Annotated in this window: 103 protein-coding genes and 5 tRNA genes; 57 read left to right on the plus strand and 51 right to left on the minus strand. The window is 36.5% G+C overall.

All coding sequences use genetic code 11. From position 1 onward, the window contains the following. Positions 1–360 precede the first annotated feature (360 nt). The 16 genes from ACN1CN_RS14560 (at position 361) to ACN1CN_RS14635 (ending at position 15,070) form a co-directional block, all read left to right on the plus strand. The gene (locus ACN1CN_RS14560; protein WP_419136170.1) at positions 361–822 is read left to right on the plus strand and encodes a hypothetical protein; all 462 of its coding nucleotides are present in this window, start codon (positions 361–363) and stop codon (positions 820–822) included. Positions 823–832: 10 nt separating this feature from the next. Beyond that, complete coding sequence (locus tag ACN1CN_RS14565; RefSeq protein WP_419136171.1) at positions 833–1,171, plus strand: DUF4133 domain-containing protein; 339 nt, start codon at positions 833–835, stop codon at positions 1,169–1,171. Positions 1,172–1,226: 55 nt separating this feature from the next. Continuing rightward, the gene (locus ACN1CN_RS14570) at positions 1,227–2,018 is read left to right on the plus strand and encodes a hypothetical protein (RefSeq protein ID WP_419136172.1); all 792 of its coding nucleotides are present in this window, start codon (positions 1,227–1,229) and stop codon (positions 2,016–2,018) included. 37 nt (positions 2,019–2,055) lie between these two features. Then, positions 2,056–4,533 carry a TraG family conjugative transposon ATPase gene (locus ACN1CN_RS14575; protein ID WP_419136173.1) on the plus strand — a complete coding sequence of 826 codons (2,478 nt, stop codon included), beginning with the start codon at positions 2,056–2,058 and terminating at the stop codon, positions 4,531–4,533. A gap of 18 nt (positions 4,534–4,551) precedes the next feature. Beyond that, a complete protein-coding gene (locus ACN1CN_RS14580) occupies positions 4,552–5,238 on the plus strand; it encodes a conjugal transfer protein TraI (RefSeq protein WP_419136174.1) in 687 nt (228 codons plus the stop codon). Between the two features lie 15 nt (positions 5,239–5,253). Next, positions 5,254–5,871, plus strand: a complete 618-nt coding sequence (locus ACN1CN_RS14585; RefSeq protein ID WP_419136175.1) for a hypothetical protein — start codon at positions 5,254–5,256, stop codon at positions 5,869–5,871. 6 nt (positions 5,872–5,877) lie between these two features. Then, positions 5,878–6,513, plus strand: coding sequence for a TerB family tellurite resistance protein (locus tag ACN1CN_RS14590; protein WP_419136176.1), 636 nt, complete (start codon positions 5,878–5,880; stop codon positions 6,511–6,513). Positions 6,514–6,525: 12 nt separating this feature from the next. After that, positions 6,526–7,722, plus strand: coding sequence for a conjugative transposon protein TraJ (traJ, locus tag ACN1CN_RS14595; protein ID WP_419136177.1), 1,197 nt, complete (start codon positions 6,526–6,528; stop codon positions 7,720–7,722). Between the two features lie 29 nt (positions 7,723–7,751). Continuing rightward, positions 7,752–8,360, plus strand: a complete 609-nt coding sequence (gene traK, locus ACN1CN_RS14600) for a conjugative transposon protein TraK (RefSeq protein ID WP_419136178.1) — start codon at positions 7,752–7,754, stop codon at positions 8,358–8,360. A gap of 13 nt (positions 8,361–8,373) precedes the next feature. After that, positions 8,374–8,856 carry a hypothetical protein gene (locus ACN1CN_RS14605; protein WP_419136179.1) on the plus strand — a complete coding sequence of 161 codons (483 nt, stop codon included), beginning with the start codon at positions 8,374–8,376 and terminating at the stop codon, positions 8,854–8,856. A 4-nt stretch (positions 8,857–8,860) separates the two neighbouring features. Then, positions 8,861–10,135: a conjugative transposon protein TraM gene (gene traM, locus ACN1CN_RS14610; protein ID WP_419136180.1), complete on the plus strand. Its 1,275-nt coding sequence runs from the start codon at positions 8,861–8,863 to the stop codon at positions 10,133–10,135. A 19-nt stretch (positions 10,136–10,154) separates the two neighbouring features. Further along, entirely contained in the window at positions 10,155–11,000 is an 846-nt protein-coding gene (gene traN / locus ACN1CN_RS14615; protein WP_419136181.1) for a conjugative transposon protein TraN, read from the plus strand. Positions 11,001–11,028: 28 nt separating this feature from the next. Then, a complete protein-coding gene (locus ACN1CN_RS14620) occupies positions 11,029–11,832 on the plus strand; it encodes a hypothetical protein (protein ID WP_419136182.1) in 804 nt (267 codons plus the stop codon). 29 nt (positions 11,833–11,861) lie between these two features. Next, entirely contained in the window at positions 11,862–12,917 is a 1,056-nt protein-coding gene (locus ACN1CN_RS14625) for a hypothetical protein (RefSeq protein ID WP_419136183.1), read from the plus strand. 369 nt (positions 12,918–13,286) lie between these two features. Beyond that, positions 13,287–13,514, plus strand: coding sequence for a hypothetical protein (locus tag ACN1CN_RS14630; RefSeq protein WP_419136184.1), 228 nt, complete (start codon positions 13,287–13,289; stop codon positions 13,512–13,514). Continuing rightward, positions 13,511–15,070 (plus strand): recombinase family protein, encoded by a 1,560-nt coding sequence (locus ACN1CN_RS14635; protein WP_419136272.1) that lies wholly within the window; start codon positions 13,511–13,513, stop codon positions 15,068–15,070. Before ACN1CN_RS14630 ends, ACN1CN_RS14635 begins: the two co-directional genes overlap by 4 nt. Here the strand turns inward: ACN1CN_RS14635 and ACN1CN_RS14640 are convergent. The 15 genes from ACN1CN_RS14640 to mraZ form a co-directional block, all read right to left on the minus strand. Next, a tRNA-Arg gene (locus ACN1CN_RS14640) sits at positions 15,024–15,097 on the minus strand. The genes ACN1CN_RS14635 and ACN1CN_RS14640 overlap by 47 nt on opposite strands. 94 nt (positions 15,098–15,191) lie before the next feature. Next, positions 15,192–15,641: a GatB/YqeY domain-containing protein gene (locus ACN1CN_RS14645; protein WP_263362790.1), complete on the minus strand. Its 450-nt coding sequence runs from the start codon at positions 15,639–15,641 to the stop codon at positions 15,192–15,194. 206 nt (positions 15,642–15,847) lie between these two features. Further along, entirely contained in the window at positions 15,848–17,878 is a 2,031-nt protein-coding gene (gene ftsZ, locus ACN1CN_RS14650) for a cell division protein FtsZ (RefSeq protein WP_419136185.1), read from the minus strand. 82 nt (positions 17,879–17,960) lie between these two features. After that, positions 17,961–19,382 carry a cell division protein FtsA gene (gene ftsA / locus ACN1CN_RS14655; protein ID WP_291285805.1) on the minus strand — a complete coding sequence of 474 codons (1,422 nt, stop codon included), beginning with the start codon at positions 19,380–19,382 and terminating at the stop codon, positions 17,961–17,963. Between the two features lie 6 nt (positions 19,383–19,388). After that, positions 19,389–20,111 carry a cell division protein FtsQ/DivIB gene (locus ACN1CN_RS14660; protein ID WP_264522855.1) on the minus strand — a complete coding sequence of 241 codons (723 nt, stop codon included), beginning with the start codon at positions 20,109–20,111 and terminating at the stop codon, positions 19,389–19,391. Next, positions 20,098–21,447: a UDP-N-acetylmuramate--L-alanine ligase gene (murC, locus tag ACN1CN_RS14665; RefSeq protein ID WP_419136186.1), complete on the minus strand. Its 1,350-nt coding sequence runs from the start codon at positions 21,445–21,447 to the stop codon at positions 20,098–20,100. The genes ACN1CN_RS14660 and murC overlap by 14 nt, the downstream gene beginning before the upstream one ends. A 122-nt stretch (positions 21,448–21,569) precedes the next feature. Further along, entirely contained in the window at positions 21,570–22,661 is a 1,092-nt protein-coding gene (gene murG / locus ACN1CN_RS14670; protein WP_419136187.1) for an undecaprenyldiphospho-muramoylpentapeptide beta-N-acetylglucosaminyltransferase, read from the minus strand. Positions 22,662–22,763: 102 nt separating this feature from the next. Then, the gene (locus tag ACN1CN_RS14675; protein ID WP_264522852.1) at positions 22,764–24,077 is read right to left on the minus strand and encodes an FtsW/RodA/SpoVE family cell cycle protein; all 1,314 of its coding nucleotides are present in this window, start codon (positions 24,075–24,077) and stop codon (positions 22,764–22,766) included. An 84-nt stretch (positions 24,078–24,161) separates the two neighbouring features. Next, on the minus strand, positions 24,162–25,493 hold the full coding sequence (gene murD, locus ACN1CN_RS14680) for a UDP-N-acetylmuramoyl-L-alanine--D-glutamate ligase (RefSeq protein WP_264522851.1): 1,332 nt from the start codon (positions 25,491–25,493) through the stop codon (positions 24,162–24,164). Then, on the minus strand, positions 25,494–26,729 hold the full coding sequence (gene mraY, locus ACN1CN_RS14685; RefSeq protein WP_291285808.1) for a phospho-N-acetylmuramoyl-pentapeptide-transferase: 1,236 nt from the start codon (positions 26,727–26,729) through the stop codon (positions 25,494–25,496). A 133-nt stretch (positions 26,730–26,862) separates the two neighbouring features. Continuing rightward, positions 26,863–28,326: a UDP-N-acetylmuramoyl-L-alanyl-D-glutamate--2,6-diaminopimelate ligase gene (locus ACN1CN_RS14690; protein ID WP_419136188.1), complete on the minus strand. Its 1,464-nt coding sequence runs from the start codon at positions 28,324–28,326 to the stop codon at positions 26,863–26,865. After that, positions 28,323–30,332, minus strand: coding sequence for a penicillin-binding protein (locus ACN1CN_RS14695; RefSeq protein WP_264522848.1), 2,010 nt, complete (start codon positions 30,330–30,332; stop codon positions 28,323–28,325). Before ACN1CN_RS14695 ends, ACN1CN_RS14690 begins: the two co-directional genes overlap by 4 nt. Further along, entirely contained in the window at positions 30,323–30,670 is a 348-nt protein-coding gene (locus tag ACN1CN_RS14700) for an FtsL-like putative cell division protein (protein WP_264522847.1), read from the minus strand. The genes ACN1CN_RS14695 and ACN1CN_RS14700 overlap by 10 nt, the downstream gene beginning before the upstream one ends. Positions 30,671–30,762: 92 nt before the next feature. Then, positions 30,763–31,671, minus strand: a complete 909-nt coding sequence (rsmH, locus tag ACN1CN_RS14705) for a 16S rRNA (cytosine(1402)-N(4))-methyltransferase RsmH (protein ID WP_173965549.1) — start codon at positions 31,669–31,671, stop codon at positions 30,763–30,765. After that, positions 31,646–32,119, minus strand: a complete 474-nt coding sequence (gene mraZ / locus ACN1CN_RS14710; protein ID WP_173965548.1) for a division/cell wall cluster transcriptional repressor MraZ — start codon at positions 32,117–32,119, stop codon at positions 31,646–31,648. The genes rsmH and mraZ overlap by 26 nt, the downstream gene beginning before the upstream one ends. A gap of 378 nt (positions 32,120–32,497) precedes the next feature. Between mraZ and ACN1CN_RS14715 the strand changes: the two genes are divergently transcribed. Together ACN1CN_RS14715 and yihA are read left to right on the plus strand one after the other, a co-directional pair. After that, on the plus strand, positions 32,498–33,262 hold the full coding sequence (locus ACN1CN_RS14715) for an alpha/beta fold hydrolase (RefSeq protein ID WP_264522846.1): 765 nt from the start codon (positions 32,498–32,500) through the stop codon (positions 33,260–33,262). 42 nt (positions 33,263–33,304) lie between these two features. Next, on the plus strand, positions 33,305–33,925 hold the full coding sequence (gene yihA, locus ACN1CN_RS14720) for a ribosome biogenesis GTP-binding protein YihA/YsxC (RefSeq protein WP_291285810.1): 621 nt from the start codon (positions 33,305–33,307) through the stop codon (positions 33,923–33,925). A gap of 191 nt (positions 33,926–34,116) precedes the next feature. Here yihA and gldC read toward each other — a convergent pair whose 3' ends face one another. Further along, positions 34,117–34,452, minus strand: a complete 336-nt coding sequence (gldC, locus tag ACN1CN_RS14725; protein ID WP_264522844.1) for a gliding motility protein GldC — start codon at positions 34,450–34,452, stop codon at positions 34,117–34,119. Then, entirely contained in the window at positions 34,452–35,408 is a 957-nt protein-coding gene (gene gldB, locus ACN1CN_RS14730) for a gliding motility lipoprotein GldB (protein WP_419136189.1), read from the minus strand. Before gldB ends, gldC begins: the two co-directional genes overlap by 1 nt. Before the next feature lie 99 nt (positions 35,409–35,507). Here gldB and nadE point away from each other — a divergent pair, with 99 nt between their 5' ends. Next, a complete protein-coding gene (nadE, locus tag ACN1CN_RS14735; protein WP_291285812.1) occupies positions 35,508–36,314 on the plus strand; it encodes an NAD(+) synthase in 807 nt (268 codons plus the stop codon). A gap of 93 nt (positions 36,315–36,407) precedes the next feature. Next, complete coding sequence (locus ACN1CN_RS14740; protein WP_026730588.1) at positions 36,408–37,037, plus strand: response regulator transcription factor; 630 nt, start codon at positions 36,408–36,410, stop codon at positions 37,035–37,037. On the opposite strand, the gene dnaG is transcribed toward ACN1CN_RS14740, so the two are convergent. From dnaG to rlmN, 6 genes are all read right to left on the minus strand, one after another. Next, positions 37,034–39,100 carry a DNA primase gene (gene dnaG / locus ACN1CN_RS14745; protein WP_419136190.1) on the minus strand — a complete coding sequence of 689 codons (2,067 nt, stop codon included), beginning with the start codon at positions 39,098–39,100 and terminating at the stop codon, positions 37,034–37,036. The two genes, ACN1CN_RS14740 and dnaG, sit on opposite strands and share 4 nt — an antisense overlap. A gap of 127 nt (positions 39,101–39,227) precedes the next feature. Then, on the minus strand, positions 39,228–40,259 hold the full coding sequence (locus ACN1CN_RS14750) for a hypothetical protein (protein ID WP_419136191.1): 1,032 nt from the start codon (positions 40,257–40,259) through the stop codon (positions 39,228–39,230). A gap of 167 nt (positions 40,260–40,426) precedes the next feature. Then, positions 40,427–41,164 (minus strand): hypothetical protein, encoded by a 738-nt coding sequence (locus tag ACN1CN_RS14755; protein ID WP_419136192.1) that lies wholly within the window; start codon positions 41,162–41,164, stop codon positions 40,427–40,429. Continuing rightward, on the minus strand, positions 41,151–41,711 hold the full coding sequence (locus tag ACN1CN_RS14760) for an RNA polymerase sigma factor (protein ID WP_264522838.1): 561 nt from the start codon (positions 41,709–41,711) through the stop codon (positions 41,151–41,153). The genes ACN1CN_RS14755 and ACN1CN_RS14760 overlap by 14 nt, the downstream gene beginning before the upstream one ends. A 200-nt stretch (positions 41,712–41,911) precedes the next feature. Beyond that, entirely contained in the window at positions 41,912–42,889 is a 978-nt protein-coding gene (locus ACN1CN_RS14765; RefSeq protein ID WP_291285815.1) for a polyprenyl synthetase family protein, read from the minus strand. A gap of 186 nt (positions 42,890–43,075) precedes the next feature. Then, the gene (gene rlmN, locus ACN1CN_RS14770; RefSeq protein WP_419136193.1) at positions 43,076–44,119 is read right to left on the minus strand and encodes a 23S rRNA (adenine(2503)-C(2))-methyltransferase RlmN; all 1,044 of its coding nucleotides are present in this window, start codon (positions 44,117–44,119) and stop codon (positions 43,076–43,078) included. Positions 44,120–44,410: 291 nt separating this feature from the next. Between rlmN and ACN1CN_RS14775 the strand changes: the two genes are divergently transcribed. The 3 genes from ACN1CN_RS14775 to ACN1CN_RS14785 all read left to right on the plus strand — a co-directional run bounded on the left by ACN1CN_RS14775 (position 44,411) and on the right by ACN1CN_RS14785 (position 46,531). Further along, positions 44,411–45,004 (plus strand): YceI family protein, encoded by a 594-nt coding sequence (locus tag ACN1CN_RS14775; protein ID WP_291285816.1) that lies wholly within the window; start codon positions 44,411–44,413, stop codon positions 45,002–45,004. Between the two features lie 440 nt (positions 45,005–45,444). After that, a complete protein-coding gene (locus ACN1CN_RS14780; protein ID WP_263362776.1) occupies positions 45,445–45,777 on the plus strand; it encodes a hypothetical protein in 333 nt (110 codons plus the stop codon). 112 nt (positions 45,778–45,889) lie between these two features. After that, on the plus strand, positions 45,890–46,531 hold the full coding sequence (locus ACN1CN_RS14785; RefSeq protein ID WP_419136194.1) for an O-methyltransferase: 642 nt from the start codon (positions 45,890–45,892) through the stop codon (positions 46,529–46,531). Between the two features lie 355 nt (positions 46,532–46,886). Here the strand turns inward: ACN1CN_RS14785 and ACN1CN_RS14790 are convergent, their stop codons facing one another. The 7 genes from ACN1CN_RS14790 to ACN1CN_RS14820 all read right to left on the minus strand — a co-directional run bounded on the left by ACN1CN_RS14790 (position 46,887) and on the right by ACN1CN_RS14820 (position 53,083). Continuing rightward, on the minus strand, positions 46,887–47,450 hold the full coding sequence (locus ACN1CN_RS14790) for a phosphatase PAP2 family protein (RefSeq protein WP_419136195.1): 564 nt from the start codon (positions 47,448–47,450) through the stop codon (positions 46,887–46,889). Position 47,451: 1 nt separating this feature from the next. Further along, positions 47,452–47,799 (minus strand): Sec-independent protein translocase subunit TatA/TatB, encoded by a 348-nt coding sequence (locus ACN1CN_RS14795; RefSeq protein WP_264522832.1) that lies wholly within the window; start codon positions 47,797–47,799, stop codon positions 47,452–47,454. A 254-nt stretch (positions 47,800–48,053) separates the two neighbouring features. After that, positions 48,054–50,294, minus strand: a complete 2,241-nt coding sequence (locus ACN1CN_RS14800; protein WP_419136196.1) for a M1 family metallopeptidase — start codon at positions 50,292–50,294, stop codon at positions 48,054–48,056. A gap of 67 nt (positions 50,295–50,361) precedes the next feature. After that, on the minus strand, positions 50,362–50,868 hold the full coding sequence (locus ACN1CN_RS14805) for a DUF6702 family protein (RefSeq protein ID WP_419136197.1): 507 nt from the start codon (positions 50,866–50,868) through the stop codon (positions 50,362–50,364). Beyond that, a complete protein-coding gene (locus tag ACN1CN_RS14810; protein ID WP_419136198.1) occupies positions 50,868–51,617 on the minus strand; it encodes a hypothetical protein in 750 nt (249 codons plus the stop codon). The genes ACN1CN_RS14805 and ACN1CN_RS14810 overlap by 1 nt, the downstream gene beginning before the upstream one ends. Then, a complete protein-coding gene (locus tag ACN1CN_RS14815) occupies positions 51,607–52,332 on the minus strand; it encodes a carboxypeptidase-like regulatory domain-containing protein (RefSeq protein WP_264522828.1) in 726 nt (241 codons plus the stop codon). The genes ACN1CN_RS14810 and ACN1CN_RS14815 overlap by 11 nt, the downstream gene beginning before the upstream one ends. Beyond that, the gene (locus tag ACN1CN_RS14820; protein ID WP_419136199.1) at positions 52,319–53,083 is read right to left on the minus strand and encodes a hypothetical protein; all 765 of its coding nucleotides are present in this window, start codon (positions 53,081–53,083) and stop codon (positions 52,319–52,321) included. Before ACN1CN_RS14820 ends, ACN1CN_RS14815 begins: the two co-directional genes overlap by 14 nt. Positions 53,084–53,248: 165 nt before the next feature. On the opposite strand from ACN1CN_RS14820, the gene pepE reads away from it, so the two are divergent. Further along, positions 53,249–53,956, plus strand: coding sequence for a dipeptidase PepE (gene pepE, locus ACN1CN_RS14825; protein WP_419136200.1), 708 nt, complete (start codon positions 53,249–53,251; stop codon positions 53,954–53,956). 320 nt (positions 53,957–54,276) lie between these two features. Here the strand turns inward: pepE and ACN1CN_RS14830 are convergent. Together ACN1CN_RS14830 and ACN1CN_RS14835 are read right to left on the minus strand one after the other, a co-directional pair. Then, positions 54,277–54,349, minus strand: a tRNA-Gly gene (locus ACN1CN_RS14830). A 108-nt stretch (positions 54,350–54,457) separates the two neighbouring features. Then, positions 54,458–54,530, minus strand: a tRNA-Gly gene (locus ACN1CN_RS14835). Between the two features lie 735 nt (positions 54,531–55,265). Here ACN1CN_RS14835 and ACN1CN_RS14840 point away from each other — a divergent pair. Continuing rightward, positions 55,266–56,855: a L,D-transpeptidase family protein gene (locus ACN1CN_RS14840; protein ID WP_419136201.1), complete on the plus strand. Its 1,590-nt coding sequence runs from the start codon at positions 55,266–55,268 to the stop codon at positions 56,853–56,855. On the opposite strand, the gene ACN1CN_RS14845 is transcribed toward ACN1CN_RS14840, so the two are convergent. Continuing rightward, on the minus strand, positions 56,844–57,566 hold the full coding sequence (locus tag ACN1CN_RS14845) for a murein L,D-transpeptidase catalytic domain family protein (protein WP_419136202.1): 723 nt from the start codon (positions 57,564–57,566) through the stop codon (positions 56,844–56,846). The genes ACN1CN_RS14840 and ACN1CN_RS14845 overlap by 12 nt on opposite strands. A 317-nt stretch (positions 57,567–57,883) precedes the next feature. Between ACN1CN_RS14845 and ACN1CN_RS14850 the strand changes: the two genes are divergently transcribed. The 6 genes from ACN1CN_RS14850 to ACN1CN_RS14875 all read left to right on the plus strand — a co-directional run bounded on the left by ACN1CN_RS14850 (position 57,884) and on the right by ACN1CN_RS14875 (position 67,250). Continuing rightward, the gene (locus ACN1CN_RS14850) at positions 57,884–60,310 is read left to right on the plus strand and encodes a DUF5916 domain-containing protein (protein WP_419136203.1); all 2,427 of its coding nucleotides are present in this window, start codon (positions 57,884–57,886) and stop codon (positions 60,308–60,310) included. A gap of 139 nt (positions 60,311–60,449) precedes the next feature. Further along, positions 60,450–61,967: a 2,3-bisphosphoglycerate-independent phosphoglycerate mutase gene (gpmI, locus tag ACN1CN_RS14855; protein WP_419136204.1), complete on the plus strand. Its 1,518-nt coding sequence runs from the start codon at positions 60,450–60,452 to the stop codon at positions 61,965–61,967. A 189-nt stretch (positions 61,968–62,156) separates the two neighbouring features. Then, positions 62,157–62,828 (plus strand): TetR/AcrR family transcriptional regulator, encoded by a 672-nt coding sequence (locus ACN1CN_RS14860; RefSeq protein ID WP_291288000.1) that lies wholly within the window; start codon positions 62,157–62,159, stop codon positions 62,826–62,828. 16 nt (positions 62,829–62,844) lie between these two features. Then, positions 62,845–64,512, plus strand: coding sequence for a peptidase domain-containing ABC transporter (locus ACN1CN_RS14865; RefSeq protein WP_264522820.1), 1,668 nt, complete (start codon positions 62,845–62,847; stop codon positions 64,510–64,512). Between the two features lie 3 nt (positions 64,513–64,515). Continuing rightward, positions 64,516–65,862 (plus strand): HlyD family secretion protein, encoded by a 1,347-nt coding sequence (locus ACN1CN_RS14870; protein ID WP_419136205.1) that lies wholly within the window; start codon positions 64,516–64,518, stop codon positions 65,860–65,862. Continuing rightward, positions 65,862–67,250 (plus strand): TolC family protein, encoded by a 1,389-nt coding sequence (locus tag ACN1CN_RS14875; protein WP_419136206.1) that lies wholly within the window; start codon positions 65,862–65,864, stop codon positions 67,248–67,250. Before ACN1CN_RS14870 ends, ACN1CN_RS14875 begins: the two co-directional genes overlap by 1 nt. A 304-nt stretch (positions 67,251–67,554) precedes the next feature. On the opposite strand, the gene ACN1CN_RS14880 is transcribed toward ACN1CN_RS14875, so the two are convergent. Next, positions 67,555–68,808 carry a DUF445 domain-containing protein gene (locus ACN1CN_RS14880; protein ID WP_419136207.1) on the minus strand — a complete coding sequence of 418 codons (1,254 nt, stop codon included), beginning with the start codon at positions 68,806–68,808 and terminating at the stop codon, positions 67,555–67,557. A 249-nt stretch (positions 68,809–69,057) separates the two neighbouring features. Between ACN1CN_RS14880 and map the strand changes: the two genes are divergently transcribed. From map to apaG, 5 genes are all read left to right on the plus strand, one after another. After that, a complete protein-coding gene (map, locus tag ACN1CN_RS14885; RefSeq protein ID WP_264522816.1) occupies positions 69,058–69,876 on the plus strand; it encodes a type I methionyl aminopeptidase in 819 nt (272 codons plus the stop codon). Between the two features lie 27 nt (positions 69,877–69,903). Further along, on the plus strand, positions 69,904–70,677 hold the full coding sequence (locus ACN1CN_RS14890; RefSeq protein WP_264522815.1) for a class I SAM-dependent methyltransferase: 774 nt from the start codon (positions 69,904–69,906) through the stop codon (positions 70,675–70,677). Positions 70,678–70,798: 121 nt separating this feature from the next. Beyond that, positions 70,799–73,702: a DEAD/DEAH box helicase gene (locus ACN1CN_RS14895; protein WP_419136208.1), complete on the plus strand. Its 2,904-nt coding sequence runs from the start codon at positions 70,799–70,801 to the stop codon at positions 73,700–73,702. 83 nt (positions 73,703–73,785) lie between these two features. Then, positions 73,786–75,048 carry a DUF5103 domain-containing protein gene (locus tag ACN1CN_RS14900; protein ID WP_291287980.1) on the plus strand — a complete coding sequence of 421 codons (1,263 nt, stop codon included), beginning with the start codon at positions 73,786–73,788 and terminating at the stop codon, positions 75,046–75,048. 79 nt (positions 75,049–75,127) lie between these two features. Next, positions 75,128–75,514, plus strand: a complete 387-nt coding sequence (apaG, locus tag ACN1CN_RS14905; protein ID WP_008467225.1) for a Co2+/Mg2+ efflux protein ApaG — start codon at positions 75,128–75,130, stop codon at positions 75,512–75,514. Here the strand turns inward: apaG and ACN1CN_RS14910 are convergent. Beyond that, a complete protein-coding gene (locus tag ACN1CN_RS14910; RefSeq protein ID WP_419136209.1) occupies positions 75,511–76,818 on the minus strand; it encodes a hypothetical protein in 1,308 nt (435 codons plus the stop codon). The two genes, apaG and ACN1CN_RS14910, sit on opposite strands and share 4 nt — an antisense overlap. Positions 76,819–76,975: 157 nt before the next feature. Between ACN1CN_RS14910 and ACN1CN_RS14915 the strand changes: the two genes are divergently transcribed. From ACN1CN_RS14915 to pruA, 5 genes are all read left to right on the plus strand, one after another. Beyond that, entirely contained in the window at positions 76,976–79,375 is a 2,400-nt protein-coding gene (locus ACN1CN_RS14915; protein WP_419136210.1) for a TonB-dependent receptor, read from the plus strand. A 43-nt stretch (positions 79,376–79,418) separates the two neighbouring features. Then, on the plus strand, positions 79,419–81,485 hold the full coding sequence (locus tag ACN1CN_RS14920) for a hydantoinase/oxoprolinase family protein (RefSeq protein ID WP_419136211.1): 2,067 nt from the start codon (positions 79,419–79,421) through the stop codon (positions 81,483–81,485). After that, the gene (locus ACN1CN_RS14925) at positions 81,482–83,149 is read left to right on the plus strand and encodes a hydantoinase B/oxoprolinase family protein (RefSeq protein WP_419136212.1); all 1,668 of its coding nucleotides are present in this window, start codon (positions 81,482–81,484) and stop codon (positions 83,147–83,149) included. The genes ACN1CN_RS14920 and ACN1CN_RS14925 overlap by 4 nt, the downstream gene beginning before the upstream one ends. A gap of 49 nt (positions 83,150–83,198) precedes the next feature. Continuing rightward, a complete protein-coding gene (locus ACN1CN_RS14930; RefSeq protein WP_419136213.1) occupies positions 83,199–83,507 on the plus strand; it encodes a hypothetical protein in 309 nt (102 codons plus the stop codon). Positions 83,508–83,782: 275 nt separating this feature from the next. Continuing rightward, positions 83,783–85,408, plus strand: coding sequence for an L-glutamate gamma-semialdehyde dehydrogenase (gene pruA, locus ACN1CN_RS14935; protein ID WP_173965510.1), 1,626 nt, complete (start codon positions 83,783–83,785; stop codon positions 85,406–85,408). A 96-nt stretch (positions 85,409–85,504) separates the two neighbouring features. Here pruA and ACN1CN_RS14940 read toward each other — a convergent pair whose 3' ends face one another. The 3 genes from ACN1CN_RS14940 to ACN1CN_RS14950 all read right to left on the minus strand — a co-directional run bounded on the left by ACN1CN_RS14940 (position 85,505) and on the right by ACN1CN_RS14950 (position 89,218). Then, positions 85,505–87,247 (minus strand): CocE/NonD family hydrolase, encoded by a 1,743-nt coding sequence (locus ACN1CN_RS14940; protein WP_419136214.1) that lies wholly within the window; start codon positions 87,245–87,247, stop codon positions 85,505–85,507. Between the two features lie 199 nt (positions 87,248–87,446). Next, complete coding sequence (locus tag ACN1CN_RS14945; RefSeq protein WP_419136215.1) at positions 87,447–88,166, minus strand: LytR/AlgR family response regulator transcription factor; 720 nt, start codon at positions 88,164–88,166, stop codon at positions 87,447–87,449. Continuing rightward, a complete protein-coding gene (locus ACN1CN_RS14950; RefSeq protein WP_419136216.1) occupies positions 88,163–89,218 on the minus strand; it encodes a sensor histidine kinase in 1,056 nt (351 codons plus the stop codon). Before ACN1CN_RS14950 ends, ACN1CN_RS14945 begins: the two co-directional genes overlap by 4 nt. Positions 89,219–89,705: 487 nt before the next feature. Between ACN1CN_RS14950 and ACN1CN_RS14955 the strand changes: the two genes are divergently transcribed. Next, the gene (locus ACN1CN_RS14955) at positions 89,706–90,437 is read left to right on the plus strand and encodes a hypothetical protein (protein WP_291285956.1); all 732 of its coding nucleotides are present in this window, start codon (positions 89,706–89,708) and stop codon (positions 90,435–90,437) included. Positions 90,438–90,525: 88 nt separating this feature from the next. On the opposite strand, the gene rsmG is transcribed toward ACN1CN_RS14955, so the two are convergent. Continuing rightward, positions 90,526–91,155: a 16S rRNA (guanine(527)-N(7))-methyltransferase RsmG gene (rsmG, locus tag ACN1CN_RS14960; RefSeq protein WP_264522807.1), complete on the minus strand. Its 630-nt coding sequence runs from the start codon at positions 91,153–91,155 to the stop codon at positions 90,526–90,528. A 107-nt stretch (positions 91,156–91,262) separates the two neighbouring features. Between rsmG and ACN1CN_RS14965 the strand changes: the two genes are divergently transcribed. Both ACN1CN_RS14965 and ACN1CN_RS14970 read left to right on the plus strand, forming a co-directional pair. Next, positions 91,263–92,357 carry a fatty acid desaturase family protein gene (locus tag ACN1CN_RS14965; RefSeq protein ID WP_264522806.1) on the plus strand — a complete coding sequence of 365 codons (1,095 nt, stop codon included), beginning with the start codon at positions 91,263–91,265 and terminating at the stop codon, positions 92,355–92,357. Positions 92,358–92,426: 69 nt separating this feature from the next. Next, positions 92,427–93,617, plus strand: coding sequence for a pyridoxal phosphate-dependent aminotransferase (locus ACN1CN_RS14970; RefSeq protein ID WP_173965503.1), 1,191 nt, complete (start codon positions 92,427–92,429; stop codon positions 93,615–93,617). 53 nt (positions 93,618–93,670) lie between these two features. Here the strand turns inward: ACN1CN_RS14970 and ACN1CN_RS14975 are convergent, their stop codons facing one another. After that, complete coding sequence (locus ACN1CN_RS14975; protein ID WP_419136217.1) at positions 93,671–94,729, minus strand: serine hydrolase domain-containing protein; 1,059 nt, start codon at positions 94,727–94,729, stop codon at positions 93,671–93,673. A gap of 299 nt (positions 94,730–95,028) precedes the next feature. Here ACN1CN_RS14975 and ACN1CN_RS14980 point away from each other — a divergent pair, with 299 nt between their 5' ends. The 5 genes from ACN1CN_RS14980 (at position 95,029) to ACN1CN_RS15000 (ending at position 99,888) form a co-directional block, all read left to right on the plus strand. Further along, the gene (locus ACN1CN_RS14980; RefSeq protein ID WP_419136218.1) at positions 95,029–95,577 is read left to right on the plus strand and encodes a dihydrofolate reductase family protein; all 549 of its coding nucleotides are present in this window, start codon (positions 95,029–95,031) and stop codon (positions 95,575–95,577) included. A 181-nt stretch (positions 95,578–95,758) separates the two neighbouring features. Continuing rightward, complete coding sequence (locus ACN1CN_RS14985; RefSeq protein ID WP_419136219.1) at positions 95,759–97,633, plus strand: peptidase U32 family protein; 1,875 nt, start codon at positions 95,759–95,761, stop codon at positions 97,631–97,633. Positions 97,634–97,832: 199 nt separating this feature from the next. Then, the gene (gene purT, locus ACN1CN_RS14990; protein WP_419136220.1) at positions 97,833–98,993 is read left to right on the plus strand and encodes a formate-dependent phosphoribosylglycinamide formyltransferase; all 1,161 of its coding nucleotides are present in this window, start codon (positions 97,833–97,835) and stop codon (positions 98,991–98,993) included. 2 nt (positions 98,994–98,995) lie between these two features. Then, positions 98,996–99,313, plus strand: a complete 318-nt coding sequence (locus ACN1CN_RS14995) for a DUF6370 family protein (protein ID WP_264522800.1) — start codon at positions 98,996–98,998, stop codon at positions 99,311–99,313. Continuing rightward, on the plus strand, positions 99,313–99,888 hold the full coding sequence (locus ACN1CN_RS15000; RefSeq protein WP_264522799.1) for a Crp/Fnr family transcriptional regulator: 576 nt from the start codon (positions 99,313–99,315) through the stop codon (positions 99,886–99,888). The genes ACN1CN_RS14995 and ACN1CN_RS15000 overlap by 1 nt, the downstream gene beginning before the upstream one ends. A 98-nt stretch (positions 99,889–99,986) precedes the next feature. Here the strand turns inward: ACN1CN_RS15000 and aceA are convergent, their stop codons facing one another. Continuing rightward, a complete protein-coding gene (gene aceA / locus ACN1CN_RS15005; RefSeq protein WP_017497777.1) occupies positions 99,987–101,267 on the minus strand; it encodes an isocitrate lyase in 1,281 nt (426 codons plus the stop codon). Positions 101,268–101,383: 116 nt separating this feature from the next. Next, the gene (gene aceB / locus ACN1CN_RS15010; RefSeq protein WP_419136221.1) at positions 101,384–102,985 is read right to left on the minus strand and encodes a malate synthase A; all 1,602 of its coding nucleotides are present in this window, start codon (positions 102,983–102,985) and stop codon (positions 101,384–101,386) included. A gap of 196 nt (positions 102,986–103,181) precedes the next feature. Here aceB and ACN1CN_RS15015 point away from each other — a divergent pair, with 196 nt between their 5' ends. From ACN1CN_RS15015 to ACN1CN_RS15030, 4 genes are all read left to right on the plus strand, one after another. Beyond that, positions 103,182–104,663, plus strand: coding sequence for a helix-turn-helix domain-containing protein (locus ACN1CN_RS15015; protein WP_419136273.1), 1,482 nt, complete (start codon positions 103,182–103,184; stop codon positions 104,661–104,663). A gap of 257 nt (positions 104,664–104,920) precedes the next feature. Continuing rightward, positions 104,921–105,637: a pirin family protein gene (locus tag ACN1CN_RS15020; protein ID WP_291285949.1), complete on the plus strand. Its 717-nt coding sequence runs from the start codon at positions 104,921–104,923 to the stop codon at positions 105,635–105,637. Positions 105,638–105,811: 174 nt separating this feature from the next. Then, positions 105,812–106,042: a (4Fe-4S)-binding protein gene (locus tag ACN1CN_RS15025; RefSeq protein WP_419136222.1), complete on the plus strand. Its 231-nt coding sequence runs from the start codon at positions 105,812–105,814 to the stop codon at positions 106,040–106,042. 247 nt (positions 106,043–106,289) lie between these two features. Continuing rightward, positions 106,290–106,823 carry a YceI family protein gene (locus ACN1CN_RS15030; RefSeq protein ID WP_419136223.1) on the plus strand — a complete coding sequence of 178 codons (534 nt, stop codon included), beginning with the start codon at positions 106,290–106,292 and terminating at the stop codon, positions 106,821–106,823. A 132-nt stretch (positions 106,824–106,955) separates the two neighbouring features. Here ACN1CN_RS15030 and ACN1CN_RS15035 read toward each other — a convergent pair whose 3' ends face one another. Next, positions 106,956–107,819 carry a helix-turn-helix domain-containing protein gene (locus tag ACN1CN_RS15035; RefSeq protein ID WP_419136224.1) on the minus strand — a complete coding sequence of 288 codons (864 nt, stop codon included), beginning with the start codon at positions 107,817–107,819 and terminating at the stop codon, positions 106,956–106,958. 185 nt (positions 107,820–108,004) lie between these two features. On the opposite strand from ACN1CN_RS15035, the gene ACN1CN_RS15040 reads away from it, so the two are divergent. Next, entirely contained in the window at positions 108,005–108,367 is a 363-nt protein-coding gene (locus tag ACN1CN_RS15040; protein ID WP_264522794.1) for a DUF983 domain-containing protein, read from the plus strand. Positions 108,368–108,439: 72 nt separating this feature from the next. After that, positions 108,440–109,315, plus strand: coding sequence for an ACP S-malonyltransferase (gene fabD / locus ACN1CN_RS15045; RefSeq protein ID WP_264522793.1), 876 nt, complete (start codon positions 108,440–108,442; stop codon positions 109,313–109,315). 168 nt (positions 109,316–109,483) lie between these two features. Here the strand turns inward: fabD and ACN1CN_RS15050 are convergent, their stop codons facing one another. From ACN1CN_RS15050 to ACN1CN_RS15070, 5 genes are all read right to left on the minus strand, one after another. Continuing rightward, on the minus strand, positions 109,484–109,678 hold the full coding sequence (locus tag ACN1CN_RS15050; protein ID WP_419136225.1) for a hypothetical protein: 195 nt from the start codon (positions 109,676–109,678) through the stop codon (positions 109,484–109,486). Positions 109,679–109,704: 26 nt separating this feature from the next. After that, complete coding sequence (locus tag ACN1CN_RS15055; RefSeq protein WP_419136226.1) at positions 109,705–110,022, minus strand: hypothetical protein; 318 nt, start codon at positions 110,020–110,022, stop codon at positions 109,705–109,707. Next, entirely contained in the window at positions 110,010–110,207 is a 198-nt protein-coding gene (locus ACN1CN_RS15060; RefSeq protein WP_419136227.1) for a hypothetical protein, read from the minus strand. The genes ACN1CN_RS15055 and ACN1CN_RS15060 overlap by 13 nt, the downstream gene beginning before the upstream one ends. A gap of 118 nt (positions 110,208–110,325) precedes the next feature. Continuing rightward, positions 110,326–111,339 carry a UDP-glucose 4-epimerase GalE gene (gene galE / locus ACN1CN_RS15065; RefSeq protein ID WP_419136228.1) on the minus strand — a complete coding sequence of 338 codons (1,014 nt, stop codon included), beginning with the start codon at positions 111,337–111,339 and terminating at the stop codon, positions 110,326–110,328. A 44-nt stretch (positions 111,340–111,383) separates the two neighbouring features. Continuing rightward, positions 111,384–112,517, minus strand: coding sequence for a DegT/DnrJ/EryC1/StrS family aminotransferase (locus tag ACN1CN_RS15070; RefSeq protein ID WP_419136229.1), 1,134 nt, complete (start codon positions 112,515–112,517; stop codon positions 111,384–111,386). A 135-nt stretch (positions 112,518–112,652) separates the two neighbouring features. On the opposite strand from ACN1CN_RS15070, the gene ACN1CN_RS15075 reads away from it, so the two are divergent. Both ACN1CN_RS15075 and ACN1CN_RS15080 read left to right on the plus strand, forming a co-directional pair. After that, on the plus strand, positions 112,653–113,882 hold the full coding sequence (locus ACN1CN_RS15075) for a 3-deoxy-D-manno-octulosonic acid transferase (protein ID WP_419136230.1): 1,230 nt from the start codon (positions 112,653–112,655) through the stop codon (positions 113,880–113,882). A gap of 349 nt (positions 113,883–114,231) precedes the next feature. Continuing rightward, complete coding sequence (locus tag ACN1CN_RS15080; protein ID WP_017497763.1) at positions 114,232–114,456, plus strand: hypothetical protein; 225 nt, start codon at positions 114,232–114,234, stop codon at positions 114,454–114,456. Between the two features lie 98 nt (positions 114,457–114,554). Here the strand turns inward: ACN1CN_RS15080 and ACN1CN_RS15085 are convergent, their stop codons facing one another. The 3 genes from ACN1CN_RS15085 to ACN1CN_RS15095 form a co-directional block, all read right to left on the minus strand. After that, positions 114,555–114,935 (minus strand): DUF1508 domain-containing protein, encoded by a 381-nt coding sequence (locus ACN1CN_RS15085; RefSeq protein WP_291285942.1) that lies wholly within the window; start codon positions 114,933–114,935, stop codon positions 114,555–114,557. Between the two features lie 147 nt (positions 114,936–115,082). Further along, positions 115,083–115,168, minus strand: a tRNA-Leu gene (locus tag ACN1CN_RS15090). Between the two features lie 14 nt (positions 115,169–115,182). Then, positions 115,183–115,255, minus strand: a tRNA-Gly gene (locus ACN1CN_RS15095). Positions 115,256–115,343: the final 88 nt, after the last annotated feature.

The raw sequence follows: 115,343 nt of genomic DNA on the forward strand, positions 1-115,343 counted from the left end.
TTTTTAATCGTTAATTAACCACAAAACCTGGTGGTCAATTTGCTCCGGAATCAGGTGGTCAGTTTGCTCCGGAACGGGTGGTCAATTTACTCCGGAATTAGGTGGTCAAATTGACCGGTTTTTCCAGGTTCTAAAGCGAATCCGATACAATTATATGATTGTAAAGCATCCGATTCTGAGAATATCGGTAAACAAATTATCGAACTCTATAAACACTGGAAACCTCCCGAAGGAGAAAACGAATCCAAACAGATTGGCAAAATATATGATTTTGGGCTCTATATCAAAAGAGAACGAGAAGCGTATCAAAATGACGGTCTGTACCAATACCGATACTCCAATAGCTTCTATGCTCAACGTTTGGAGGAGGGCATTAAATATACTTTCAATGGAGGTGCTCCGAATGTGGACAATCCAAAACTGGCAGCCCGCCATTTTCTAAATGCTATTGACCGGGTGGAACACCTCAGGGAAAAGTACCAAAAGTCCCTGAATGAAATAGAAAATCAGTTGCAGGAATTGCAACAATTAACTACAAAAGCTTTTAGCAAAGAGCATGAGTTGCAACAAATGAAAAGCGACCTCTCCAGTTTAGAAAGGGAAATAGCTTTAAAAATTCAGGAGAACCAATTGAAAGAAGCAAATCCGCAAGAGATTAGTATTAGTGATGAAACTACAGCAACTACTATAGTTCCTGCAATTCAATTACCTCTAAAGAATAGTGAAGAGTCACAACATTTTGCAACAGCAGAAAGTAGTACCGATAAATGGCAGCAACAAACCTTTTCGGAAATGAAACGAAGCAACAAGATGAAATTTTAAAACAATTACCATGTCAAATAGTGTCTATCAAATCAACAAAGGAATTAACCAAAGCATAGAATTTCGCGGGTTAAAGGCGCAATACATCTGGTATCTGGGTGGTGGTGTGATTGCTCTTATGATACTGTTTGCAATTATGTACATAGCAGGTTTACCATCGCTAATCTGTATAGGAATTATTGGTATATCAGGAACATTATGGGTTTTAAAAATATACAAGATGAGTCACCAATACGGAGAATTCGGAATGATGAAAGCACTAGCGAAACGACAAATTCCTAAAGCAGTGAAATCCCAGAGTAGAAAAATATTTATGAACTTTTCTAAAAACACACCAAATGAAAAATGAAATTTCAATAGCTACCGGTTGCAAGTTTCACATTGATAGTAACGCTCAGGCTATAGTGGAAACAGCGAATCCAAGTAATACTATTCCTCTGGAAAGATTACCCACTCATGAGATTGAAGGAACAAGCTTTTATGTAGACATCAATAGTCAGGCATTAATCGAAACAACAGATATCACGAACACTATTCCTTTCAGTGATATGAAAGATCACGGAACCCACTACTCTATGTGTTACCACTCTGAGTATAAAAATTTTCCGTGCCAACTCGATGCAGTTGAAGATATTATCAATATCAACATACCGCCTTTGCTCATTTTAGATTCCGAAGGTATGGCAAAGAAGTATGGAGTTACCATAGAGAATCTAAAAAACAAAACTGACTTAGAGTTTCTAAATCCCAATTATGAAGGTTTCATGGAACGGGTAGCTGGAATCCTTCCTCATATTGATATCGCAGGACAGGATTTTATCATAGATCTCAACTTAAAAGAACTGAGATTAGCGGAGGATGCTTTTGTGAAATTGGAATTCAAAGACTTTGAGATTGGTTCTTTTGATGGAGACTTTGCTTATCATTTTCTATATGATACCAAACTTCAAAAGCTAGTAGGCAATGAATCCTCAAAGGATGTTATCCGAGTAGAATTACTTAATCTTTTATATCTGGATCCTGTTGGACTTGCAAGACGCAATGGTCATGAAGACTCAGCCTATATAAGGGACTATCCAATCGAGAAAAATTTGAAAGCGACTACTTATACAAGCCCGCTAGATGTAAAAAAACATTCCAACAAACAAACTTTTGATCATGATATAACTCCCCGAAAAAGAGGAAAAAGACTCTAGATGATGGTTTGAATTAACAGGTAAATGATAGATGAAGATGGAAAAGATGATAGATGATATTTTACCGATTATGGATGTAGAGCACGATTGCATCCTGTCCAAACAAGGAGATGTAACAGTAGTTTTCAAGGCAGAACTACCTGAGATATTTACTTTGTCAGATCAAGAGTACGAAGCATTCCATCAGGCATGGCTCAAAGCCATAAAACTGCTTCCTAAATTTAGTGTGTTCCACAAACAAGACTGGTTTATAGATAGTAAGTTCCAGCCGGATTTCACAAGTGAAGATTCTAGTTTTCTTACCCGAAGCAGTGAGCGTTTTTTTAATGAACGTCCGTTTCTGGATCATTCGTGTTATATTTTCCTGACCAAAAAACCAGCAGGTAGGAAAACCTCCAGTTCCTTATTTTCCAATTTGCTTCGAACTTCTATAGTTCCAGAAGAAACATTAAAAGCACAACTGCGTCAGGAATTTATTGACAGTACGGGGCAATTCAGACGCATACTGGAAGATAGTGGTTTTGTAAAACTGACTCGTCTTGGTAATGATGAGCTTCGAAGCCATAGCAGAAAAATTGGAATCATTGAACAGTACTGTTTTTTATCTGAAAAGGAAAATCGCTTTGTTTTTAAAGATATTGCTTTCGATGATGGTTTGCAGGTTGGTGACAAGCATTGCCAAATTTATACTTTAGGTGATGCTGCCGACCTGCCTGCTCTATGTGGTTCGAGGATTAATTATGATCGGTATTCCACCGATAAAACCAAATTCAGTATCGGATTTGCGTCAACTTTAGGTCAATTGCTTTCCTGCAACCACATTTACAACCAGTATATTTTTATTGAAGATTTCCAGAAAACTTTGCAAAAACTGGAAAGTAAACGACTGCGGTTGCAATCCTTATCAGCCTATAGTAGAGAGAATCTTATTGCGCGTGATGCCACCAATGCTTTTTTAAATGAGGCTATCGGTCAGCAACGGCTCCCAGTCAAAGCTCATTTTAATGTACTGATTTGGACAGACAATAAAGAAGAACTCAAAGACCTTAAGAATAAAGTTTCTTCGGCACTGGCTCAGATGGATGCAGCTGCTAAACAAGAAACCGTAGGAGCCGCACAAATATTTTGGGCAGGAATTCCCGGGAATTCCGCAGATTTCCCAATGAACGACACCTTCGACACCTTCACAGAACAAGCGGTTTGTTTTTTGAATTTGGAAACCGGTTATCGTTCTTCTCTTAGTCCAATTGGAATTCGATTGGGAGATCGTTTTACAGGAAAACCCGTTCATGTGGATATAAGTGATGAGCCTGTTAAGATGGGTATTTGTACCAATCGGAACAAATTTATACTGGGGCCATCGGGAAGCGGAAAATCCTTTTTCACCAACCATATGGTTAGAAGTTATTATGAGCAAGGGACACATATTGTACTTGTTGATGTTGGACACAGTTACAAAGGATTGTGTGATATGGTGGGTGGCTACTACTTTACTTACGATGAAAAGAACCCGATCCGGTTTAATCCATTTTACATCAGCGAAGGTGATATGCTTGATACCGAGAAAAAAGAAAGTATTAAAACCTTGCTCTTGGCGCTTTGGAAAAAAGACAATGAAACATTTAATAGAAGTGAATATGTTGCACTGTCCAATGCACTTCAATTGTATTATGAAAAGTTAGACAGCAATTCCGATTTATTTCCCTGCTTTGATAGCTTTTATGAATTTCTAAAAAACGAGTTTGTTACCATATTGGAAAGTGACAAGGTAAAGGAAAAGGATTTTGATGTAAACAATTTCCTTTATGTACTGCGTCCTTATTACAAAGGTGGCGAATTTGATTACCTGCTCAATGCTACCGAGAATCTGGATTTGTTAAAAGAACGTTTTATTGTTTTTGAACTTGATAATATCAAAGACCATCCAATACTTTTTCCAGTGGTGACGATCATTATCATGGAAGTCTTTATCAGTAAGATGCGCAAGCTCAAGGGAGTCCGTAAAATGATCCTGATTGAAGAAGCCTGGAAAGCTATTGCCAAGGAAGGAATGTCAGAATATATTCGATATTTATTTAAGACTGTGCGTAAATTTTTTGGTGAAGCCATAGTTGTCACGCAGGAAGTAGAAGATATTATATCCTCCCCGATAGTAAAACAAGCCATCATCAATAACAGTGACTGCAAAATATTATTGGACCAGAGTAAGTATCAAAATAAATTCGAACAAATTCAAGAACTCCTTGGACTTACAGAAAAAGAAAAAGCCTTGGTATTATCTGTAAACAAAGCCAATGATCCTGATAAAAAATATAAGGAAGTATTTATTTCTCTGGGAGGTATGCAGTCTAAAGTGTACCGTACAGAGGTGTCTCTTGAAGAATATTACGTCTACACAACCGAAGAAACCGAAAAAGTAAAAGTACAGGCGTATGCCAAAAAGTTTGATGGCGACATCAGAAAAGGTATTGCGGCATTGGCTATTGACCTCAGGGCACAAACATCATTAAAATGAAAACTAAACAACAATAATATGAAAGCAAAAATTAAAATTACAATCTGCCTGTTGTGCTTTTTACTGATAAGCACTCCGGCAAGACCGGCAACGGTTGCAGCGATACCAATTTTAGAAATCGTAAAAGCAGTTGCCAAAAAGGTAATTAAGGCTATTGACCTTAGGATCCAAAAACTGCAGAACAAAACGATCTGGCTTCAGAATGCGCAGAAAAAAATAGAAAATATCCTGTCCAAACTAAAATTAGATGAGATTTCCGATTGGACCCAGAAACAAAAAGACCTGTACAAAAATTACTATGAGGAACTGGCAAAAGTCAAATCTATCATTACCTATTACCAGCGGATCAAGGACATTAGTGAAAAGCAGGTTCGTTTGGTCGATGAATACGAAAGAGCCTGGAACCTTTTTCAAAAGGATGCTCATTTTAATGCCAGTGAACTCGATTATATGCAAAGTGTCTATTCCGGGATACTCAATGAAAGCCTGAAAAACATCGATCAGATTTTCCTTGTACTGGATTCTTTTACCACACAAATGAGTGATGCCAAAAGGCTGGGGATCATCAACAGCGCTGCGGATCAAATCGATGCCAATTATGATGACCTGACACTCTTCAACAGACAGAATATATTACTTAGCCTTCAAAGAGCTAAAACACAGCATGATGTCAAATCCATCAAACAATTTTACGGAATTCCGTAAACAACCAATAAAATCATGAAAAAGATACTTTTAGTAGTGCTTTTTACTGCACTCACCGCAGGAAATCTTCATGCACAAGCCAAACAGCAAAGGGTGCTTTTACAGCAAATAGCAGCCCTGCAAGTCTATATCGGATATGCACAAAAAGGCTATTCGGCAGTCAAAAAAGGACTCAATACCATAGGGGATTTCAAACGTGGAGAATTTAATCTTCATACCGATTACCTGAATTCCCTCAAGGTCGTCAACCCAAAAATAAAAAAGTATGCAAGGGTACCAGACATTATAGGACTCCAGATAAAAATTATGAAAAGCTACAAGAGCTTACATCAGCAAATCCGGCAGGATGATTTGTTTCATGGAGATGAAGTCGATTATATCAAAAGGGTTTTTGAAAGGTTAATCAAAAATTGTGATGACAATCTGGATGAACTGCTAACTATCATTACGGACGGGCAACTCGAAATGAAAGATGACGAGCGGATGAAACGCATTGATACCATCTATCAGAATATGCTTGATAACTATAGTTTCTCTGAGAGTTTCAGCAATCAAACTAAAATCATGGCTGTATCAAAAGCAGCCGAATTAAAAGAGGCAAAAAACAGCCGTGTCCTAAACGGCATAAACTGATATACCATGAAAAAAATACTCATTATAGGAATTGTATTTATCGGATTGCTATTTCCTTCCAGAGCAGTAGCCCAAAAACAGGAAATCCAGCAATTGATTTTGAACATAGAGAAATTAGCCCAGTTCAAACAGATTCTAAAGGATATGAAAAAGGGCTATGAAATACTAAGTGGAGGTTATAATACGGTAAAAGATTTGTCTGAAGGAAATTTCAGCCTTCATGAAACATTTCTTGATGCGCTCATGCAGGTTAGCCCCACAGTTAAGAATTACAAGCGTATCGGAGATATTGTTAATTATCAGGTGCTTTTGGTAAAAGAATACAAGTCCGCTTTTAGCCGCTTTAGGGATAGTAAAAATTTTAATCCAGAAGAAATTGCCTATTTCGAAAGGGTGTACGATAATCTGTTTAAACAAAGTCTTAGAAATCTTGATGAATTGACCTCGGTGATTACCGCTAATAAAATGCGAATGTCAGATGATGAAAGGCTGGAATCTATTGACAAAATTTATGCAGATATGCAGGACAAACTTTTGTTTTTGAGAAACTTTAACAATAATACTACTGTACTGGCTTTACAACGTGCAAAAGAACATAATGATACCCGCGCAATGCGCAGTATTTACAAGCGAAACAATTAAATCTAAACTGCTATGATAAAGATAAATGAAAAGAAATTATTTGTCATTCTGGGTATTTTATTCCCCTTTCTAAGCCATGCACAAGGAATTGCAGACGGCATGAACAGCCTGCACAGTGTACTGGAACAATTGTATGATGAAATGATGCCTTTATGCAGTAATCTGATTGGGGTTGGACAAGGACTTGCCGGTTTTGCAGCTATGTGGTATATCGCCTCAAGAGTCTGGAGACATATTGCCAGTGCTGAACCCATCGACTTCTATCCACTCTTTCGTCCCTTTGTTATTGGATTTTGTATTATGATTTTTCCCTCTGTCCTCTATATGATTAATGGTGTTATGAAACCTACCGTTACAGCAACTGCTGCAATGGTGGAAGGATCGAACAAAGCGATTGAAAGACTGCTTAAAGAAAAAGAAGAAGCACTCAAAGAAACAGATCCCTGGAAAATGTATGTTGGTTCGACAGGAAGCGGCGATCAGGATAAATGGTACCGCTATACACATGATGATGCAGATCCAAGTGGTCAGGGAATGCTGGATGGTATTGGAAATGATATCAAATTTGCCATGAGCAAGGCCTCTTATAATTTCCGCAATTCAGTAAAGGAGTGGATGAGCGAGGTACTGCGTGTATTATTTGAAGCTGCTTCGCTGTGCATCGATACACTGCGGACTTTTCAATTGGTGGTACTTTCTATTTTAGGTCCAATCGTTTTTGGTATTTCGGTCTTCGATGGTTTTCAACACACCCTTACCGTCTGGCTGGCACGTTACATCAATATCTATCTGTGGCTTCCCGTGGCTAACATATTTGGAAGCATCATCGGAAAAATTCAGGAGAATATGCTAAAGATTGATATTGCGCAAGCAGGAGAATATGGAGAGACTTTCTTTAGCAGGACTGATGTTGCCTATCTGGTATTTATGATTATTGGAATTATAGGTTATTTTACTGTCCCTTCTGTTGCCAATTACATTGTTCATGCCGGTGGTGGCGGTGCACTTGGACAAAAAGTAACCAGTATGTTTAGTAATTCTACAACTTCCGTTGTCAATACTACATCTCAAGGGACAACAATGGTAGCGGATGCTATGGGGAATGCTGCCGGTCGTATGTATCAAAGCATGTCTGATTCCGGAACTTCTACGCCTTACTTCAAGGACAAGGACAATTATATGGCTGACAAATTAAAAGGCAAACCTTAACCCTAAATTCAAAGTTTATGTTTAGCAAAATGAAAAATATTGACACTGCCTTTCGGCATGTTCGCGGTTTTACCCTGCTGGTCATTACGGGATGTATTTTAATTAGCTGCTTTTCACTTTATAAAAGTTTCTCATTGGTATCGCAAATGCAAAACAAGGTTTATATACTGGCTAATGGAAAGGCATTGGAAGCTTACGCTTCAGATCGAAAAGACAATATTCCAATTGAAGCGAGAGATCATGTAAAAACATTCCATAAGCTCTTTTTTACACTTGATCCAGATGATAAAGTAATTAAAAGCAATGTAACCAAAGCACTTTATCTGGCTGATGATAGTGCTAAACGAGTTTACGATGATTTAAAAGAAAATGGCTATTACTCTGGCATCATATCGGGGAATGTCAGTCAGACCATACAGATTGACAGCATAAACATTGACATCAATGCCTACCCTTATGGATTCAGATGTTATGCTACTCAGAATATTATCAGAACTACGAGCATTGCACATCGAAACCTAATAACTGTGGGTAGCCTTCGCAATGTATCACGAAGTGATAACAATCCACATGGCTTTTTAATCGAGAGATGGAATACCATTGAGAATCGGGATTTAAGTACCGAAAACAGAAAATAATAAACTACTGATTATGAGATTTCCTTTTAGAAAAAATGATGCTATTGAAAGTATTAGAAGCAGTCTATGGCAAAAATTTGAGCAGGCTAATCTCCGACTACAGCATAAATGCGCCAATTGGCTGGAGCTTAAAACGGCTCATTTTTCGCGTCTTAACTGGATTGTGATTCTATTCGCTTTTATAGTGTTTACAGGAGGTTGCAGTATTTACCTGATTGTGACTAGCTTTTCAAAAAATACAACTAAAAATATAAATGTAATTCCAATTACCAAACCAACTAATTCGGTTCCATTAGAAGAAAAAGACATCGAGTTAAATGCAATTATTAGTAAAAAGGAATTTGAAAAAATTATTCATTTTCGAAGGTATATGGATAGTCTGGGTCTTAGTCCAACAGGAAAAAAAACGCATGATAGTATTGTATTATGTCGTCCGGGACTTCTGGACAGTCTTGTACTATTAGAAAATTATTATTACTCACATTTTAAAAATTAGAATCATGGAACAAAAAACAAAATCATTAAAGGAGTTAAAACATCGTAAGATGCTCTTGGTATTACCAATATTGGCTCTGCCATTTATAACCGCTATATTTTGGGCAATGGGCGGTGGAAAAATGGAAGCAGCCAACTTGGCGACTCCAGTGCAAAAAGGGTTTAATAGTAAACTGCCCAATGCAAACCTCAAAGAAGGAATTCCGCTCGATAAAATGAATTACTACGATATGGCAGCTCTTGATTCCGCAAAGCTTGATGAACTCATCAAAAAAGACCCCAATTATTTGAGTCAGTCCTTTCAGATTGATTCAACCGAAGATAGCAGTAGTGTAAATTCAAAAAACGGACGAACTGGATTAAATACATCCGTTTATCGCGATCCAAACGAAGTAAAAGTGCATCAAAAATTGGAAGCATTGCAAAAAGCAATTAGCGCACCAGCGGCTGTTCCGCAGCAAAACAGGGATTATGTTAAACATACAAAATCAAATGAGCCTTCCATGCATTCAAATGATGTAGACAGGCTCGAACAGATGATGCAGTCCATGAATGGACAGGATAATCCAGATCCGGAATTGCAAGAGCTTGGTGGAATGCTTGAGAGTATTTTGGATATTCAGCATCCTGACAGGGTACAGGAAAAATTAAGAAAAGATTCCGAGGCCGAGCGTGGACAAGTTTTTTCCATTTCCACCAAAGAGCAAGAAGATCCTGTCTCCTCTTTGCAAAACAAATCTGCAAATGCTACTGAGCCCAGACACAATAGATTTTACTCCATTGACGAACCTGAAAATGTGGATTTAATGCAAAATGCGGTGGAAGCAGTTATCCACGAAACCCAAACGATTGTAAATGGAGCTACCGTTAAGTTCCGACTGATGAATGACATTTTTATCAGCGGAGTTAAGATCCCAAAGGACAATTTCTTGTTTGGGATAGCATCCTTAAAAGGAGAAAGGCTATCGATCAAGATAAATAGCATTAGATACAACAATTCTTTATTCCCAGTGGATTTATCGGTGTACGATATGGATGGGCTTATCGGTATTTATATTCCGGGAGCTATTAACCGTGATGTGGCCAAAGCATCTGCTGACCGATCCATGCAGACTTTAGGCGTTGCAAGTCTTGACGATTCCTGGGGTGCTCAGGCAGCCGGAGCTGGAATCGAAGCAGCTAAAAACTTGCTGAGTAAGAAAGTTAAAATGATAAAAGTAATTGTAAAAGCAGGCTATCAGGTCCTGCTTCGAGATGAGAAACAAAAAGATTCCAATTAAAAAACAAAAAACAAAACAGATGAAAAATTTTAAGCTATTAATGGTGGCGCATTTATTATTAATGACCATCAGTGTATTTGCACAACAAACAAGTAAAAATAACCTTTCTAAAATCGAGTCAGATTCTTTACTTATAGCGTACTCAAAAACGACCAATATTGTATTTCCTTTTGCAATCAAAAGTGTTGATAAAGGAAGTCCCGATATACTGGTGCAAAAAGCAAAAGGACTGGAAAATATTCTTCAGATTAAGGCTGCCCAAAAAGGATTTTTTCAAACAAATCTGACGGTAATAACTGCAGATGGGAAACTTTATTCCTTCGTGCTAAACTATAATGAAGATTCTCCACAATTGAATCTCACCCTGAATAAAACAAAGCCTGATGGGCAGGAAATTTATTTCTCAGATGAAATTGAAAATGACCAGGATATTCAGGAATATTCCAAATTGGCTTTTTACGATAAGAAAAAGCTGCGAGGTGAAAAAGAAAGCCAGTACAATATTGACTTTAGTCTCAACGGAATTTTTATTCGTGATGACGTAATGTACTACAGAATAAAAGTAACGAATAATTCTAAAATCAATTATGATATCGATCAGCTTCGTTTTTTTATTCGTGATACAAAAAAAGTAAAACGAACGGCTTCACAGGAAATTGAAATTACATCATTATACATCCTAAATAACGTAGTTAAAATTGACAGTGAAGCAGAAAATACGTTTGTATTTGCATTGCCAAAGTTTACAATTCCGGAGAAAAAATACTTAGCGATACAACTCATGGAGAAAAATGGCGGCAGGCACGTAGAACTGCATGTAAAGAATACAAAACTGGTACAGGTTACTGTACTTCCTAAACTATAAAACATTTAATCATTTAAAGAATGAAATCATGAACGAGAAAAATTTTGAATACTTAAAAGACCAGATTAAGTACACCGGTTTTGGTGAAGCACTGGAAAGCGAGTTAAAAGAAAAAATGCAGAAAGAAGAACCAAACTTTACTCTGACCTATAACACGGCGTATGGAAATGATACTGCTACAGCGACATTGAATTTCAATAAGTCAAAAGAAAGCGACATGTATTTCTTTAATTCTTATAAAGTGGAATTGCAAAAAGAGAATTCCAAAGAAGCTTTGGAGCAAACCTTTTATATCAATAAAGGCAGCAACATAACCATGAAAGAAGCTTACAATCTTATGGAAGGCAGATCGGTAAACAAAGATCTTACCAACAAGGAGGGAGAAATTTACAACACTTGGCTTCAAATCGATTTTAAACAATCCGAAACTTCCGGAAACTTTAAGCTAAACCATTACCATCAGAATTACGGCTATGATTTAGAAGCAACACTCTCCAAACATCCCATTAAGGAGCTGGAAACCCCAAAATACAAAGAAGATCTAATAAACTCTTTGAAAAAGGGAAACCTGCAATCCGCTACTTTCCAACAAGAAGGAAATGAGATTAAGCAGTATATTGAAGCTAGCCCGCAATTCAAGACAATCAATGTATATGACAGCAATTTGCAGCGAATTGATAATCGTAAGTCCAAAGAAGAAAAGCAATCCGAAACCCAACAGACTTCAGAAAAGCAGGGCAACAAAAAGCAAAACCAAAGTGCTGATGACGATGGACCTGAACTGCCAAAGGAAGCTAAGAGAAAAAGGAAAAGTCAATCTAGTTCCATGTAGTGCAAAATCTAATAAATAAAATTTGAATTATGAACGAACAACTTCCCATGAGCAGAGTAGAGATGGAATTAAACCAGTGGCGCTCCAGGGAAGAGCGTTTTAGTAAACTGTTTAATTTCAGTCTTTCGGGCAATAGGTCGCTGATTAAAGAAAAGCTGCATCATTACGAACGTATTGGAACAAAGTACAAAGGCACAAAAAATATTGAGGAACGTTTTGCTCTGCAGATGCTCAAGCAGGAAAAGAACAAGATACTTAAACAGCTTTATCCTAATTTATTAGTTCGTCTTATTCGTAAACTGGTTGTTGCACCACTTATAGATCAAATTGCAGTTCGTAAAGATGCAAAAGAGGACGAAAAGAACAACCAATTGCTGCACGAACAGGTGCAGCATATTGGTTTTAGAGATTTGTCTGCTAAAATTGCAGATCAAATCAAACAGGGTCATGAGCAGTTTACTATTCCAACTTCTTATTACGTCAACGAAAAAGAGCGACTAAATCATGAGTTATCTTTTTCTAAAGACCAGAGCGGAAAGTATCAATTCCAAGGATATAAAAGCACTTTGCAAAACGAATCAAAACCGGATGAAGACAGAAGTCAATACTTTAAAGTGCAGGAAAGAAATTCTATTGATACAACACAAGCTTATAATTTATTAGCAGGACGTGCAGTTCAAAAGGAAAGAATCTGGATTCAACTGAATCTTAATGATAAGGATGCTGTTGGCAATCATCGCATCAAAGAGTTTCACTCCGGTTATGGTTATGATTTTGAAAAAGTAGTACAGCAGCTTCCTTTAAAGGAATTATCAAATAAAACCGAAACCGATAAATTAAAAGATGATTTAAAACAAGGAAATCGTATTCCTGTAACCTTAATTAAAAACGGAAATGAACATCGTTTTTATATTGAAGCCAATCCTCAGTTTAAATCGTTAAACATTTATGATGAGCACTCAAGAAAAATAACACTCTCAACGGCATTGGGTAATAAACCAATGGAAACTGTAAAACAGCTGCAAAAGACAAATGAGCATCAAGAGCAAAATCATTCCAAAAAAAACGGAATGCGTGTAAGTTGATAATCCAGAAAATATGAAAACACTAAAACCTTTATATGATTTCTTTAAGGCAATAGAAAAAGATCATCGTATCAGTATCACTCATATTGGCATATATGCTGCATTGCTTCAATTCAGAACAGAAAAGGGTTTTATTAATCCTATTAAAGTCTACAGGCATGAAATCATGAAGTTAGCCAAGATAACCGGACCTGTAACATACCATAAATGCATACGTGAACTAAACGAGTATGGCTACATTAGTTATCAACCAAAACGTAATAGAAACCAAAAGAGTACAATTTATTTTCCGATATGAAAAATTGAGTCAATTTTAATTTAATAAGTAAAGCCCGCTTGCGGGCTTTTACTATCAATAGAAGGAGGTATATGATGAGAGAGGAAGAAATTGATAGAATAACTCCACAAAAGGCAATGGAATTATTGAGAAAGGATGGTATAGATGTAGATGCTGAGCAAGCAAAAAGCGTCTTGGATTTTCTCTACGAAATGGCTGAAATAGTGGTTGATACATATTTAGATAAACAAAAAAAACGTAAATTTACACTCACGAAAAAGCGTGAAAATAAGTTTAAACAATCAATATTAAAATCATGAAAATTGCAGATTTATATATCCGTGTGAGTACAGATGAACAGGCAGATAAAGGATATTCGCAAAGAGATCAGGAAGAACGTTTACGCAAATATTGTGAACTGAATTCATTTCAGGTTCGAAAAGTGATTATTGAAGATCATTCTGCAAAGACTTTTAACCGCCCGGCATGGAAAAAGTTCCTGGCAGAACTACGTGTGCGTAGAGGGCATTCCGATGTGGTGCTCTTTACCAAATGGGATAGATTTAGCCGTAACGCAGGTGATGCATATCAGATGATAAGTACTTTACGAAGATTGGGGGTTGAGCCACAGGCAGTAGAACAACCTTTAGATCTAACGATCCCAGAAAATAAAATGATGCTTGCCTTTTACCTTGCGGCACCTGAAGTGGAAAATGATCGTCGGGCATTAAATGTTTTCCATGGAATGCGTAGGGCGAAGAAAGAAGGTCGTGTTATGGGACTCGCACCTTTAGGCTATATAAATAAAATTTCCGAAACTGGAAAAAAACATATTGCAATCAAAGAGGACCAGGCAAGTATCATGAAATGGGTATTTCAAGAAATAGCTAAGGGGAAATTAAATACAGAACAAATTTGGAAACTAGCAAATAAAAAAGGTTTAAATGCTACTAAAAATAGTTTTTGGGTAGCCTTACGTAATCCAATTTACTTTGGAAAAGTCTTCATCCCAAAATACAAAGATGAGGAAAGTCATTTAGCTCAAGGGCAGCATGAGCCATTAATTTCTGAATCCCTTTTTTATGATGTACAGGATGTACTCGAAGGACGAAAAAAAATTAGAAGAACTACTTTAACAGTTGATCCCGCTTTACCACTTCGTGGTTATCTAATATGTCCTCTATGTAGCAAGCTACTCACTGGTAGCGCTTCTAAAGGCCGTTACAAGTATTATCATTACTATCATTGCCGCTTAGGTTGTACGTTCCGTGAGAAAGCCCCTGAGTTAAACCAAAGAATTGCAGACGAAATAAAAAATTACGCAAGACCACTACCCTTTTTAGAATTATATAAAGAAGTAATAATATCCGTATTTAAAAATAAGACAAGACATGAACGCAGTGATGTTAGTCAATTAAAGAACGAATTGGATCAGGCTAATGAAAGATTGACAAAAGCGAGAAATTTACTAATTGCCGGAGATTTAGACGCAGATGATTACCGTATAATAAAATTAGAGTCTGAGGAAAGAATAAACAGGCTCGAAGTAAAATTAACCTCAGGAATTAAAGGTACTGCAAACGTGGAAGCCCTACTGAAAAAGGCTATCAGTAATATTTCTCAACTGGCAACATTATACGAAGAAGGCACAACAGCAAGAAAAAGAAAGATTATAGGTTCGATTTTTCCCGAAAAACTCACTTTTGAAAATAATCAAGTTCGAACCACCAGAATTAACGAAGGATTGAGGCTAATGCTCTTATTTTACAAGGGCTTGGACAGCAAAAAAAAAGGGACAAATCAGAAAAATTCTGATTTGTCCCAAGAGGTGACCACGGAGGGGTTCGAACCCCCAACCCTCAGAGCCGAAATCTGATATTCTATCCAGTTGAACTACGTGGTCGAAAATATTAAATTTTCAAATTCCAAATCTCAAATTCCAAATCCCAGTTTTAGAATTGGAATTTGGAATTTAAATATTGGAATTTATATTGTTTTTATACCAATAATTTTTTTACAATTGCCGAAATGGTTTTCCCTTCAGCTGTTCCGCCCAATTGTGCAGTAGCCAATCCCATTACTTTACCCATTGAAGCGATTCCAGAAGCTCCGGTTTCAGCAATGATTTTTGCTATTACTGCCTCTACTTCTTCTTCACTTAACTGAGCTGGTAAAAACTTCTCGATTACCGCTACCTGAGCCAATTCCGGTTCTGCTAAATCAGGACGGTTTTGCTCGGTAAAAATTCTGGCGCTTTCTTTACGGGTTTTCACCAATCTTTGAAGCAATTTAATTTCATCGTCTTCCGTTAATTCTTCTTTAGAACCTGAAGCCGTTGCAGCCAATAACATTTCAGACTTAATCGCTCTTAATGCTTCTAATGCTACTGTATCTTTTGCTCTCATGGCCGTTTTAATCTCGTCCATGATTAGTGTTTGTAAACTCATTTTTTACTTTTATTTAAATAAGCCAGGCTTATCGATTGCTAAATTACATTTAAAACTATAATGTTGTCTTCGCCCTAACGCATCATCAAGATTCACTTTAAAAACCTGTTTACGAAGTCAAATTTTAAATTCTGTGCGAAGATAAAAAAAATAACCCGAAAATTAAATCCAATTTTCGGGTTATCCTAATTATTATGATTCTAAAATTAATCTACGTTGTCGTGTAAAAACGAATTGTTGGAGCGCAATTGTAAATCGTTGTTACTATCTGTTCCAACCGAAATTCTTGAATTGGTGTTATTTGATTGTGAATTAGACAAATCGATACCTAATCTTTTGTAAGCAGGTTCTTTTTCCAGTTCATCAATTCTAGACACATTATTATGGAATTTATAATTAAATTCTTTTAATTTTTTTCTTCTTTCTTCCGCTCTCAAACGTAAAGTCTCTTCGATTGTCAATTCCATCGGAGAAACATTAGCCGTTGTTGAATAATCGGCATCTGTAGCAAAATCAGGTCTTGGTTTCATGGTGATATTCAATTCCTCAGGAATTACTTCTTCTACCACTTTTTCAACCGGTTTTGAGGTCATTAAATCGTTTTCAACCTCCATGTACTCTTCTAAAGAATACTTGATGATTCCTTTATCAGAAAGTTCCGTTACCGGTACAAAAGAAACCGGATCATTCACTTTGATGTTACGGGTTTCGTTTGTTAATTCGAATAAAATTTTAGTTTCTTCAACAACTGGTTCTTTCTTTACTTCAGGCTCTGATCTGAAAATTGGCAAATCAAATGAGAAGGTCGTTTGTTCTTCTCTTTCGAATGTTCTTTGCTGCTGCACTTGCTGAACAGGTTTAACATCCTGAAAAACTTCTGCCTGAGGAGCCGTAATGGTAAAATCAATATCGGTTATTGGCGAAACGATTTCAAAAGTAACGTCAAGGTTTTTGATAAACTCAGACATTACCACTAACTCTTCCTGATTGATTGTTGGAGTAACTGCAACCGGAGCAACTTCAAATGGAGTAACTGCAACTGGCACAACCGGAGTAGGTGTTACGGGAGCAACCGTATCTTCATCATCCATCAAATCAAAAACAATTTTCTCTTCTGATTTGCTGGTTGGTGTATCGATTGTTAAATCAAAAGCAGTAACCAATTTATTGGTTAGATTATGAACGCTTCTTTGCTCATCTTCTAAGGTATGAATGATTTTCTTAGGCTCTGTATTAACGATTTCATTTTGTTGTTCAACATCAAAACCTGTCGCAATAATAGTTACAGCAATAGCATCACCAAGAGTTTCGTCTTCACCAACCCCCATGATAATATTGGCATTGTAACCTGCTTCTACCTGAATGTGATCGTTGATTTCACCAATTTCATCCAGCGTAATCTCATTTGATCCAGAAACGATAAGCAACAATACGTTTTTGGCTCCTGTAATTTTATTGTCGTTTAACAATGGAGAATCCAAGGCTGAAATAATAGCTTCCTTGGCTCTGTTTTCTCCCTCGGCAACAGAAGATCCCATGATCGCTGTTCCACTATTCGAAAGAACAGTTTTAGCGTCACGTAAATCGATATTTTGAGTATAGTGGTGCGTAATTACTTCGGCAATACCTCTTGACGCAGTTGCTAAAACTTCATCCGCTTTAGAGAATCCGGCTTTAAAACCAAGATTTCCGTATACTTCTCTTAATTTATTATTGTTGATCACGATTAATGAATCGACCTGCTTGCGCAATTTTTCGATTCCTAAAAGTGCCTGCTCCTGACGTACTTTCCCTTCAAACTGAAACGGAATGGTAACAATACCCACTGTCAGAATCTCTCTTTCTTTTGCCAACTGCGCAATTACCGGAGCTGCACCGGTACCTGTTCCACCACCCATACCAGCGGTAATAAATACCATCTTAGTACCACGGTCTAACATTTTTTCGATATCAGCGATGCTCTCAATAGCAGATTGCTGTCCTACATCAGGATTTGCTCCTGCTCCAAGACCTTCTGTTAAATTTACTCCTAACTGAATTTTGTTAGGGACCGAACTGTTCTGTAGTGCCTGTGAATCGGTATTACAAACGATAAAATCTACGCCTTTAATACCTTGTTTAAACATGTGGTTGATAGCGTTACTACCACCTCCACCTACACCTATTACTTTGATTACATTTGATTGGTTTTTTGGTAAATCAAATGAAATACTTCCAAATTCTGAGTTGCTCATCATCTTTTTGGTTTTTGAAATTCTTATTTAATACATTTTTTACTTCTTGATCTGGGGCAAAAAGTAATCCTTTTCTCTTATTATTCTATTCTGCGTTGTCTAAAAAATCTTTGATTTTATCGACATATCGGTCAAAAAATGATCTTCTAATTTTTGTTTCTGTTGATTCTTCCTTAGAGTTGTTGTTTCGAACTTCTCTGGTTTCTTCAATAGTTTCTACTCTTTCAACGTAGTTTTCTTCTACTTCGTATCGCTGTTGTACCGGCTGTTGCTGCTGTGGTGGTACATTTCTGTAAACCACTTTTGTCTGCTCGTTTACAATCTCCATTCTTACAGCACTTTGCGTACTGTTTTCGATACTGTTCATTACTAAACCAACTGCGGTTGCAAATAACGGACTTGAGATTTCTTCGCTGGAATTTCCTGCCAGATGCTCATTTGGATATCCAATTCTGGTATCCATACCTGTAATGTACTCTACTAATTGTTTAATGTGTTTTAGCTGAGCACCACCACCTGTAAGAACGATTCCGGCAATTAATTTTTTGCGGGGATCTTCGTGTCCGTAAGCCTTAATTTCTGCAAAAACCTGCTCTACAATCTCCACCACACGGGCATGAATAATTTTAGATAAGTTTTTAAGCGAAATTTCTTTTGGCTCTCTTCCTCTTAATCCCGGAATAGAGACAATTTCGTTGTCTTTATTTTCTCCCGGCCAGGCCGATCCGAATTTTATTTTTAAAAGCTCTGCTTGTTTTTCAATAATAGAACAGCCTTCTTTGATATCGTCTGTAATGACATTTCCTCCAAAAGGAATCACGGCAGTATGACGAATAATACCATCTTTAAAAATGGCTAAATCTGTTGTTCCTCCACCGATATCAATTAACGCTACCCCTGCTTCTTTCTCTTCCTGACTTAAAACCGCATCGGCAGAAGCCAAAGGTTCTAATGTTAGTCCAGACAATTCGATTCCCGAACTCTGAATACATCTTCCTACGTTTCTGATCGAAGAAGCCTGCCCTACCACTACGTGAAAACTCGATTCCAGTCTTCCGCCGTACATTCCGATAGGCTCTTTAATTTCAGATTGCCCGTCAATTTTAAACTCTTGTGGCAAAACATGAATGATTTCTTCTCCCGGTAACATGGCCAGTTTATTTACCTGGTCAATCAAAAGCTGAATGTCTTTTTCTCCAATTACTTCTTCCGGATTATTACGGCTGATGTAATCTGTATGCTGAATACTTCTGATGTGCTGTCCGGCGATACCCACAACCACATCCTTAATTTTATAACCTGAATTATTTTCTGCTTCAAGTATTGCCTGCTGAATGGATTGAATCGTTTGTGTGATGTTATTTACAACTCCTCTAGCGACTCCCAAACTTTTGGATTTCCCAATCCCCAAAATCTCCAGTTTACCATACTCGTTCTTCTTGCCTATCATGGCAACTATTTTGGTTGTTCCAATATCTAGACCTACTGCAATGTTATCTTTTTCCATTTTCTATTATTTTGTGCAAACTACTTGTTCCGTAAACCTAAGGTCAATTTTTTTGTATTTGTATAACGAACTATCTAAAACCGCTTTTTGAAAAAAGGCTTTATAGTTATTAAATTTCTTATCAACATTCATCGTTCTGCCAAAGTCGATGAAGTAATTATAATTTCTATTAAACAATTTTAAGCTACCATTAGGCATAATTTGTATTGCAATGATGTTTTTTTTCAAAAACGCATCGTCATAAATTGTGCGAAATAAAGCAGCTAAATCTTCGTTATTTTTTTTATTAATTGCCCCCGAAACAAGAGGAACTCTCGCAGTATAATTGTCAGACAAAGGCATTTTATTACCCTCATAGTCAATATAAAAAGAGCGATCACCATCATAAACTCGCGCTATTGGTGTCTTCTGTTTTACTACTGCTTTTAGAACGCCATCGATACTTACAAAAACATCTGACTTCTCAATCATGTCTTGCGCATCAAGGGTTTTCTCTATCTTATTCAAATCTAACTCATCTTTTCTAATACTGGAAGCGTCTCTTTTATTTTCTATCAACAATTTATTAACCGTTTCAGGCTTCACAAAAAGCGTATTTTCTCCTACAAAAACGACCATCGATTTTTTTAATTTTCGATCTCCATTTCGATGTTGGGCGAAAGAATATAAAAAAAGAACAAGCCCCAAAATGAGTATCAATCGAATATTTGTCCAATTAAATATTTTCATTCAGCATTTTTTTGATTGATGGAACCATTTCTCCAAGATCACCAGCTCCTATTGTCACAATTATTGGCGCATCACTGGCTTTGATCTCCGCTAATAAATCATCTTTTGCAACAATTTTTTTGTTCGAATTGGTCATTTTACCCAACAGCCATTCCGACGTAATTCCTTCCATTGGCAATTCACGTGCCGGATAAATATCCATTAAAAACACTTCATCAAACTTGGACAAACTTTCGGCAAATCCATCAGCAAAATCTCTCGTTCTGCTAAATAAATGCGGCTGAAAAATCGCCAGTACTTTACGTCCCGGATACAATTCACTAACCGCCTGATGAACAGCATTTATCTCTGTTGGATGATGTGCATAATCGTCTATATAAACTAAATCTTCCGACTTAATCTGATACGAAAAACGTCTTCTGATTCCGTTAAATGAAGCGATGGCCTTTGCAATGGAGTCGGTCGGGGTGCCAAACGTTTTGGCCATTGCAATAGCCATCAATCCATTCATTAAATTGTGTTTTCCAGGCAGTCCAAATCGCAAATCGGTCATTACTTCTGATGGTGTCTGCACATCAAAAACATAACTTCCATTATCGATACGAACGTTAAAAGCCTTATATACTGCTTCTTCATTTATAGCACACTGAACGCCTTCAAGCGGCAGTTCTTTGGTTATAAACAAGTTATTTTTATCTTCTACTTTTGAAGCAAATTCTACAAACGAAGCTTCAATCGCATCGCTGGTTCCATAAATATCCAAATGATCTGCATCCATTGAAGTAATACAGGCGATATCCGGATGTAAATGCAAAAACGAACGGTCAAATTCATCTGCCTCCACTACGGTTACTGTTTTTCCTTCTCCAATTAGATTCGAGTTGTAGTTTTCTACAATTCCGCCCACAAAAGCAGTAACATCTGCCCCGCTTTCATACAAAATGTGCCCCAAAATACTAGAGGTTGTGGTTTTCCCATGTGTTCCTGCCACAGCAAAACAAAACGTGTCTTTGGTGATAATCCCTAAAACTTCCGCACGTTTTTTAACCACATAATCTCTTTCTGTAAAATAATTCCATTCTGAGTGTGTTTTGGGTACAGCAGGTGTAATAATCACCAATGTATTCTCAATATAATAATCAGTCGGAATCAAACTAATATTATCTTCAAAATGAATATCAATACCACTTTCAATCAACTCATTTGTTAGCATTGATGGCGTTTTATCGTAACCCGAAACCTGTTTCCCTATATTTTTAAAATAGCGGGCCAGGGCACTCATTCCGATGCCTCCAATACCAATAAAATAAACGTTTTGTATTTGATTTAAATTCATTTCTTTCTGCTTTAAGCATTAAGCTTTAGGCTTTAAGCCTTTCCACTTTTATCTTTAATTATTTATTCTCTAATATTATCTAACCATTCAAACCGTTCCGCTTTAAACAGTAGGCTTACAGTTTATCGTTGAATCAATTTGACGATCTCGGCTACAATATCTTGTGTAGCTTTTGGTTTTGCCAATTTCTTAATATTTGCACTCAATTGTTTTTGCTTTCCTTCATCTTTAAGCAAAGCTTCAAAAACAATACTAAATTCATTGTCTAATTCCGATTCCTTCAGCAAAATGGCTCCTTTTGCCTCTACAATGGCCTGTGCATTTTTAGTCTGATGGTCTTCGGCTACGTTAGGTGACGGAATAAATATTACCGGTTTCCCAACAATACACAATTCCGAAACCGATGATGCTCCTGCACGTGAAATAATCACATCGGCAGCGGCATATACAAAATCCATTCTTTCAATGAAATCAACCACCTTCACATTTTGCTGGTTGTATTTCTTATATTCTTCAAAATACAGTTTCCCACATTGCCAGATTACCTGAACATCTTGTGAAAGAAATTTTTGCAATTCTTTTTCAATTAACTGGTTGATTCTTCTCGCTCCTAAGCTCCCGCCTAAAACCAACAATGTCTTTTTATTCGGATCTAAACCATAAAAAGCAATTGCTTCCGCACGTTTGCTTTCGATGTCGATCAAATCCTGACGAACCGGATTCCCGGTCAGAACGATTTTTTCTTTTGGAAAAAAACGCTCCAGATTTCCGTAGGCTACACAAATTGCATTTGCCTTTTTACTCAGCAATTTATTTGTAATTCCCGGAAACGAATTCTGCTCCTGAACCACTGTTGGAATTCCAGCCGATCCTGCCGCCTGCAATAAAGGTCCGCTGGCAAAACCTCCGGTACCAATGACCACATTGGGCTTAAACTGTTTTATAATTCGTCTTGACTCTAGCAAACTTGTTGCCAGTTTTAACGGAAACATCAAATTTTGTAAGGTCAGCTTTCTTTGCAAACCTGCAATCCAAAGCCCTTTAATTTCATAACCCGCCTGAGGCACCTTCTGCATTTCCATTTTATCTTTGGCACCTACAAAAAGAAACTCAGCATCAGGGAATTGTAATTTTAATTCATTTGCAATAGCTATTGCAGGATAGATATGCCCTCCTGTACCACCACCACTTAATATGAATTTATATTTTGTCATATTTTTTTTAGTTATGAGTTGTGAATTATGAATTGTGAGTTCCCTCTATAACTTATCAACCTATTTCTCTATTCTCTTTCTTCTATTATCTCCGCTCTATACTTACTTATTTAAAACGGCATTCATTGGATTTCTGGAATTGTCCTCAATCGAATACATCCCTTCTTCTTCGTATATCTTTTCGTCTGCCGGCAAATCTTCTTCTGACAATTCTTTATCAATTAATCGTTGAAGTGCTTCTTTTCGTCTTTCTTTTTCTTCCTGCTCTTCGGCGATTTCTTCTTCTTTCTTCGTCACACTGATGATGATCCCAAGAGAGAAACAGGTCATCCAAATCGAACTACCTCCACTACTAATCAATGGAAGGGTTTGCCCTGTTACCGGCAACAGCTCTACCGCAACTGCCATATTAATCATCGCCTGAAAGATCATGGGGAACCCGAGTCCGACGACGACGAGTTTTCCAAATAAGGTGTTGGCTTTATGCGAGGCGATCACAAATCGGAACAGCAACAATAAGTACAAAACCAAAATGGATACTCCACCTACCAAACCATATTCTTCTACAATAATCGCATAAATAAAATCGGAAGAAGACTGTGGTAAAAAGTTCTTCTGAACACTTTTCCCTGGCCCTAAACCTCCCAATTTTCCAGATGCAATTGCAATTTTTGCTTTTTCTATCTGATAATCATCTTCATCCGGTTTATCAGTAGTAAAATTTTCTATACGACTCCCCCAGGTACTAACCCTGCTAAAGAATCTGGACTCCGGGAACGCTTTCGCCACCAAAAGGAAAAACGCAAACATCGCAATTCCGGAACCAATGATAAAACCAATATATTTTAAGGGATACTTCCCAATAAATGTCAACATAATTACCATGGAAAAGATCAACGCAGTAGTCGAAAAGTTCGCCGGTAAAATAAGTGCCAGTGTAATAAAAACCGGCAGCCAAAGCTGTATTAACGAGGCCTGAAACGGTTCGTTCTCATCTTTGGTTTTAGACAGGTATCGCGCCACAAAAATGAACAATATACTGGCTGCCAAAGTAGACGTTTGAAACGTAATTCCGATAAAAGGAACCTGAATCCAACGACTCGCGTTTGCCCCTGCAATAACAGTACCTTTTAACAAGGTATAAAGCAATAAAAACCAAACAATCGGCAAGGCAATTTTTGAAATCGCTCTGAAATAATGATACGGCACGCGATGTACCCAATAAATAATCAGAAAACCAATACAAACGTGAGCCAGGTGTTTTACCAGATAACCCAAAGTGTTTCCGGTACCGTGCCCGATATAGGCCAGATTACTACTCGCACTAAAAACAGGCATAAACGAAAACAACGCCAATAAAGCCACGAATGACCATATTACCCTGTCTCCTTTTAGTTTGTTCACCAGCTCTTTCATAATCTTTTGTTTCAGGTTTCTTTTGTTTCAGGTTTCTTTTGTTTCAGGCCTCGAACTTGAAACCTGAAACTTTAAACTAATTTTCTACAAGTTATGTACTGCTTGCTTAAACTGTCTTCCTCTGTCTTCGTAGCTTTCGAATAAATCGAAACTTGCGCAGGCCGGTGACAATAAAACGGCATCTCCTTTTTCTGTTAAACGCTGTGCTGTTTTTACAGCATCGTTCATATTATTTACTTCAACCATGATATCAACCACATTTCCAAAAGCATTGATAATTTTATGATTATCAATTCCAAGACAGATGATCGCTTTTACTTTTTCGCGAACTAATGACATCAATTCGTTGTAATCGTTTCCTTTATCCACTCCACCAACAATCCATACTGTTGGCACATTCATACTGTCTAAAGCAAAGAAAGTAGCATTAACATTTGTCGCTTTTGAATCGTTGATGTATTGTACATTCTGAATTTTAAGTACCTTCTCTAAACGGTGCTCAACACCTTGAAAATTCGATAAACTTTCGCGAATTGTTGCATTTCTAATTTGCATCAACTTCGCTACAGAGCTTGCTGCCATTGCGTTTTTCATGTTATGTTTTCCTTCTAACGCAATGTGTTCTGTTTCCATTGTAAACTCTTCTTGGTTGATCTTTATTTCCATTTTGTTGTTATTTATAGAAGCCCCTTCATTTAATTTTTCAGTCAATGAAAAAGGAATTAATTTTGCTTTTGTTTTGTTGTTCTTCAACCATCCTGCAATCGCCTCATCATCTGCATCATAAATCAAATAATCACTCTCGGTCTGATTCATTGTTATTCGAAACTTCGAATTGATATAGTTCTCATATTTATATTCGTATCGGTCTAGATGATCCGGACTAATATTGGTTATGATAGCTATATCGGGTCTGTAATCAATAATTCCGTCCAGCTGAAAACTACTCAGCTCAAGTACATAGGCATCGTATTTATTCTCGGCAACCTGCCAGGCGAAACTTTTTCCAATATTTCCACCCAAACCTACATTCAAACCCGCCGACTTCAGTAAATAATGGGTCAGCATCGTTGTAGTAGTTTTACCGTTACTACCTGTAATCCCGATCGTCAGTGCTTCTGTAAAAGGTTTTGCAAATTCGATTTCCGAAATTACTTTTACTCCGGCTGCTACCAGTTTTTTTACGATGGGAGATTTCTCTGGAATCCCTGGACTTTTCATGACCACATCGGCATTTAAAATCAGGTCTTCTGTATGCTGTTCTTCTTCCCAGGCAATTTTATTAATGATAAGAACTTCCTTATAACTTTCTTTTATCTTTCCAAAATCCGATACAAAAACCTCGTATCCTTTTTTCTTTCCGAGAATAGCAGTACCTACACCGCTTTCTCCTCCACCTAAAACTACCAATCTCATCTATCTTAATTTTAAAGTAACGATTGATAATATGGCTAACATGATGGCAACAATCCAAAATCGGGTTACGATTTTACTCTCATGATATCCCTTCTTCTGATAGTGATGGTGTAATGGCGACATCAGGAAAATTCTGCGGCCTTCACCGAAACGCTTTTTGGTAAATTTGAAATAACTCACCTGCAAAACCACTGAGAAATTTTCTACCAAAAAGATTCCACATAATAACGGAATCAATAGTTCTTTACGAACCGCAATTGCCAACACCGCAATAATTCCTCCGATAGTCAAACTTCCCGTATCTCCCATAAAAACAGAAGCCGGATAAGAGTTGTACCAAAGAAAACCAATTAGTGCCCCAACAAATGCGGAGATAAAAACAGTCATCTCTCCTGAGTTCGGGATATACATGATATTCAGATAATTTGAAAAAATGATATTCCCGGAAAGAAATGTGAATATTCCGAGTGCCAGGACCGAGACTGCCGAGGTTCCTGCGGCGAGTCCGTCAATACCGTCTGTTAAGTTGGCACCGTTTGAAACTGCTGTGATAATAAAAATTACAACCGGTATAAAAATTAACCAGGCCCATTTTTCATATCCTTCACCTGTCCAGGCTAAGATTTCGGCATAGTCGAATTCGTTATTTTTTACAAAAGGAATTGTTGTAGCAGTTGACTTTTCTTCCATAGGCGCTGGTAAAACTACAGTCGTATTAGTACCTGATGTTTTAAAAATATCTGTTCTTCCCGTATCGGTTCTAACGGTTACAGCAGGATTAAAATAAAGCACAGATCCTACTATGATCCCTAAACCAACCTGTCCGATTACTTTAAAAATTCCTTTCAGTCCTTGTTTGTCTTTTTTGAATATTTTGATGTAATCGTCTACAAAACCAATTGTTCCCATCCAAAGTGTGGTAACAATAAGCAATACAATATAAATATTATGCAAACGAGCAAACAACAAAACCGGTACCAGCGTCGCAAAAATGATAATCAGTCCCCCCATTGTCGGAGTTCCTGCTTTTTCATTCTGACCTGCAAGACCTAACTCTCTAACCGTTTCACCAACTTGCTGATTACGTAAAAAGTTTATAATTCTTTTTCCGTAAATCGTTGACAAAAGCAATGAAAGCATCAATGCTAAAGCCGATCTGAAAGTGATGTACTGAAAAACTCCCGTTCCCGGTACATCTAATGTTTTGTCTAAATATTCAAATAAATAGTATAGCATATTTCTCTATTTTTTTTAAAATTCCAATTTTGATTTAAATTCCAATTTTTTAAATCCCAAATTCCAATGTTAAATTGGGTTTTGGCTTCTGGATTTTGGAATTTGGAATTTCCATTTTGGAATTTCCCTTTTGTTATTTTCCCAGTTGTTCTAAAATTTCTTTTACCGTTTCCATGTCGTCAAAATGATGACGTACTCCATTTATCTCCTGATAAGTTTCATGACCTTTACCGGCAATTAAGATAATATCATTGGGCTGTGCCAATTGGCAAGCCGTTTTAATAGCCTGTTTTCGATCGGAAATTCTCAATATCTTTTTATAATTATGAGCCTCAACGCCCTTTTCCATCTCGTCTAAGATCACTTCAGGATCTTCGTTTCTTGGATTGTCTGAGGTTAAAATTGCCTTATCACTAAGATCTGTAGCAATTTTTGCCATAATTGGTCGTTTCGTTTTATCTCTGTTTCCGCCACAACCTACAACTGTAATCAGCTGTTCGTTTTTGGTACGGATATCGTTAATTGTTTTTAAAACATTGTCTAAAGCATCCGGCGTATGGGCATAATCAACAATCGCTGTGATGTTTCCTTCTGAAACAATATATTGAAAACGTCCTGAAACACTTTCTAAATCAGACAGTAAGCGCAACGCTTCAAGACTATCCATTCCTAATTCTACAGCCGTACCGTAAATTGCCAGAACGTTGTAAGCATTAAAAGTTCCGATTAGTTTTACCCAAACTTCATTATCGTTTACTTTCAACAATAAACCCGACAGTTGGCTTTCCAGAATCTGCGCTTTAAAGTCGGCATATGATTTTAAAGCATAGGTAAATTTTCTAGCCACCGTGTTTTGCAACATCACACTTCCGTTTTTATCATCGATGTTGGATAAGACAAAAGCTGTTTTTGGCAACGAATCAAAAAAAGATTTTTTCACATCTCTGTATTCCGCAAAAGTGGGATGGTAATCCAAATGATCGTGCGACAAATTCGTGAATATCCCGCCCACGAAATGTAAGGCTTCAGTTCGTTTTTGGTGGATTCCATGCGAACTTACTTCCATAAAACAATGTGTTACACCCGCTTCGATCATTTCATTCAGATAATGATTGATTGTAATAGAATCCGGTGTGGTATGTGTTGCAGGAAATTCAATATTATCCACCATGATTTTCACGGTTGACAATAACCCAACTTTAAAACCTGCTTTTTGAAACAACTGAAACAATAATGATGCAATGGTTGTTTTTCCGTTTGTACCGGTAACTCCAACCAGTTTTAATTTTTCGGATGGATTTCCGAAGAAATTAGCTGCCATAAAAGCCAAAGCCGCATTGGTATCTTTTACTTTAATATAGGTAATTCCTTTTTCGATATTTTCAGGCAACGTATCGCAAATAACTGCAATAGCACCCAACTGAATCGCTTTTTCAATATAATCGTGACCATCTGAAAGTGATCCGCGAATAGCTACAAAAACATCATTTGCCTCAATTTTTCTCGAGTCAAAATCAATTTTGTGTATATCGATTTCTGTTGAACCTGTTACAGATTCAATCGCTACTTTGTATAATATGTCTTTCAGTATTTTCACGATAATTCTAATACTATAATTGCGTTTTTACTAATGTTTTGTCCCGGTTGAATAGACTGTTTTTTCACCTTTCCTACTCCAATAACTCTTACTTTTAAATCAAGGTTTTCTAACAATGCGACAGCATCCATTCCCGGCATTCCTTTTAAATCTGGAACCTGATTTAATTTTTTATTGGCTTCTGCGGTATACTTGTTATAACTGTTGTCTTGTTTTGGAATCCTTGAATCCAGCCTTTTTATTTTATTTGTTGAAGGTGCGTCTGTAAATATTTTTTGAGCGATTCTTTTGAAAACCGGCCCTGAAACGTCTGCTCCGTAATAATTATTTTTTGATGTATTAGGCTTATGCACGACTACTATGCAAGAGTATTTAGGATGCTCGGCCGGAAAATACCCCACAAAAGAAGATGCATAATACAACGCCGACTTTCCTTCTTTCCCTCCATAATTCACCTGTGCTGTTCCGGTTTTTCCTGCCATCGAAAAATCTTTCGAATACAATTTAGAACCGGTTCCTTTTTTAACCACATTAAGCAATACTGCTCTTACTTTATTAATGGTTTCCTGTGAACATACTTTCGGATTGATTACTTCTACATCAAATTTCTTGATAGTTTTGTTCCATTCTTTTATTTCAGAAACAAATTGTGGCTTAACCATCACCCCATTGTTGGCAACTGCATTATAAAGCGCCAGTGTTTGCATAGGTGTTACCGAAACTCCGTAACCAAAAGCCATCCACGGAAGCGAAACTCCCGACCAATGTTTGTCTCCGGGTTGTGGAATATAAGGTCTTCCCTCTCCTTTAAAATGCAATCCTAATGTTTTATTTAATCCGTACGAGTTAATATGATCTACAAATTTTGACGGATTGCTTTTATAGTTTTCATACACTGCCTGAACCATTACGGTATTGGACGAAACTTCAAATCCACGTGCCAGCGAAATCTTACCGTAACCTCCTCTGTGCGAATCACGAACAGCGCGTCCGTAATACCTCATTTCTCCTCCATGACTGTCATAAACGGTACTTGTATCGGCTACTTTATCTTCCAAAATTGCCATTAAATCGACCAGTTTAAAAGTTGATCCCGGCTCATGCGACTCGGCTATAGCGTAATTTGTGGTTTCATAATACGATCCGTCTTCTGATCTTCCTAAATTGGAAATCGCTTTTACATGACCCGTTTCAGTCTCCATCACCACTACACAACCATGATCGGCTTCGTATTCTTCCAACTGTTTCAATAAGGCGTGATGTGCGATATCCTGAATAAAAACATCAATGGTTGACACTACATCAAAACCATCCTGAGGATCAACTTCATTGACATCACGAATTGGTTTCCACTGTCCTTTGGCTATTTTTTGCTTTAAAATTTTACCGTCTTTACCATTCAGATAACTTTTAAAAGCCCATTCAATCCCTTTACCTACTTCAACTCCGGTTGCCGGATCAATACGGTCGTAACCAATGGTTCTTTCTGCAATTTTTCCAATCGGATGTTTTCTTACCGTTTCCTGTTCAACAATAATCCCTCCTTTAAAAGCTCCTAAACTGAATAAAGGAAAACCTTTTATTTTCACGTATTCGGTATAACTCAAGTTACGGGCAATCAAATAATAACGATTTTTATTTGCTCTTGCTTTTCTTAATTCCTGCTCATAATATCCACCCGGGCGATCTAGAACAGTTGCTAACGAATCGGATAATGCTTTTACATATTTCTCAAAAGTCTCCGTTTTTGGAGCTTTAGCATCAAATCTAATTTCATAATTAGGAATTGATGTCGCCAGTAAACTTCCGTCAGCCGAATAGATGTTTCCTTTGTTTGCCGGAATTACAAAATTTCTAACGGTACGCTGTTTCGCCAGTTTTCTGTAATAATCTCCTTCTACCCATTGAATATTGGTCAACTTAACAACAATAGCAATTGCCATCACAAAGATGAAAACTGCTACGAGGTAAATTCTGTAGGATATATGTTTATCTTCTACTGCCATATTCTTTTAAAGAAACTTTTTTCTTCTTCTTTTTTTACTTCTATTTTAATTGGAGGAACCGTTGACGGAAAAATTTGCTTTTCAAGCATTTTATCCGATATCGTGGATTCCATTTTTAACTTCATCAATTCTGAACGACGGTCTACAAATTCAGATCGCAATTCTTTTACTTCGTTGTTCAGTTTTGCAATTTCAAAAACCTTCTGTTCGTAACGCTGTGTATTTGCAATCATCAGAATAGCAAGCAGAATAATGAAAACAATGAAGCGCCAGTTTTTTACTGCATCATCATTGATCAGGAATCTTGCTTTTAATATATCAAATACACCACTTTTCATTTTTTCTACCTATATATATTATACTAGTTTGTTTAATTGTTGAACCGTTTAATCGTTTAACTGTTTCATGGTTTCAACCAACATCTCACAAACTATATCTTCTCAGCAATCCTTAATTTTGCACTTCTTGCTCTGTTGTTGATTTTGATCTCAGCATCGTCCGGTACAATAAGCTTTCCGATTGTTTTAAACGGTACTGAAAAGTTTCCGTAAAAATCTCTTTCCGGCTCTCCTTCAAACATTCCGTTTTTGATAAATCTTTTTACCAGTCTGTCTTCTAAAGAATGGTAAGAGATTACCGAAAATCTTCCACCTGGATTTAAAATTTCTAACGACTGCTCGATAAACTCTTTCAAAACATCCATTTCCTGATTTACCTCAATTCGGATCGCCTGATAAATTTGAGCCAATATTTTGTTGCGAACTCTTTCCGGTAAATATTTTGCCAGAACTTCTTTCAATTCATCTGTCGTTTTGATCGGATAACCTTGTCTGGCTTCTACAATTGTTCTTGCCAAAACCGGGGCATTTTTCAACTCCCCATAATCAAAAAAAACACGACGTAAATCCTGTTCTTCATATTCGTTAACCACCCGGTAAGCATTTAAATCATTTTTCTGACTCATCCGCATGTCCAGTTCAGCATCAAATCTTGTCGAGAAACCTCTTTCCGGAACATCAAACTGATGGGATGAAACCCCCAAATCGGCCAAAATTCCATCTACTCCTTTAACACCATGAAAACGCAGAAATCTTTTTATGAATCTGAAATTCTCATTAATTAAGGTAAACCGTTCATCTGGTAATGCATTCGCAAGTGCATCTTCATCCTGATCAAAAGCAAATAATTTTCCGTTTGGTCCCAATCGTCTCAAAATTTCTTTTGAATGCCCCCCGCCTCCAAACGTAACATCTACATAAATGCCATCAGGTTTAATATTTAAACCATCAACTGTAGGATGAAGCAAAACCGGATTATGATATTCCATTGTCGTCGTCATTAATATTTCCCATTACTTCTTCGGCTAGATCTGCAAAATCCATATCTTCGCCGCTTATTGATTTTTCATATAAATCCTTATCCCAAATCTCCACAATATTAACCGCAGATGAAAAAACCACATCTTTAGAAATACCTGAAAAAGTCACCAAATCTTTCGGAACCAGTAATCGCCCCAATGCATCAATCTCTACCACTTTAACACCCGCAGTAAATCTTCGAATGAAATCATTGTTCTTTTTTACAAAGCGATTCAGCTTGTTGATTTTTTGCATCATCAGGTCCCACTCGTCCATTGGATACAATTCTAAACACTGTTGAAAAACGGAGCGCTTCAAAACGAATCCGTTTTGAAGAGAGGAAGTCAGCTGCTTTTTCAAGGGCGCAGGCAACATTAGCCTCCCCTTAGCATCAACTTTACACTCATATGTTCCGACAATTGTGTTCAAGAAAAATTCATTAATATGTTATAGGACAAAAATATAAAAAATATTACCACATTTTACCACTATATACCACTTTGTTAATAAGTTTAACCACTTTCCTCCCACTTCGCTTAACCCATACATAATCAATACGTTAACTTATTATTAACGAATCATCAATTACACTAATCATTCAAAAAAAATACGCGCTATTTTTCTTAAAAATTTAGCTATTATGCTGGTTTCTTAACATTTAGAAAATCGATCAAAAACGTCCATTTCAACTGATTTTTAATCACTTAGAAATTATACTGAAATTATCTAGTTAAAAAACGGTGGCAAAAATTCATTTTTATTTATTAAACCCTATATTTGTCCAAATTGAAATTGGCATTAAATTAAATGGACAAACACTACAAAAAAGAAGGCAAATACAGCTATTATGAAGCTGGAGAAGGAACTCCTATCGTTATTTTACATGGCTTAATGGGAGGCCTTAGTAACTTTGATGCTGTAGCCGAATATTTTCCACCAAAAGGATACAAAGTTGTAATCCCGGATTTGCCAATATACACTCAAAGCATTTTAAAAACGAACGTAAAAAGCTTTGCCAAGTATGTAAAAGACTTTATTACTTTTAAAGGCTTTGATCAGGTTATATTACTGGGCAATTCTTTAGGTGGTCACATTGCTCTATATCACACAAAGCTGTATCCTGAAAAAGTTGCCGGACTGGTAATAACAGGAAGCTCAGGACTTTACGAAAGCGCAATGGGAGACAGCTATCCGAAAAGAGGCGATTACGAATACATCAAAAAGAAAGCTGAAGATGTTTTTTACGACCCTGCAATTGCAACACCGGAACTTATTGACGAAGTGTATGCAACCGTTAATGACCGTATCAAACTGATCAAAACCCTGACGATTGCCAAGAGTGCCATTCGTCATAATATGGCCAAAGATTTACCAAAAATGACGACAGAAACCTGTATCATCTGGGGTAAAAATGACGCCGTTACTCCCCCAAATGTTGCCGAAGAATTTGATAAATTATTGCCTAATTCAACTTTGTACTGGATAGACAAATGTGGACACGCTGCTATGATGGAGCATCCTCAGGAATTCAACAAAATTCTGGAAGAATGGCTCGTTAAAAAGAATTTATAGCATCTAACTTTCGACTTTTAGGAGGTTTTAAAAACAAAAAACATGAAAATTAATACCGCCGAATTCATTGTCAGCAATTCTGAAGTATCAAAATGCCCTCAGGAATTTTTACCAGAATATGCTTTTATCGGAAGATCAAACGTAGGTAAATCCTCCTTGATCAACATGCTTACCAATCATAAAAATTTAGCAAAAACATCAGGACGACCTGGAAAAACACAGTTAATCAATCATTTTAAGATTAACAGCAATTGGTTCCTTGTCGATTTACCGGGTTATGGCTACGCCAAAGTATCCAAGAAAACAAAATCTGTTTTCCAACAGTTTATCACGGATTATTTTGAAACCAGAGAGCAATTAGTTTGCGCTTTTGTTTTGATTGACATCCGCCATGAAGCGCAAAAAATTGACATCGAATTCATGTCGTATATGGGAGAAAGCGAAATTCCGTTTTGCATCATCTTTACCAAAGCAGATAAAATCAGCAAAGTAAAAATCGATTCTCATATTGCAGCCTATAAAAAACAAATGTTCGCCAATAACTGGGCCGAAATGCCTCAATATTTCGTAACCTCGTCTACCGAGGCCATCGGAAAAGAAGACCTTTTAGCATATATCGACGAAGTAAATCAGGAGGTTTTTAAAAACAACTCGGGGTTTTAAATTCCAAATCCCAAAAGAATCAATAAAAAAATCCCAAATTCCAACCTTACAATTGGGATTTGGGATTTTTTTATATTGGAATTTTAACTACTGTTTTTTTTTGATAAAAGAAATCCCAAATTCCAAGTTTTAACAATTGGAATTTGGGATTTGGAATTTGGAATTTGAGATTTCTAATATTGGAATTTCAACTATTTAGTCAGATCCAGTTTTTCTGCAAAATAATCACAGAAGTCCTTCATGGTATCTGACATTTTCTCGTCGTCTGTAGCGCGTTTGAAAGTATCTGCCATTGCAACCAAAGTCTGATGGAAGAAGATCTTCATTTCATCTACCGGCATATCTTTTGTCCACAAATCAATACGCATGCTTTCTTTGGCTTTACTGTCCCAAATAGACAACATAATTGCCTTTGCATCTTCCGCTTCTACTCCGCCGTCCTTTGCAGTCCAGGATAATTTTTCCGGAACGCGGTTTTGATCTAATTCTATATTGAATCTAATTTCTGATTTTATTGTATCTGACATTATTTCTTAGGTTTATATTTTGATTTTTCAAAGATTACCTTTGACTCTGTTTTTAATAATTCCGGCAAAGTTACGTTATTATTCTTCATAAACGACCGTACCATTTGCCATCCCAGCCAGGCTCCTATTCGACCCGGTGTATCATTGTCAATTTCCAAAAAGAATTTAGAAAATGGTGCCGGTGCTATAAAGCGGCCTGTTAGTTTTGGATCGTCGCTGTACAGCATTTCATTCTCAATAAAATAGCGCCACATATACGCTTCGTTTTCCTGACTCCATTTTATCTGTTCGGGGGTATAACCAATTTTTTCAGCATCGGTATAATCCGGAAGCAGTAAATCTTTTGCATACAATTGTTTTCCTTCAAAAATCATTTGAGAAACTAAATTTTTATCCGGAAAGGCCGGAATGTTTCGATAAGCAAAACTCGAAACCACATCGGGCATAATTTGTCTCTCTTCGAAATTTTGTTTCAGATAATTTGGGAATTCATAAAACTTATGCTCTTTCCCCAAATACAATTCCAACGCTACAATTACCAGACTGTCTGCGTATATCGCTTTGGCATTATAATCCATTTCTCCAATTACGGTGATTACTTTTGGCGTTTTTGTTTTAGGAAAATAATATTTCACATGTTGAAAAAGCGCATTAAATTCTTTGCGTACCGGCTCAAAATCGCTGTACTTTTTTTGAACTTCCGTATAAACTTCTCTCCAGATTGGATCCTGCATTTTTTTCAGCCAGATATTGTCGTCATTTCCTGCCGGAAAGAAAAAAGGATATTGTTTTTTTACTTTAGCCAAATCCTCTGGTTTGGTCTCAAAAAACACCTTGTCAAAACGCTCTACTTTAATATCAACCGGAATTTCTTCTACTGCTTTTTCGACTTTGTTTTTTTGATCACAGGACAAAAAAAACAAGCACAGAACCACTGCTAAGCGATATATTTTCATTTTATTTTAATTAGATTTGTGTTGCTCATATTTTAAGCAAACTGCGCTTAAAAATATTTGTACAAATATACATCCCTGTATCTTAAATCTTGAATTATTATGGCTAAAAAAAGTACCATTCAGACAGAAAAAGTAAACGCCCACATTGTAGAGTGGTTAAAAAATTATGCTACCCAGGCAAAAGTTAATGGTTTTGTAATTGGAATTTCAGGCGGAGTTGACTCTGCTGTCACTTCTACCTTATGTGCGCAAACGGGTTTAAAAGTCCTCTGTGTCGAAATGCCAATTCATCAGGCCGCCAATCAGGTTTCAAGAGGAAGAGAGCATATTGAGCAGCTTCAGAAACGTTTCCCGAATGTTTCGAGTATAGAAACCGATTTAACCGCCACTTTTGAGGCTTTTAAAAGTGCTGTACCTCAAACAAATGACGAAGCAAAAGTAAATTTATCGTTGGCCAATACACGTGCCCGTTTAAGAATGACTTCTTTGTATTATTTAGCAGGAATTCATGGTTTGCTTGTGGCAGGAACAGGAAACAAGGTAGAAGATTTTGGAGTAGGATTTTACACTAAATATGGAGACGGTGGAGTCGATTTAAGTCCAATTGCCGACTTAATGAAGTCAGATGTATACGCTTTAGGAGCATTTTTAACAATTCCGGAGTCAATTTTAACCGCAGCTCCTACTGATGGATTATTTGGCGACAACCGTACTGATGAGGACCAATTAGGCGCCAGTTATGACGAACTTGAATGGGCAATGTTGACCTCGGAGTCAGGAAATACGGGAGCTGATCTGAGTGGAAGAGAGAAAATTGTCTTTGAAATTTATAAACGTTTAAACACCAGCAACAAGCATAAAATGGACCCAATTCCGGTCTGTATCATACCAAAAACGTTAAAATAATACTTTTTAACATTTGTCTGCAATTAATTACAGAATTTATTTATTAATTTTACAGTTCCAAAAACATGAACAATTCTAAAAAAGGTAAAAATTATGATTAAAGTATGTCTTGCAGACAATCATCCTGTGACTCACTTTGGCGTTAAGTCTTATTTTAAAGACCACGATCAAATTTCAATTGTTGCCAACGTCGGCAATTTTTCAATGGTTAGAGATATCCTTCAAACGAAAGAAATCGACATCCTGATCCTAGATCTGGAACTGGAAGGGCTTTCAAGTATTTTTGAAGTAAAATCCATCCTGAAAAATTTCCCAAAAACAAAAATTGTAATTTTTAGTGACCTCGCTGAACAAATGTATGCTCCAAATGCTATCAAAGCAGGAGTTTCCGGTTACGTACACAAAACAGAAAAACTTGAAACTTTAGGTCTTTCTATTATTAAGGTACACGAAGGAAAAATTATCATCAACGAAACAGTACGCAAAAACATGGCCCTTATTGCGAAACAAAGCAAAAGCGAGCGTTTGTACAGAAAACTTTCAAATCGCGAGATCGAAGTTTTACGTTACTTAAGTGATGGTAAGAAAAACAATGAAATCTCTAAAATCTTAAATCTGAACGAAAAAACAATCAGTACTTACAAATTAAGATTATTGACTAAATTAAATGTTACTAATTTAGTTGACTTAGTAAACAAAGCTAAGACTTTAGAAATTATTTAATGGTATCTCGACATTACTCTACCCAGTTTTTTCGAGAATGAGTTAACTAATTTTGAGTAATCGACAACCATAGACAAAAGCTCTGTATTATCTGAATTATCAGGTTTTATAGAGCTTTTTAATTCATGGATGATTTTATCAACCAAAAACCAACGCATCGACATAATCGTTTCAGTAACATACTGCGCAATGGTTTCGTGCTTCATTTTAGAAAAAATGTTCTGACCTTCCCAATCGTGCAGGGCTAACTTTTCATCTTCCATTAAAATATCCGTAACCTCCTGAGCAAAGTCAGGCTGCAAACGCATTAAATATTGTTCAAGACTGAATTTTTCATTCTGATTGTAAAACCCAATTAAATCGGTAAAGATGTCACGAAACAAATTGTTTGAAAGCTCTACTTCATCTTCCTGTAAACTCAAATAAATACGCTCATACACTTTGTATTCTCTCATTTCAGAGACCATTACAACTTCGCCTTCATCGTTGTTTTTTAAAAGTACATCTTCAAATTCTTCCGTTTTGTCTCCATAAAGCAATAGAATCTCAATTACTTTACGTTCTAAACGGTATAAAATATCCACTTTTTCAGCCGATTCTTGCGGAGCAAACCCCGGCTCTCCCGGATAATAATCTTCGGGCGGTCCAGTTCTTGGATCATCGGGATCACCACCTGAATATCCGGTATTTTTTGGACTTTGATTCCTGAAAACTTCAAAAGGCTTTTGTTCCTGCTTTTGTTTTTTATTGACTTCGGCAATATCCTTTTGGATGAGCTGCGCCAAAGTACTCACCAAAACCTGCTCGGAAATATCCATAATTCTGGCACATTCCTGCGTATAAACCTCACGCTGAATACGATCCGGAATTTTAGCAATACTATTGACCATATCCCGAATCAGATCGGCCTTTTTTATAGGGTCGTTTTTAGCCTCTTTCATCAAAAGAGAGGCTTTAAACTGTATAAAATCCTTACTGTTTTCTTCTAAATAAGCAACAAGATCATCATGCGAATTTTTTCGCGCAAAACTGTCCGGATCTTCTCCGTCGGGAAAAGCACAAACTCTTACATTCATACCTTCTTCCAGAATCAAATCGATTCCTCGAACAGAAGCTCGTAATCCGGCAGCATCCCCATCAAAAAGAACGGTTATATTTCGCGTTAATCGATTGACCAAACGAATCTGATCTGGTGTTAAAGCAGTTCCCGATGAAGCCACAACGTTCTCGATTCCGGCCTGATGAAACTGAATAACATCGGTGTACCCTTCAACCAAATAACAATTATTTTGCTTCGCAATGGCCTGTTTTGCCTGAAAAATTCCGTAAAGCACTTTACTTTTATGGTAAATATCACTTTCTGGAGAGTTTAAATATTTTGCCGCTTTTTTATCATTTGTTAAAATACGTCCTCCAAAACCCAAAACACGCCCCGACATACTTTCAATAGGAAACATAACACGCCCCTTGAACCTGTCAAACGGACGATCTTCTCTTGCGATTGTTAAACCTGTACTTTCCAGAAACTCCAGTTTGTATCCTTTACCCAAAGCTTCTTTGGTAAGGGCGTCCCAGGTTTCCGGCGAATAACCTAAGCTAAATTTTCTGATGGTTTCATTGGTAAAACCTCTTTCCTTAAAATAAGAAAGTCCAATTGCTTTTCCTTCTTCTGAATTGAGAAGTGTTTTATGAAAATATTCTTTAGCAAATTCCGAAACCAGATACATGCTTTCACGGACATCAGTCATCGCTTTTTCAGCATCGGTCTGCTCCGTTTCTTCAATTTCTATATTGTATTTTTTCGCCAGGTATCGAATCGCTTCGGGATAGGTGAACTGTGAATGTTCCATCAGGAATTTGACTGAATTCCCTCCCTTTCCGGTACTAAAATCTTTCCAGATTCCTTTTGCAGGTGATACCATGAACGACGGAGAGCGCTCATCTGAGAACGGACTTAAGCCTTTGAAGTTACTTCCGGCTCGTTTTAAATTAACAAAATCACCAATAACCTCCTCTACACGAGCAGTTTCAAAAACAGAATCAATTGTACTTTGTGAAATCAAAACGTAAAATATTTATAAAATTTGAAGTCTGTAAAAGTACACAAATCCCCCATGAAATCAGGCAATTTTAAACAAAAAAAAGCGCTTCTTTCGAAACGCTCTTCTCACTAACTAATCAATTGTATTCTTAATTAAAATCAAATCTTAACCCCAATGAAATATTATTTTCTTTTACTGTATTGTTTTTAAACAATGGGTTCAAATCATACTTTACATACAAGCTCATTTCTTTGTATCCAATGTAAGAGCTCAATCCGTAAATAAAATTATTGACATTATAATCTCCTTTAATCGTGGTTTTATAATCTAAATCGTCCTGATCGTATTTTAGAATTTGTTTTGATTTTACATTGATTCCTGCATAACCTCCGATTCCAAAACGGAAGCTATCGTGGGTTCTGAAATAGGTTTTTCCGTTGCTTACTTTTGGTCTTGAAAAGTCAAACTCTAAATGAATTGGCACTGCGATGTACACATTTCTAAAACGGGATTCATCTAAATGAATCGCATTGGTTTGCAATTCTGTCTGGTTTCCATTGACTACAAAATATTTATTATCTCTCGGGCGAATATTATTATACATTAAAGACAATCCGTATTTGGCATGCAACAAGTTATCGTTTTTCATTAACCTGGTGTTGTAGGTAATACCCCATTCGTAAAAATGCGATCCTGTAAACCTATATTTAGAATCCTGTAATTTACCATCAACCATCATATTATTCAATCCTGCTGCAAATACAAATTGTGATGTGGTTCTTCGCTCACCGTGGATAGAATCTTTACTCCAGCGTTTCGTATTCCAGCGAATGGTATAAATACGTGAAGAATCCTGTTCTTTGATCTTCCCGTCAACTTTTTGCTGTACCAGATCACTTAGTTCGTTTTGTGCTGCCGTTACTTTTTCTTCGATAATTACCGCTCTGGCTTCTGCCAGTTCTTTTTTGCGCTTGTCCGCTTGCTCATGAGTAATTTTCCCTTCGGATAATTGCACATTTACAGCTTCAACTTCTACTTTCAAATTTTCTTTTTCTTCTTTGGTAACCTTTTCTATTTTATGGGCTATTTTTTTAGCTCTTGATTCAAAAGTCTCCTGTCCGAGTACTTTACTCACAAATAAGAAGACTAAAATAACGAGGTGAATGGTAAATTTTTTCATGACTGTTTTCTTTTTAAAATTGATTGTTGATTGATGATTTATACTTTATTAATTTGATTCGGAATTGGCATTAAAAGCCTGCCCGACAGCTGTCGGAATTATGAATGTTGATTTTTGATTTTTTGATTTTCCCCCAACCCGAGCGCTCCGCATTGGGTCTTGAAACTTTATTCCTGCTGGTTTCGATTGGCCAAAGCCACTTTTACCGCTTCGTAATTTTTATTGACTTTTGTAATTACTTTTTCACGAAACGACAGTTCCAGTTCGCCATCGACCTGATTCAGCAAGTCACTGGCATTGACTCTTAGTTTTGATTTTGGTTTGACCGAATTTTCAGCGACAACCGTTTTTTCTGGCGATTGCAACAGCTGCTCTACCGTTTCTTTTTTAGGCTGCTCCCCAACTAAGGTCTGGGTAAGCGTTGATTGTTTTTTGGGATTGTTTTTGATGATGATTGAAGACTCCGCTATTTGATTTGATTCATTTTTAATGGTTTTATATGGTTTTGAAATTTGATGGTTTTCTGGTTTAATTGCATTCTTAACTTCTTTTTCTTTTGAAATTGCTACTGCATCTTTAACCGCCTCCTGTATATTTAAAGCCGGTTGTACAACAGAATCTTTTTTTGCATTTTCTTCAATGACAATTGCCTCTTTTGGTGTTTGGTCTGCATTTTTCTTCTGATTAAAGAAGAAGGTTCCAACCAGTAAAAACCCAACCAAACTTGCCGCAACATACATCCATTTCTTTTTCCCGGTTTGTCGTGAACGAAGGTCAATCGTTGTTTTCTTGTCCTCAGCAACACTCAGCATCGCATCCAATCGATCCCAGGCTTTGTCGCTTGGTTCTATTTTACGCTGATTTAGTTTTTCACGGAAATCCTTTTCAAAATTATTCGGTTCCATTATCTTGTCTTTTTAAAATTGTAATTTGTGTTTGCAGCATCTTTCTGGCGTGCGATAATTGCGATTTCGATGTCCCTTCATTAATCCCTAACATCTTGGCAATCTCATTGTGTTTGTATCCTTCTATGGCGTATAAATTAAAAACCATTTTATAACCGTCGGGCAAAGCATCAATTAAAAACTGAATCTGATCTATCGAAAACTGGCTGTCAATTGCATTGAAACTTTCTTCGATGTAAATTTCTTCTTCACTAAATTTTACTTTTTTCTGAACTCTCAAATAAGAGATACATTCGTTCACCATAATTCGCCTGACCCATCCTTCAAAACTTCCTTTATGTTCAAATCTGCTTAAATTTGTAAACACTTTCATAAAAGCAGTTATCATTACATCTTCTGCCAGTTGAATGTCTTTTATATACTGTCGACAAACACTTAACATTTTTGAAGAAAACCGACTGTATATTTGCTGTTGTGCCTGTCGATTATTATCGACTGCCAACCTTATAATTTCAGTTTCTTCCTGATGTAGGTGAATAATTTTCATTAATAAGCATTTGGTTTTGGTTTAGTAACAGACTTCTATTAGCATAGACGCATAACGTTTTAAAATGGTTGCATGAGAATAGAAAAAAATTCAATAAAAAAAATTCCAAATCCCAACAAACACAATTAAGTCACTGATTTACAACAAAGTAAATCAATTATCTAATTAACAAATTTCCTAATTATTTAATTAAAAAAAGATTATTTCTTTCTTTCTATAACGTAGTTTACCATTAAAACAAGGGCGTCTTTAAACTCAGAATCCGAAAAGTTCTCTAATAAAGAAAGTGCTTCCTGCTGAAATTGCACCATTTTTTGTTCGGCATAAGCCAATCCGTTATTCCCTTTTACAAAAGCAATAACTTCTTTGACGCGTTTTTTGTCTTTATTGTGGTTTTTGATGGAGTTTATCAACCACTTTTTTTCTTGCGGGGTACAAGTATTTAATACGTGAATTAAAGGCAAAGTCATTTTTTGCTCTTTAATATCGATTCCGGTTGGTTTACCTATGGCTTCTTCGCTATAATCAAATAAGTCATCTTTAATTTGAAAAGCCATTCCGATAAGCTCACCAAATTTTCTCATGTTTTCGACCTGAGCATCGTCTTCAATTACCGATTTTGCCCCAAGTGCACAACAGGCTGCAATAAGTGTTGCAGTTTTCTTTCGGATGATCTCGTAATAAACCTCCTCGGTAATATCGAGTCTTCTGGCTTTTTCGATTTGAAGTAGCTCACCTTCGCTCATTTCACGAACAGCGACAGAAATGATTCTCAATAAATCAAAGTCACCATTGTCTATAGAGAGTAAAAGCCCTTTGGATAGTAAATAATCTCCAACCAAAACGGCAATCTTATTTTTCCAAAGTGCATTGATGGAGAAAAATCCACGACGACGGTTACTATCGTCTACGACATCATCGTGTACTAAAGTAGCCGTATGAATAAGCTCAATTACAGAAGCACCACGATACGTTCTCTCGTTTACAATACCTTCAGAAACCATTTTAGCGGTTAGAAAAACAAACATCGGACGCATTTGTTTCCCTTTTCGGTTTACGATATAATAGGTGATACGATTCAACAAAGCCACCTTTGAGGTCATCGATTCATGGAACTTTTTTTCAAAAAGTTCCATCTCGTTAAAAATGGGCTGTTTTATTTGAGAAGTAATATTCATTTCGATCCCAAATATACTATTTTAAATAAAAAAACCCCGTGTATTTTACATTAGTATATCAATAATTTATACACTAATGTAAAAAAACGGGGCGAAACATTCTATTAAGTCCGATTTGAATTTAGGATTGAAACGATATTGGCAAAAAAATCAATTGTATTGTTTATTTGCTGAAATAAACTCGATCTATCCCTCTTTGTTGGCCAGCTGCCCACAAGCCGCATCGATATCTTTTCCGCGACTGCGACGTACTTTTACAACTACGCCAATATTTTCGAGTGCTTTTATATAGGCCAGTATCGATTCTTCTGAAGCTTGCTGAAATTCGCCATCATCAATCGGATTGTATTCGATCAGATTGACTTTACACGGAACATATTTGCAAAACTTTACCAAAGCATCAATCGAAGCTTTGTCGTCGTTGATACCTTTCCAGACTACATATTCGTACGAAATTTTATTTTTGGTTTTTCTGTACCAGTATTCCAGTGATTCTCTCAAATCAGCCAGCGGGAAGTTTTTACTAAAAGGCATGATTCGTGCGCGCACTTCATCGATCGCAGAATGGAGTGAAACCGCCAATTTGAATTTTACATCATCATCGGCCATTTTTTTAATCATCTTCGGAATTCCCGAAGTCGAAACCATAATACGTTTCGGAGACATCCCTAAACCTTCCGGTGAGGTAATCATCTCAATGGCTTTGATTACATTGTTGTAATTCATCAAAGGCTCTCCCATTCCCATAAAAACGATATTCGAAAGGGGGTGATTGTGATACAAACGACTCTCTTTATCTATAGCAAGAACCTGATCGTAGATTTCTCCCGGCTCCAGATTTCGCATTCTTTTTAAACGTGAAGTAGCACAGAAATTACAATCTAAACTACATCCTACCTGACTTGAAACACAGGCAGTTGTTCTGGTTTCTGTCGGAATCAATACCGATTCTACCACTAAACCATCGTGTAAACGAACAGCGTTTTTTACCGTTCCGTCGCTGCTGCGCTGCATCGTATCAACCTTAATATGATTGATTACAAAATTATCCTCAAGCATAGAACGGGTTGTTTTGGCTACATTGGTCATGTCATCAAAACTGTGCGCTCCTTTGCTCCACAACCATTCATAGACTTGATTTCCACGAAAAGCTTTGTCATTATTAGCGACAAAAAAATCGCGTAACTGATCTTTTGATAAGGCTCGTATGTCTTTTTTCTCCATTTGCATGCTGCAAAGTTAATCACTTTTGTCCTTTTTTTGGGTTTTTAAAGTCATTCTTGTTTAAAAATCAATAACCGAAAAGGTCTTCTTGAAACTTTTTTTACCAAACACTACTGAGGAAGCTCATTTTTCCTTTCTATTATAAGCTTTAAATAAAATCTTTACCATGATTTTTATCAGTTCTTTTGCCATTCGTTCGTGATAAATTTGATCTAAGAAAAAGAAAGTAATTCGCTATAAAAACCAAGCTGAATTATCACCTGAGTTTAAATTTAACTAAATAAACACCACGTACAAATGAAAACGATTCAATCAATTTTATTCGCAGTAGTCATCACATTAGCAATACAAGTAAACGCTCAAAGAAAATATACCCTATCCAAATCAACTTTCGAAGTTGCAGGAACCTCCAACATACACGATTGGGTAATGAAATCATCAGAAGCATCCGGCAGCGCTTACCTGACTGTTACCGATTCGAAAATAACAGATATTAAAAATCTAACAGTTTCCTTATTAGCAGAAAGCATAAAAAGCAGCAAAGGCAGCATGGATGATGTGGCTTATGCAACGCTCGAAACCAAAACATACAAAAACATCAAGTATGTCTTAAAAGCTGCCGAGAAAGTAAACGAATCCACCTGGATTCTTACCGGAACCTATACCATCGCTGGCGTGAGCAAGGATTACAGAACCCAGGTAAGGATAACAACCTACAACAATGATACTTTTACATTACAAGGGTCCAACCGAATGACTTTTGCTGATTTTGAAATGACAACCCCATCAGCGGCTCTTGGAGTTGTTAGAGCCGGTAAAGAAATAACCGTGCTTTTCAATATTACCTTAACTGATTATGTAAAAAATGAAAATGTTTTAGTGGTTAAATAAGCCGTTCAGTGTAATAGATTTTAACACATAGCAACAACCGTTTTGTATTCATAAAAACAAGGTATCTCTCTTCATTTAAATACACCTACTTTTTTATGTGAAAGAAATATACTTTTTCGTTCCCTTTTTTGCCCCTAAGAGCTATTATGTTTCTATGTGTTAAATCTTTTCTATGAATTACTCATCAACGAGTTTATCAAACAATAATTTAAAGGCCGTCGATTAGAATTAAAGGAACAGTAGCATACGCTTGCCTTCTAAAAGTAAACTTCCTTAAAAAAACGAGTGCAACTTTTCAAAACTTAAATTTTTGGCACGAGAATTGTCTTGGACTCAAAAGGAAAATAATCTTACAAAGAGCTCAACAATTTTAAAATGTGTATCTTTATTTTTCAGCTTTATAACCTTTAAATTTTATCAATCTAAAAAATCAATTCATTATGAAAAAACAAATCTTAAGTCTGGCTGTTATCGCTTTATTAGCATTCGGTGTTCAATCTTGCGAAAAGAAAGAACCAAAACCTGCAGAAGAAGAATTAACTCTTGGTAACAAGGTTGACTCTTTAACCACAGATATTGAAGAAGTAAAAGACAGTGCTGTAAGCAAAACAGAAAATGCTGCCGAAGACGTAAAAGATGCTACAAAAAAAGCAGCTGAAGATGTAAAAGACGCGACTAAAAAAGGCGCTGAAAAAGTAGAAAATGCAGCCAAAGCCGCTAAAGACGGAACTGTTAAAACTGCCAAAGAAGTTAAAGACGCTTTGAAAAAATAGTCCCTTCTGATTCTAAAACGAAACCATTCGCTAACAACGAATGGTTTTTTTATACCCAAAAGCGAACCGATATTTTTGTATTTTTACACTCAAATTTAGAAGATACTACAAGATGCATTTTATTTCACAAGACCTCGAAGATTATATCGAACAACATTCTGAGAATGAACCGGAATTATTAGCAAAACTTAACAAAGAAACCTACCAGAAAATACTGCTACCAAGAATGCTTAGCGGACATTTTCAGGGGCGTGTGTTAAGCATGTTATCTAAATTGATTCGTCCCGTGAATATTCTTGAAATTGGTACTTATACCGGCTATGCCGCTTTGTGTTTGTGTGAAGGAATGCAGGAAAACGGACAACTTCATACCATTGACATCAAAGAAGAATTAGTAGGCTTTCAACGCAAATACTTTGACGCATCTCCCTGGGGGAAACAAATTTTCCAACATTTGGGTGAAGCTATCACCATCATTCCGACTCTGGATGTTAAGTTTGATTTGGTTTTTATTGATGCCGATAAAGAAAACTACCTGAATTATTGGGAAATGATTGTTCCGAAGATGAACAAAGGCGGTATTATTTTATCCGATAATGTTTTATGGAGTGGAAAAATACTGGAACCGGTTCATCCGAATGACATTAGCACCAAAGTGCTTTTAGAGTACAATTTACTCCTGAAAAATGATCCAAGAGTCGAAACAGTTTTATTGCCTATTCGTGATGGGTTGACGGTTAGCAGGGTGCTTTAGGAAAGGAACTAAGGTTCTGAAGCGCTAAGGTTCTAAGTTTTTTTATGGCTGATTGAATTGCCTTCAGCTTTAGCTGAAGGATAGCATAAGATTGAAGAAAAGGCTTTAGCCGAATTAAATGCAGTTTAATTCGGCTAAAGCCTTTTTGTATTTCTAAAAATATATTTCTCCAGCTAAAGCTGGAGACAAATCAAGAAAAAAACTTAGACCCTTAGCGCCTCAGAACCTTCAATTATATTCTATCAGAGACAATTCAACACAATAATTAAAACACTAAACAAATAAGGTTCTAAGTTTTCTCGAAAAAAAAACTTAGAACCTTAGTATCTTAGCCCCTCAGAACCTCCAAAAAAAACTACCCCGGAAAATATTGTGGTTTCAACCTACGGTATACCAAATAAAGTAAGGATCCGAAAAGCGCTCCAACGAAATAACCGGTCAGGATGTCTCCCGGATAATGCAATCCCAGGTAGATTCGGCTATAAGCGAAAATCAAGGGCCATAAAAAGAGGAACCCCAAATATTTAATACGATCTCGTAAAATGAAGTATAAAAAAGTAGCTACTGCCATAGTATTGGCTGCATGACCGGAGAAAAAACTAAATGATTGTCGGGTCTGTACCACACGAATAATAGTGTTGATATCAGGATTGTTACATGGTCGCAATCGCTGAACAGTGTACTTTACCAAATTGGTAACCTGATCTGTAAACGTGATCAGAACCGCTATAAAAAGCAGTAAATATAAGGTTTGTTTGCCTCCCAACTTTTTATAAATCAAGTAAAAAAACAATAGAAAAAGAGGAGTCCAATTCAATTGACTGGTAATAATCAGCCAAAGTTTGTCGTATGTTTCAGAACCTAAACCGTTAAGATACACCAATAATTCGGTGTCTATTTTTTGTATTTTTTCAAGCATATTATCTTTGGCGTTTTACAGGTCCTGAGATTAAATCAATGTCTTCTTTTACTTTGTCTATTTCTGTAGCGGTATCTCCTAATAAATTAGCAGAGTCCCCCATCAGATTACTTTTGGCATCATTAATCTGTGCATTGATATTCCCTGTTATATCTGTAAGTGATCTTGAATCAAGACCGTTAGCCTCAGCTCCCTTTTGAATTTCGCTTTTAATATCGTTAGTTGCATTTTTTAATTGTGCCATCGCTTTACCCATTGTACGGGCGATTTCAGGCACTTTATCTGAACCAAAAAGCATTAGTACTATAAACAGTATAAAAACTAATTCTCCTCCTCCTATACCAAACATATCTTTTATTTTTGTGTGTCACAAAGATATTAAATTTTGCAACGGACCGTTTTAAAATTTACTTAAAAAAAGAAATCGTTTATAAAGATTTCCGCTCCGCTAGAGCTTTTGAATACTGCTAAATTACATATCCTACAAACGTTTTGCTCCGCTGGAGCAATTTCAGACAAAAGAAAACAGTTCCTTTGTGAAAGATTTTAATTTATATAAAAAAAGGCTGTCTCATTTTTGAGACAGCCTTTTTTTGCTTATTCTTAATCAAATTTTGATTTTTCTTCTACTTTCGGCCAGCTATTGTTGGTTACATCAATATCGGCGGTCATTAATTTCGGATCGATCTGAATGCTTTTGATTGTTTTTTCAGTGGCATACACTTTCTTGGCGGTATCATTATTCTTTCTCCAAATTTGAGCCGGATACTGGTAATTCTCTTTTGAACCGTCTTCATAAGTAATCTCAACCAAAATTGGCATAATCATTCCACCCGGTTTATTAAACTCTACTTCATAGAAATATTTAGGCGATTTCAGGCTTGCTTTTTCCTCTGCTGTAAAAGTCTGACTAACGTAATCTGACAATAGTTTTACATCTTGCACTTTTAAAGCTTTTTTGCTTGAAGCGCTTACTTCAGCATTATCACCGGCAACTAAATATACAAAAGGTCCTTTATCAAATCCAAAACGTCCCTTTCTAACTTTAATATCTTTAATATCTGCTGTTGGTGTTTCAGAAACATAATATTGTTTCACTTCTTTGATTCCGATATCTACAAAATCTGTAGAATAAAACCATCCTCTGAAAAACCAATCTAAATCAACTGCCGAAGCGTCTTCCATAGTTCTGAAGAAATCCTCAGGGGTTGGATGTTTAAACTTCCATCTGTTGGCATATGTTTTAAAAGCATAATCAAACAATTCTCTTCCCATTACAACTTCTCTTAAAATATTAAGACCCGTTGCCGGTTTTCCGTATGCATTATTTCCAAATTGATGAATGGTTTCAGAGTTAGACATGATAGGCTCTAAAAATTTCTGATCTCCACTCATATATGGAACAATATTTTTTGCCGGACCACGTCTTGAAGGAAAGCTCGGATCACGCTCTTGTTCTGCCATATATTGTAAAAACGAGTTCAATCCTTCATCCATCCAACTCCATTGACGTTCGTCTGAGTTTACAATCATCGGAAAAAAGGTATGCCCCACTTCGTGAATTACAACACCAATCATTCCGTTTTTAACTTCTTTGCTGGTCACTCCATTTTCATCCGGACGACCATAATTCCAGCAAATCATCGGATACTCCATCCCCTGATCTTCTGCCGAAACAGATACTGCTTTTGGATAAGGATAATCAAAGGTGTGTGCGGAATAACTTTTTAAAGTGTGCGCTACCACCATTGTAGAAGTTTCTCCCCACAAAGGGTTTGCCTCTTTTGGATAAACAGACTCCGCCATCACGACTCTGTTTCCTATTTTTACAGCCATTGCATCGTAAATGAATTTTCTTGAAGAAGCAATTCCGAAATCACGTACATTTTTTGCACTAAATCTCCATGTTTTTTTCTTTTCCGAAAAACCTTTTTCTGCTGCCTCAGCCTCAGCTTGTGTTACAATTACAACCGGTTTGTCAAATGATTTTTGAGCCAGTTCGTAACGTTTTACCTGCTCTGGTGTGAAAACTTCGGCTCTGTTTGTCAATTCTCCTGTTGCATCAATAATATGATCTGCAGGAACTGTAATGTTTACATCAAAATTACCGAAAGGCAGTGCAAATTCCCCGCTTCCCCAAAACTGCATGTTCTGCCAGCCTTCTACATCATTGTAAACGGCCATTCTTGGATAAAACTGAGCAATTACATATAATTTATTTCCGTCTTTGTCAAATGACTCATAACCGGAGCGTCCGCCGCCCTCTTTTCTATAATTATTAACGTTGTACCACCATTTGATCGCCATGGAAATTTTCTCACCCGGTTTTAAAGGTGTTGCCAGGTTAATACGCATCATCGTTTCATTGATGGTATACGACATTGGATTTCCTTTGACGTCTTTTACCTCCACGATATTAAAACCACGCTCTAAATCTTTTTTCAAATACTTGCTTGAAAATCCATCCAAAGGCAAAACAGGATTGATTTTTTCACTTTCCGCCAAAGAGGTCTGACCGTTTGCTTTGGCCTGATTTTGATCTAACTGTATCCATAAATACTCCAGAACATCAGGAGAATTATTAGAATACGTTATTACTTCAGAACCATCTATTCTTGATTTTTTATCGTCTAATTCAATATCAATTTTATAGTCTGCCTGCTGTTGGTAATAGGCCGGACCCGGTGCTCCCGAAGCGGTACGAAACATATTTGGAGTAGCTAACAGATCGTACATCTGGCTGAATTTGTTCGTATCGTACTTCCCTTGCTGCTTTGGAGCAACTGTTTTGTCCTGAGCGATAAGCATCGCAGGAAAAATCAACAATAATGAAAGTTTTTTCATAAAATTTTAATGGTAATTTTGTCAGGGTGTGAAAATAACAATTTAAAATAATAATTTTATATATTATTTAGTACTTTAACAATTCTTTCCTCGAAGATTCTGTAAACAGAACACTTTTCTTACTGCCAAATGCTGTAATGTGTGTAATGTTCTGTTGTTCAGCATTCCAATCCACTAAAATCGTGTTCGAAATCTCGATGGTTTTGAATTTATCAATGTCTTTTATACGGGAATAACACACCAAAACATCGCTGGCCTCTACTTCTTTAGATAAAAAAGTAATAGGCTTTGACTGACCGTTTATTTTAATGCTAAAGTTTTCTGAAAGGTATCTTTTCAACAACTCTACATCCGCCTCGGTTTCTTTATCGGTTCCTACGAATGTTTTTTTATGGTATTTTTTCTCCATACCATTATTCAGGTCGTCAATAAAAATACGGGAAGTAATCTGAATCATCTTTTTTTCAGCCGCATAATTGACCTGAAAAACGCCCATATAAAACTTATGAAATGCAAAAGCTGTGAGCGACAAAAACAATACCCCAAGTAAAGGATAGATTACTTTTCTTTTCATTACTGCGAAACTTTCACTTTTTTAAATTCTCTGTTTTTATTGACTAAGAAATCAATCAATTCAAATTTTTGCTCCGGCTCAAGATGTTTTCTTGATTCCGGATCATTTGAACAATACATTAAAAACAATTCAATTTCATCTTCTTTTAATCCCAGCGTACCCGTGAAGAAATTTGTTTTAAAATTAGATCTTGAATATTCGATGAAAGCCATATCGGTTATAACCTCTTCTTTTACGTCCTCATTTTTAGAGAGCAGCTTTTTAACATCTTTAAAGATTCTCACGAAATCCATTCCGTACTTAATAGTCTGATCGGAATACATTGTAATATTTTTGGCTGTAGACTGTTTGTCATCCTCAAATTGCATGTCAGCATATTTCTGCGAACCTCCCCCAAGTGCTTTCACTTTAAGATCTTTATGCACCAAAACCTCTTTCAGCTCATTGCTTATCAGATTTAAGGGTACCGAAAGCAAAATTTCGGCACAGTCTTTTTCCGTCAGCACAATTTTTTTAGATTGAAACGCCAATCCTGTAAACAACAAGGTGTCTTTGGGTTTTGCCATGATATCAAACAATCCGCCTGAACCAATAAAGGTTCTGACATTGGCATTTACGTTCATTACATAACCGCTTTCAATGGCAAGCGATTTGTTTGTAACTTGTCCGTGCAATGGTTTTCTTGAGTTTTGTCCCAGTGCAATTTGACAAACCAGGCTTATAAGTAATACAGTTAGGCTATTTTTCATTTTCGAGAATTATTAGATATTTTCGGGCTAGATCGGTTAATAAAAACATACTCATTGTTTTGTTTTTAGTATCCAAAGATACGGCAAATTCAGCATCATCTACACAATATAATTGAAATCCTTTAATATCTGCTACAGGAATTTTCAATCGATCCGTATAATAATTTTCCTCAAAAAGATATTCCATTTTCCTAAAAAGCATCTCTTTCTTTTCGACATTAACTTCCTTTTTCAGCATTGCAGTTCGTCCGGAAATCTTATTGAGTAATTTGTCTACCGAAGTAGAAGTTGCCGTATACACTTTTCGTTCTGCGGCCGTATATTTTTTTTGTCCGTATGGAATTATCCCTAAATTTTCAGCCGTAATATTAGCATTCTCATTCACCACTACTTCTTTAAGCTCTACTTCTTTGGCTGTCATTTTAATCCGAAGCAAAGCTGAATTCATATCTTCCGCAGTAATCCTTCTTTTATAGCCCTCCAGATTTACAGCCGAAAACACCAAAACATCTCCTTCTTTTACGACAATCGAAAACATCCCGTTTGCATCTGAAACCGCCGTTACCTGAGTTGCATTATTGATAATATTTACCGCGTCAACCGAGGTAGACTGCTCGAAAATTTGTCCAAAAATTTCTTTCGAAGTTTTATTCTGCGTAAAACCCAACTGAACCAACAACAGCAGGGCAATGTATATGATTTTATTTATTTTCACTTGCAATTATTTCTTTATACTTAACAGCCAATTCTCCCAATAAAAACTCCGTCGAAGTTTTGTTTTTAGAGTTCAAAATCACCGTGAATTTATCATTATCTACTGCATAATATTCGAATCCTTTTACATATTCGAGAGGGATTTTCAAGCGATCCACAAAATGCTCCAGCGTAAACATTTTCTCTAAAAGCTTCATAAAAGCCTCTTTTTTCTCTACCACTGCTTCTTTTTTAAGCATGGCAGTACGTCCGGAAAAAAAATTCAATAAAGGATCAGCAGAAACAGAAGCTCCCACCATACCTCCTGCGCTTGCCGTCGCATTTAAATCGGTAGCCGTACGCAATTTTCGTTCGGCTGCCGTGTATGATTTTTGCCCCGCAGGAATAATTCCCAAAGAAACAGCATTGACATTACTGTAATTTTTTATGATGACTTCCTGCAACTGATGCATCACCATATTGAGTTTCACCGTAAAATTGATATCCGAAAAGTTTTCCGCCGTTAACACCACCCTGCTTTCTCTGAATAGTACTGATGAAAAAACAAGCTCATCACCCGCCTTGGCAGCTATTGAAAACGCTCCCGAAGCAGCTGTTGTTGTCATTACCTCTGTCCGGGCATTGATTACATAAACTCCTTCCAAATCAGTAGCATTAGAAGTTATCCTTCCGTTTAAAACAGCCTTGTCCTGAGCCTGAGACCAACCGATTTGCCCTAAAACAATAACCAAAAAACAGAGAACCTTATGCATCGATAACAATTTTTTAGCGTTTTTCTTAAAGCTGTAAAAATATCTTAATGTTCTCCAAATTTAATACTAAGGAGTTGGTAAAAATATGTTAATTAAACTCAACGAAGAGGCTGCAAAAAGAGAGTTTTTAATACCTTTAACCGGTTCAACCTGAGTTTAAATTATATGAAAAGCATTATCATTGCCAGCACTTCTACCCTTCACGAAGGCAGCTATTTAGAGTATCTACTCCCTACTTTACAATCTCATTTCAAAAACTGTACCAGCATCTTATTTATTCCGTTTGCCCGTCCCGGAGGCATCTCACATGATGATTATACCGCAAAGGTTTCAGAAGCTTTTGCCTCAATCAACATTTCTGTTAAAGGAATTCATGAATTTGAAAGCGCAGAAGATGCCCTGAAAAATGCAGAAGGAATTTTTACCGGAGGAGGAAATACTTTTTTACTGGTTACCCAATTGTACAAACACAATATCATGCAGCTTCTTTCTGAAACTGTAAAAAACGGAACGCCTTATTTAGGAACAAGTGCCGGAAGTAATATTTGCGGTCTGTCTATGCAAACCACTAATGATATGCCAATCATTTATCCACCAAGTTTTCAAACCCTGGGCTTAATCCCTTTCAACCTAAACCCGCATTACTTAGACCCGGACCTACAATCGAAACACATGGGAGAAACAAGAGAAACGAGAATTAAAGAGTTTCATGCTTTTAATGCAATTCCGGTTTTAGGCTTACGAGAAGGCAGCTGGCTGGAAGTAAAAGGCGACAAAATTACCTTAAAAGGAAACCTGCAGGCTCGTTTGTTTCTACAAAACGAAGTTCCAACAGAATTAGAAACAGAAAGCGATTTAAGTAATCTGAAGTAAAAATTCAATCTTTATAAATCCCAATTTTTTTAAATTCCAAATTCCAATTTTTCAATCAATTAGATGTAAAGATGTGGAATTTGGATTTTTTTTCTCCTTACCTAACCCAAAAAGAACGCAGATAACGCGGATTCGTTTCACGAAAACGCTGATAAAAACGGATTCTCTAAAAGAATACAAGTTATCCTCAAACGAATAACATAAAAAATCCGCACTGATCCGCGTTTTCGTGAAACGAATCAGTATAATCCGCGTATTACTTTTTTCAATTATGGCTATAAACAAAAAATCCCCAAACAAATGTTTGAGGATTTTTAAAGAGCGAAAGACGAGGCTCGAACTCGCGACAACCAGCTTGGAAGGCTGGAGCTCTACCAACTGAGCTACTTTCGCATTTACAGGGTGCAAATATAAATAATTTAAATCATTAAAAAAAATAAAAATCAAAAATTATTTAGCTTTGTTAAAAAAACCGAAACGATTAAATCTCGGTTTTTTTAGAGCGAAAGACGAGGCTCGAACTCGCGACAACCAGCTTGGAAGGCTGGAGCTCTACCAACTGAGCTACTTTCGCATTACTGTGGTGCAAATATAGAACATAAGTTCAGTTAAAAGCAAGCTTTTCGGTAAAAAAAATCAATAAAAATTCACATTTTTCGATAACTTATTTAAAATTAAAAAGTTATAACCTCAATTATTTTCCCTTATTTTTGGGTAGTTCAGCCAAAATAGCCTCAAAAGAAACTCATATTGTCCTTCACTCCATTTTCAGAAAAGAAAAATCAGCCGAAAATCGTATCTTTGATAGAGAAAATTAAAAAAATAACCTGTCAACAGGACTCATTTTATAACTTATTAGGGATAATTAATGGAAAATTGATTGAACAACTAGGTTTGCAGGAAGTGAAAATGTGAAAATTGTGAAATGTGGGATGTGAAATGTCATATGTGGAACTTGAAACTTGAAACTTGGAATTTGGAATTTAGAAACACTTCACTCAGTACATTATTTCGTAATAAAAATTTAATAAGAATTATTTCATTTTTTGAAAAAATCAAAGCTATATTTGCCGAAAAAATCAAATTCCAATTCAAGGATTATTTCAAAAAAGCCCTTATAGAAAAACGAATTTGAAAAGGCTTTCATCAAACATTGCAAAACCTACTGCAATGCCAACCAAGCCGATTTGATTTAATACCAAAACCGCCACTGTACATTTTACAAAAGAGCGAAGCGTCATTCCCCAGACAATTCTGTTCAACTTGAAAAACACTGGCGAGGATAATTTTACGTTTAAAAGAATATCGAATGAAGAATTTTTACTTCTTATTAGTAATATACCTGTTTGTTGGCTGCAAAAAAGACGCTCCAAAAATTATTCCCGTAGTTAAAAAAGCGACTCCGGCCATTATACTTACTGATGAAAGAAAGGTAAGCATTGACACCGCTTTTATTGGCACTTTTAAAAGCGAGACGCTTAAACAATTCTACAACTCCTCAGAGAATACCACCGTTTGGGGAAACCTAAAAAAAAGAACCTATGTATTGTCGCAATTGACAAATGCCGAACAGTTAGGTCTGGATCCTGAAGATTACAAAGCTTCGAGGCTAAAAAAGTTCGAAAGCAAAATCAGCACATTAAGTGATACTGACCTGGCCACCTATGACATTTTGCTTACTTATAATTTTGAAAAATACCTCAACCATCTTTATAAAGGAAAACTGGATCCTAAAAAGCTCTACACCGACTGGGATTTAGAAGAAAAAACATTTGATGTAAACAATGTACTGATAAAAGCTTTCAATAAAAACAAACTGGACAGTATTGTTGACGGTATTCAGTCAAAGGCATCTCCTTACAAACAGCTGTTAAAAGCACTCGAAATCATCGATACTTTCCCTGATGACGACATCCAAACTATTGAATCAGCCAATAAAATTGTCTTAAACGACACCAATACCGCTTTAATTAACATCAAGAAAAGGCTTTTGTACTGGAAAGACATGACCGGAAAAGACAGTCTTACGTCTATTTACGACCAAAAAACTTTTGAATCGATTAAAAAATTTCAGGAAAGACATGGTCTGGCTGCTGACGGAGTTATTGGTGTAGGAACCATAAACGCTTTAAACTTTTCGAAAGAAAAAAGAAAAAAACAGATCATTGCCAATTTAGAACGCTGGAGATGGTACACTACTGATTTAGCCGAAAATTACTTTATTATCAACATTCCCGACTACAGCTTACATGTTGTCGAAAGTCAGGACACCACTTTAGTCCGTAATATTGTAGTAGGAACAAGTAAACGAAAAACTCCAATTATCACTTCGAAATTGAGAACAGTCGTTTTTAACCCGACCTGGACGGTACCGCCAACGATTTTAAAAGAAGATGTGGTTCCGGCAATGAAACGCAATCGGAATTATTTAGCCAATAAAAACATTACGATTTACGATACCGCCGGAAACGTAATCCCACCCAATTCCTGGAACGAAAACAAACCCGGAAATTACCGTTATGTTCAAAGTCCCGGTTACAACAATGCTTTGGGTTTAATGAAAATTCTATTTCCAAACAACCATAGTGTTTACCTGCATGATACCAACCATCGCAATAATTTTGGAAGAAGCAACCGTTCTTTAAGTTCGGGATGCGTTCGCGTAGAGAATCCATTAGAACTGGCGCAGCATATTTTGGGTGATTCTACTTCTACAGATTGGCCTAAAGAAAGAATTGATACGATCATCGCTTCCAAGAAGACGACTAGTGTTCGAATTACAAAAAAATACGCCTTATACCAATGGTACTGGACAGCATGGAGCAAAAAAAATCAGCTCATTTTCAGAGCTGACATTTATAATTTAGATTCAGATTTGTACGCTAAGCTAAGAAATTAGCCTTTCTTCCATCGTGAAACTTCTGGATGGGTGATAGATATACAAAAGTGATTTGTTTTTTATGATTTCGATGATTTCTTTGGTCATCGCCATTGGAATTGCCGGACATCCCTGGCTTCTTCCCAATCGTTTGTTGTTTCTGATGAACGATTCCGAAACATAATCGGCGCCATGCATTACAACTCCTCTTTCGCGGGCGTTGTCATTAACTCCGTTCTCCAGTCCGTCCAGGCGCAAAGAAGTACCATGTTTTCCCTGATACACTTCGCCCGTTGCATAAAATCCTAGGCTGCTTTTGAAAGAGGAATTTGAATTTGAAAAATTAGACGCAAATTCTTCTCCGGTATTTCTGCCGTGAGCCACTAAAGAATTGAATAAAACAGTGTTGGTTGCCAGATCGATTACCCACAGACGTTTTGTGTTTGAAGACAAACTAAAATCGATAAGTGTCAGGATATCTTTTTGGATTATGCCTCTTTCTTTTAAGAGGTAAAAACCCTTCAGCGCCTCAGAAAAAGTTCTGAGTTCCGGGAGTGAAAAATGATTCGGATTTAAAGTATTGTAGATACTTTCAATTTTAGAATCAACAGTAAGCGTTTCAACTTTAGCGATTGCTTTCACAGTCGCTTTTTTAACTTCATTGGTGTTGTTTGAATCTTTACCAAAAGACAACAGCAAAAACACCAGTAACGGATAAATCTTGTAAATCATTGAATTTCTTTAGGTTAAACAAAGTTTGGGGTTTGGCAAAAGTATAAAAAAAATGTACCTGTCAAAATTTAAGTGGGTAAATCAGCCCTATTTTGTTGAAACTTTAACAGAATCAAAGTAATAAATTAGCATTTCGAGCAAAAAACAAATATTTTTGTAGGAGGTTTACCCAATGATAAGAATAAAAGCGGTTTTACGTACTTTTCTTGCAAAAAAGACAGAAAATTCATTTATTTCAATTAAAACTGTAACATTTTAAAAACAATCGTGTCTATTAACAAAAGCCGCTGTATTCATTTTTCGATTCTTAAAACCACATGAAAAAATTAGTTTTTATCAGCTTTCTTTTCTTTTCTTTTTGGGGTTATGCTCAAAAGAAAACACTGCAGGCTCAATTGATTAAAGAAAACATTTTAATTGATGGAAAACTTGACGAAGCTGTATGGAAAAATGTTCCTCCTGCTACGGATTTTGTAATGTACCAACCCGATAACGCTAAACCTATTCCCGACAATCAAAAAACCGAGGTTAGAGTACTGTACAACAATGATGCGATCTATGTCGCTGCAATGTTGTATGATGACCCCGCTAAGGTTTTAAAAGAGATTTCACAGCGAGACAATTTCGGAACGGCCGATATGTTTGGGGTCTTTATCAATGGTTTTAATGACGGTCAGCAAAATTTTGAGTTCTTTGTTTCGGCAGCTGATGTTCAGGGTGACTGTATTATGACAGATGCCAATGGCGAAGATTATTCGTGGGATGCGGTATGGATCAGCAAAGCGGTTTTAAACGATAAAGGATGGGCTGTAGAAATAAAAATTCCGTACGCTGCCTTACGTTTTCCAGGCGGAGACAAACAAACCTGGGGCATTAACTTTTTCCGGGAGATCAGACGGGAGCGTAAAAAATACACCTGGAATTTGATCGATACCAAAATAGGAACGTTTACGCAGCAAAATGGTAATCTGGAAGGAATCGTCAACATCACACCTCCTACCCGATTGTTTTTTATGCCTTATGCTTCTTATTATTTAAATGCCTCCGACGGTCAGAAAACATTCGCTACTTTAAAAGGAGGAATGGATATTAAGTACGGAATAAATGATGCTTTTACGCTTGACGCCATTTTAATTCCGGATTTTGGACAAACCAAATACGACGATCAGATTTTAAACCTGGGACCGTTTGAACAGCAATTTAACGAAAATAGAGCCTTTTTTACAGAAGGAACCGACTTGTTCAACAAAGGCAAGATGTTTTACTCCCGAAGAATTGGAGGTAAGCCCTCCATAGAAATTACTTTAAAAGACAATGAAAAAATAATTGAAGAAGTTCAGAATGTGAACCTCATCAATGCTTTAAAAATTTCGGGAAGAACCAAAAATGGCTTGGGAATTGGTATTTTAAATGCCGTTACCGAAAAAACTTTTGCTACTATAAAAGACACTCTTTCGGGCGAAACAAGACGCGAAGTAGCTGAACCGCTGACCAATTATAATGTTTTGGTTCTGGATCAGCGATTCCGCAAAAATTCTTCCATTACTCTTATCAACACAAACGTTACCCGAAACGGGCATTATAGGGATGCGAATGTAACGGGATTGGCGTGGGATTTAAGAACAAAAGCCAACACTTACAGTTTATCCGGTAATGTAAAGTACAGCCTGATTAACGATAGCGAAGACAAAAGCGGCCTGTTCAGTACCATTCGTTTTGCCGAAACCAGCGGAAACTATCGCTACAGTATTGGCTCAGACTATGTATCCAAGGATTTTGATCCTAACGATTTGGGGATTAATTTTTATACCAACTATTACAATTTTTACGGAAACGGAAACTATCGCATCCTAAACCCCACAAAACTCTTTAATACTTTCAAAGTAGACTATGATATGTACACCGAGTTTAATAAAGAATCCGGAAAAGTACAGGAAAACAGGATTAGTGCAGAAGTCAATCTTTCTACTCTAAAAAACAATTTTTATGGCGCCGGGTTCGACCTTTTTCCTTTACAGACGCATGATTATTATGAACCAAGAGCCGAAAACCGCTACGTGATCATTCCGAGAAAAGTAGAAATCTGGGGAAGTGTTTCGACCAATTACAACAAGAAATTTGCTTTGGATTTAAATCCATTTGTGATCTTTGCTGATGAAGCAGGCAGAATGGCGTACGGCGTAGATGCTGGACCAAGGTATCGCTTTAACGACAAGCTTTTAATTACCTATGCTTTTAGTTTTCTGCGAAGAAACAACAACAAAGGTTATATCGACGATTTTGACGATGACAACAATGACAACACTCCCGAAACGATTGTTTTTGCCAATCGGAATGTCATTACCTATTCGAACAGTCTGAACGGGAAATATGCTTTAAACAGTGCCATGACACTCAACCTTGCTGTGAGGCAATATTGGTCGTATGCCGAAAACAAAAACATACTGGAACTTCAGGACGACGGAACTCTATCGCCTTACCCGCAATATACCAAAAACAAAAACTCCAGTTTTTATTCCTGGAATACTGATTTATCCTATTCCTGGTGGTTTGCTCCGGGCAGTCAGCTTTCGGTTTTGTACCGTAACAATGGCGTTAATTTTGAGCGTATTATCAACAAAGACTTTAAACACAACATAACCGACTTGCTCAACAATCAGGCATTAAAACACATCTTTTCGGTAAGTGTGAAATATTTTATAGACTATAATGCTGTCAAAAATAAGATCAGAAAAAGAGCCTAGCGTGAATTAATTCTAAAATTTTTAGGGTTCTTTAACCAAATTATTATTTTTTAATAGGCTTCATTTTATTAACCGTAATTGTCACCGCGCTTTCTTGTCGATTTTAGAAATGACTTATCTTTGTAAAAAACAAAAACTAATGAACAAGAAAGTTATCCTTATGATTTTAGACGGTTGGGGAAAATCTCCTGACCCTAAAGTATCTGCAATAGACAATGCAAATGTTCCTTTTATAAATAGTCTTTACAAAAATTACCCAAGCGCACAGCTTCGTACCGACGGATTAAATGTTGGTTTACCTGAAGGCCAGATGGGAAACAGTGAAGTAGGTCACATGAATCTTGGTGCCGGAAGAATTGTATACCAGGATTTAGCCAAAATAAACTTAGCCGTAGCACATCAAACACTGGCAAAAGAACAAGTACTTATTGATGCTTTTACTTATGCTAAAGAAAACAATAAAAAAGTTCACTTTTTAGGATTAGTTTCTGACGGAGGTGTTCACTCTCATACCTCACACTTACGTGGATTAATTGATGCTTCACAGGAATATGGCCTGGAGAATGTTTTTGTTCATGCTTTTACTGATGGTCGCGATGTTGATCCTAAATCAGGGGCAAAATACATTCACGATTTAGAAGAGCACATTAAAGATACTCCGGTAAAAATTGCTTCAATCGTTGGCCGTTATTACGCAATGGATCGTGACAAACGATGGGAGCGTGTAAAATTAGCTTACGATTTAGTCGTAAACGGCATAGGAACTCCATCCAAAAATGCAGTAGCCAGTATTCTTGACAGTTATGCACATGATGTTACCGATGAGTTTATCGCACCAATCGTAATGGTTGACGAGCAGGAAAAACCATTAGCAACAATCGTTGAAGGCGATGTCGTTATCTTCTTTAACTTTAGAACCGACAGAGGTCGTGAACTTACCGAGGCGCTTTCACAGCAAGACTTTCACGAGCAAAACATGCACAAATTAAACCTGCATTATGTAACGCTTACCAACTACGACGAAACGTATCTAAATGTAAAAGTAGTTTACAACAAAGACAATATCACCGAAACTCTTGGTGAGGTTTTAGAGAAAGCAGGTAAAAAACAAATTCGTATTGCCGAAACCGAGAAATATCCACACGTAACCTTTTTCTTCTCCGGAGGAAGAGAAACGCCATTTGAAGGAGAATCCCGTATTTTGAGAAATTCTCCAAAAGTAGCCACTTACGATTTACAACCGGAAATGAGTGCCTTTGAATTAAAAGATGCTTTGGTGCCTGAATTGAACAAAGGTGAGGTAGATTTTGTCTGTCTTAATTTTGCCAATGGTGACATGGTGGGACATACCGGAATCATGAGTGCTGCCATTAAAGCCTGCGAAGCGGTAGATGCCTGCGTAAAAGAGGTTATCGAAGCTGCTCTTGCCAACAATTATACTACAATTGTCATTGCCGATCACGGAAATTGTGAAACGATGATTAATCCTGACGGAAGTCCAAATACAGCACATACAACTAATCCGGTGCCGATTATTTTAGTAGACAAAGAGCTGAAAAATATTCAAAACGGGGTGTTGGGCGACATTGCTCCTACTATTCTGGAGTTAATGGGCATACAGCAGCCTAATGCGATGACTTGCCATTCTTTGTTATAGTTTTTTAGTATTCAGTCTCAGTTTTCGGTCGCAGTATTCAGTTGCGATCTTACTGAATCTTCAATATAAACCCGACAGGTTTTAAAAACCTGTCGGGTTTGCTGTTTATAAAAAAAACAAGCATAAATAAGAGTTAAAATTTCTTAATCAATAGTAATACTATTATCTTTGCATGAAAAATATTTTTTTATGCAAATTATACTATCAAATATAAAAATGCAAGTCAACGAAAAGATCTATGTAAAAGATCCGGAAACATCTGCGTTGGGAAAAAAAATAATTGAACAGAGCATCCTTCTAATTGACGATATTGGTTTTGATAATTTTACATTTAAAAAATTAGGCGAAAAAATAGGTTCAAACGAAAGTTCGATTTATCGTTACTTTGAAAACAAACACAAACTATTGGTTTACCTGTCTTCATGGTATTGGAGCTGGATGGAATACAAACTGGTTTTTACGACTACGAATATTGCAGACAAACAGGAAAAACTAAAAAAAGCCATCACCATCGTTACCGAAAAAATCACGGACGATACTTCAACCGAACATATCAACGAAGCCATTTTAAACCGAATCATCATTGCTGAATTCACCAAAACGCTTCATACCAAAGAAGTCGATCAGGAGAACAAAGAAGGCTTTTTCCTCATCTACAAAAGGGTGATCAATCGGGTCGTTTCTATTGTAAAAGAAGTAAATCCTGACTATCCGTATGCCAAATCACTGGTGTCAACCATTGTTGAAGGAAGTTTACATCAGCATTTTCTAACGGATCATTTAAAAACAATTACCGATTGTAATGAAACGGTTACGACCACTCAATTTTACCTAAACCTTGCAGAAAACGTTTTGCGCTAATTATAAAAAAAACAGTATGACTCCTTTAAAAAGATTTTACCATTTACTAGAACTGGACAAAAAAGACATTTACCAGATTTTTTTCTATGCTATTTTTGCCGGATTAGTCAGCTTATCACTTCCTTTGGGAATTCAGGCCATCATTACTTTTATACAATCCGGAAGAGTTAGTGTTTCCTGGATCGTACTTATTATACTTGTAGTGGGTGGTGTGGCTCTTGTTGGCGTGCTGTCGTTCATGCAATTGCGTATCACGGAAAACTTACAGCAAAAAATATTCGTCCGTGCTTCTTTTGAATTTGCAGCCCGTCTGCCTAAAATAAAATCAGAAGAATTGTACGGCACTTATCCGCCGGAACTAACGAACCGATTTTTTGACACCCTTACGATTCAAAAAGGAACTTCAAAATTACTAACCGATTTTTCTGCCGCTTTGCTTCAGATTACTTTCGGAATTATTCTGCTATCCCTGTATCATCCTTACTTTATTGTGTTCGGACTTTTACTGTTCCTGCTTTTGTACTTTATTTTCAAATTTTCGTATAAATCAGGTTTGGAAACCAGTTTAAAAGAATCCAAATTCAAATACAAAGTAGCAGGCTGGTTACAGGAAATGGCCCGTAATAATTTTAGCTTCCGCAATGAACTGAATTATGATTTTGCGCTTCAAAAAAACAATTCAATCGTAGCGGGTTATCTTAACTACAGAGAGAAACACTTTAGCGTAATCAAAAAACAATTTACGCAACTGATTATTTTTAAAGTCATTATTACCGCAAGTTTACTATCAATTGGAGGTTACTTGGTACTGAGTCAGGAAATGAATATCGGGCAGTTTGTTGCTGCCGAGATCATCATTTTACTGGTGATTACATCGGTAGAAAAAATCATCCTCGGATTGGAGAGCTTCTACGATGTTTTAACTTCTGTGGAGAAAATCGGACAGGTGACTGACTTAGCTTTAGAAGAAAACTCCGAGTCTGATTCCTTAAATGATCATTGTTACAACAGCATCTCTTTAGAAACAGAGAACTTAAAATTCAAATTTCCGGATTCTCCAACGAATGCTTTAGATTCTATTTCGTTAAAAATCGACCAGGGTGAAAAAATTGTTATCGAGGGTGAAAATGGCTCAGGAAAAACAACTCTTATCAGGGTATTATCCGGTTTATTAAGACAAAGTTCAGGCGCTTTTTACATCAATGATGATACTTTTAGAAAAATAAATCTGAAACAATATCGCTCGCAGATTGGCAGCATCATTCACAACGAAACCCCATTTGACGGAACGATTTTGGAAAACATCACTTTCAACGATCCGTTGATCAGTACCGAAGATCTGAAATGGGCACTCGACGGTGTTCAACTTAGTCCGCTGATTAAATTGTTGCCTAAAGGTCTGAAGACCCATATTCACCCTGAGGGAAAACAGTTATCGTCTTCTAATGCTCAAAAAATCCTCTTGGCCAGAAGTATTATTCACAAACCAAAAGTGCTTTTCTACGAAGATCCGACAGATACGATGGACGAGAATGTTGCCAATGAAATTATCGATTTTATAACTTCTGAAAAGAACAAATGGACAATTATCGTTTCGTCTAAAAACCCTTATTGGCAAACAAAATCGACACGAAAAATTACAATGCAAAACGGTCAAATTATACTGGATCAAAAAAACAACTAAGCCATGCTAAACATCTCTGACAATAAAACAAAATTACAGCCGCTTGATCAATACGAGACAGTAAGAAACTTAAGCAACAGGCCACATTATAAAATTCTAAACCGAATCATCATCGCATCTTCCATTTTAGGAATCATTGCGCTTTTATTACCATGGACACAAAACATTTCGGGTTCGGGAGCGGTAACCACTTTAAAACCCAACCAAAGGCCGCAATCGATCCAGAGTGTGATTTCGGGACGTATTGAAAAATGGTACGTACAGGAAGGAGATTTCGTTAAAAAGGGAGATACGATTCTGTTTATTTCTGAGATCAAAGAAGATTATATGGATCCTAATTTGGTCGCAAACACCAAAAATCAGGTCGATGCTAAGAAAAACTCTTTGGAATCGTATGGCGAAAAAGTGACCACACTTTCGGGGCAGATTCAGGCGATCGAAAATGAAAAAAGACTAAAACTGGAACAAGCCAGAAACAAAGTCAAACAATCGCTTTTAAAAATAAAAAGTGACAGTATCGATCTGATTGCCGTAAAAACACAGCTGCGAATTGCCAACACTCAATACAACCGTTCAGTACAATTAAACAAGGAAGGATTGAAACCGCTTACGGATGTGGAAGAAAAACGTCTGAAACTACAGGATGTTGACGCTAAAATCATCACACAGGAAAACAAATACCTGACCAGCAAAAATGAGTACATCAACGCCAGAGTGGAGATTAACAGAATTACGGCAGAGTACGGCGAAAAAGTAGCCAAAGCAAGAAGCGACCAGTTTACAACACTGAGTAATAAATTTGATACCGAAGCACAGGTAAGCAAACTCGAGAATCAATACGCCAATTACAGCTTACGTAATGGCATGTACTACATCAAAGCGGTACAAGACGGTTACATCAACCGTGCTTTACAGGCTGGTTTGGGTGAAACGATCAAAGAAGGAACGCCAATTGTAACGATCATGCCTTCTCATTACGATATTGCTGTAGAAACTTACATCAGCCCAATTGACCTGCCTTTGATCAGAAAAGGAGAAAAAGTACGTGTTTGGTTTGACGGATGGCCTACCATTGTATTTTCAGGATGGCCGGATATGTCCTACGGAACTTTTGGAGGTACAGTTGTAGCGATAGAAAACTTTATCAGCGATAATGGTAAATACAGAATCCTGATCGCTCCGGATCCTAACGAAACAAAATGGCCAAAACAATTAAGCATTGGCTCCGGTGCCCAAACGATTGCCTTGCTAGACACTGTGCCAATCTGGTTTGAAATCTGGAGAACCCTAAACGGATTCCCTCCTAATTATTATAAAAGCGCTCAAAAAGTAACTAAAGAAAAAAAATAATGAGACCAATACTTATCGCTTTTCTTTTCTTGGGCTGTGCCGTTTTTGGCCAGCAGCCCTTCTCCAAAGAGCTCACCTACAATGAGTTTTTGGGATATGTAAAAAAGTACCATCCATTGGTTAAAAATGCTAATCTGGAACTAAGCAAAGCACAAGCCAATCTGATGATGGCCCGTGGTGGTTTTGATCCAAAAATTGAAGTAGATTTTAGCCAGAAACAATTTAAAGACAAAGAATATTATTCGATTCTGAACAGCAGTTTTAAAATCCCTACCTGGTATGGAATTGAACTGAAAGCCGGATTCGACAATAACGAAGGGGTTTACCTGAATCCGGAGAACACTACCCCAAATCAGGGCTTAACTTCTTTTGGCATCAGTGTTCCGCTTGGACAGGGATTGTTTATCAATCAAAGAATGGCGGACGTGCGAAAAGCTAAAATTCAGGTCAAACTGAGTGAATCGGAGCGAAAACTTCAGGCCGTTAGCATTTTGTACGATGCCTCACTTGCGTATTTTAACTGGAAGAAGAATTTTGAAGAAATGAAGCTTTACGAAATGTACAGCAAGAATGCCGAAATTCGTCTGCAAGGTATTAAGTCGCTCATCACTCAGGGAGACAAACCGGCAATAGACAGCATTGAAGCCGGAATTATTGTAAAAAACAGAGCCTTGAGCCTTGAAGATTCCAAGTTAAAACTAACAAAAGCCAAACTCGAATTATCGAATTTTATGTGGCTGGAAAACAATATCCCGCTGGAAATTTCAGACGAGCTGGTGCCCGAAACAGCACTTGAATCAACCTTGCAGGAAACTTTAAAAACAAACGAACTGCTGCAAGGCGATACGAATTTAGAAGCCCATCCGAAATTAAATGCGCTGCAAAATAAAATAGACATGTTAAAGGTTGAAAAAGACCTGAAGCAAAACATGCTGTTGCCCAAAATAAATGTAGGCTACTCCTATTTGTCCGAGCCCAGATATGTTGACAAATACAAGTTTGACGATTACAAGATTGGTTTAGAATTTTACTTCCCTTTGTTTCTTAGAAAAGAACGCGGAAGTCTGAAATTAGCCAAATACAAACTTCAGGAAAATGAATTTGCATTGGCTCTGGAACGAACACAGCTGACCAACAAGATAACTGCACAAAAAGTAGAAATCAATTCACTAATCAAACAAAAAAAACTGGCCAAAGATTTAGTAGACAATAACACCGCCATGTTAAACTCAGAGGAACGATTGTTCTCTTTTGGAGAAAGTTCTTTGTTTCTTATCAATACTAGGGAAAACAACCTGGTTAGTGCCAAACTGGCTTCAATCGCTTTGGAAAACAGGTTTTACATCTCTAACTCAGAGTTGTTCAAAATCATGGCCAATCCTCAATAATTTTTAAATCTTAGGAGTGATCTAACGGATAAAGCGTTTGCTTAAATAAGGATAGATCACTTCTGAGGTTAAATTTGGTGTACTTACTTTAACACATAGAAACATAAGTGCTGCAGCTTCAAAAAAGGCGTTTCACTTTAAATAAAACGCAGAGGACTATGTGGGAGATATATATTGCTTTTGGATAATTTCCTCTCGCAGATTTAGCAGATTAGGCAGATTTTTTAATCTTTCTAATCCTCTTAATCTGTGGCAAGTATTTTAATACATCTACACCTAAAATCTATAAATCGCATCCAGCAGGCTAAACCAGATAATGATACGTCCACTCGACGGCATAAATCACGAGTCCGATAAGACCTCCTACCAGCGTCCCGTTGATTCGGATGTATTGCAAATCTTTACCGATTTCCAGTTCTAGTTTTTCCGAAACTTCTTTTCCATCCCAGCTTTTTACCGTAGAAGAAATTAAATCCCCTATCACTTTTTTATTGTTCAGAAGAATAGAAAGCAAATCATTCTTGATGAAATTATTGATTTTGTCAATCATCACCGCATCTTCTTTTATTCCGTTTCCGAAACCCTGAATTAAACCCGAAATACTTTTCTTAATCGACGATTCATCGCCCTTTTTCAAATCAGTTGAAATCGATTCTTTGATTTCATCCCAAATTCCGTTAACATAATCCTGAACCTCTTTTTTGCCGGCAAAACTCAAAATCATGGTATTGATCTTTACCCGCATTTCTTCTGAATTCTTTACCTTGTCTAAAAAGTCATAAACATACTCGTCAATTTTAAGTCTGATAGCACTTCCCGGATGTTTTGCCTCGTTTAAAAAATCAGCAAGACCATTAAAAACGCCTTCAGTAATGCTTTTATCGGCCAGACCAAAACTCAGAAACGGGGTTGACTCTTTTACTTTTTTCCGAATCAGATCTTTATTATTGCTCAGTTCTGTACTCATAACATTCAGCACGTTGGTCAGCAGCTCGTCCTTCACATTCCCTTTCTGCAAAGGTTCTAACGCCAGCGCTACCCAATCGCCAAAATTAACAGCCTCCAGTTTCTCTTTGAACTGAGTTTGAATAAATCGTTTGATATCTTCATCTTTTATCGTTTTTAAAACTCCGGGAATAATATTTAAAGCCACCACACTGGCAATTTTATTGGCATTATCCTCCTGCGAAAGCCAATCGGAAGCTTTTGTTGCGAAATTAAACTCCTCCAATTTTATCTCGAGTTTCTCGCGATTCAGAAATTCTTCGGAAACGAAATTCCCTAAGTTTTCACCAATTTCATTTTTCTTAGTCGGAATAATTGCAGTATGCCAAATCGGGATTCCCAGTGGATGACGAAACAAAGCTACCACAGCAAACCAATCTGCAATTCCCCCCACCATCGCGGCCTCGCTAAAAGCCTGAAGCATGGGAATCTTAAAATAAACTGCTATCACAAATAAAAGTACTGCAAAGCCTAAAAGCGCTAAGGCATTCCGTTTCATCTTATTTAAAGCTCGCTTTTTGGATATATTTTCAGGATCAATAGACGTTTCCATAATTATAGTAGTTTTAGACTTTTACTAATTTACGGCTTTTCTGCGAACTAGTGATTGCTATTAATTCTCTGCTCGCCACGAATTCACGATTTTCTATTTGTAAACTTTACGCATAAATATTGATTCGTGAATTCATGGCTCATTTTTAAACGCCTGTTATTCCTTTTAATTCGTGAATTCGTGACGAAAAATTTTTAGCTAAAAAATAATATTAAAATTTGTACTTTTGCCAACTGAAAATCCGAAATTATGATTATTGTAAAATCACGTGAAGAAATCGAATTAATGCGCGAAAGTGCTTTGATCGTATCTAAAACATTAGGAATGATTGCTTCTGAAATTAAAGAAGGAGTAACCACATTATACCTGGACAAGCTAGCTGAAGAATTCATCCGTGATCACGGTGCTGTTCCGAGTTTTTTGGGATTGTATGATTTCCCGAATTCGCTATGTATGAGTCCTAACTCTCAGGTTGTACACGGAATTCCGAACAATACGCCCCTGAAAAGCGGTGATGTTATTTCGGTAGATTGTGGTGCATTCAAGAATGGATATCACGGTGATCACGCCTATAGTTTCGAAATTGGAGAAGTGGCTCCTGAAGTTAAAAAACTTCTGAAAGTAACTAAAGAATCTCTTTACGTAGGAATCAAAGAATTTAAAGCTGGAAATCGCGTGGAAGATGTTGGAAATGCGATTCAGAAATACACTGAAGCTCACGGTTACGGAGTGGTTCGCGAATTGGTAGGACACGGTTTAGGGCAAAAAATGCACGAAGAACCTGAAATGCCAAACTACGGAAAACGCGGCCGCGGAAAACTGTTTGTGGAAGGAATGGTTGTGGCCATCGAGCCAATGATCAATATGGGAACAAGAAATATCAAACAACATAAAGACGGCTGGACTATTACAACTGCTGATGGAAAACCAAGTGCCCATTTCGAGCATGACGTGGCTTTAATTGACGGAAAACCAGAGTTATTATCGACTTTCCAATACATCTATAAAGCTTTAGGAATCGAAAGCAATGAAGAAGACGAATTCAGAAAAGTGCCGTTAGTTCTATAATTAAAATTCAACCCCGAATAAAACCCTGTGAAAAAATTATTCAAATTAGTTTTAAATACAATACCTCGTCCATTATTAATTCGTTTGAGTTATGTTGCCCGACCGATTTTGGCGCTTTCCTTAAAAGGAAGTAAATATACTGATCCTATTGATGGAAAAAGTTTTAGATCATTTTTGCCTTACGGATACGGAAAACAACGCAACAATGTGCTTTCACCAAGTACACTTTCTTTAGAAAGACACCGTTTGCTTTGGTTGTATTTAAACGATCAGACTGATTTTTTTACAGCACCAAAAAAAGTATTACACTTTGCTCCGGAGCAGGCTTTTTACAAAAGATTCCGCAAGCAGAAAAATCTGGATTACACGACAACTGATTTATTCTCGCCTTTGGCAGATGTAAAAGCAGACATTTGTAATTTGCCTTTTAAAGACAATGAATACGATGTTATTTTATGCAATCACGTTTTAGAACATATTCCGGATGACACAAAAGCGATGCGTGAATTATATCGCGTTTTAAAACCAGGCGGAATGGCGATTCTTCAAATTCCGCAAGACTTATCCAGAGCGGTTACTTTTGCCGATGATACCATCACCGATCAAAAAGAACGTGCGAGAATATTTGGTCAGTACGATCACGTGCGCATTTATGGCCGTGACTATTTTGATAAATTAAGAAGCATCGGTTTTATCGTTATCGAAGAAGACTATACCCATAAAATTTCACCTGAACTGGTAGAAAAATATTGTTTGGCAAAGGGCGAAATCATTCCGCTTTGCTTCAAACAGGAAAACTAATTCTTTCACCCTATAAGTGATACAAGTTCATTTAAAAAGAGTTTTCAAATTATTGATATTTTGAAAACTCTTTATTTTTTTGCCCAATCTCTAAATTATAAGCCAACCAAATCCCTAAATCTTGGAACCTACAAAATCATTTCAGTTTTGCTTTGACATCAGTTTTGAAAAAAACCTGAATGTATATATCCCAACAGCCTATATCATTGAGAATACCGATGATATTAAATATCTAGAAAAAAAAGCGAGTGCAGATGTACTTGAAAGTTTTGGAGTTCTTTTTGAAAATTTAGATTCCAATACAAAAAAAATACTGACGGCTTGTGACTCTTTAAAGCCTGATTTTATTTTCAGGAAATTCAGCGCCAAAATCAAATCGGCTAAAACAATTGCTGATTTACAAAAAGATTCCAAAATTGAATTTGCCATTCGTCAGCATTTAAAATTTAACTTAGAATCCTTTTACCATCTAATTGTAAAAGAACAATTTCCATTCTCTGCTAATATGAGTGCCGAAAAGGATTTTTATCGTTGGAGAGTCGACACAAATCCGTTAGAGTTTGAACCTCAAATTCAATTTGACAAACACGCCGAAGGCATTACTTATACTTTATCTTTAAAAGAAGACGAAACCACATTTCTACCAATGGATAAAAATGCGGATATTCTTTTGGACGAACCGGGCTGGTTGATTATCGATAAAAAATTAGGGCGTTTGAAAGAACTTAATGCTAAAAAACTTTCCCCTTTTTTAAAGAAAAAATCAATCGAAATACCTTCAAAATTAGTGGACAATTATTTTAAGAATTTCATTCCTGAAATAGCCAAAAAAATCGATATTGAAGCGACTGGTTTTGAAATTGAAAGTCGTGACAAAATTATTTCGTGCACGATTCAGCCTGTTTATGATTTCTTTAAAAACTGTTATTACCTCAACCTTTATTTTGAGTATAACGGTTATTTATTTGACGCCAGTAAAACTAAAAAAACACATTCATTTGTCGATTTCAGCATTCCGAATGAGCCCAAAATAATTCAGTTTAAACGAAGTACTGATGAAGTTTTATATACAAATAAATTACTGGAAATTGGTTTAATAAAAATCAAAAACGAATTATTCGGATTGAATTCAGATACTGAAATACATGATCCTTATTCTAATATCCAATTTGTTATTGATCGCAAAGAAGAGTTAGAAAATTCAGGGTTTATAATCCATAATTTGAAACTGGAAAGCAAAGAGATCATTACAAAAAATCATACGGTTACGACTTCAAAAGAAGAAACAAAAGAAGATTGGTTTGATATTAAAATCATCATTTCTATTGGGGATTATACCATCAACTTTAGCGAAATCATTCCAAATATAAAAAGCAAGGAAAGACTCTTTTTACTGCCTGACGGAAACTACTTTCTGATTCCTTTAGAATGGCTTAGTAAATATGGTTCACTGGCAAAATTAGCCCGAACAGAAAACGGAAATGTACTTTTGCGTAAAAGTAATTTTACCGCTTTAGACACCATTCCGGAAATTGAAAGCGAGGTAATTGCTAAGGCCGAATATCAATCTTCTGATTTATTAAAAGCCACTTTAAGACCTTATCAGATTGACGGAATAAAATGGCTTCTGGGCCATTTCAATTCAAACCTGGGCGCCTGTCTTGCGGATGACATGGGGCTTGGAAAAACATTACAGACTTTAGCTGTACTGGTTGCTGTACAGGAACAGTTAGGTTTTACGACCAAAACCACAAATTTTGATTTGTTTCAAAATGAAACTGTTATTGAAAGAACTCCCTTGAAAGCTTTGATTGTACTGCCTTCTTCGCTGGTTTTTAACTGGTACAATGAGGCCGCAAAATTCACACCTCATTTTTCGAAAATGCAATACATTGGCAACGACAGAAAATTGCTCTCGAACCGACTGGAAACAACCGATTTGGTTTTTACGAGTTACAGCATCCTTCACCGTGATATTTCAATTTTAGAAAAACACAACTTCCGTTATTTGATTTTGGACGAAAGCCAATACATCAAAAACAGAGATTCTAAGATTTTCAAGGCCATTAACAAAATAAATACAGCGCATAAAATTGCCTTAAGCGGTACACCTATCGAAAACTCCTTAGACGATCTCTGGTCGCAAATGCAGTTTATCAATCCTGATATTCTGGGTACTTATGCTTTTTTTGCAGAGAATTTCAAAACTCCGATCGAGAAAAAACAGGACGAAAATAGTTTGGCGGAGTTAAAAAACCTCATCCAGCCTTATATTTTGAGAAGAACCAAAGAGCAGGTTTTAAAAGATTTACCTGAATTGACAGAGCAAATTTATTACTGCAACATGGATGCTGAGCAGGAAAAATTATATGAAAAAGAGAAATCAAAAGCACGTAATTTTTTACTCAAAACAGACGGTTCAAGTCCCGACAAGATTAGCATTATCAATACTTTGATGAAGTTAAGACAGCTGAGCAACCATCCCAAAATGGTCGATCAGGATTCAGAAGTGGATTCCGGAAAATATATTGCCGTAACCAATTACCTGAAAAACTTAGTGAAAGGGAAACAAAAAGTGATCATTTTTAGCTCCTTTGTAACCAATTTGAATTTTTACACAAGTTGGTGCAAGGAAAACAAAATAGATTTTTGTGAAATTACCGGTGAAACGCCTTCGCAAAAAAGAGAGCAGCAGGTTAAATTGTTTCAGGAAAAAGAAAATCCGTTGTTGTTCTTTATTTCGCTCAAGGCAGGAGGTGTAGGACTGAATATCACCAAAGCTTCCTATGTGCTGTTTTTAGATCCGTGGTGGAATCCTTTTGCTGAAAAACAAGGGGTGGGAAGAGCGCATCGTATCGGGCAGTTGAACAAGGTGAATGTGGTTCGGTTTATTTCAAAAAATACCGTAGAAGAAAAAATAATCAAACTACAGGAAAACAAAAAACTACTGTCGGATTCCCTTTTGGAAGAAAGCCATATCAGCAACGAAATCGAAGCCAATCTGGAATATCTTCTGGGTTCCTGATCCATTTGTTTTCAAAACCTCTAAAATAGCATCTTATTACGTTCTATAAAATTGTTATATTTACAATCTTACAACCTAATAAGATGCCGAAAAAATTGTTTAAGAATCTCTTTATATTTTTATTTTTTGCTTCAGCGACAGCTCAGGAAGTACAAACCGAAGTAAGCCCTCCTTACAATATTAAAACCGTTTCGTTTGTTCAGAACGGCGGCAATGTGGTTCCGATTTTCGAATTAGGCGATACGTTTCAATTTCAATTTGATGATTTGTTTGGCAATGAAGCCAATTATTATTTTGAAGTGATACACTGCGATTACAACTGGAAACCCACCGAGATTCCAAAAAATGACTATATCAGCGGCTTCGACAATCAGCGCATCACCGATTATTCGAATTCGTTTAACACACTTCAGATCTATTCGCATTACCGACTTCCTTTTCCCAATCAGTTTACCACCCAGTTTCGAATTTCGGGCAATTATATGCTCCGAATTTTAAACGAGGATAAGGAAGTGGTGCTGTCCAGAAAATTTATTTTATACGAAAATCGCGCTACAGTGGCAGCTCAGGTAAAACGAAGCCGAAATCTCGCGAATATTGACTACAAACAAAATCTGGATTTTTCGATATCGTCTAACGATATTGTTTTTCAGACACCTCTGCAAAATATAAAAGTCCTGTTGTTACAGAATGGAAACTTTAATACGGCGATCAAAAATATCCCTCCACAGTACACCATCGGGAATCAAATGGTATACAAATACGACCAGGAAACACAGTTTTGGGGTGGAAATGAGTTCCTGTATTTTGAAAACAAGGACATCCGTGCAGCAAGTACCAATGTCGCAAAAGTAGGAACCAGCAACGATATTTATAATTCTTATTTGTTCACGAATCTGGCAAGAGCCAATCAAATTTACACCAACAATCAGGATGTAAACGGAAACTTTGTGGTGAAGAACATCAATGCTTCGAACAATGAAATTGAAGCGGACTATGCCTGGGTATATTTCAGTCTGTCTGCCCCTACTTTCAGATCTTCAAACAAAGACATTTATATCAGCGGAATGTTCAACAATTACAGTTTAGTTCCGGAATTTAAAATGGATTACAATTCAGAGAAAGGTATTTTTGAAAAAGCAATTGTGATCAAGCAGGGTTTTACCGCTTTTCAATATACGGTTGCCGATAAAAAAGGGGTGATTGATTATGAAAATGCGATCGACGGAAACTTTTATCAGACTGAAAATGAATACACCATACTGGTTTACTACAGAGAAAGTAACGATCGCTATCAAAGAGTTATTGGCAAAGGAAATGCCAGCTCGGTCAACATCATAAATTAAAACATTGTTAAGGATTTAGGCGGAAAGATTTTTTTTCGTAGATTTGCAACTATAACGCACACATATATACTACTTTAGTATGGTTTCTCAGATAACAAGAGGCATAAAAATATCTGTTTTGACTAGTTTTGAAGGTACTTACTTCAAGAACTACAAGATTCACTTTGCTTTTAGCTATGTCGTTACAATCGAAAATCACAGCAAAGATTCCGTTCAGCTGACTTCTCGTCACTGGGAAATTTTTGACTCTTTAAACGACCTTGAAGTGGTTGACGGAGAGGGTGTAATTGGCAAAAAACCAGTTTTAAAACCGGGAGAAAATCACACCTATAGTTCAGGCTGTTTGTTATCATCTCCTTATGGTGCCATGAAAGGTCATTTTAATATGATCAATTTTACTACTACAAAAACATTCAAAGTTATTGTTCCTACTTTCAGAATGTGCGCTCCTTTTGCCTTAAACTAATTTAGAATAAAATACTTTTTAAGTTTTTTGGTTATCGAAACATCCAAACTTTGTGTATTTAAATAAAAGTCTTTATTGTGGGCCATAAATTCTTTTAAACTACTATTTTCTTTCCAAAGTAAAACTTTCCCGTTTAAAGTGTCAGCTCCTATATACACGAGCATATTTCCTAAAAACAAATCTTTTTCTAAAGGTTTTATCTGAATGGAGAATTGAGAATACGAGTTGTTTTTTTCAACAAATTCGGCTATTAGATGATTCTCTGCATTACTGATTCTTCCAATTCCTTTAAAATTTTTGTTATTTATTTTAAGTTTGATCTCTCCTAATTTATTCAAAATCTGAAAAGAAATCGAAATAAGATAATTATTCTGATCCATAAAAAAGCCCAGATAATCTCCAATCAAAAATTTAACGATTTTTGCCCGACTTAAAGAAACAGACAAATCTGACATTTTTTGCGGTAAAATACCCTCTACTTCCATTCTTTGAGAATGAAGATAGTAATAGAAATCCGGATTAATTTCTTTGCTTCTTACTTTTTCATTTTGCGATTCCAGATTTTCAACCAATTCAAAAATTATTTTTCCAACTACAGGATTGTTATGTCTCGCAAATCCGCAATAAGCTCCCAGCAAAACTGGTTTTGTCATCATATTATTTCCATAAAACAGATTTACGAAACACTCTTTATTCAAATTTGAATTTTCTTTATTAAAATAAAAAGACAGCGCATTTTCTCCAGTTGAAACACATTTACCATAATAATTATAAAAAGAAGGCTCAAATTCTTTCTCCCAATACAGAATCTCCCATGAGGCTGTTTTCATTTTATAAATCGTAAACTTCGATTTTATATAGTATTGCTTATCTTCTACATAATATCCTACATAATATAAAGTTTCGTCTTTGACAGCGATACTGTTATAATTAATTTCTTCTAATTGTCTTAATTCATTACTTATATGCGGAGAGTTTTTTAAATAGTCTTCATAACTTTTATATCCTGCAGCAACTATCAGTAACGAAAGATATTCCCGTCCTAATGTAATGTCTTTACCATGTCCTTTTTCAATATCTTTTATTTTATTATAAAGATACTTTCCATTAATCCAGTTTCCCGTTTTCTCTATTATAAACTTTTTAAGATTTGGCATTTCCTCATTGTATTTTCCAAAACCATAAAGTTGAAAAACAGTAAGTGTCTTTATTTCGATTTCATAATATGCTGAAAACGAAATTAATATTTCCTTATGAAGACTTAACAAAAAATCATTCGACAAATTAATACCTCTAACACTCATTTTTATTGACAATTACATTAATAAACCAAAAATACAATATTCCAGTTTAATTCCAATTAAAAAAAAGTAATCTAAAATAAACAGGAATAATTATTTTCTAAGAGGAATACCGATACTTTTAGCAAAAAAACGATTACTAACCTAACCAACTATTCAAATGAAATTTTTATTATTAATCATTTTATGTTGTGGTCAAATAGTTTTGAGCCAACAGAAAAAAAACATCGGAGGCCGCATAACCGATGATTTAGGTTCCCCCATTTCGGGCGCTTCTGTAATTGAGAAATCAAATCCTGAAAATGGAACCCTTACAGATTTTGAAGGTTTCTATACTTTACAACTAGACGAAAGCTCAAAAGAATTGGAAATCTCTTCAGCAGGGTTCAAGAGCAAAGTAGTTTCTATTGAAGGTTCTATAGTAAACATCACTTTAGAACAAAACGAAAATGAACTGAAGGAAGTTACGATTAAAGGATTTGGCTCTTTGGCCAGTAGAGCCAGAGTAAGACTGCAATCGATACAAAGTTTGCCGGAAACGACGGTTGCCGTAAATGCACAAACTATTGAAGCCAATGGAATTAATAATATCCAAACCTTTACCTCTCAAATTTCGAATGTAACTTTTAATCAGGCACAACAACCCGGAGTTAACTTTCTTACCGTAAGGGGGATTTCACAAATACGAAATGGAGAATCTCCTGTTGCCGTTGTGATCGACGGAATGACATTACCCGATGCAAGTGCTATGAATATGTCATTATATGATTTAGAATTACTGGAATTTGTAAAAGGTCCGCAAGGAACTTTATACGGAAAAAACGCCATTGCAGGAGCTATTAACATCACAACTAAAGACCCTACAAATAAATACAAGAACAAAATTACACTCTCGACAGGAAATGGGGGTTTGTATGGCGCAAGATTTTCATCTTCAGGGCCACTTGTAAAAAATAAGTTTTATTATAGTGTATTGGGTGGTTATAAGTCATTTGACGGACTCATAAACAATACTTTTTTAAATAAAAAGGTGGACTTTTCTAAAGAATTTAATATTCGCGCAAAACTAAAATATGTGTTTAACTCGCAATGGTCTGCAACCTTTGTTCAGGACAATTTTAAAGTTAAAGCTGGCGGAAATTATTATGTTACCAAAACAGACATCTTTAAAACGTCTATTCCTCCTCTCGCAGACAACGATTATTCCCACGAACCTTTTAGTGATGTTATGGGAGACTCAAAATTATCTAACTCTTTAAGCAGTTTAAAAATTGAAGGAAATTTAAGTAAAGTAAAATTTCAATCGGTGACTTCCTTTAACGCTACCAGAAGATATTATATTGGAGAAAATGACTATTCTCAATATGCCTTCAGCAAGGTATCACAGGATTCTGATTCTGATACTTTTAGTCAGGAATTCAGACTTACTTCTAAAGATTCTAAAGACTCTAAATTTAATTATACCGTTGGAACCTTATTTCAGAACAGTAAACGCTACTTAAACACTTCGACTTTTTTGAATAAAACGTTTTACGAAGGCGGTTTTACAGACGCTTCTGCAGCAAATGCCAAGTACGACACCAAACCTTTGGTGGGTAACAACGATGATAATACGATCAAAACATTTGCAGCATTTGTTTTTGGTGATTATAAAATAACTTCAAAATTAACAGCATCAGCCGGAGTACGTGTTGACAATGATCAGCTCGAAAACAAAGCACATATCTCTAATACAGTTTCCAAAAACGACATCACCGTTTGGCAGCCTAAACTTTCCTTAGCTTATCAATTTTCTGAAACTGTTTTAGGCTATGTAAATTATGGAAAAGGATACAGAAGTGGCGGATTTAACTCGGCCAAAACGATAAAATTTGAAAAAGAGTACAAACCTGAATTTACAAATAATTACGAAATTGGTCTTAAAACCAGCTTTTTGAATAACCGAATCATTTTTAATAATGCTTTTTATCAAATCAATTTCAAAAATCAGCAGCAATATACCTTTATTCCCCTTACCCCTTCTGTACTGGGTATTTACAATCTGGACAAAGTAAAAATATCCGGATTTGAATCTGAAATAAAATTTAAAGCGACTAATAACCTGGACTTTTTTACAAGTTTAGGCTTTAATAATGGTAAAATTGAAAAAGGAAGTTACAACCAATTAACGAATGCTGCGGCTTTTGATTATGCTACTTATAAAACAATTGACATTAGCGGAAACACATCTCCATATACTATAAAAAGCACTATTCAGGTTGGTGGTAATGCGAATTTTGCATTGAGCGAAAAATCAACTTTAGGGTTTTATGTAAATGCAGATCATAGAGGGGAACAATTCTGGGATTCTCTTGAACAATACAAACAGGAACCTTTTACCCTTGTCAACGCCAGAGTAAATTTAAACCTCAGCAATTTTGGATTAACCCTTTGGGCAAATAATATTTTTAACACAAAATACAATACCGAATTTTTTCCTACGGCCGAGTTTGGCTTTAACAATTTAAGATTTCCAAGTACTCCAGCTACTGTGGGCTTAGATTTATCGTATAAATTCTAATCAGAACCAAAAATCATTTTATAAAAACCCAATACAACATCATATGAGAGTTGCAACAGACATAGGAGGAACTTTTACCGATTTAGTTTTCTTTGACTATGACAAAAAGAACAAAGAAGTTACCAATGTAAAAGTATCAAAAGCAAGTACAACTCCTGGGGAGTTTGAAAAAGGAATTCTAAATGCTATAAAAAAAATCGAGCTAGATTTAAGTACAATCGAATTTTTTGCTCATGGTACAACCGTTGTAATTAATGCAATTACAGAACGAAAAGGTTCTAAAACGGCCTTAATTACAACACAAGGATTTAGAGACGTTTTAGAAATAGGCAGAGGAACAAGACCCGATTTATACAACTTCAATTTCAAAAAAGAAGCTCCTTTTGTAGAACGTTACCTGCGTCAGGAAATACAAGAACGCATTAATTATTTAGGCGAAATTGTAACTCCTCTAAACACAGACAACATCGATGATTTACTGCATTATTTTATTGATGAAGGTGTCGAATCGATAGCCATTTGCTTATTACATGCCTACAAAAACCCTATTCATGAAAAAAAACTGTGCGAAATTATAAAACAAAAATACCCGCAGATTCAGGTTATTGCATCACACGAAGTAACAAGAGAGTGGCGCGAATATGAGAGAACCAGCACAACTGTGTTATCTGCTTATGTTAAACCTATCGCCACAAAATATTTAAATAATCTAGCCCATCACCTTCAAAAACAGGGGTACCATCATAACTTGTATATCATGCAATCCAACGGCGGCATAACAACGGTTGATGATGTAAAAGCAAACCCTATAACACTTATCGAATCGGGTCCCGCAAGCGGCATGCTTGGTGGAGTTGTACTGGGCAGAACTATAAACAAACAAAACTTAATTATTTTAGACATTGGTGGCACAACTGCAAAATGTTCTTTGATTGAAAATGGAGTACCAAAAATTGTAACGACTTATAATATCGAAAAAACAAAAACACAAGCCGGATTTCCCATCTTAACCCCTGTTATCGATATTGTCGAAATAGGAAATGGAGGCGGTAGTATTGCCTGGATAGATTCCGGTGGAAAAATGCGGGTTGGCCCTCATAGTGCTGGTGCAAGCCCGGGACCTTCTTCTTATGGAAAAGGAGGAACTTCGCTAACTACAACAGATGCCAATGTAATTTGCAACAGAATTCACAAAGACTATTTTCTTGGTGGTGAATTAAAACCCGATTTTGACAATATAGAAAAAGCAGCAGCACCACTTCGAAAAGAATTGGAGATGTCTACTGTAGAAGTTGCAAGAGGTATTATTCGCATTGCAAATTCTAATATGGTTAATGCTTTAAAAAGTGTTTCGGTCAATAAAGGATACGACCCCAGAGACTTTTCTTTGGTTGTTATTGGAGGCGGAGGCCCTATGCATGGTGCTTACTTAGCTGAAGAATTACAAATACCAGAAGTAATTATCCCCCTAAATGCAGGTGTGTTTTCAGCATTTGGCATGTTGATGTCTGACCTGAGAAGAGATTACATTCGTACAGATGTTTTAGATTTAAAACAAAACAACCTGAACTCGCTTCAAAAGGTTTTTGACGAAATGGAAAAGGAGTCTATCCATGCTTACGAAAAAGATAACTACGAAAAAGAAGTCATTCATTTTGAATATTATTTAGACTTAAGGTATAATGGTCAGGAGCATTCTGTTAAACTAAAACTAAATGATGTAAAAAAGCTAAACCTTAAAGAAATCCAAGATGATTTTCATCTCTTACATCAAAAAAGATACACTTTTAAACTTGAGGATACTATTATCGAAATTGTAAATTATCATTTAGTTGCGGAAGTAAAAGTAAACAAACCTCTCATTGGAAAAGTTGAAGCAAAAAACACCTCTGTTGAAGATGCATTAATCACAATAGAAAATGTAGATTTTGACCAGCAAGGTATCTTCTTAAGTCATTTTTACGACCGGGAAAAACTAAGTCCAAATATGGTTATTCAGGGCCCCGCAATTATTGTTGAAAACTCAACTTCAACTGTAATTCCTCCCAATTGTGAATGTAGTGTTGATGATTACGCAAATATTATTATCTGTAAAAAAAATAAAAAATGAGCTTAGATAAATTCACTTCCGATATCATTCAGGATTCATTAATAGCTATTGGCGAATCTATGTTTGAAACTATTCAAAGAACAAGTATGAGCCCAATTATATATGAGGCTTTAGATTATGCTGTTGGCATTACAGATGGTGATGGAAAACTTTTGGCTCAGGGAAACGGGGTTATTACTTTTCTTGCTGCCATGAGCCTTGTTGTTGAAGAAACATTAAAACAATATAAAGACGCCCCCCTAAAAGAAGGAGATGTTATCATCGCTAATACTCCCTATGTTGGTGGTGGAACTCATTTATCTGACATTGCTATCATTACGCCTATTTTTTATCAGGGAAAAAGAGTCGCCTTTACCATAAACAAATCTCATTGGACTGATATTGGAGGTACAAACCCAGGATCTGTTTCTACTGTTTCTACCGAGATTTATCAGGAAGGATTACATTTTCCTTTTGTAAAAATAAAAGATCAGGGGGTCCTAAATGAAAGTTTGATCAAAATGTTGGAAGTAAATGTCAGACTTCCAAAAAGTACTTTGAGTGATCTTTATTCCTGTATTGCCGCCAATAATGTTGGAGGAGACAATATTATCAAACTTATCGAAAAATATGGTTTGGAAGCTTACGAAAAAGCCGCTGTTGAATTTATGGAGTATGGTGAAAGAATAAGTTTGCTGGAGTTACAAAAAATTCCGAATGGCATTTACAAAAATACGGGTTGGATAGAAAATGATGGTTTCGGGAATGGTCCTTTTCCTTTAAAATTAAAAATAGAAATTACAGACACTAGTATGATTTGTGACTTTACCGGCTCTCACGAACAATTAAAAGGTCCTTTAAATTTATCCCGAACAGGTTTGGAAACCGCTGTCAGGGCAGCATTCAAATCTATTACTACACCTACTCTACCGGCAAACAATGGTTCATTTTCCCATGTAAAACTAATCTGTCCGGATAATACAATGGTGAGCGCAAGTGCCCCTGCCGCAACTTCTGTTTATTATGAGATATTTCTGGCTGCCATTGATTTACTTCTAAAAACATTAGGTCCTATAGTACCTGACAAACTACCTGCGGGACATTTCAGATCGGTATGTGTCACCTACATTTCAGGTTTTCACCCTGTAACCAATGAATTTTATGTACAAGCCGAATCGTTGTCAGGCGGATGGGGAGCGAGTGCTTTTAATGATGGCAACAAAGGTCAGTTTTCTTATGCCCACGGAGAATCTTATAATATTCCGGCAGAAACCAGAGAACGCAAGTATGGTATTATGGTTGAAGAATATACTTTTCATAACGAAGGTGGCGGTTATGGCGAATTTCAAGGAGGAAACGGACAGTATCTTACTTTTAGAGTTTTATCCGATGAAGCGTTTTTAACCGGTGCTTTTTTAGGATATTCGATTCCACCCTGGGGGCTAAATGGAGGAAAAGAAGGAAGTTATAATTATTTTACAGTAATTAGAACAGACGGTACGATAGAAGATTACAATATTGTAACCAACGTAAAACTCAATAAAGGAGACAAAGTAAAATTGGTCACTGCAACCGGCGGAGGATATGGTAATCCTGAAAACAGACCCATTCAAAAAATCGAAAAAGATTTAAAAAACGAATACATTACCAAAGAGCAAGCATCAGAACATTATAATTACAAGTAAAAACAGCGCCGATCCACTAAAAATCAGATTGGACTAAAAATAATTGATTATGGAAATAAAAAATCTAACTTTCCCAAAAACCGGAGAGTATTATATGAAATACATTTTTGAGAAAAGCGAAAGTAATGTTCGTGCATCTTGTGGATCTGTGTTTCTGAAAAAAGGAGAAATTCTTCCGTTTAAAACCTTAGATTCACATGAGTTTTCTTTATTAATCTCAGGAAAATTACTCGTTTATACACAAAGTGGAGAAAAAGTAGAAATGAACGCAGGAGATTTAATCTACATCAATAAAGAAGAAATCAGAGAAACCGAAACTCTTGAAGATTCTGAGATATTGTTTTTCTTATTTGTCTAAACTTATACGACAACTTAACATTCTAAAGTATTTCACTTCTGTTCCGGTAAAGGAGGTTGCACCCTATAGAAAAAAGCATCTTATTTCAATTTTTGATTGCCGTTTCCAACGGATACCCTCTTAATTTCTTCAAAAACACACTATTTTATCGTTATCTTAATCACAAAATTATCAAATTATTAATTTATCCTTTGTACTTTTGTACGGCTTTAGATTATTCGTAACAATCAAATCATCTAACCCTTAAATTGTCTAATTATCTAATTTTAAATAACATGCTAAAAGGATTCTTTCACGTACCAAAAGCGGTAAACGAGCCGGTAAAAGGATACGCACCTAATTCACCAGAAAAAGCAGCAGTACAGGCAGCTTACACTACTTTGTGGAACTCTAAAATCGACGTGCCGTTATACATCGGAAGCGAAGAAATCAGAACTGGAAATACAAGAACAATTTCAGCTCCTCACGATCACAAACATATCGTAGGAACGTATCACTTAGCTGAAAAACAACATATCGAAAAAGCAATTGCCAACGCTCTTGAATCAAGAAAAGCATGGGCAAATATGGCATGGGAACAACGTGCTGCTATTTTCTTAAAAGCTGCTGAACTTATTGCAGGACCTTACAGAGCCCGCATTAATGCTGCAACAATGATTGGTCAGTCTAAAAATATTCACCAGGCAGAAATTGATGCTGCTTGTGAGTTAATTGACTTTTTACGTTACAACGTAGAATTTATGACTCAGATTTACGGAGATCAGCCAAAATCAGATTCTACAACCTGGAATCGTTTAGAATACAGACCTCTTGAAGGTTTTGTTTACGCCATTACTCCTTTCAACTTTACTGCTATTGCTGCAAATCTTCCTGCAAGTGCTGCTATGATGGGTAACGTTGTAGTTTGGAAACCAAGCGACAGTCAGGTTTTCTCTGCAAAAATCATCATCGATATTTTCAAAGAAGCAGGTGTTCCTGATGGTGTTATCAATGTTGTTTTTGGTGATGCTTTAATGATTACTGATACTGTATTGGCAAGCCGTGATTTTGCTGGAGTTCACTTTACAGGATCAACTCACGTATTTAAAGATATCTGGGCTAAAATTGGTGCTAACATTCACCACTACAAAACCTACCCAAGAATCGTTGGAGAAACTGGTGGTAAAGATTTTATCATTGCACACCCAAGCGCTAACGTAAAACAAGTGACTACAGGAATTGTTCGTGGTGCATTTGAATTTCAAGGGCAAAAATGTTCTGCAGCTTCAAGAGCTTATATCCCGCAAAGTTTATGGCCAGCTGTAAAAGAGCAATTAATTGCGGATGTGAAATCTTTCAAAATAGGTTCTCCGGAAGATTTTGGAAACTTCATCACAGCAGTTATTCACGAAGGTTCTTTCGATAAATTAGCAAGTTACATCGACCAGGCTAAAAAAGACGCTGATGCTGAAATCATCGTTGGAGGAAATTACGATAAATCAGTTGGATACTTTATTGAGCCGACCGTTATTGTAACAACAAACCCAAAATATACTACCATGGAAACCGAATTGTTCGGACCGGTAATCACGATTTATGTTTACGAAGATGCTAAATGGGAAGAGACTTTAGAATTAGTGGATACTACTTCTGAATATGCTTTAACCGGAGCAGTATTTAGCCAGGATCGTTACGCTATTGAAGTAGCTACAGTGAAATTGCAAAATGCTGCAGGTAACTTCTACATCAACGACAAACCAACAGGAGCCGTTGTAGGAATGCAGCCGTTTGGTGGAGCAAGAGCTTCAGGAACTAACGATAAAGCAGGTTCTGCATTGAACTTGTTGCGTTGGGCATCTCCAAGAACAATCAAAGAAACGTTTGTAACTCCGGAAGATTACAGATACCCATTCTTAGGTTAATTTGTTTCAAAGTTTCAGGTTTCAAGTTAGAAACTTGTCCCTATAAAAAAGCCGAATCTTTTCATTAAGATTCGGCTTTTGTTTTTACGGGATATTTTATTTCCAGGTTGGAACCTGTATAAAACTATCCGTGTACCATTTTACTTTTAAGGGTTCCTTCGCATCTTTAATTGTTTCATCACTGACCTCTTTTCCTGTTCCATAATTCAATTGTGCATAGGAGTTTTTATTCACATTGATCGAAACCAATAATCGGCTTCCTTTACTCAATTGTTTACTCACCAAATGTGTATTTGAAAAAGGCATGATTTCGATTTGGCCAGGCTTCAATAAATTCCTTTTTGTACTGTCTTTTACATAACTCGCACGTGCTATGAAATAAGACAAATGAAAATATTCCCCGTTTGGCATAACCTCATACAAAGTGACACCAAAATCCATATCTTTTTTATTGATACTCGCTTTTATCTCGGCTAAAAATGACCCGTTAACCAGCATTGGCTCTTTCAAAGGTGCACTAATAAAAGTAAACCCATTACTGGTCTCAATTTCTTTACGGATAACCGGGCTCGGGTAGTAATCATTGTTTTGCGTATTTCTGTCGGCAAAATCAACTTCCTGATACAGGTATTTGCTTTGCGCAGGCTTACTATCTTCTAACGCGTAAAAGTCACCCGACTTATGATCCGTCAAATACAATTTAATAAAACCATTGGCCATTTTATCCAAAGAAGGAGCGCTTCGCCATTCATTGGCTCCCATTACTTCATAGTTTATTTTGTCTTTCAGCATTTGCGGTTTTGCCCCGTTTTTCAGAATGTAATCAAACCACTCATAGGTTATTTTCCTCACATTGATTATCGCTGTCGAATCGACTTTGTAGTCATTCACAATAGTTTCTCCTCCGGTCTGGGAACCAAAATGGCCGTATGGCCCAATCACGACGTAAACCGGTGTTTTTGGATTGTACTTTTGAAGCTCTCTTGCAAAATACAAACTTGAATTCTGGGAATCATTATAATACCCGTCAAAAATTAAAACAGGGATATTGATGTGTGCAAAATCTTTCCCGTACGGCGCCATTTTCTGCCAGTAGGCATCAAAGGAAGGATGCGCCAGCCATTTCTGGAAAAACTTATTAGGAACACCATCAATACTGTCCATTTTTCTATAAGCAGCCCCTGTCTCCCACCATCTAAAAGTCATTCTTCTAAAACGCTGCCTGTCGTTTCCTGCCACCGTATCCAGGTATTTATTATTCCCTACATAAAAAGCCCATTCGTAATTGGGGTTTATAAAAACATTATTTTCCATAGGCAATCCCATTCCCGGCCGGCTGGCGGCAGAGGGCACGATCGTTTTAAGTGCCGGATGCATTTTTTTACAGGCTGCCCATTGTGTAAAACCATTGTAACTGCCGCCATACATCCCTACACTTCCATTACACCATTTTTGTTTACTGATCCAATCGATAACATCATAGGTATCTGTCGTCTCGTTTTCATACGGCGATATGGTATCCGGACTGAATCGTTTCCCACGCGAATAAGCCATAACACCCACATAATTATGGTCTGCTGCTGTTTTTAAGGAGGCAAGATCTCTTCCTTTCTCTCTGACATAAATGGTATGTTGATAGATCACGGGCTGCGGAGCAGAAACTCCTTTTTTTCGTACCACCATCGCCGATAGCAAAGCCCCGTCTCTGGTTTTAATCATCACACTGTCCTGAATGTCATAAGCGCTTTCCAGATCCTTTGATCTTGTCACGCTTGTCTGCTGCGCATAGGTGTTGATTATTGAAAAAGTAAAAAACACCAATTTAAGAATTAATTTCATTGCGTTGTTCGTTTTAAATAGTTCTGTTTAAATTTTAAAAGAAGCAGTGGTATCCAATCTGGGGTTTATTTTTCCGGAATTTTATTCCAAATACAACACACTGCGTCCTGCTGTTTTTAGTACCTCTAAAAACGGCTTCCTTTATGTAACCTCTCCTTTTGCTATAGCGATTTAAAAAGAATGAGTTTTTCTTTTTTAATTAAATCCCATTGAGATTTTTAAATTTCACGGCCTGACGGTTTGAAACTTCTAATCGTTCACCCGTTTTTAATTTCACTTCCAGTCTGCCCTCAGCGGTTCGGTTAACTTCCTGAATGTGATTGGTGTTTATAATTTCAGTTCGGTTTATTCTAAAAAAAACATTTTCATCCAGCATTTCTTCCCATTGACGAAGAGAGCGTCTTTGAAGCGCTTTTTTGTCCTGAAAAAAAAGTCGGGTATAATTTTCAAGCGACTCGATCAGGTAAATTTCGTCCAATTGAATAAAGAATCTTTTCTCACCATCCTTGATGAAAATTTTTCGGTCTTTTGCTGCAGCATCGCTTAAAGAAGGCTTTCCGGATAAAGCGTTTCTTATTTTATCGATTGCTTTTGCAAAACGTTCTTCCCTGATGGGTTTCATGAGATAATCTAAAGCATTTACTTCAAAAGCCTGCACGGCATATTCGTTGTAAGCTGTTGTAAATAATACTGCCGGCGCACTATCGAGTGACTCTAACAAATCGAACCCGGATTTCTCAGGCATCTGAATGTCTAAAAAAATCAGATCGGGCATTTTTTCCTCAATCAAACTCTTTGCTTCATCAGCATTTCCGGCCTCTCCTATAAGTACAAAATCGTCGTAGGACTGTAAGGCCCTTTTGAGTTCTTCTCTCGACAAACGTTCGTCGTCTACTATAATAACTTTTATCTTTTTCATGTTGATGGTAGTAAAATAGTTGCCAAAACTGTTTCGTCCTGCATTTCTTTAATTTCAAAAGAAGCTTTTCCTTTGTACTGCAACAGCAATCTCTCCCTCAAATTATTCAATCCGATACCGGAAGAATCCTTAATTTCTTTATTAAGTTTCCCCGAATTTTGAACGCTAATTTTTACAAGATCACTCTCCTGCTCTATTTTTACAGCAACAAAGCCTCCGTTTTTTCTTTTTTCAATTCCATGTTTAATCGCATTTTCAACCAGAGTCTGAATACTTAAAGGTAAAACCAAATGATCTGATAAAGCTGTAGCGACTTCAATTTTTACTTGCAAACGTTCTTCAAATCGTATTTTTTCCAATTCCAGATAATCCCTCACCAGATTAATTTCGTCAGCTAAGTGTACCAGTTGTCCAATATTATTGTTTAAAGAATTTCGCAACAGCTCAGACAAAAGATCAATGGCCCGTCTCGCCGAATGCGGATCTTCTAACACCAAAAACTTAATACTATTTAATGAGTTAAAAAAGAAATGCGGATTAAGCTGTGCGCTCAGATTACTTAGCTGTGCTTCTTTTACGATAACAGACAGTCGTGCATTTTCTTTTACGGTTTCTATCTCAAGTCTTGAATAATGATAAAGGTGATACGCCAGCACCCAAATAGACATCAATCTGGTACCCGTAATAAAAACCTGCAGCTGTGTTGATTGTAAAAACGAAATAAACGAAATGGAGGTGCTTTTTAAAACAAACAACCGCACCAGATACAGTTTTCCCACAATCAAAAACATATACAATAAAGAAAGTACCAAAACACTCCCTATGATTTTAGGAATCAGCTTTTTGAGACTTAATTTATTCCAACCCTTTTTTAAAGCAAAATTTCGATAAAAATGTGTCAATACAATACCGATACAGACATCCAGTACAAAATCGGCTATACCAATTGTCCACATAAAAGTACTTCCAAGGAAGGCCGAAACTCCCCAATACAAAGATGTTGCGGTCCACCCTGTGAGCTGAATTTTCCAATATGTCGATAATTTTGCCATTATTCTCAAGCCAAAAGTGATTATGCTGTAGTAAAGATATCCCTCTAACAGAGATTGAGCAAATAAAAGTACACCAGCGAAAGATAACTGAGGACGAATGACGTTCGTTCCTAAATTATGCCCTCTGAAACATCAAAAAGTCATTTTTTAGAGGAACCTCAACTCTTTTCTATTTTTTCCAACTTGTAGTAAAAACAATATCAATTCATTTTCAAAAGTATTAACCTACAAAAAAACATTGACGATTTATTAAAAATTAAGTTTTTTCTTTCAATTTTATTCGGATTTATTAAAGATAAAAACTTTGTCTTATCGTGATAGTTATATGTCTTCCTGTTACATAAAAAAAGAAAAACTCAACATAAATTTGCTCTATAATTGCGCATACAACGACCTAAATTTTAACTAAAAAACAAACTTCATAACCAATTATTACCCGACCTAAGCGTCAAAAAAAAGTAAATCAACCAACAAACCAAATTGACTTATGAAAAGCTTAAAAAACGCACCGCAGATTATTTTAAATTCAAAACACATCGGGCATCCTATTGATTTTACCTGGAACAAAAAGAAAATGGAAAAATTCCTGGATCCTTTAGAAGAAAATAAGGATCTCGAAAAAATATTGTCAAGTATTAATCATAAAGCAACGGTAGGGCTTAGTGCCGCATTACTGGAATGGATACACTGGCGTTTTGTAGGGAACAGAACCAGTATCAACGATACGGAAAAACGAATTGAAGCACTCTGGTATTCGATCAAAAATCCGGAATTAACAGATCCATTATTATTTGATACTAATTTTGACATACCGGCTTCAGGCCCTATAGATGGACCTTTGTGGGCTGCCCACATGGCCGTAAGAATGATTGATGTAAGGTACAGGAAAGGATCATACTTTTTGCAAAATGAAATTCTGGGACTTGTATTACTGGCCCGTCATATCACGCCAAAGAAGAAAAACTTTGACAAATGGTTCAATACGATCATTATACAATTAAACCATCTGTACCCTTGCCCTTACAAAGATGAAAATCTGGATGAAACCGACGAAAAAGTATACGATTCTAATAATGAACCTTTAATATGCCGTGATTTTTTCTTTAACCCTAAGTTTCAGTATACCATTGCCGCATCAGAAAAAGCCTTTCATAAATACATGCAAAACGTAAACCATAAAACCAATCCGTTTTTGCATTTGTCCAGAAAAGTTTCTTAATCATGACACACGGATTTAAACACAAAACCCAATAATGACGCTAAAACAGGCAGTCCTTATTGGGTTATTTTTTTCAGCAGTTAAGCTTTTAAACCGTAAACTTCAAAGGCAGGTGTACTACTTTTTTGGTTTCGAAAAATTCATCTTCAAAAATCGTTGACAAATCATACAAAGTGGCTTTAGGAAAAGAAGCCAGTTCTTCGGTCAGATCTCCACCTTTTAAATACAGAATTCCGTTTTTCAAGGTATGCTTATGCTGTTTCTTTATTTTATCTTTTATCCACGAAACAAAATCAGGCATGTTCGTTACCGCACGACTCACAATAAAATCAAAGTCGCCTTTTACCAGCTCTGCACGTTTTTGTTCTGCTTTCACATTTTTTAATTCTAATGCATCTACCACTCCCTGCACCACCTTAATTTTTTTGGCAATAACATCAATCAGATAAAAACGGGTTTCAGGAAAAAGAATGGCTAATGGAATCCCTGGAAATCCGCCACCAGTACCAACATCCAGAACAGTCGCTCCCGGTTCAAACTTCATAATTTTTGCAATTCCAAGCGAATGCAAAATGTGTTTTGTATATAAGGCATCAATGTCTTTTCTTGAAATCACATTGATTTTTTCATTCCAGTCGTGGTATAAAAAGTCTAATTTTTGAAATTGTTCGATTTGAAGATCGGTCAAATCTGGAAAATATTTCAATATCTCATCCATTGCTCTAATTTTTTAACAAAAGTACTACTTTACGATTGAAATATTTAACTCAATTTTGCAAATTGAAAATTTATAATAATTACCTTTGAAACCTATTTAAAATAATTATGAATAACACTGCGCCTACATTTGCTAAGCAAGACAATCTGAAGTTCTTCAGAACACTTAACTCACGAGTAAACAATTACTTCAAAGAGAACAACATTCAGAAAACAGGAAACTGGAAGCTGCATTTAAAAGCTGTTATTCTTTTTGCCGTTTTTCTAACGCCGTACTTTTTAATTCTAACACTTAATATGCCTTTCTGGGCGCAATTGCTGCTAAACATCCTGATGGGAGTTGGAATGGCCGGAATTGGAATGAATGTGATGCACGACGGAAATCACGGCTCCTACTCTTCTAAATCATGGATCAACAAAATCATGGGAGGAAGTATTTACATACTAGCAGGAAATGTGCACAACTGGCAGGTACAACATAACGTACTTCACCATACTTATACCAATATTCACGGTCATGATGAAGATCTTGATGCCGGAAGAATTATCCGCTTCACGCAAAACGCAGAATGGCGTCGTTTTCATAAATTTCAACACTATTACTCTTTCTTCTTATACGGTCTACTAACGTTTAACTGGGCTCTTACAACCGATTTCAAACAGATGAAGGATTATTTAAAAAGAAAACTATCCTACGGAGCACCACAAAGTCCAACCAAGTTATGGACGGTTTTAGTGATCACCAAAATAATCTACATTTTGATCTGGATGGCTTTGCCAATGATTTTAGGTGTAATATGGTGGAAAGTAGTTATCGGATTCTTTGTAATGCACTACACTGCCGGATTAATTTTAAGTATCGTTTTTCAATTAGCACACGTAGTTGAAGAAACTTCAAACCCTGTACCGAATGAAGATGGGGAAATCGAAAATACCTGGGCCATTCACCAATTGTACACAACTGCTAATTTCGCTCCTAAAAACAAAGTGATCAACTGGTTTACAGGAGGACTAAATCATCAGATCGAACACCACATTTTTCCAAATATCAGTCATATTCACTACGGAAAAATTGCTGAAATTGTGAAACAAACTGCCATCGAATGCAATTTGCCTTATCATGAATTCAAAACCATGAGAGGAGCTGTACTAGCGCACTACAAACACTTAAGAGACCTTGGAGCAAAACCAGAGTTAGCATAAAATAAGAAACTATTAATCATTAACCTTCCTTAATTAAAGTTGAAATTAAGGACATTCAAAAATTTTATAATGAATCATATTCTTTCAGACAGAATCAACAACTTAGCGACATCACAAACCTTAGCAATGGCTGCTTTAGCGCGTGAATTAAAAGCACAGGGAAAAGACATTATCAGTTTAAGTTTAGGGGAACCGGACTTTAATACACCAGATTTTATTAAAGAAGCCGTTAAAAAAGCAGTAGACGAAAACTATAGTACTTATTCTCCGGTAGAGGGTTATTTAGAATTGAGAGAAGCAATTTGCAAAAAATTCAAAAGAGATAACGGATTGGAGTACAAACCATCTCAAATTGTGGTTTCTACAGGAGCAAAACAATCTTTATACAATATTGCACAAGTAATGTTAAACGATGGTGACGAGGTTATTTTACCAGCACCATACTGGGTTTCTTACTTCGAAATCGTAAAACTTTCAGGTGGAGTACCGGTTGAAGTTCCTACTTCTGTAGATACTGATTTCAAAATTACACCAGCACAATTAGAAGCTGCCATCACACCAAAAACAAAAATGATGTGGTTCAGTTCTCCTTGTAATCCATCTGGATCTGTATACAGTCGCGAAGAGTTAACAGCTCTTGCAAAAGTCCTGGAAAAACACCCAAACATATACGTAGTTGCTGACGAAATTTACGAACACATCAATTTCTCAGGAACTTTCTGCAGCATCGGTTCTATCCCGGGAATGTTAGAAAAAACAATCACTGTAAACGGAGTTGCAAAAGCCTTCGCTATGACAGGATACAGAATTGGTTACATCGGAGCTCCTGAATTCATCGCAAAAGCGTGTGTAAAAATTCAGGGACAAGTAACTTCTGGAGCAAATTCGGTAGCACAACGTGCAACAATTACAGCAGTAGAAGCTGATCCAAGTGTATTGAACCACATGGTTAAGGCTTTCCATACCCGCAGAGACTTAGTAGTAGGATTGTTAAAAGAAATCCCAGGCGTAAAAATCAATGTTCCGGAAGGAGCTTTTTATGTTTTCCCTGACGTTTCTTCTTTCTTCGGAAAAACTTTAAGAGGAACTGAAATTAAAGATGCAAACGATCTTTCGATGTATCTTTTAGGAGAAGCTAACGTAGCAACTGTAACCGGTGATGCTTTTGGAAATCCAAATTGTATCCGTTTCTCTTATGCTACAAGCGACGATATCTTAAAAGAAGCCTTACGCAGAATCAAAGAAGCTTTGACTGCATAAATACCATAAAACAATAGCTAAAAGGGCGTTTTCGTTTGAAAACGCCCTTTTTTTTAGTCCATTAAAAGCGCAGCTATATCTTTCGTAATAGAAGTTGGAGAATTACACTCACAATTGCTTAAACCCACTACATAAATTTGTTCTTCCGGCTCATAAACCCCCATTGATTTAAAACCAAAGATGCTTCCCCCATGTTCCCGAACGATTTTATCTTTTACTTTTTCTAAATGCCAACCGTACCCATAATCAATATTTGTCCCATCGTTTAGCGTGTAATTTACAAATGCTTTCTTTGTAGAAGCGGGATTTAATAAGGTATTCGCATTTATTGCATATTGCCATTTCAGCAAATCATCAACAGTTGATAGTATCGAACCGGAAGCATACGGAATAGAAAAACTGATATAATTTGCATTTACATACCCCTCACGGTCGCGATAACCCGAAACCCTGTTTTTAATAATTTTATCATGGCTCGCATAATACGTATTTTCCATTCCGGATTTCTTAAAAATATGCTGTGTTACAAACGCTTCATAAGTTTGTCCGGATACTATTTCAATAATATACCCCAAAAGCACATATCCTGAATTACAATATTTGTATTGCTCACCGGGTTTAAAATCAGCGGGTTCATTCTTAAAAAAATCAACCAGTTCTTTTGGAGACAAATCCCGTCTGGCAATATCTTTTATAGTCTTCATACTCGTAAAATCCTTAATTCCGGAAGTATGTGTTAGCAAATGATGCAGGGTAATGGTATTGCCATTGGTTGGATAATCGGGAATAAACTTTGTGATTTCGTCATCAAGTTTAAGCTTTCCCTGTTCTGCCAGCATCAAAACAGCAACCGCCGTAAATTGCTTCGTCATCGATCCAATTTCAAAAACAAATTCGGGCTGCATTTTAACACCCATTTCTAAATTGGCCATTCCAAAAGCTTTTCGATACACTACTTTTCCTTTCTTAACCGCCAGAAAAACAGCTCCGGGATTTTCAGGTTTAAACTTTGAGGCAATTAATTGATCCATTTTGGTTTCCAAACTCTGAGCCGACAGTCCCGAACAGGCCATTATAAATAGAACAATAAACGATTTTAAGAAGATTTTCATTTTGTGATTATTTAGTCTGATTGATAAAAGCTTTGACGACATTCATTAGCTAAAGGTTACAGAAAGTAGTTTTTACCTTTTATGGGAATTTTTACGATTGAACTATCTGCTTGCTACATTCTAATTTGCAACTAGTATCAAAAGCTTCAACAAAAATTAAAACAAAAAAGATCGTTTTCTATTTAAACCCATTTTCTGAGAAGAAAAAGACTTGGTTAATAAACTAATTCGTTTTTAGTTTTTATTAAATCTCAAATACTCTATTTTTATGTCAAAGTATATAAAAACAAAATCCCCAAATGAGAAAAATAATTTTAGATCTGGCAGTCACTTTAGATGGTTTTATTGAAGGTCCTAATGGAGAAACCGATTGGTGTATTATGGACGATGATATGGAATTTGATGTTTTTTTATCCAGTATAGACACCATTTTTTATGGCAGAGTTAGTTATGATATGTGGGGAAACTATCAACCTGATGAAAATGCAAGTCCTGACGAAAAATCACTTTGGAAAGAAGTACACTCCAAAAACAAATATGTTTTTTCCAGTCAGAATAAAAAAGAAGAGTCTGTTACTTTCATCAATTCTGACCTCTTAAATAAAGTAAATGACATTAAAAAACAATCCGGAAAAGATATCTGGTTGTACGGTGGGTCGGGTCTTATCAAAACATTCATCGAATTAAACCTAATTGACCGATACCGCATATCAGTTCATCCAGTAGCTCTAGGAAGCGGCAAACCGCTATTTGAGGACTTAAAAAAACGAATCGAATTGAAACTAATTACAACTAATACTTTTAAATCCGGGGTAGTACAACTTATTTATGAACCGATTCAATTTTAAAAAGACATCCGAAACAACCGGAATTATTAAATATCTTAAATAAACTGTACTCTTAATCAGCATCATTCCATATAAGTTAACAAATCCAAAAAAATCACCTCAGTATTAGCAAACTCGAAATATTTATAAGAACTTTGCAAACTTTTTTGCGTGAATACCACAAAAGCCTAAAGTACTTAAAATGAAGAAGAAGATTGAAATATTAGCTCCTGCCAGGGATTTAATTGGAGGAATGGCAGCCATTAATAGTGGTGCCGATGCTGTTTATATTGGTGCTCCACAATTTGGAGCACGCTCGAATGCCAACAATTCTATCGAAGATGTAGCTGCATTGGTACAATATGCACACCTCTTTAATGCACAGGTTTTTGTGGTTATGAATACCATTTTGTACGATAACGAACTGGAAACTTGCCGTTCAATGATCTGGGAATTATACGATATTGGTGTTGATGCCCTGATCATCCAGGACATGGCGATTATGGAAATGGACTTGCCTCCTATCGTACTTCACGCCAGCACACAAGCCAATAACCGTGATGCCGATAAAATAAAATTCTTAAAAGATGCCGGAATCAAACGTGTGGTTTTAGCCCGTGAATTAAATTTGCATCAAATTAAAACCATTTACGACGAAGCTGATGTTGAATTAGAATTTTTCGTAACCGGAGCTTTATGTGTTTCTTTCAGTGGAAACTGTTATATGAGTGTGGCCAATGGAGAACGTAGTGCTAATCGTGGTTCCTGCGCACAAAACTGCCGCTTGCCGTATAACTTAATAGACGGAAACGGAGAAACTTTGATCCGAAACAGTCACTTGCTTTCGATCAAGGATTTAGATATTTCAGATCAAATTCCGAATTTAATTGAGGCCGGAATTGTTTCTTTTAAAATTGAAGGACGTTTAAAAGATGTTGTTTATGTTAAAAACAACGTTTCTTATTTACGTCAAAAATTAGACAGCTACTTAGAAGGCGCAGGAAGTGATAAATACACCAAAGCTTCTTCGGGAAAATGTACTTATACTTTTGATTCTTCTTTAAGCAGAACTTTCAACCGTGGTTATACAGATTATTTTGTAAACGAAAGACACAGCTCTATTGGTTCCTGGGAAAGCCCAAAATCAAAAGGACAATATATTGGTAAATTAATCAGAACGGTTGGAAACGCTTACGAAATCGAAAACGGCGAATTACTAAACAACGGTGACGGACTTTGTTTCATCAATGAAAACAATGAAGCCGACGGAATCTATGTAAACAAAGCCGAAAACGGGAAAATTTATCCAAACGTTTTAAAAGAAGTAAAAGACGGAACTTTTATTTACCGTAACAACGATGCTGCTTTCATCAAAATTGTAGAAAGAGAAGACAGTGCTGTACGAAAACTGAGCACTACTTTATTGCTTACCGAAACAGCAACTGGTTTTGAATTAATCGCAACCGATGAAGACGGAAATGTGAGTGTTGTAAATTTAGAACATTCTAAAGAGCAGACTAAAACGGGCGAATCTATCGAAGAAAACATCAAAACACAATTAGCAAAAACAGGTTTTACGCCTTACACTGCTGATGAAATCAATATTATGTTCTCTCAAAACTGGTTCCTTCCTATTTCAAAAATCAATGAAATGCGAAGAACTGTTTACGATCAGCTGACCGAAATTCGTTTGAAAAACTACAAACGTGAAGAACACCAATTAGTTAAAACATCACACCCTTATCCGGAAACTAAACTGGATTTTATGTACAATGTTTCCAACAAAACGGCCCGTAAATTCTACGAGCGTCATGGCGTTACCGAAATTGAGAAAGCATTTGAATTACAATGGGATCCGGGAAAATCACGTGTAATGACAACCAAATATTGCATCAAATACGAATTAAAAAAATGTCCGATACACCAAAAAGATATAACTGGTGTTAAGGTAAAAGAACCTTTGGTTTTAAAACAAGGTGAATTAGAGTATAAACTAAAATTCAACTGCAAACCTTGTGAAATGGAAATCTGGGAAAAAGATGCAGAATTTGAAATAGAGGAAGATCATTTTCATTAGAATTTTAACCGTAAAGTTCGCAAAGGAATACGCAAGGTTCGCAAAGATTTAAAAAAAATCTTTGCGAACCTTTTCTTTTAACTGACCATCAAAAGCTTTGCAAACTTTGCGGGTAATGTAAATTACGTGGGCATACAAGACTTTGCGATTAAACTCTTTTTCGCTACTTTTACTTCTCCAACAACACAATTACTCTAAAATGAAAATACTACTCTTAGGTTCGGGTGAGTTAGGCAAAGAATTTGTCATTGCCGCACAACGAATCGGACAAACCGTAATTGCTGTAGATAATTACGAAAACGCCCCAGCCATGCAGGTAGCACACGGTTTTGAGATCATAAACATGCTCGACGGCGAAGCACTGGACCGAATAGTAGCCAAACACCAGCCGGACTTTATCGTTCCTGAAATAGAAGCCATCCGAACAGAACGTTTTTACGAATACGAAAAACAAGGCATTACCGTTGTTCCATCTGCAAAAGCAGCCAACTTTACCATGAATCGTAAAGCGATTCGCGATCTGGCTTCAAAAGAACTAGGTCTAAAAACAGCTAAATACCAATATGCTACATCAGCAGAAGAACTGCAAAAAGCCGTTCAGGAAGTTGGAATTCCGTGTGTAGTCAAACCATTAATGTCATCTTCCGGAAAAGGACAATCAACCATAAAAACAACTGATGATATCGAGAAAGCCTGGCAATATGCCGTTGCAGGTTCGCGTGGCGATGTCATTGAAGTTATTGTAGAAGCATTTGTTGATTTCCACTCAGAGATTACTCTTTTAACAATTACTCAAAATAACAATCCAACCCTGTTTTGCGCACCAATCGGACACCGTCAGGAGCGTGGCGATTACCAGGAAAGTTGGCAGCCCGCAAAAGTTTCTGAAGCCGATTTGTATGAAGCGCAGGACATGGCCGAAAAAATTACCGAAGCACTTGGAGGCGCAGGACTTTTTGGTGTCGAATTTTTCCTGACCAGCGATGGGGTTTATTTCTCAGAACTTTCTCCTCGTCCGCACGATACCGGAATGGTCACTTTGGCAGGAACACAAAATTTCAACGAATTCGAATTGCACCTGAGAGCTATTCTAAGCCTGCCAATTTTCGAAATCACTCTTGAAAAAGCCGGCGCAAGTGCTGTTATTTTAGCTTCACAGGATTCTGCAAATCCAACTTTTACCGGAATCGAACAAGTAGCCGCTTTACCCAAAACCGATTTCAGGATTTTTGGAAAACCCACTTCAAGACCTTACCGTCGAATGGGCGTTGTTTTAAGTTCTGATACCCTTGCAACACCAATCGACGAAATTACAGAACGCGCCAAAACAACTTCAAAACTAATAACCGTAAACCCTTAAAAATGAAAAACGCATTATTTACACTCTTCCTGCTTATAGGAATTACAGCTCAGGCTCAGGATAAAAAAGCAAACGAAAAACCCTTAACTGTAGAAACAGCCTGTGGCGAATGCCAATTTGGAATGAAAGGCAAAAGCTGTGATTTAGCGGTTCGCATTGACGGAAAAACTTATTTTGTAGATGGAACAACAATCGACGAACATGGCGATGCACATGCCGAAGATGGTTTCTGTAATGCGGTTCGTAAAGCCTCAGTAATTGGAAAAGTAGAAGACAACCGTTTTAAAGTAAGCTCATTTACCCTGATAAAAGAAAAATAATGGCGTCAATTCTTGAAAACATAGCCAAACACGTTTCACTGACCCCCGAAGAACAAGCTCATTTTTTATCGAAAACGGAGACTCATTCTTACAAAGCCAAAACAATTTTACTGAGTGCCGGCGAAATTTGTAAACACTCCTATTTTGTAAACTCGGGGATTCTAAGAAGCTTCAACATCAACGATAACATTGTCGAACATGTTCTGGCTTTTTCGTGCGAAGGTTGGTGGATGAGCGATATGTACAGCTATTTTTCACAGAAACCCGGGCAACTCTTTATAGAGGTTTTAGAAGACTCAGAAGTCCTTTCGCTGTCCAAAGAAAATCAGGAACAATTGTATCTTGATATTCCAAAGCTGGAGCGTTTTTTCAGAATTCTAATCGAAAACTCTCTGGTTGCCAATCAACAGCGCTTAATGGATAATTTAAGTCTGACAGCAGAAGAACGCTTTGAGAAATTTTGTGCTAAATATGGCACACTGGTGTATAAAGTTCCTCAAAAACAAATCGCTTCTTTTATTGGTGTCACACCTGAATTTTTCAGCAAAATGAAAGCAAGACTTTTGAAGAAATAATCACAAAAAAATGTTGCCACGAATTTCACGAATATACACGAATTTAATCTGTGGCTAAAAAAAGAAAACCAGTTCGATGAACTGGTTTTTCTTTTAAATTAAAATTGCTCAACCTCCGTAGAGTGTTTCATTGCAGTAGTCGAAGACCTGCCGATGGTTACTGTATTCTGAACCGCATCAAAATAAGAAGTACCTACAAAAGCCTGATGTTTTACCGCTCTGAATCCGTTTTGCTGCAAAGCAAATTCTCTTTCCTGCAATTCAGAATATCCTGCCATACCACGTTCTTTATACGCTTTTGACAATTCGAACATACTCGTATTCAAAGCATGGAATCCTGCCAGAGTAATGAACTGAAATTTATACCCCATGGCTGCCAGATCTTCTCTGAAAGTTTCCATTTCTGCTACTGATAATTTCGCTGCCCAATTGAAAGATGGAGAACAATTGTAAGCCAGCATTTTACCTGGAAACTCTTTTTTCATTGCATCGGCAAACTTCTTAGCATAAACCAAATCAGGATTACTGGTCTCCATCCAAATCAAATCGGCATAAGGTGCATAACTCAATCCTCTTGCAATTCCCTGATCGATTCCGCTGTTTACATAGAAAAAGCCTTCATTGGTCTTTTCTCCCGTAATAAATTTTGCATCTCTCGGATCGGCATCGCTGGTTAGCAAATTAGCGGCATCAGCATCTGTTCTTGCTACAATCAGTGTTGAAACCCCCATAACATCTGCCGCCAAACGGGCTGCGATCAATTTGTTAATCGCCTCCTGAGTAGGTACCAAAACTTTTCCGCCTAAGTGCCCGCATTTTTTAGCAGAGCTCAGCTGATCCTCAAAATGAACACCTGAAGCTCCTGCCTCAATCATCGATTTCATCAATTCGAATGCATTTAGATTCCCACCAAAACCTGCTTCCGCATCGGCCACAATCGGAACCAAATAATCTTTTTTATCTTCAACCTGGTTTACTACCTGAATCTGATCAGCTCTCAACAAGGCACTGTTAATTTTTTTAACCACCATCGGTACACTATTCACTGGGTAAAGTGATTGGTCAGGATACATTTCTCCTGCCAAATTTGCATCGGCTGCTACCTGCCAGCCGCTCAAATAAATCGCTTCTAAACCAGCATCGACTTCCTGAATCGCCTGATTTCCTGTTAAAGCACCCAAACCAGCAACATAATCCTGACTTTTTAACTTTCTCCATAATTTCTCCGCCCCCATTTTAGCAATAGAATGCTCGATATGATAAGAGCCCTGAAGCGTAACCACCTCTGTAGCGGTATACGGACGTTCAACACCTTTCCATCTTGGGTTCGTGATCCAATCGTTAATCAATTCCTGAATTCTGTCTTCTGTTGTTTTCATAAGTAATATAGTTAAGTTGGTTAGTAAGTAAATAGTTTTCAGTCGCAGATTTTAGTTTTCACTGAGACTCGTTTAAGTTTTTTTACGCAGATTTTTAATTGTCAGCGCAACGTTTTTTATAAATATTTGTAGCAGGGAATCGTCAAAAAGTCAACGAAATCAGTATTTACTACTAATCTTTCCAATACTTTTTCTGCTAATGGAAATTGTTGTTTTTCACGAATTTCTTCTCCTAATTCATTTTTAATTTTTTGAAATTCCTCTAAAGCCAATTCGTGATAATAGGCCAAATCTAATTTTCGTCCATTGTCCAAAACCACTTTATTCTGAAGCCATTGCCACAATTGCGATCTCGAAATTTCGGCCGTCGCAGCATCTTCCATCAGGTTATGCAGGGCCGCAGTACCTTGTCCGTTCAGCCATGAAGCCAGATACAGGACTCCGACATTAATATTTTTGCGAACACCGTTTTCTGTTATAATCCCTATCGGCGGTTCGATCAAATCTGCCTCTGTTATTTTGCGATATTCCCTTTTAACATGAATTTGATTTGGTGTTGGCATTCCGGCATCAAAAACATTTTTAGCCAGTAAAACCAAATCCGGATGCGCCACCCAGGTTCCGTCATGACCATTTTTTACTTCACGTTCCTTGTCGGTTTTTACCTTTGCAAAAGCGACTGCATTTGCTTCCTCATTATTCTTAATCGGAATTTGAGCAGCCATTCCTCCAATTGCATGAATACCGCGTTTGTGACATCTTTGAATTACCAGATTCGAATAGGCATTCATAAAAGGCGAAGTCATATTTACCTGATCGCGATCCGGAACAATGAACTTAGGATGCTTGCGGAATTTTTTAATGTAAGAGAATATATAATCCCAACGACCACAATTTAATCCTACGATATGTTCTTTCAATTCATAAATAATCTCATCCAGCTGAAAACTTGCCGTAATAGTTTCAATTAAAACCGTCACTTTTATCGTTCCCCTTTCTAACTTCAGATAATCTTCGGTAAAATCAATTACCGTATTCCACCAGCGTGCTTCCAGGTAATGTTCTAATTTTGGAATATAGAAATATGGTCCTGAGTTATTTTCTAAAAGCCTTTTGTGATTATGAAAAACATACAATCCAAAATCTACCAAAGAACCTGAAACTGAATTTCCATCAATCGAAAGATGCTTTTCCGGCAAATGCAACCCACGCGGACGCACGATCAATGTTGCAATCTTTTCATTTAAGTGATACGATTTGTGTTTAACCAAATCAGTATAGGAAATCGTTTTATTAACCGCATCAATCAAATTCACTTGTCCGTCCATTAAATTTTTCCAGGTTGGAGAAGTACTGTCTTCAAAATCTGCCATAAAAGTTTTGGCTCCCGAATTCAAGGCGTTGATAATCATCTTACGATCAACAGGTCCTGTGATCTCAACTCTACGATCCAGTAAATCTTTTGGAATTTCTCCAGCCACCCAATTACTTTCTCTGACGGTTTTGGTTTCTGAAGGAAAAGACGGCATGACTCCCTGATCAAAAGCGGCTTGTTTTTGTTCGCGCTGCAACAACAATAATTTTCGTTGCGACTCGAATTTTCGATGTAAATCGGTTATAAAAACAATCGCTTCTTCTGTCCAGATCTTTGGATAGGAAAGCTTCTTTTCGGCCAAAAACTCCATTGCCGTCTCGGTAATCTCTAATTGGTTTTTCATAGCTACTGCTTTTAATCAGTCATCAATCGTTGGTCTTTTTCTGTCTTTCGAGACAACACCAATCATAACAATCTGACGGTTAATATTTTCTACACCACAATATTAGAAAAAAGTTTTTTACAAAACAAGCGAACGTTCGCTAAATTTAAAAAATATTTTTTTGGCGATTATTTTTAGATTACTTACATTTGATATTATGGATATCGAAAAAGACTATATAAAGCTGATTTTTGGGCTAAAACTCAAGCAGGTCCGCACCCAGAAAAACCTTTCTCTTTTTGGCCTGGCCAAATTGACCAACCTTTCAAAATCGTATTTAAACGAGATTGAAAAAGGAAAAAAATATCCTAAAACAGATAAAATTTTACTTTTATGCGAACACCTGGACGTTACTTACGACCAAATGGTCTCGCTAAAGCTCGATAACAACCTCGCCCCGATTGGAGAAATCTTAAAGTCGGGGATTTTAAAAGAGATTCCTCTCGAACTTTTTGGGATTCAGGAAGCCGATTTAATTGATATTATTGCCAATGCCCCTGCCAAGGTCAATGCCTTTATCAGTACCATTATCGAAATTGCACAGCATTACAATCTGAGCCGGGAGAGTTTTTTCTTAGCAGCTTTACGCTCCTATCAGGAAGCACACAGTAATTATTTTGAAGATTTAGAAGAGAAGGTCATTGCTTTTTCTAAGTCCTTCCAGATTAATTTAGATTCTAAAATATCGATTAAAGAACTCGAAGCCATTCTTAAAGAGGAATTTGATTATACGATAAAAGAAATTGCCTTTACCGATCAGGAAGCTCTAGAAGACCTGCGCTCCATCTACGTACCAAAAAGCAAAACCCTTCTACTTTCAACCGAGATTGACGATCCACAAAAAGCCTTCATTCTGGCCAAAGAAATCGCCTATAACTATCTGAATTTATCCGATCGTTTACTGACGTTCAGCTGGATTAAGTTTGAGAACTTCGACCAGGTATTGCATAATTTCTATGCTTCTTACTTTGCAGGTGCTTTATTATTGCCGAGACAATTGATCGTAGGCAAAATCAATGATTTTTTAAATAACGAAAAACCAAATCCGGAAGAATTTGTAACGCTGATCGAAAGCTTTGAAGTTTCGCCGGAATCCTTTTATCAGAGATTAACCAATTTGCTTCCTAAGGATTTCCATCTGAAGAACTTATTCTTTTTAAGAATGTCGCATAAAATTGGCTCTGATTTTTATCAGATCAAAAAGGAGTTGCACATTACCAACCAGCAGGAACCGCATGCCAACGAAACCAACGAGCATTATTGCAGAAGATGGGTTTCGGTAAAAACCATAGACGAGGCCATCAGACAAAACAAACCACACTTTTTTGATGCTCAGATCTCAAGTTACATCCATAGCGGAAATGAATATCTGGTTTTTTCATCGGCCACAAAAGATCCTTTCATCAAAGACAACATACGCAGTATTTCGGTTGGTATTCTAATTAATCCAACCATGAAAAAGAAATTCAAATTCATCGAAGGAAAGCCACTAGTGAAGCGAATTGTTGGGGTAACCTGCGAAACCTGCGATGTAAAAGACTGCCTTGAAAGAGCCGCTCCTCCAATTGCACTTGAAAAGAAAAAACGCCATGAGAATACAGATGCCGTTGTGCAGCAGTTTATTTCGCAATACAGTTAGACTTTCTTAGACTTTCTTAGATCTTTGGATTGTTAGACCCTCAGATTATTGGACTATTCGATTCTTAGAATGTTTAGATCATAAACACGAAAATCAGGCCAATCTCAGTCGCCGCAAAACCTCTGTACCTTTGCACCTAAGAAGCTTAGCAGCTCAGAGCCTCAGAACCTCAGACTCTTTTCTTAATCTACATTAAGTGCTTTTCATCCATGTTGATCGTAAATTTGTACTATAAAAATAACAAAACAATTAACATCATGGAAAACATAATAATACACAAGGCAGAAACAAGAGGGAATGCAAATCACGGATGGCTTAATGCCTATCACAGTTTTAGCTTTGCGAGCTGGTACAATCCGGAAAGAATTCAGTTTGGCGCACTTCGCGTTCTGAACGATGACACTATTGCGGGCGGAATGGGTTTTGGAACGCATCCCCACGATAATATGGAAATTATCACAATTCCGTTAGAAGGTGATTTAGCGCACAAAGATAGCATGGGAAATACTGAAATCATTAAAAATGGTGATATTCAGGTCATGAGTGCCGGAACCGGAATTCAGCATAGCGAGTTCAATCCAAATGCCGATCAGCAAACTAAGCTGTTGCAAATCTGGTTGTTTCCTAACAAAAGAAATGTAACGCCGCGTTACCAACAAATTACTTTGGATGTTGCCGACAGACACAACAAACTGTCTCAGGTTTTATCTCCAAATGCTGATGATGAAGGAGTGTGGATCCATCAAGATGCCTGGTTTCATATGGGGAATTTTGATGCCGGAATCGCGACAACCTACAAATTAAAAAAAGAAGGAAACGGAGTTTATATTTTCATTTTAAAAGGAGATGTAACGATTAACGGTCAGGAATTAAACACTCGTGACGCTATGGGAATCTCTGATTTTGAAGCTTTAAACATCAAAGCAAATACAGCTGCCGAATTTCTGTTAATGGAAATTCCTATGAATTATTAATTCATCAAACACAGCTTACACTTTTCCAAAAGAAACGATAACAAACCTGAAAAACAGCATGTTATCGTTTCTTTTTTTACTTAAATTCCCAGTAAAGCCAAAAAGAAATACTAACTTTATAGTAGAAAATTGGTCTGAATTTAAAACTAAAATTAACCGCTAAAATTTTCAACCATGAATCCAAACAACCTGATTAAAGAATATACGAATGGAGAAGTTACCATTGTCTGGGAATCCGGAAAATGCATTCATTCTGCCAATTGCGTAAAAAACAATCCCGATGTTTTTCATCCAAAAGAAAAGCCATGGATCCTTCCTGAACAGTCTACTACCGAAAAAATAATACAAACGGTTCAAAAATGTCCTTCGGGCGCTTTAACTTTTTACCTGAACAACAAAAGCTAATTTTCTCGCCACAGATTACATAGATTAAAAAGATTTTTTCTGAATTAAAACATCCTAATCAATGAAAAACCCTTTAATCTGTGGCCAAAACAGAGCTCCCTTACTTTAATTAAAACGACAACAAAAAATGTGATAATCAAAAAGTTATCGCATTTTTTATTTCTTAATCTAGGTTAAGTCCCTTACCCTCACTACCACCGTAACTTTGTCCTATCAAAATGAAATTAATTATTTAAAAAATAAAATTATGGCAACTACAAAATGGTCAATTGACCCAACACATTCAGAAATTGGTTTTAAAGTTAAACACATGATGTTTACAAATGTTTCAGGTAAATTTGGAACTTACGATGCAACAATCAACACGGAGGGAGATAACTTCGAGAATGCTGCAATCGAATTTACAGGAGACATTACTTCTATCGATACTGCAAACACAGACCGAGACAATCACCTTAGAAGCAGCGATTTCTTTGATGCTGAAAATCACCCAAAACTAACGTTCAAAGGTTCTTCTTTCAAAAAAATCAATGCTGGAGCCTATGAATTAACGGGAGACTTAAACATCAAAGGTGTTTCAAAATCAGTAACTTTTCCGGTAGAATTTAGCGGAATTATGACTGATCCTTGGGGAAATACAAAAGCAGGATTAAGCATCGAAGGAAAAATCAATCGTAAAGACTGGGGACTAAACTGGAACTCCGCTCTTGAAACCGGAGGTGTTTTAGTAGGGGAAGAAGTTCGTTTAAACATTGAATTACAATTTGCAAAACAAGCTTAATTCTTCAAAAATAGATTTAATTTAATTGGTTATAAGATCCTGTACTTTTCAAGTACAGGATTTTTTCTTTGCCGCGAATTTTTATTTTATAAAGCTTAGAAAAACAATTCGTGAATTCGTGGCAGAAAAAACTTATCGCACAGTATTTCGAAATTCTGTAGGCGACATTCCGGTTTGTTTTTTAAAAAATCGGGAGAAATACGAATAATCTTCGTAACCCACTTTAAATGCCACTTCGTTAACCGCTAACTGTTTATCAATCAACATTCTCTTTATCTCTAAAACCACCCGGTCTGTAATAACTTCTGTTGCGGTTTTTTGCAGAATTTCATTACAAATCCGGTTTAGATGTTTTAAAGTGATATTTAGTTTTTCCGCATAAAAAGAGGGCAATTTTTCTTGTTTGAAGTATTGCTCCAAAAGCATTTCGAACTTATCAATTTTAATATTATACGAATGCGTTTGATGCGAATACGTTTCAATGTATTTGCGCGCGATCTCGATATGAATACAATCTAATAAATTCAGCATTTTATCAAGCTGGTACCTGTTATCCTGAATACTCTCCTGAATCAACAAATCAAAATAAGGCCTGATTTTAAGGATTCCCTTTTCTTCAAAAACCATTTCCGGCCGATTGTGAATCGAATGGTAAAAATTATACTCGTTGATATTTTTCTGCCCGAAATATAAATTATACAATTCCTGCGAAAAAATAATCACAAACCCCTCAATATCTTCAGATAAACTCCAATGATGCATTTGTCCGGGCTGCAACACAAACAAACTTCCTTTTTTGATTTCGAACTGATCAAAATCAACTTCGTGCTGCCCTGAGCCTTTCGTAAAAAACACCATAAGATACGAATCATGCCGGTGCGGTTCTTCGACAAAACTGTGACTTTTTAAATGCTCTTTGAACGTGTTGACATAGAAATCACGATGAATATCGTTACAGCTAAAATTCTTAACACTATAAACCGGGTATTTTTTCATATCTGTAGAATTTATTTTTTATTGATCATATATGCGATCGCCCAATCCTATTTTTCGTTTACAAATTCGTTTAAGGCAGGCGATGTCATAATAAATGTCTTTATTGTGCTATAAGTAGCGAAGATATAAAAAAGACTTTAATACAACTCTGGATTACCTTTGTATAAATAAAAAACAACAAGATCATGTCAAGTGCATTAACTCATATTTTAAGCAACGAATGTCCTATTTGTCATAAAGGAAAAGTTTTTACGGATAAAAATATTTTTTTAACTTTTGGTTTTCCAAAAATGAACGAATATTGCAGTCACTGTCATTACAAATTTCAAAAAGAACCTGGTTACTTCTTTGGAGCTATGTATGTAAACTACGGATTAACAGTAGCTCAGGGAATTGCAACGTACTGTATTGCACAGTTTTTCTTCGAAAAGAATTTCGATCTAAGAATCATTCCAATTATTGCTATTGTCATCACTCTGCTCACTTCTTTTAATCTCCGATTTTCAAGATTAGCGTGGATTTACATGTTTAAGGATTATACGAAATAAAAAAATGTTATTTTTGCCTTTCAATTGAAACTAATTTTCAATTCAAAAAAATTCAATCTTTAAATTAGACAAATGAAAGCATACGTATTTCCGGGTCAGGGCGCACAATTTACAGGAATGGGCAAGGACCTATATGAAACATCGGCTTTAGCCAAAGAATTGTTCGAAAAAGCTAATGAAATCTTAGGTTTTAGAATTACAGATATTATGTTTGAAGGTACTGCCGAAGAACTAAAAGAAACTAAAGTTACACAACCGGCGGTATTTTTACATTCGGTTATTTTAGCAAAAACTTTAGGCGAAGATTTTAAACCTGAAATGGTTGCGGGACATTCTTTAGGAGAGTTTTCAGCCTTGGTTGCAAACGGAACTTTATCGTTTGAAGATGGACTTAAATTAGTTTCTCAACGTGCTTTAGCCATGCAAAAAGCCTGTGAAATCACTCCATCTACAATGGCAGCGGTTTTAGGTTTGGCTGATAACATCGTTGAAGAGGTTTGCGCTTCTATTGACGGAATCGTTGTTGCTGCAAATTACAACTGTCCGGGACAGCTGGTAATTTCAGGAGAAACTTCAGCAGTTGAAAAAGCTTGCGAAGCCATGAAAGCTGCCGGAGCAAAACGCGCTTTAATTTTGCCTGTTGGAGGAGCATTTCACTCTCCAATGATGGAACCAGCAAGAGAAGAATTAGCCGCTGCTATTGAAGCAACTACATTCTCAACTCCAGTTTGTCCGGTTTACCAAAACGTAACCGCAAATGCTGTTTCTGATGCAAACGAAATCAAAAAGAACTTAATCATACAATTGACTGCTCCTGTAAAATGGACACAATCTGTTCAGCAAATGATCGCTGACGGCGCTACTTTATTTACTGAAGTTGGCCCAGGAAAAGTATTAGCAGGTTTGATCAACAAAATTGACAAAGAAGCGGTTACTGCAAATGCATAATTAGTATTCAGTCTCAGTAGCAGTTTTCAGTTGCTGACGATATAAATAAAATCCTCATGAACTAATGGTTTATGAGGATTTGTTTTTATAGCACTTTTGCTTCTGCACAATAATTATTTATAATTCCTGTAATCAAATAATTCTAGTTACTTTTTTCAAAGATAATTTCTATTTTCCCCACCATTCTCCAATCCTTCTGATTGATTCTGCTTTTGCTTCCTCTGGAGTTAATCCTTTTGCAAACTCGGCATCAAAATCAAAAGTTTCCTGGTCGATTCCTTTAAATTTAGATTTTTGAACTTCATACTCTACAGCAGGCTCTTCCACCTTACTAACTCTGGGTTTTTCATTTTTCTTTTTCATGATTCCTGCAACTTATTCTTACAAATTCATAACTCTTTTGCTTCTACACAATAATTATTTATAATTCCTGTAATCAAATAATTTTGATCTTTTTTATCAAAGAAGATATACCAGGTTGTCCTGCCATTGGTTTTATAAAAAACATAATGCAAACCTAAATACTGAAGTGATTTTGGTGTTTTCTTATGAGGGAAACTTGAAATACCTGAAATAATAAAATCAACTATTTTGCCTACATAATTCTGAGAGGACTCCAGATAACCAAAATAGTCCTCTTTAAAAAGTGCAAAAACTAAATCTTCAAAGGAGTTAAGAACTTCTTTTTCAAAAATTATTTTTTCCACGGATAAGCCTCTATTCTCTTAAACATTTCGGCTTTAAATTCTTCCGGTGTTAATCCTTTTGCAAACTCGGCATCAAAATCAAAAGTTTCCCGGTCGATTCCTTTAAATTTAGATTTTTGAACTTCATATTCTACAGCAGGCTCTTCCACCTTACTAGCTCTGGGATTTTCATTTTTCTTTTTCATAATTCCTACAATTTATTCTTACAAATTTACGAAATAAAGTAAACCAAAAATAAAAATCCCAAATAATTTTTTAGATTATTTGGGATTTTTCTTATCTTTTGTTTTCGTCTGAAAAAAGTTAAGAACGAACTTTCTGTTCCCATTTCCAGGCACTTGCCATAGCTTCGTCTAAGCTTAGTTGTGCTTTCCAGCCCAAAACACTGTTTGCTTTGTCTGTATTTGCGTAAGCTTCGGTAATATCTCCTTCGCGACGCGGCATAATTTTATAAGGTAATTTTTTATCGCTTACTTTTTCAAAACTATGAATTACTTCCAAAACCGAACTTCCTTTCCCGGTTCCTAAATTGAAGGTTTCAACTTTCTGTAAGTTCTTTTTATTAAACAAACGCTGTAATGCAATTACGTGCGCTTTCGCTAAATCTACCACATGAATATAATCACGAACTGCTGTTCCGTCCGGAGTTAGATAATCATCTCCGAAAACCGATAATTCCTGACGTAATCCCACTCCAGTTTGTGTAATAAAAGGTACTAAGTTTTGAGGAACACCTATTGGCAACTCCCCAATTTCGGTTGTAGCATGAGCACCAACTGGGTTAAAATAACGCAACAAAATAGCACTGATGTTAGTTACTTTGGCCGTATCAGTAATAATCTCTTCTCCTATTTGCTTGGTATTTCCATAAGGAGAAATTGCCGCCTGTACCGGAGCATCCTCTGTAATTGGCATTTTTTCAGCCTGACCATAAACCGTACAAGATGAACTAAAAATAAAACTTGCCTCTGGTTTTTGCTGTAATTCCTGCAATAAATATACTAAGGAAGCAATATTGTTTTCATAGTACAACAATGGATTCTCAACACTTTCTCCAACTGCTTTTGAAGCCGCAAAATGAATTACTCCTGTAACATCGCTATGTTTTTTAAAAAACTCCTGAACAGCAGCTTTTTCTCTTAAATCTAATTTTTCAAACAAAGGCGTCTTACCGGTAATGGTTGTGATTCCTTTTAAAACATCTTCTGTAGAATTGGAAAGATTATCGATGATTACTACCTCAAATCCTTCGTTTTGCAATTCGACTACAGTATGAGAACCGATAAATCCCAATCCTCCTGTTACTAATACTTTCATTTTGTGGTTATTTTGTGTTGTTGTTTATTTGGTTTAATCTTTAATTATTTATTCAAAAATTCCAAAACAGAATCCGTTATAAAATTGATTTGCTCGTCATCCAATTCTGTATGCATTGGTAAAGCAATTACTTCTTTCACCAATTGGTTGGTCACAGGAAACTGCTCTTCTTTGTAACGAGAATCGACATAAGCTTTTTGTGAATGCAATGGAATTGGATAATAAATAGCACAAGGAATGGCTTTATCCAATAAATGCTGCATCAAAGCATTACGATCTGCATCAATAATTCTCAATACATACTGATGGAAAACATGATCGTTTTCGTTTGCATCAAATTCAGGTGTAATAATATGTGCATTACCTGCGAAAGCTGCATTGTATTTTGTAGCCGCCAAACGACGGGCTGCATTGTACTCATCCAACAAAGGTAATTTTGCGTTTAAAACTCCTGCCTGAATACTATCCAAACGTGAATTTACTCCCACAACATCGTGATGGTAACGCTCGTACATTCCGTGATTTACGATACCTCGGATGATGTGCGCTAATTTGTCGTCATTCGTAAAAATTGCTCCTCCATCTCCATAACAACCTAAATTTTTAGACGGAAAAAATGAAGTAGCTGCTACATGACCAATTACACCAACTTTGCTTTTTACTCCCGATTTAGAAATATAATCTGCTCCAATTGCCTGTGCATTGTCTTCAATTACATATAAATTATGTTCGGCAGCAATTTCCATAATGGCATCCATGTTTGCTGCACGTCCAAATAAATGTACCGGAACAATCGCTTTTGTTTTTGGTGTAATTGCTTTTTTGATTGCTTCGATATCGATGTTCATATTTACCACATCCACATCAACCAAAACAGGCGTTAATTGCAATAAAGCAATAACTTCAACTGTGGCTGCAAAAGTAAAATCGGCAGTAATTACCTCATCGCCCGGTTTTAAATCCAATCCCATCATGGCAATTTGCAAAGCATCTGTTCCATTTGCACACGGAATCACATGTTTTGCTCCCAGATAGTCTTCCAGACTTTTCTGGAACTGATGTACAAGAGGTCCATTGATATAAGTATTGGTATCCAAAACCTCCTGAATAGAGGCATCAACTGTAGTTTTTATTTTTTCGTATTGACTTTTTAGGTCAACCATTTGAATTTTTTTCATTTTCAATATATTTTAAAATTAAAGACTTGCATTTCATACAGCGTCTCTAAAAGGAGGAACAAAAATAGTTATTTAATACCTTCAAACCAATGAAAATAATCGAAAGAACCGTAATTTAGCCACAAAAACAAACAGATGCTTTTTCTCTATAATTTAGTTATTTCTATTGCTGGCTTTTTTCTGAAAATTGTTGCGCTTTTTAGTCCGAAAATTAAGCTTTTTATCGACGGTCGTAAAAACGTTTTCACCATACTGGAAGAAAAAATAAAACCTTCAGATAAAACGATCTGGTTTCATTCTGCCTCACTTGGCGAGTACGAACAAGGCCTGCCGGTAATTGAAAAAATAAAAGAGAAATACCCTACCCACAAAATCATCATTACCTTTTTCTCTCCTTCCGGTTACGAAGTGCGCAAAAACAACACTGTTGCAGATGTCACACTCTACCTTCCTCTGGACACCAAAAGCAATGCGAAAAAGTTTTTAAAACTAGCCCACCCTGAGCTGGCTTTTTTCATAAAATATGAATTCTGGCTGAACTATCTAAACCAATTAGAAACGAGTCAGACTCCGACTTATTTGATTTCCGGAATTTTCAGAGACAGTCAGATGTTCTTTAAATGGTATGGTGGTTTTTACAGAAAAGCACTAAAAGCATTCACTTACTTTTTTGTTCAGAATAAAAGTTCGAAAGAAAAAATAGAACGTATCGGATTTCACAATGTTGTGGTTTCGGGCGACACCCGCTTTGATCGCGTAAATGCTATTTTAGAAAGAGACAATACACTGGATTTTATCGAACAATTCAAAAACAATACTCCAACCATAGTTATAGGAAGCTCATGGCCTAAAGATGAAGCCTTACTAGGTGAATACATTAATCAGGCAGGCAAAGAGGTGAAATTCATCATTGCACCGCACAATATTAAAACCGATCAGATTGCAAGCCTAAAAGCACAAATCACGAAATCGACTGTTTTATTCTCAGAAAAAAAAGACAAAGACTTGTCCAGCTACAATGTCTTTATTATAGATACTATAGGATTGCTGACTAAAATTTACAGTTACGGAACAATCGCCTATGTAGGAGGTGGTTTTGGAAACCCGGGAATCCACAACATTCTGGAACCTGCAACATTTGGAATGCCGATTGTGATTGGCCCTAATTACTCTAATTTTGCCGAAGCTGTCCAACTGGTCAAACTTGGAGGATGTCTGGTAATCTCTAATCCCCTTGAACTAAAACAGCAGCTGGATCTTTTGCTTCACAACAAAGAATACCTGGAAGAAAAAAGTCAGATCTGTAAATCGTATATTCAGGACAACATTGGCGCTACTAACAGCATTATGAATATCGTTGCCTAAGCCCTTTTTTCAAATCACACGAAGTCCGATAACCTTATTACACACAAAAGAGCTTAAATAGGCTCTTTTTGTTTTTCCTGATGCGACTCCGTAAACTGTAAAAAACAAAACAAACTGCAACTAAGAGAACAAAAACCCCCAATTCTCTTATGAAATCCTCAGCGAAAAATAATTTAGACAAAATATACAGCAATTTAACAAATTTTTATTACTTTGGCATATTCTTTGATAAATAAGATAATCGTGAGCAATGAAAATATTTTAAAAAAAAAATAAAAAAATATTTTACATATTAAAAAATTTATATCTTTGCCACGAATTAATAATTAACCTTTTATAATAAAGTAAGATGAAAAAAGTATTTTTAAGTTTAGCTGTTGTTGCTGTTTTAACTGTTGTATCTTGTAAAAAAGCTGACGCTGCAGCTACTGAAGCTGTAGATTCTACTGCTGTTGCTGTTGATTCTGCTGCTGCTGTAGTTGATTCTGCTGCTGCAACTGTTGATTCTGCTGCTGCTAAAGTTGACTCTGCTGCTGCAAAAGTTGAAGAAGCTGCTGCTCCTGCTAAAAAGTAATTCTAAATTACTCAAAAAATTAAAAAGCTATCTTTTAAAAGATAGCTTTTTTTTATACCCATACACCAAAAAAAAAGTATCTCAAAGATACTTTTACATTAATCCATCACTTCTTCCTCCTCATTCACTTCCTCATCCTCAAAAATTGACTCACTTGACGAGAAGTCCAAAATCTCCGATCGCGAAGCATACGTTACAATTTCCTTGATCCCCTTTTGCAAAAGCAATTCAGTAGTGTATTTTCGGCTTGTCGCGAAGTGAACCTCCCCCAGCATCAATTTAAAAAAATACTTCCCTCCAGAGCCTTTAAATTTTAAAAACCTAGCCATATCAATATTCGCCTTAAATTTCTCAACATCCTCCTCGCATTCAAACTTCAATTCATAACTCAGACTCGTAAATATCACTTTACCTTTCCTCGAAGTAAACACGAATTTGTATTCATCATTAAACCGCTTACTAATTACAAAGGCACCCATATATTATTTTAGATTTTAAATTTCAGATTGTTGATTTTAGATTTCTTAGAATCCTAGATTCTTAGTAATAAATTCACTTCGTGAGTTCATTATTAAACGCGTGAGTTTACGCCATAAAAAAAGCCTCTTCAAAAGAAGAGGCTTTAGTACTCAGAGCGGGACTTGAACCCGCACGAACATTGCTGTTCACTGGATTTTAAGTCCAGCGTGTCTACCAATTTCACCATCCGAGCATTATTTGGTATTGAGCGAAAAACGGGGCTCGAACCCGCGACCTCGACCTTGGCAAGGTCGCGCTCTACCAACTGAGCTATTTTCGCATTTCAAATTCTAATTAAGAACTACAATACTTGACTTGTTCTGTATTGCGAGTGCAAATTTAGGACATTTATTCAATTACACAAGCGT

The organism is Flavobacterium sp. T12S277, assembly GCF_048514875.1.
Taxonomy (GTDB): domain Bacteria; phylum Bacteroidota; class Bacteroidia; order Flavobacteriales; family Flavobacteriaceae; genus Flavobacterium.

What these genes read in the sequence shown, in the direction of transcription:
- ACN1CN_RS14755 (WP_419136192.1), bottom strand. Translation starts at nt 41,164, where the DNA reads ATGGAACCGAATAATTTTGAAAAGGATTTCCGTGAAAAACTAAATCAG.
- yihA (WP_291285810.1), top strand. Translation starts at nt 33,305, where the DNA reads ATGAAAATTAATACCGCCGAATTCATTGTCAGCAATTCTGAAGTATCA.
- ACN1CN_RS15080 (WP_017497763.1), top strand. Translation starts at nt 114,232, where the DNA reads ATGAAAAAAGTATTTTTAAGTTTAGCTGTTGTTGCTGTTTTAACTGTT.
- ACN1CN_RS15000 (WP_264522799.1), top strand. Translation starts at nt 99,313, where the DNA reads ATGGCGTCAATTCTTGAAAACATAGCCAAACACGTTTCACTGACCCCC.
- rlmN (WP_419136193.1), bottom strand. Translation starts at nt 44,119, where the DNA reads ATGCAAATGGAGAAAAAAGACATACGAGCCTTATCAAAAGATCAGTTA.
- ACN1CN_RS14925 (WP_419136212.1), top strand. Translation starts at nt 81,482, where the DNA reads ATGAGCTTAGATAAATTCACTTCCGATATCATTCAGGATTCATTAATA.
- ACN1CN_RS14620 (WP_419136182.1), top strand. Translation starts at nt 11,029, where the DNA reads ATGAACGAGAAAAATTTTGAATACTTAAAAGACCAGATTAAGTACACC.
- ACN1CN_RS15050 (WP_419136225.1), bottom strand. Translation starts at nt 109,678, where the DNA reads ATGAAAAAGAAAAATGAAAAACCCAGAGTTAGTAAGGTGGAAGAGCCT.
- ACN1CN_RS14900 (WP_291287980.1), top strand. Translation starts at nt 73,786, where the DNA reads ATGCCGAAAAAATTGTTTAAGAATCTCTTTATATTTTTATTTTTTGCT.
- ACN1CN_RS15085 (WP_291285942.1), bottom strand. Translation starts at nt 114,935, where the DNA reads ATGGGTGCCTTTGTAATTAGTAAGCGGTTTAATGATGAATACAAATTC.
- ACN1CN_RS14875 (WP_419136206.1), top strand. Translation starts at nt 65,862, where the DNA reads ATGAGACCAATACTTATCGCTTTTCTTTTCTTGGGCTGTGCCGTTTTT.
- ACN1CN_RS15035 (WP_419136224.1), bottom strand. Translation starts at nt 107,819, where the DNA reads ATGAAAAAATACCCGGTTTATAGTGTTAAGAATTTTAGCTGTAACGAT.
- ACN1CN_RS14820 (WP_419136199.1), bottom strand. Translation starts at nt 53,083, where the DNA reads ATGCATAAGGTTCTCTGTTTTTTGGTTATTGTTTTAGGGCAAATCGGT.
- ACN1CN_RS14970 (WP_173965503.1), top strand. Translation starts at nt 92,427, where the DNA reads ATGAATCATATTCTTTCAGACAGAATCAACAACTTAGCGACATCACAA.
- murG (WP_419136187.1), bottom strand. Translation starts at nt 22,661, where the DNA reads ATGACAAAATATAAATTCATATTAAGTGGTGGTGGTACAGGAGGGCAT.
- ACN1CN_RS14740 (WP_026730588.1), top strand. Translation starts at nt 36,408, where the DNA reads ATGATTAAAGTATGTCTTGCAGACAATCATCCTGTGACTCACTTTGGC.
- ACN1CN_RS15070 (WP_419136229.1), bottom strand. Translation starts at nt 112,517, where the DNA reads ATGAAAAAAATTCAAATGGTTGACCTAAAAAGTCAATACGAAAAAATA.
- ACN1CN_RS14675 (WP_264522852.1), bottom strand. Translation starts at nt 24,077, where the DNA reads ATGAAAGAGCTGGTGAACAAACTAAAAGGAGACAGGGTAATATGGTCA.
- ACN1CN_RS14910 (WP_419136209.1), bottom strand. Translation starts at nt 76,818, where the DNA reads ATGAGTGTTAGAGGTATTAATTTGTCGAATGATTTTTTGTTAAGTCTT.
- ACN1CN_RS15040 (WP_264522794.1), top strand. Translation starts at nt 108,005, where the DNA reads ATGTCAAGTGCATTAACTCATATTTTAAGCAACGAATGTCCTATTTGT.
- traM (WP_419136180.1), top strand. Translation starts at nt 8,861, where the DNA reads ATGGAACAAAAAACAAAATCATTAAAGGAGTTAAAACATCGTAAGATG.
- ACN1CN_RS14995 (WP_264522800.1), top strand. Translation starts at nt 98,996, where the DNA reads ATGAAAAACGCATTATTTACACTCTTCCTGCTTATAGGAATTACAGCT.
- ACN1CN_RS14695 (WP_264522848.1), bottom strand. Translation starts at nt 30,332, where the DNA reads ATGGCAGTAGAAGATAAACATATATCCTACAGAATTTACCTCGTAGCA.
- ACN1CN_RS14845 (WP_419136202.1), bottom strand. Translation starts at nt 57,566, where the DNA reads ATGATTTACAAGATTTATCCGTTACTGGTGTTTTTGCTGTTGTCTTTT.
- ACN1CN_RS14840 (WP_419136201.1), top strand. Translation starts at nt 55,266, where the DNA reads ATGAAGAATTTTTACTTCTTATTAGTAATATACCTGTTTGTTGGCTGC.
- ACN1CN_RS15075 (WP_419136230.1), top strand. Translation starts at nt 112,653, where the DNA reads ATGCTTTTTCTCTATAATTTAGTTATTTCTATTGCTGGCTTTTTTCTG.
- rsmG (WP_264522807.1), bottom strand. Translation starts at nt 91,155, where the DNA reads ATGGATGAGATATTGAAATATTTTCCAGATTTGACCGATCTTCAAATC.
- ACN1CN_RS14660 (WP_264522855.1), bottom strand. Translation starts at nt 20,111, where the DNA reads ATGAAAATATTTAATTGGACAAATATTCGATTGATACTCATTTTGGGG.
- ACN1CN_RS14920 (WP_419136211.1), top strand. Translation starts at nt 79,419, where the DNA reads ATGAGAGTTGCAACAGACATAGGAGGAACTTTTACCGATTTAGTTTTC.
- rsmH (WP_173965549.1), bottom strand. Translation starts at nt 31,671, where the DNA reads ATGACGACGACAATGGAATATCATAATCCGGTTTTGCTTCATCCTACA.
- ACN1CN_RS14975 (WP_419136217.1), bottom strand. Translation starts at nt 94,729, where the DNA reads ATGAAAATCTTCTTAAAATCGTTTATTGTTCTATTTATAATGGCCTGT.
- ACN1CN_RS15060 (WP_419136227.1), bottom strand. Translation starts at nt 110,207, where the DNA reads ATGAAAAAGAAAAATGAAAATCCCAGAGCTAGTAAGGTGGAAGAGCCT.
- ACN1CN_RS14795 (WP_264522832.1), bottom strand. Translation starts at nt 47,799, where the DNA reads ATGTTTGGTATAGGAGGAGGAGAATTAGTTTTTATACTGTTTATAGTA.
- ACN1CN_RS14625 (WP_419136183.1), top strand. Translation starts at nt 11,862, where the DNA reads ATGAACGAACAACTTCCCATGAGCAGAGTAGAGATGGAATTAAACCAG.
- murC (WP_419136186.1), bottom strand. Translation starts at nt 21,447, where the DNA reads ATGAATTTAAATCAAATACAAAACGTTTATTTTATTGGTATTGGAGGC.
- gpmI (WP_419136204.1), top strand. Translation starts at nt 60,450, where the DNA reads ATGAACAAGAAAGTTATCCTTATGATTTTAGACGGTTGGGGAAAATCT.
- gldB (WP_419136189.1), bottom strand. Translation starts at nt 35,408, where the DNA reads ATGAAAATATATCGCTTAGCAGTGGTTCTGTGCTTGTTTTTTTTGTCC.
- ACN1CN_RS14785 (WP_419136194.1), top strand. Translation starts at nt 45,890, where the DNA reads ATGCATTTTATTTCACAAGACCTCGAAGATTATATCGAACAACATTCT.
- murD (WP_264522851.1), bottom strand. Translation starts at nt 25,493, where the DNA reads ATGAGATTGGTAGTTTTAGGTGGAGGAGAAAGCGGTGTAGGTACTGCT.
- ACN1CN_RS14915 (WP_419136210.1), top strand. Translation starts at nt 76,976, where the DNA reads ATGAAATTTTTATTATTAATCATTTTATGTTGTGGTCAAATAGTTTTG.
- ACN1CN_RS14565 (WP_419136171.1), top strand. Translation starts at nt 833, where the DNA reads ATGTCAAATAGTGTCTATCAAATCAACAAAGGAATTAACCAAAGCATA.
- ACN1CN_RS14760 (WP_264522838.1), bottom strand. Translation starts at nt 41,711, where the DNA reads ATGAAAATTATTCACCTACATCAGGAAGAAACTGAAATTATAAGGTTG.
- ACN1CN_RS14850 (WP_419136203.1), top strand. Translation starts at nt 57,884, where the DNA reads ATGAAAAAATTAGTTTTTATCAGCTTTCTTTTCTTTTCTTTTTGGGGT.
- ftsA (WP_291285805.1), bottom strand. Translation starts at nt 19,382, where the DNA reads ATGGAAAAAGATAACATTGCAGTAGGTCTAGATATTGGAACAACCAAA.
- ACN1CN_RS14980 (WP_419136218.1), top strand. Translation starts at nt 95,029, where the DNA reads ATGAGAAAAATAATTTTAGATCTGGCAGTCACTTTAGATGGTTTTATT.
- ACN1CN_RS14950 (WP_419136216.1), bottom strand. Translation starts at nt 89,218, where the DNA reads ATGGCAAAATTATCGACATATTGGAAAATTCAGCTCACAGGGTGGACC.
- traK (WP_419136178.1), top strand. Translation starts at nt 7,752, where the DNA reads ATGAAAAATATTGACACTGCCTTTCGGCATGTTCGCGGTTTTACCCTG.
- aceA (WP_017497777.1), bottom strand. Translation starts at nt 101,267, where the DNA reads ATGAAAACAACAGAAGACAGAATTCAGGAATTGATTAACGATTGGATC.
- ACN1CN_RS14930 (WP_419136213.1), top strand. Translation starts at nt 83,199, where the DNA reads ATGGAAATAAAAAATCTAACTTTCCCAAAAACCGGAGAGTATTATATG.
- ACN1CN_RS14715 (WP_264522846.1), top strand. Translation starts at nt 32,498, where the DNA reads ATGGACAAACACTACAAAAAAGAAGGCAAATACAGCTATTATGAAGCT.
- ACN1CN_RS14860 (WP_291288000.1), top strand. Translation starts at nt 62,157, where the DNA reads ATGCAAATTATACTATCAAATATAAAAATGCAAGTCAACGAAAAGATC.
- ACN1CN_RS14630 (WP_419136184.1), top strand. Translation starts at nt 13,287, where the DNA reads ATGATGAGAGAGGAAGAAATTGATAGAATAACTCCACAAAAGGCAATG.
- ACN1CN_RS14955 (WP_291285956.1), top strand. Translation starts at nt 89,706, where the DNA reads ATGAAAAGCTTAAAAAACGCACCGCAGATTATTTTAAATTCAAAACAC.
- ACN1CN_RS14805 (WP_419136197.1), bottom strand. Translation starts at nt 50,868, where the DNA reads ATGAAAAGAAAAGTAATCTATCCTTTACTTGGGGTATTGTTTTTGTCG.
- ACN1CN_RS15025 (WP_419136222.1), top strand. Translation starts at nt 105,812, where the DNA reads ATGAATCCAAACAACCTGATTAAAGAATATACGAATGGAGAAGTTACC.
- ACN1CN_RS14605 (WP_419136179.1), top strand. Translation starts at nt 8,374, where the DNA reads ATGAGATTTCCTTTTAGAAAAAATGATGCTATTGAAAGTATTAGAAGC.
- ACN1CN_RS14965 (WP_264522806.1), top strand. Translation starts at nt 91,263, where the DNA reads ATGAATAACACTGCGCCTACATTTGCTAAGCAAGACAATCTGAAGTTC.
- galE (WP_419136228.1), bottom strand. Translation starts at nt 111,339, where the DNA reads ATGAAAGTATTAGTAACAGGAGGATTGGGATTTATCGGTTCTCATACT.
- gldC (WP_264522844.1), bottom strand. Translation starts at nt 34,452, where the DNA reads ATGTCAGATACAATAAAATCAGAAATTAGATTCAATATAGAATTAGAT.
- ACN1CN_RS14585 (WP_419136175.1), top strand. Translation starts at nt 5,254, where the DNA reads ATGAAAAAGATACTTTTAGTAGTGCTTTTTACTGCACTCACCGCAGGA.
- ACN1CN_RS15020 (WP_291285949.1), top strand. Translation starts at nt 104,921, where the DNA reads ATGGAAAACATAATAATACACAAGGCAGAAACAAGAGGGAATGCAAAT.
- ACN1CN_RS14880 (WP_419136207.1), bottom strand. Translation starts at nt 68,808, where the DNA reads ATGGAAACGTCTATTGATCCTGAAAATATATCCAAAAAGCGAGCTTTA.
- ACN1CN_RS14810 (WP_419136198.1), bottom strand. Translation starts at nt 51,617, where the DNA reads ATGAAAAATAGCCTAACTGTATTACTTATAAGCCTGGTTTGTCAAATT.
- ACN1CN_RS14985 (WP_419136219.1), top strand. Translation starts at nt 95,759, where the DNA reads ATGAAGAAGAAGATTGAAATATTAGCTCCTGCCAGGGATTTAATTGGA.
- ftsZ (WP_419136185.1), bottom strand. Translation starts at nt 17,878, where the DNA reads ATGATGAGCAACTCAGAATTTGGAAGTATTTCATTTGATTTACCAAAA.
- ACN1CN_RS14750 (WP_419136191.1), bottom strand. Translation starts at nt 40,259, where the DNA reads ATGAAAAAATTTACCATTCACCTCGTTATTTTAGTCTTCTTATTTGTG.
- ACN1CN_RS14780 (WP_263362776.1), top strand. Translation starts at nt 45,445, where the DNA reads ATGAAAAAACAAATCTTAAGTCTGGCTGTTATCGCTTTATTAGCATTC.
- ACN1CN_RS14940 (WP_419136214.1), bottom strand. Translation starts at nt 87,247, where the DNA reads ATGAAATTAATTCTTAAATTGGTGTTTTTTACTTTTTCAATAATCAAC.
- ACN1CN_RS14945 (WP_419136215.1), bottom strand. Translation starts at nt 88,166, where the DNA reads ATGAAAAAGATAAAAGTTATTATAGTAGACGACGAACGTTTGTCGAGA.
- ACN1CN_RS14765 (WP_291285815.1), bottom strand. Translation starts at nt 42,889, where the DNA reads ATGAATATTACTTCTCAAATAAAACAGCCCATTTTTAACGAGATGGAA.
- ACN1CN_RS14580 (WP_419136174.1), top strand. Translation starts at nt 4,552, where the DNA reads ATGAAAGCAAAAATTAAAATTACAATCTGCCTGTTGTGCTTTTTACTG.
- traN (WP_419136181.1), top strand. Translation starts at nt 10,155, where the DNA reads ATGAAAAATTTTAAGCTATTAATGGTGGCGCATTTATTATTAATGACC.
- ACN1CN_RS14700 (WP_264522847.1), bottom strand. Translation starts at nt 30,670, where the DNA reads ATGAAAAGTGGTGTATTTGATATATTAAAAGCAAGATTCCTGATCAAT.
- ACN1CN_RS15015 (WP_419136273.1), top strand. Translation starts at nt 103,182, where the DNA reads ATGGATATCGAAAAAGACTATATAAAGCTGATTTTTGGGCTAAAACTC.
- map (WP_264522816.1), top strand. Translation starts at nt 69,058, where the DNA reads ATGATTATTGTAAAATCACGTGAAGAAATCGAATTAATGCGCGAAAGT.
- ACN1CN_RS15030 (WP_419136223.1), top strand. Translation starts at nt 106,290, where the DNA reads ATGGCAACTACAAAATGGTCAATTGACCCAACACATTCAGAAATTGGT.
- ACN1CN_RS14800 (WP_419136196.1), bottom strand. Translation starts at nt 50,294, where the DNA reads ATGAAAAAACTTTCATTATTGTTGATTTTTCCTGCGATGCTTATCGCT.
- aceB (WP_419136221.1), bottom strand. Translation starts at nt 102,985, where the DNA reads ATGAAAAACCAATTAGAGATTACCGAGACGGCAATGGAGTTTTTGGCC.
- ACN1CN_RS14865 (WP_264522820.1), top strand. Translation starts at nt 62,845, where the DNA reads ATGACTCCTTTAAAAAGATTTTACCATTTACTAGAACTGGACAAAAAA.
- mraY (WP_291285808.1), bottom strand. Translation starts at nt 26,729, where the DNA reads ATGCTATACTATTTATTTGAATATTTAGACAAAACATTAGATGTACCG.
- ACN1CN_RS14575 (WP_419136173.1), top strand. Translation starts at nt 2,056, where the DNA reads ATGGAAAAGATGATAGATGATATTTTACCGATTATGGATGTAGAGCAC.
- fabD (WP_264522793.1), top strand. Translation starts at nt 108,440, where the DNA reads ATGAAAGCATACGTATTTCCGGGTCAGGGCGCACAATTTACAGGAATG.
- ACN1CN_RS14790 (WP_419136195.1), bottom strand. Translation starts at nt 47,450, where the DNA reads ATGCTTGAAAAAATACAAAAAATAGACACCGAATTATTGGTGTATCTT.
- apaG (WP_008467225.1), top strand. Translation starts at nt 75,128, where the DNA reads ATGGTTTCTCAGATAACAAGAGGCATAAAAATATCTGTTTTGACTAGT.
- traJ (WP_419136177.1), top strand. Translation starts at nt 6,526, where the DNA reads ATGATAAAGATAAATGAAAAGAAATTATTTGTCATTCTGGGTATTTTA.
- pruA (WP_173965510.1), top strand. Translation starts at nt 83,783, where the DNA reads ATGCTAAAAGGATTCTTTCACGTACCAAAAGCGGTAAACGAGCCGGTA.
- ACN1CN_RS14870 (WP_419136205.1), top strand. Translation starts at nt 64,516, where the DNA reads ATGCTAAACATCTCTGACAATAAAACAAAATTACAGCCGCTTGATCAA.
- ACN1CN_RS14645 (WP_263362790.1), bottom strand. Translation starts at nt 15,641, where the DNA reads ATGAGTTTACAAACACTAATCATGGACGAGATTAAAACGGCCATGAGA.
- ACN1CN_RS14635 (WP_419136272.1), top strand. Translation starts at nt 13,511, where the DNA reads ATGAAAATTGCAGATTTATATATCCGTGTGAGTACAGATGAACAGGCA.
- nadE (WP_291285812.1), top strand. Translation starts at nt 35,508, where the DNA reads ATGGCTAAAAAAAGTACCATTCAGACAGAAAAAGTAAACGCCCACATT.
- pepE (WP_419136200.1), top strand. Translation starts at nt 53,249, where the DNA reads ATGAAAAGCATTATCATTGCCAGCACTTCTACCCTTCACGAAGGCAGC.
- ACN1CN_RS14590 (WP_419136176.1), top strand. Translation starts at nt 5,878, where the DNA reads ATGAAAAAAATACTCATTATAGGAATTGTATTTATCGGATTGCTATTT.
- purT (WP_419136220.1), top strand. Translation starts at nt 97,833, where the DNA reads ATGAAAATACTACTCTTAGGTTCGGGTGAGTTAGGCAAAGAATTTGTC.
- ACN1CN_RS14775 (WP_291285816.1), top strand. Translation starts at nt 44,411, where the DNA reads ATGAAAACGATTCAATCAATTTTATTCGCAGTAGTCATCACATTAGCA.